This is a genomic window from Candidatus Methylacidiphilales bacterium, from assembly GCA_025056655.1.
GTDB lineage: Bacteria > Verrucomicrobiota > Verrucomicrobiia > Methylacidiphilales > JANWVL01 > JANWVL01.
Map to the genome: position 1 here is coordinate 57672 of JANWVL010000055.1, position 81786 is coordinate 139457.

Sequence of the window (81786 nt, forward strand, 5' to 3'; positions counted from 1 at the left end):
TCTAATCGAGCCACTATGAGTTCGGCTAATTCTCTCACATACTCTATGGCTTGATGATTTTTCTCTAGCAGTGTGGCCGCTGTAGGATCGAGTGATTCCCATTGTTTAAGGATTTTTTCTGTGCGCGCTAAAAGCTGGCTTACGCTTTCTTCGCTCTCATCCAAAAGACGATAAAGAGCTTGAGCATATTCAGTGAGCTGCTTTGAGTTAATTGCTATGCGATAGTCTTCTTCTAATTTTGTCTCTTCTCCCTCTTGAATTTTGGCAGATCGAATTTCTTGAACCTGCTCTTTCAGAGTCTCTAATCGCAGCGCGATTGTTTCTGGAGACAACTGGCCTTCGTTTAAGCTTCGTTCAGCATTTTTCCATATTTGAAAATACTGTTTATATGCACCTTTTAGCTCATTTAATTTTGCGAAGGCATCGAGCAGATCAAGCTGTGTAGCTTGAATTAAGAGAGATTGATGCTCGTGCGGGCCGTGAATATCTACTAATTTATCACCAATTTTTTTTAATAGTTGAAGTGGCGCAGCATTACCGTTCACATATTGGCGATTTGCCCCAGTGGTGCTTAGAATGCGCTTAAGAATCAAAAGATTTTCCGAATCTTGCTCAATTCCAGATTCCTCAAGCCAAATATTGATTTGTTTTCTGAGCAGTGGATTTTCTATCTGAAATTCAGCCTCGACCGTGCAACTCTCTTCCCCGGTGCGGATCAAAGATTTATCGGCGCGCTCACCTAACAAAAGCTGTAACGCTTCGATTAAAATAGATTTTCCGGCGCCTGTTTCTCCCGTCAAGATATTCAGGCCTTTACCTAATTCCCATCGGATTGAATCCACAAGCGCTAGATTTTTTATTTGCAATGAGCGCAACATAACTGCCGTCAGCTAAACCAACCTCGCATTGTTTATCGCTTTTTTTCTCAATCGTCTATAAGCTTTGCCTTTACAATGGCTATGCAAAGCCGTTTTTGTTTGCAGCGTCCTTTTCCCACTGAAGCCATCATGATGGCAACCGTCCTTGGCACAGGCACATCTCAAGGTGTGCCAGTGATTGGCTGTCGCTGCTCAGTCTGCTGCTCTAATGATCGTAGAGATCAACGGAGTCGCTGTTCCCTTTTTCTACGCACTCCCGATGCGCATATCCTTATCGATACTACTCCTGAACTTAGAATCCAAGCCTTACGAGAGGGGATTAACCGTGTTGATCATGTTCTCATTACTCATAGTCATGCGGATCATATAATGGGCTTTGATGATCTACGACGTTTTTGTGAAATTCAATCACAAGCTTTGCCGATCTATGCCTCGGCAGCGACGCTACAGACACTCGAGCGTATCTTCCCTTATGCTTTTGATCCTCACAATACAGTGAGCACCTACGTTCACGCTACTCCACATCCTTTTACTGGCTCTTTCCAGATTGATAATTTAACCATCCATCCCTTACAAGTGCCTCACGGCAACGTCGAGACTCACGGATTTCTTTTTATTCACGATGGGCGTTCCCTTCTAGCCTACTTTCCGGATTGCAAGGAAATGCCCGAACCGTATTATGAAATTCTCAACCGAGTGGACACTTTAATCCTTGACGGCCTGCGTGACGAACCTCACCCTACGCATCTTTCTATTCCTGAAGCTCTTCAAGTCATAGAACGCATAGCTCCGCGAAGGGCATTTCTCACCCATCTCACCCATCAAAAAAGCCACGTCGATCGTCTTAAACAGTTGCCTAACGGCGTAGCGCCTGCCTACGATGGTTTACAACTCACATGGTTTTCATGAGAGAACTGCTGATGCCCAACTTTAGCTTTTTAGCTCTTGTGTATGTGATTCTACTCTTTGCCATAAATTTTACCCTTCTTGGAAAGGAACTTTCCCCAGCACCTCTTAGAAATCATCTATTAGTTGTTTACAACCGAGATTTTCTCGGCAGTGAAGCCCTAGCTCGATTTTATGCCCGCAGCCGAAAAATTCCCAACGAGCGACTGCTTGGCATTCAAGCGCCCCTAACAGAAACCATCACTCGCGAAGAGTTCACACAGACAATCCTACGGCCGATCGAAAACTATCTGATCGAAAAAGGGTGGCTCCAGCGTTCCGTAGAAATGCAGCCCCTCGGAATGCTCACTCCATCACTTCTCAATACTCATAAAAACGATATTCGCGCTATTTTACTCATCCGAGGAATTCCTCTCCGAATCGCAGAGGACCCTAACTTGGTTGAGCCTTATGAGGGACCAGACAATCTCAAGCATAATGGTGCGAGTGTGGATTCGGAGCTAGCCATGCTTCCGACGGGCAGTTGGAGAACTTATGGCCCAATTAGGAATCCTTATTTTAACGAAGGCACCACTCCACGTTCCTCGCGTCCGTTTTCTCGAAGTGATGCATTAGGGATGGTTCTTGTCACACGCTTGGATGGGCCTTCAAATGAAATCGTTCGCCGCCGCATCCAAGAGACTCTGGATGTAGAGAAGCAAGGCTTGCGCGGAAACGCTTTCATTGATGCCCGCGGGATGACCGCTGAGAGCGGAGGTTATTTACTAGGAGATGAATGGTTGAGAAACTCGATCCGTTTTCTTAAAGCTGCCGGTTTCAACGTCACGATTGATGATACGCCTGAACTTTTTCCAGATGAGATGAAATGGCCTTCCACAGCGATTTATGCAGGTTGGTATACCGACAATGCGAAGGGGCCAATGATGAATCCTGGCGTTCTTGCTGCGGGCTCGATCGCTTATCATATCCACTCATACAGTGCACAAACTCTGCATAGCTCGACTCAAAATTGGTGCGGGCCTTTGATTCATGCTGGCGCAGCAGTAACGATCGGTGCAGTGGATGAACCATATCTGCATTTGATGCCACATTGGGATTTGTTTATTGCACGACTTCTCGAAGGTCTCACGGTGGCTGAGGCCGCCTATCGCTCGATGCCCGCCCTTTCATGGAAAGTCGTGATCGTTGCGGACCCGCTTTATCGTCCGTTTGCGCAAATCAATGTGGGCAAACTACCCGATCCTATTCGGATCCTTTCCAAGCAGAAAGTAATAGCCTCTCCAGCTCCTTCTCGTGAGCCTTCACGGCCTCCACAAGTGTCCCCGATGCCTGAACAGCCTAAAAATGAGGAATTGCCGCTCGATCCAGTATTGAAGCCTTTCAAACCTGTCATTAGTAAACCTGCAATCGAATAGCAGCATGTTAATCGACACGCATGCACACTTGGACTATCCCGATTACGAAAGGGATCTTCCTCAAGTTATCGAGCGGGCTCTCTCTGCTGGCGTGACACGTATTTTAACAATAGGCACTAATCTTCAATCCTGCCACCGAGCGATCGAGCTTGCGAGAGCTTATCCGCAGGTCGTTTTTCCTGTCATCGGGATTCATCCTCATCATGCTGATGAATGGGATGGGAGCACCGAAAAAACACTCAGGCAGATCATTGAGTCGCATCCAGTGGCTGCCATAGGCGAGACGGGATTGGACTATCATCGTTTGCCAAGTCAAAAAATATCTGATCCTTCTGCGGCACATGATACAGACCAAGCTTACAAGCAAAGACAGCAGGATGTTTTTCGCGCCCAACTCGAACTAGCCGTGGCATATGGGTTAAATGTTGTCGTCCATCAACGCGATGCTTGGGAAGATACGCTCCGAATATTGCATCCTTATACAGGGCGTCTTCGCGGAGTGTTTCATTGTTTCGGGGGCACGCTAGAACAGGCCATGGATTTGCTGCGCCTCGGGCACATAGTCTCCTTCACTGGCATCGTGACTTTCAAAAACGCACAGCAGGTTCAAAACACGGCAGCACAGGTTCCTCTTGACTCGTTTATGGTTGAAACAGATTGTCCTTATCTAGCTCCGACGCCTTTTCGGGGGAAGCGATGTGAGCCTGCCCATACGCGAGTCATTGCTGAAACGGTCGCGATGTTGCGCTCGGTCTCGTTGCAATCTATAGCTGAGCAGACGACTGCGACGGCAGAAAAGTTTTTTAGATTGGGTTAAAAGACCTGCTCGTGTTCAAGAAACCCTGAAAGATGGCGCAGTCTAGTGGGGTGTCGCATTTTTCGTAGCGCTTTGGCTTCGATCTGGCGGATGCGTTCACGTGTGACGCGGAACTGGCGACCGACCTCCTCAAGCGTGCGTGAATAGCCATCTTTTAGGCCGAACCGTTGCTCAATCACCTCGCGCTCTCGTGGAGTCAAGGTTTCAAGAACTTGGGCTATTTTTTCTTTGAGTAGGGAATGTGCAGCCATTTCTGCAGGATTTTCGGCTGATTTATCCTCGATGAAATCTCCGAAGGTGGTGTCGTCGCTATCTCCGACTTGGGCCTGGAGGGAGATGGGTTGTTGAGCCATTTTGAGGATGGCGCGGACTCGCTCGACGGGCATTTGGATTTCGTCCGCAATCTCCTCCGGTGTGGCTTCACGCCCGAGCTCTTGGATAAGTTGTTTTTGGACACGCATCAATTTATTGATTGTTTCAATCATGTGAACGGGTATGCGGATGGTGCGTGCCTGATCTGCGATAGAGCGGGTGATAGCTTGGCGTATCCACCAGGTGGCGTAGGTGGAGAATTTGTAGCCGCGGCGGTATTCGAATTTTTCGACAGCTTTCATCAGGCCCATGTTGCCTTCTTGGATGAGATCGAGGAAGGAGAGGCCACGATTGGTGTATTTTTTTGCAATGGAGATAACTAGGCGCAAGTTGGCTTCGACCATTTCTGTTTTGGCTTCCATTGCTGCTCGTAGTTGTTTGCGGAGTTCTAGGTATTGGTTGCAAAATTCGTCGACACGCATTCGGGCCTGTATTTCAAATTCAGCAAGGTTGTTTTGGTATTCGCTTAATCGAGCTTGTGCATCCTTGGATAGGTTTTTCTGTTTGGATAATTTTTGAATTTGAGAGAGGTATTCTTGAGCCCGTTGATAGTGTATTTGATTGCCGAAGGCAAAGTCTTCGATGACTTTTTGTTTGTAGTAAAATTTGGCGAAGAGTTTTTCGATCTTGGCTTGATTGCGGTCAAATTCCTTTTGTAAACGTTGCCGTGTGGCATCTTGTTTACATTCTTTTATTCGGACGTAGAGATCGGTGAGCTTTTCGTCGTAGGTTTCTACTTTTTTGATGAGTTGTTTGAGACTCTTTTCGTATTTTTCGCGGCCTTCGATTTTTTTATCTTGGATGACGCGATCAAAGCGCTCGCGTTGCTGGAGTAGTTTGTAGGCTAGAGATATGTATTCACGGGCAGTAAATCCGAATCGATGAAGAATCTTCATCACAGCCTGTTCAGCATTCTCAATTCGCTTTGAGATTTCGACTTCTTGCTCGCGTGTGAGGAGTGGCACTTGCCCCATTTGTTTCAGATACATCCTCACGGGATCATCGAGGATATCGAGCTTAGCTTCTTTTTCGGCTACAGCGTTGGCTTCTTCCTCTTGAGCAGCAGCTTGTTTGTATCGGTCGACTTCGGAGCTGTCTATGACAGCGATATCCATGCTGCTCAAGAGGGCTAGGATCATTTCAATAACTTCTGGGTTTGCCTCGTTTTCGGGTAGGGCTTCATTGATGTCGTCAAATGTCAGATAGGTCTGTTCCTTGGCGAGTTTGAGGAGTGAGCGGATGCGTTCTTGGTATTGCGGGAGTTCGTTGAGTTTGGAGTAAATTTTGTGCGTGTCTCCGGACTCGATGATTTTATCTAAGTCTTTGATTTTTTTATCGGGTGAAGCGGTGGAGGGATCTTGCTGGGTGGTGTTGGCTTTGCGACGCCCACGACGATACGGCAAACTCTCCGTGTCTTTGGTCGAGGGAGTGGTTAGCTTTTGAGTGTTTTCGGGCTTATCGTGTGAGGATTTTTTTCTTGAGGAGCTTGTGGATGCGGTATCTCGGATCTTTTTGTTAGTGCTTTTTTTAGAAATGGGCATATTCGCTAGGTTAAGGTTTAGGACGGAGTAAGTTAGCAAGAGCTCTGCGTGAATCAAGTAGCTCTTTTGTTTTTTGTGATAAGGCCTGGGGTGAGAGGAGTTGGCTTTTGATCTCTTGCTCTAGGATACTGATTCGGTAGTGGAGGATTTGACGTTTGAGTTGAAGAATGAGATCGTGAAAGTAGGAGTCGTGAGCGTTGGGAGTAATGTCGGGGGGGCGCAATGCGAGGCGGGCTAGTGTGTTTTTTTCGGCTTCGTCAGTAAGGAGGTGCATCAGTGATTCAGGAGTATCCCATAGGTCTTGGGAGTGAAGCTCCAGAAGGCGACGTAGGAGATGGCCACCGGTTACAAAGTCGAAAGATTCTTGGGGTATAAGGCGTGCTAGGTGAGGACAGTATTCTGGATAAGCAAGCAAGAATGCAGTTAAGTGCTCCACGACGGGGTGTAGCGTTATTTCGTTAGCTTCAGAAAGATTTGAGGTGTGGGGAGGGGGAGTAGGTGAGGGGGGAAGAGCTTTAAGGCGCTCTAGGAGGATGTATTGGGGAATTTGCAGTCGTGCGGCTAGAGTGAGGGTGTAAGCCTCCCTTTTTACGGGGTGTGTGACATGGCGGAGTAGATTTAATAGAGCATCGGTGGCTTGCGCACGCCCTTGAGGCGTCTCTACGGGAAACGTGGTGAGTATTTTATTGGTGAAGTGATCGATGTAGTGAGGAGCGTTTGAGATGAGTTGTTGAAATGTGTCGGGGGGGTGTTCGGAAAGGAATGAGTCTGGGTCGTGTCCTTGTGGAAGGGTGACGATGCGGACATCGAAGTCTAGAGAGAGTAGAATCTCAAGGCTTCGGAGAGTGGCGCTTTCACCAGCACGATCTGAGTCGAAGCAGAGGACAATTTCTTGGGTGAATCTGCGTAGGAGGCGAGCTTGGTTTTCTGAGAAGGCAGTGCCTTGAGTGGCGACTGAATTGGTAAAGCCGTATTGATGGCAGCGAATGAGGTCCAGGGGGCCTTCGCATAAAAGGGCGAAGCCTGTTTCGAGTATAGAACGTTTGGCTTTGTGCAACCCGAATAGCGTCTGTCCTTTTTGGAATAAAGGGGTGTCGGGTGAATTTAAGTATTTCGGTGCATTATCCTGCTGGGAGATCAGGCGAGCGCTGAAGGCAATCGGTTGTCCGCTTTCATTAAATATTGGGATCGTGAGGCGGTTTCGAAAACGGTCATAGAGCTGCTTGGACTGCTCATTTTCTGCGAAGAGTCCAGATAGGCGGAGGACAGAAATCGGATAACCTTTTTGTTTGGCCCACGTTAGAAGGTGGTCACGTAAGGGGAGAGAAAACCCAAGAGAAAATTCCCTCGCGAGTGACAGGGGAATCCGGCGCAGGGTGAGATAATCCCGAGCAGGTTTTGCTTCAGGAGCATTATGGAGGAGGTGAGACCAATATGCCGCGACGTCCGAGTGAAGGCGTAGGAGAGTGTCGCGAAGTTGTGTTTTTTCTTGTTCTTGTGGCGAAAGGGAGCTTTCCTCGACGGGAATGCCCAGCCGCTGAGCGAGAAGACGGACGGCAGCTGGAAAGTCTACGTTTTCGTAGAGCATGATGAATTTGAAGACGTCACCTCCGTGGCCACTACTAAAACATTTGAAGAGACCTTTTACGGGGTCGACGTAGAATGATGGAGTTTTCTCCTTATTAAATGGGCTTAGCGCACGGTATTCTTTGCCGGCACGCTTGAGTGGAACGTAAGAGCCTATGATCTCGACGATATTAGCCGCGGCCCGGATGCGATCGATTGTTTCCTTTGAAATGCCTGGCATCTGAACAGAAGTTTGATGTTGGTGTGGTCTTTCTAGTGGATATTATCGTTGATAATAAATATGAGCGATGTATTCGAAAATGTTAATTTGGTGAGAAGGGAGATCGAGGCTGCATGTCAACGTTCCGGGCGGGAATTCGATGAGGTGAAAATTATTGCTGTGACGAAGGGACATAACCCCTCCCTCATCGATGAGGCTTGGCGTGCGGGATTAAGATCATTCGGGGAAAGTAAGATTCAGGAGGCAATCAGTAAAATTGAGAAGGTAGGCCGAGGGGAATGGCATTTTATTGGTCATTTGCAAACTAACAAGGTGAAATGGGTGCCTGAATATTTTTCATGGGTGCATTCTCTGGATAGTGAACACCTTGCATTGGAATTGAATCAACGCTGCGAAAGGAAAGGGAGGCAAGTTAAGGTGCTTGTGCAGGTAAATGTTGCAGCAGAGGCAACGAAATATGGAGTGAAAATAGAAGAGGCTGAAGAATTGGTTAAAAAAGTGGCTTCTTTGAGATACCTGGACTTAATGGGCTTGATGACGATAGCTCCGCTTTATAAAGACCCAGAAAAAACGCGACCAGTTTTTAGATGTTTAAGGGAATTAAAAGAGGATATTTCCAAGAAGGTCGGCATGCCACTCACTGAGTTATCTATGGGAATGAGTAATGATTATAAGGTAGCTATAGAAGAAGGCGCGACGATGGTGCGTTTGGGCACGGCTTTGTTCGGAGCTAGGAGTTCAGCTCATCTAGGCAATTCGAGTAAACACGGAGAAAAGGATTAAAATAATTTTAGATAATCCAGTGTAATTAAAAACAACTTGCAAGAGATGAGGCCCTTACTTATTTTAGCCCTTTGTGAATGACGATCTATTGTATGGGCAGACAGTGGCGCAATTTAGGGCGAATCTTGTCCTTCTAGATCGTTTTCAATTGCATGGTATCCTAGGTAGGAGTCCGATTTCTCTGAATTGGCTTGCTACAGAAAAGAGGCCTCAACGTTTTGTTGCGCTGAAATTTATACCTGAACCTATCCGCCGATTTCCGGAACACCTGGAGGATCTGGATAAAGCCTGTCGGCTAGTGCGCCCCCTAAAACATGAGCACATTGCCTCCGTCTATGAATTTATAGTGACTCATGACTGGGCTGCATTTTCTGTGGAAGCTATTGATGGTGAGACATTAGCAGAGATCGTTGTCAAGGAGCCTTATGGGGTATTCGACATTGCAAAACTTTCATCATACATAACTGAAGTATGCTCGGCTCTTCACTACGCTCATAGTCAGAATGTCATACATGACGACATCAAGCCAAGCAATATCATGCGATCTGCGGCTGACGGTCACATCAAAGTTACTGACTTTCACATTAGCCGAGCTGTAAATAATGCTGCTGCTAATGTTGTTCGCAGACTCACTCCTCCGGAGAGTTTGCCCACAAACGACTTCATTTTGAGGCACGGCACTGCAGAGGCTCTTAAATTTATGAGTCCTCAGCGTGCCTATGGAATGGAGCCAACCCCGCAAGATGATATATATTCGCTTGGGGCGACGATTTATTATCTCCTCACAGGCTCATTGCCTTACCGACAGGAGCATATTCTAAATCCGATTGAAGCCACGACTCCGCCTAAGATGTCTTTGAAATTGAGAGAGAATGGTATACGAAACCGTTTCATCCCTCCTTCATGGGATTCAACAATTGCTGCATGTCTCGATAGGCGGAGTCAAAATCGCCCCCAATCCATCCTTGAATTCGCTCACGCTCTCGATCTTGATATTGGTATTCCCTATTCACCGTTCGAACAAAAGAAATCTCAGGAACAAAAGCCCGTAGATGTTGCAGAAATCAAATCAGAAGCTCCTCATACTCATCCCTCCCCTCAAAGATTTCCTTCGCCTTCTTCTTCATCATCGCAACCTTTTTTTACTACGCCACCACCCGGTCCATCAAGCATTCCAAACATTCCAAACATTCCCCCTCCATCCCATGCCGTTCATAGCTCTGAAGCTACTCCTATTTACCCCACCTTTGCCGGCGGATCACATCCAACTGCAAAGGTAACCCCTCATCCAGATTCAGATTCAAATATAAAGCCTTCTCCCGACACTTCTCCTGATTTCCCCAAGCAAGCTACACAACAAGCCCCCACACCATCTCCTCCACCAGCCACGGCTTCATCGGTTACTTCAACTACAACAGCCACCAAACCTACCTCCGCAGAGACATATTCATCCCCCAATTTTAGCCGTGGGCCGCGCACGACATCTACACCCTCCACACCTCAGAATTCTCCACCAATATATCCTACAAAAACGGACCCATTCGCCGCTACCCCGGAGGCCGCCCCTGCATACCAACAATCTTCAACTCAATCGGTTTCTTCCGCTCATGGGGCTGCTCCGTCTTCCCACACCCCCCCTCCTCGACCCGCTTCATACACTTCGCCATCTCACAATACCTCATCCTATCCCGAAACCGATACCGTCCACTCCGCGCCCTATTCAAGCCCTTTCAGAGATGATACGGAGGATCTAAAGACAAGCCCCTCTTCCACCTCTGCTCACACTGAGTATGCTGCCTGGGATTCCGCAGCCTCATCGCAAACCTCAACCGACCCGTTACCTTACGAAGAAATAGACGAAAAAGAATACCTTTCCTCCTCTGCGCAATCCCGCAAACACTCAACCCAACGCTCCGATCCCACGCACCAACGCAGCCGCTTCGCGCAACGCAGCCGCACATACACCCAACAGCCTCCCCCAAATTTCAACCCCCCTCCACCATACGCATATCAACAAAAAACCGAGCCTCCTCCACCACAGCCATCAAAAAAGAAAAGTAACTGGCAAAAAAACCTGATTACCATCTTGATCGCCGTCCTAGCCTTTTATGCCAGTCTATTCGTTATAGGATTCATCCTAATCCAGCTTGACATATTGCCTAAAGCCTACCTCGAGAAATTTACCTTTTTATTTTCAAAAAACAAAGCCGCATCAGAGCTAGCCATCACTCCTCCAAGCAGCGCTCCAGAAACTCCATCCCCTACTCCAGAACCACCCCACACACCACCACCCCAATCCACACAATACACACCCACTGAGCTCCCACAACCTCCTGCGACCGATTTTCCCCACAGCGCGCCGCCAGCACCTCCTTCCTTACCCACGGCAAACGTCACCGACCAACCTGCGTCATCCCTCGAGACGCCTCAGATCCCCACCATACCGTCCCAGTCACAGACCGTTCCATCCCCCACACAGACTCCAGCTCCTGCCCCCGTCTCTTCCGCCTCCCCACCGGCGATTCACACTCCCGCCAAAACAGTCCCCGACGAATATATCCAAATACAAGCAGCCATCGATGCAGCCAGTCCCGGAGAGACCATACGAATTAAACCAGGCACATACACCGAAAATCTAATTCTAAGAGAAGGCATTCGCATCATCGGCGACGGGATGGATGTAGTCACCATACAATGCCCACCCACCTCCCCTGTCCTAGACATCCGCAACATACAAACTGGCCATATCGAAGGCGTAACCCTCACACATACCGAAAGAATAAACCCCGAGAACTCCCCACCATTAGTCCACATCTCTAACTCCAACGTTGAAATCACACGCTGTCGTATCATCAACTCAAGCGGTAGTGGCATCCAGATTTCAAATGGCAGCCGAGCCACCCTTCGACAAAACATCATCGAAAATAACAGCCTCTTTGGCATCTCAGTCATGGACTCCGGAACGGCCCCCATCATCGAACGCAACCAGATCAACAACAACCAACGAGTGGGTCTCGTATTTTCAAGCGGCGCCAGTGGCACTGCCACCGGCAATATTGTCAAAGGAAATCTCTGGGACGGAATTGCCGTCCTCAACCCAACCACCGCACCGACAATTCAACAGAATATCTCCATCGAAAACCAACGCCGTGGTATCTTTTTCGCAAAAGGCGCTGGCGGCATTGCCGACGGAAATACATCCGAAAAAAATAAAATGAACGGAATATCCATCCTCGATGAAGGCACAGCACCAACTATATCCAACAACAGAGTATCAAACAATGAACTGCGCGGCATCCACTTTGGCAAAGGAGCAAAAGGAGTAGCACGAGGAAACATATGCGAAAACAACGGAGATATCGGAATACTTATCGTGGATGAAGGCACTCGCCCCGAACTCCACAACAACACCGCACGCAACAACGAAGGCTGGGGAATCGCAATCGCCCAAGGAGCAGAACCTCCTCCCTCATCAGGAAACATCGCACGAGATAACAAACAAGGGCAGATTAACTTTGAACAAACACGGTGATTCCCTCTAGCTCAACCGGCAAACCAATTTAAACGTGGAGCTATACGACACACTCTCTCGAACAATCCGCACACTCCAACCCCACGATGGCCACACTTTCAAGATGTATTGTTGTGGCCCCACGGTCTATGGCCGCGCCCACATTGGAAATTTCCGAACGTTCATCCTTCAAGATCTCCTACGTCGAGTCTTGACAACAAGCGGAATTCAAGTTCTACACCTACGCAACATCACAGACGTCGATGACAAAACCATCCGACAAGCTATAGAGACAGGTCAACCACTTAAAACCATCACAGACCACTGGACAAAACTCTTCCATGAAGACGCCCTTGCCCTAAACCTACTCCCCCCACACATTGAAGCCAGCGCCGTTGCCCATATTCCTCAGCAAATCGATTTCATCCGTAAACTCCTAGAAAAAAAGCACGCCTACATTACTCCAGATCACTCAGTTTATTTTCGCGTTGCCTCCTTCCCTCAATACGGTCGGCTATCACGCTTAGACCAAAGACAGATTCTTACTCAAACCCTCATCGAGTCCGACGAATATCAACGCGAGAATGCTGCTGATTTCGCTCTATGGAAAGCCAGAAAACCTGAAGACGGGCCATACTACTGGCCAAGCCCATGGGGCGAAGGACGACCAGGATGGCACATTGAGTGCAGTGCCATGGCCTGCTATCATTTAGGAGAGACGATAGACCTCCACGCAGGCGGAGAAGACCTCATATTCCCTCATCATGAAAATGAAATTGCCCAGTCGGAATGCTGCACGGGAAAAACCTTTGCCTTACACTGGTTTCACACCGCTCATCTACTAGTCGAAGGACAAAAAATGAGTAAGAGCCTCGGAAACCTCTATACCTTAGAAGATATAAAAGCAAGAGGATACAGCCCAAATGAGACGCGGTATCTGCTACTTTCAGCACATTACCGACAACCCCTCAACTTCACTTGGGATGCGCTTCATGCTGCCCGATGTGCATTAGAGCGACTTGCAGAGTTTGCCGAGTCGATTCCAGCCCCTGACGATTTAGGTCCCCAAACGTGCTCTGAATTTGGCCGCTTCACTTCTGCCTGGCAAGCCTTGCAAAGTGATCTCAATACACCCTCTGCCTTAGGGCTCATCTTTACAACTCTCAAACAAATCCCCAAACCCATCTCCGCGCCAGATCAACAAGGCTTTGTAGCCTTATGCCGTTGTCTTGGAATTGATCCTTGGTCCCAAAAAAAATCTGACTCTAATGATAAGCTGACTATTCCCGATGAAGTTTGCGCCATAGCAGAAAAACGATGGCAGGCTCGACTCCAGAAAGATTGGGCAACCGCCGACAAGATGCGTCAACAGCTGTTAGACATGGGATGGAAAGTGCAAGACGACAAAGATCGTTACACCCTCATACCGATCACAAAACTGGTAAAATGAATTTTACTATTGTCACAACCCTTTGCATTTGCTAGCTCAACAGCCCGTTTCATTTAATAATCATGGGATCCATCAAAAAACGTCGTAAAGCTAAAATAAACCGCCACAAGCGGCGCAAGCGCAGGCGTGCCAATCGTCACAAGAAGCGTTTGCGCTACAAGGCTTAGCCAATAAGTTATTACTGTGTTGACTATAGCAAGCGGCCTCACTAACGCAACGCGCCCTAGCTTTGCATACAAAAAAGCCATCTGGCGTGTGAGGGTGGTGGGGCTGTTCTGTCTATGTTGCGCATTGCAACACTGGCCAACGACTGTAGTGAAAGCCAAGCCAAGCCGCGAGGTCGTAGCCATCGTTCCTGCTCAAGAAATTCTAAACCAAGCTCGAGCGGAAGCTTTAGCCTTATTGATACAAGGGTCTATTAAGCAGTTTCAAGGTGGGTTTCACCTAGCAGTAAAGGATTATTGCCACGTGGTTGAAAAGCGAGACGACGTCCCCTTGTTAGCCATTGATCTAATACACTACTACGCAACCCTAGGGCAACTTTTGCAAGCGAACCAGCTTGTCGCTGCACTCGCACACCACTCCACCTACCGTTTGATAGGCCGTGCATTGATAGCACACCATGAAAAAAAACCAGAGGAAACTTTGCAACTGCTAAACCCGATTCAAAAGGCTCCCCTTCACCTAGTCCAGCGACTGATCCTCCTTTCAAAAATCCGATTGCTCGATGAGGAAGGAGCTGCACGACTCCTCTCTGCAGCTGTTGAGAGGCACTCGGTAGATTGGTGCGTCCAAGCGACACAACTCATCATTCCACCACTGATAGAGGAGACGATACGACCATCTGCACCACTAGTAGAAGCTATACGTCAACTATTTCGAAAAGCTTGTTTGAGTCAACATCCTACTGTGATCCAATCTGCCGCAGAGTTCGAGTTAAGCGTCGAGAATCCTCAAGGCGCCATTGATATGCTGCGCGAAGCAATAGGGGCGACTCAGCGCCCTGACGTCTCTCTGCTCATTAAGCTCGCAGAGCTTGAATATGAGCATGTCTCTCCACAAGCCGCCTTAACACATTACCTACACGCCTTGAGACGGTCCCCCGATACTCCCCGACTGCATGAAGCTCTCGCGAAGCTCTACATGCAACTGCAGCAGCCAGAGCTCGCTCTTAAACATTGGAAAGCTTTAAGTGAAGCTCGACCGACTTTGATCGAGCCTCTTATCGAGATAGCGACTTTATTGGAAAATCAAAAGGATTACAAAGAGGCGTTGAATTATTGGCAGCAAGCCGCGCTTTTGAATCCACATAATCCACGTTTGCAAATGGCGGTTGTTTTAACACGACTCAACCTTAACGATTATACGAGGGCATTGACTGATGCGCAGGAGCTAACTCGCCGTTTCCCCACTCTAGCTCGAGCTCATTACCTTGAAGCAGTCGTTCTAAAACAGCAAAAGAACTATCCAGCAGCCGAATTGTCTTTTACACAGGCAGAGATTCTGGCCTCTGGATCTGATCCAGAGATGCTCGATCCGCAGTTTTATATTTTGCGTGCTAGCACACTTGAAGCTATGTCCAAAAAAGAAGAAGCGCTGCAGACGCTTCTTAGGGCACATAACAAATTCCCAGATCATCATGTTATCATGAATAATCTTGCCTATACATGGGCGGAGCTCGATCGGGAGTTGGATAAAGCTTTAGCATTGAGCTTGAAAACTGTAGAAGCAGATCCCGATAACGCCTCATATCTAGACACGCTTGGGTGGATATACTACCGCCTGGGGCGTTACGATGAAGCCGTGAAGTGGCTTAAAAAAGCAAAAGAGAAAGATCCTCAAAATGCCATCATTCTGGATCATCTTGCTGAGGCTTATGCACGAATCAACGAGCTCCCGTTAGCCATTCAACTATGGACTGAGGCAATGCCTCTTCATCAAAATCCGTCAGTCATCGATCAGAAAATCAAGCAAGCCCAAAAGGCCTCCCCTAAGCCCACCTACGTGACAACAAAGGCTGAAGTCACACAACTATCCCGTCCTTCTGTGGATGTGCTTAAGGAAAATTCTCCAGAATGAAATTTCCTTTAAGCAATTAGCTCTGTTTTGGGATCATCCCGGTTTGGCGAGCATATTCAAATATCCCTCCTGCATCTATAACGGCTCGAACGTCTCCTAAAGGCTTTAATTCATACGTCTTGCCACAGTGGGTGAGGGTGTCTGAATCAAAATTCACCTCTACCTCATCCCCGGTCTGGATGATGGAAGAGAGATCTTGAGTGGATTCATATGGGTAAAGTTCTCCTGTGGCTATGCAGTTTCGGAAGAAGATACGGGCGTAAGATGCTGCTACAATTACTTCACAGCCGGCTGCTCCAAGTGCAATTGGAGCATGTTCTCGCGAAGAGCCACAGCCAAGATTACGGCCGGCAATAAGTATTTTGTAAGGAGTTTTAGTTTGCCCTGGTGGGATAAAAGGGATGGGGTAAAGTGTTTCAGGTAATCCGCTGAGGGCATAGGAGCCTAGTTTTTCGTATTCTTCCGGCACCGTGGGGACAAGCATTAAATATTGAGCGGGGATGATTTGGTCGGTATCGATATTATCCCGAACGACAAAAGCTTTTCCTTTTACAACTTTACTCATATTTGAAGCCTAATGGTAAATTAGGCGATGACAAGTGTAGGTTAAGCCACAGGAAAGGCACCTGGGATTTTTCTCGAAGTAGTGCGCAAAGAGGGAGAGTTTTAGGGCCGTAGCCGATTATAAGACACAATTGAGGGAGGTTCCGAAATTAAACTTAGAGATGGAGCTTCGGCTTCTGGATTGGAGAGTTTTGAATAATGATGTTGGGAGTATAGAGGGGTCTCATTCGAGATGAAATGCGTTGTGTAGTTATAGGAATCAGTCCAGTCATCCGATAAAATCATAAGTAAGAGGACTTGTGAGGACCTTCTCTGATCAAGGGGTAATACTTCTGTCCGGGATGGAAGAGGCTCTTCATCTCCATATGGCATAGTTGAGAAGTGGGGTTGGCGCAGGGGATATCTTTTGTGTGCAGACTTTCTGTGGTTAGATGTTTTTTGCTTTATACTTGGATTTTCAAACTGTGTATTGTCTGATCTGATTGTAGGGAAGAAAAATTCCTCAGGCAGACTATCCCGCAGTGCCTCAATTTGACTTTGTGTATCTGATTCTTTTGTGGGAAGTTGACGATAACGGTTGAATGGGACTCGATCGGCTTTGCGTTGATAAAATTCGCCATATCGCACGATTTGAGCCTCTTGCTTATAAGGGATCGAAGGGGAAGGGCTTATCAAATAAGTCTCTGAGGCGTATCCTGCTAAAGATGAGCAGATGATGGTGAAAAAAATAGCCCAGACTTTTAGATAGCCTGGTGCTGAATGAGCAAGCAATTCTAGGATTAGATATTTAGCCTTTGAATAAAGTTTGTATAAAATATTCATTATTGGTCTGTAATTTATATGCAAAATTTGTCTTAAATTTAATATTTGTCAATCATAAAATTGATTTTTTTATTTCAATTAAAGAGCTTTTTCAATTTATTCATGAATTATTTTTTAATTACTTCAATTAAACCAAGCAATGGAGATGTAGGGCGACGCTTAAAAAGTAATCTTTTTTTAATCGGAGTGTAATAAGGTCAGGTAACCGCGGCGCGCTTGGGCATGTTGTTGTGTTGATTTTATTGTGTGGTTTATGTAAAGAGATAGCCATCAAGCTTTATTTGAAAAATTATGTCAATTAAGGATTATTGGCAGTCGAGGCAAAAATTAGTGGATGAGGCGCTGGATCGATATTTGCCTAAGGAGAATGAGAAGCCGGAGACGTTACATCGGGCGATGCGTTACAGTTTGTTTGCTGGGGGGAAACGGCTTAGGCCTGTGTTGACTCTGGCGGCGTGTGAGGCTGTGGGAGGAGATTATCGTAGAGCGATGCCTCTTGCTTGCGCAGTGGAGTGTATTCATACTTATTCTTTGATCCATGATGATTTGCCTTGTATGGATGATGACGATTTTCGCCGTGGGAAACCCACTAACCACAGAGTTTTCGGGGAAGGCGTGGCTGTGCTGGCTGGTGATGCGCTGCAGGCTTTGGCGTTTTACTTAATTAGTCAATCCAAAGCAGGACGACGTTATGAACATCGAGCATATTTAGCTGAATTGGCATGGGCTGCGGGGAGTCATGCTCTGGTCGGTGGGCAGGTGGCAGACATGGAGGGAGAGAGGAAAAAGCTAAGTCTTGAGGAGCTGGAATTCATCCACCGGGGGAAAACGGCAGCCTTGATCTGTAGTAGCCTGAGACTAGGGGCGATGGCGGGTGACGCTGGGGAGGCTGAGTTAAGAGCAATCACTCGTTTCGGTCAAGCTGTGGGCTTAGCCTTTCAAGTAGTGGATGATATTCTGGACGTCACTCAGACGTCTGAAAAACTCGGGAAGAGTGCTGGGAAAGATATTGCCGCTGAAAAATCGACTTATCCCGCCTTGCTCGGCTTAGAGGAGGCCAAGAAAGTTGCCGAACGCCTTACAAAAAAAGCCATCGATGCACTTAAGGTGCTTGGTCAGAAGGGTGAGAGGTTGAAAGAACTTGCAAATTTAATGTTGAAAAGGGAGAACTGAATTGAGGGATTTATCGATGGATGTTATTAAAATTTTCCCATCAACGAGGAAATAATTTTACCGTTTAGGTTGGATAACTTGTAAAATCCTTTAAGAGAGGAGGGTAGATCGAAGAAAAAAAGCGATTTTGGGTTTTTGGCATGTTAAATGCTGCATTTTAGGGGAGGATGAGAGCAACTGAACTTCGCTCTGTAATCGATAGTCGTTAAGGTATGGTTTTGATAGTTCAGAAATTGGCTGGTGCGATTGTCCTCTTGGAATCATTTCGAGGGTGCTCGAAATTGGTATGGAGAAAAAATTGGTTTTGGGGTGGTTTTAGTCCTTCTCAAATTGGCTTTCTTGGACGCTCTGGAAATCTCCTCTGCTAGGCTCGCCCGCTGTCTGGTTCACCGGTAGTGGATCAGATGGCGGGCGTCAGTAAAATTGGTTGTGATTGGGGCAAGGTATGGGGTATATCGGCGGTTATGGATCAAATAGGAGTTCATCTTCGACATGGAATCGATATGGTGGATATATCGCGTTTTAAAGCTTTGCTGTCGCGACATGGAGAAAAAGCCGTGAATCGTCTTTTTACCGATGGGGAGCGAGATTATTGTAAGCGTTTTTCTGGTCAGATGGCACAGCATTTTGCGGTGCGATTTGCAGCTAAAGAAGCCGTGTTGAAGGCTCTGGGCACGGGTTTGGGATTAGGTATGCGGTGGAGGGATGTTGAAATTCAGAGAGGAGAATCCGGTGAGCCAAGCGTGGTGCTTCATGGGCGGGTTAGAGAGGTGTTTGAGGGTTTGGGTTTATCTCGGGTGGTTGTATCGCTGACGCACACTGAGCATTCGGCTGTGGCTTCCGTGTTGTTGATGGGTTGATCTGGGAGGCTTTTATGGAGTGAGTAGGAGATGAGGAGGGAGATAGTATAATGCGCCTGGGCGTAAGGGTGGGAGGAGTGGTTGGGCTTGGGGAAGGCGCAAGGATAGGCCTTGTGAGATGACTTGGGACAAAGAGCGCAGTAAGCGACGAAGGTCGTAAGGAGCGGTGTATCGGATGACGCGGGGTTCTTTAATTTGCGCGAGATTTTCGGCAGCGGTGATGGCATCTTCGAAATAGCCGATGGCATCTATTAGTTTGTTTTCTACTGCTTGTTTACCGCTGTAGATTCGGCCATCGGCGAGTGTGCGTGCATTTTGGGGATCGAGTTTTCGCTCTGAGGTGACAACGGAGAGGAATTTTTCGTAGGTTTCATTGATCATGGCTTGCAGAAAGGCTTCTTCTTCGGGTTGGGGATCTCGGAAGGGATTTAATAGGTCTTTCATTTTCCCTGATTTAATGGTAAGGGCGCGGATACCGATTTTATCGAAGAGTTCCCTTATTGTGAGAGATTGTAGGATGACTCCGATGGAGCCTGTAACGGATAATTCATGAGCGATAATTTGAGTTGCGCCTACGGCAGCGTAGTAAGCGCCAGAGGCAGCGATAGAATCGAGGTAGGCGACGACAGGCTTTGCATCACGTGTTTGTTTGATGTGATGATAAAGTGTATCGGACGCTGTGACTTCGCCGCCGGGGGAGTTGATGCGAAGGATGATGGCTTTGACGTTTTTATCTTCTCGTGCTTGTCGTAGCTGTGCGATGTAGTCGTCTAGGGCGGTGGGCTCGACGGCACCTTCTAAGTCAGAGGTGATGATTCCAGTGAGGTCTATGACTGCGATGGTGTTGTGAATGTTGTTGCTTTTTCCGGTGATGAATTCTTCTTCAAATAATGCGGTTTTAGTTGACGAATAGTCTGAGTTTTTGCCTGCTAGAAGAGCGAAGAGGATGATGTTTAGGATTACGGAGGCAATGAGGATCAGGATTAGGAAGACAACCCCGCAGCCGGAGAGGAATTTATTCATAGGGCAAATTAACTACTAGGGATAAAAAAAGTAACGTCAATGTCTCCGGTAGAGTGCAGAGGTGTGTGGGGGAGCAACTAATCGCAGAGTTCGACTTTCCAGCTATCTACGTTTAGAAAGCGATGCCAGGAGTCGTGAGTGGAACGCATGTGTTGGATGTGAACAAAGGGTCGCCATCTTGGGGCGGTGGGTTTTTTGAGGAGCCGCATGTGCGCCTGGGATGGGGTGCGGTTGCCTTTGAGGGAATTGCAGCGGATACAGGAGCAGACGATGTTGTCCCAGGTGGTTTTTCCGCCTTGGTCACGGGGTATGACGTGATCGAGGTTGAGTTCGTTGGGATGGAACTTTTGCCCACAATATTGGCATGTGTAATTGTCGCGCTCAAATAAGTTTTGGCGGGTAAACTTGATTTCTTTTCGTGGTAGTCGGTCGTATATGAGGAGGAGGATTATTTTAGGGATACGCAATCTGAAGTGAATGGTGTGGACGACGTCATGCCCGTCGTAATTACGGGAGATTTCCTTCCATTGGTGAAAGTTGTGTAATGCGAAGTCATCTTCCTTATGATGGGGGTGAACGACGTGGGCGTGGTCGAGATAGAGGAGCGAAAAGGCTCTGCGAGCGGAGCAGATATTGACAGCTTGCCAGAGGCGATTGAGGACAAGGACTTGGGAGTTGAGTGCCATAGAGTGTCCTTGGCTACTGTTAATTAGCACTTGGCTGCGATGGGGTCAAGGGGGGCAAGGAGAGCTCAAGGGCGCGGTTGGGGATCGATCGTCAGGGCGCATGGGAAGGGCAAAGCGTGATAATGAGAGAAGTTGGCTCGATGGGTAGACTAAGGGATGCAGTGGAGGGGCTTTTGTCTGGGCATTGTTGAGGGGACAACCTAGGGCGAGTTGTTGGGTAAATTTGAGATGGAAATCGGGCTCGAGCCATGACGAGAGTAACTGCGATTGGTCTTCATCTGATGTTGAGGAGTTGGGAAGGGCGAGATGATACAGGCGTGTGATAGTGCCCGATGATGGAAAGGTGATGAGCCAATTATCTTTTGAAAGAGAAAGGATCAGGTGGTGCGATTCGTCGATGATGAGGTCTGTGTTTTGTGTTGCGTCTGAGGTTGGTGCTGTGGATTTGGGCCACCACTGGGGCGGGGTAGGAGCTTTTCGCTGAGGGCGATTTTGGATTTTTGCCCAAATTGCAGGGTGTAGAGAATGATTAGCGGGAAGCGCGATTGAGAAAGGGGGTGGAGGTGGGGCAGGTGTTTGTGGGGAATTAGGGCTGGGTGAGGGGGAAATCTCGTTAGAGTCAGGATGGTGTGGGGGGGGGCTTGTTGAGCCGTTGGCTTGTTTTTTTAGGTTAGGATTATCTCCGTTGAGGTATGTGATCAACTCTGGCCAATCTTTAATCGGGCGTAATGGAGATTGGCTTCTTTGTGCAAGGAGAACGTGGGTGAAGGCGTATGGGATGGTGTATTCGTTTTTAGGATCGAAGTAGTGTCCTGTGAAGAGGGGAGGGATTTTTTCTATTGTGGCACGATTTGCGATTGGGATGGGGCGGAGAAGTTGCGAGGATATGGCGTAGGCAAGGATTGTATCCGGAAGGATTGTCAGTGCAGGACGGATAGAGATGAGTTTGTGTAGAGCTTCGTGGTCGGTGGTGTAAGTAAGTATTTCACAATTAGGTTTGGTGCATCTGTCGCTGAGTAGCTCTGGTTTGTAAAAGGAGTGAGGTATAAGGATGTATGTCGTTGAAGATGAGGTAGTGGAATCGGTAAAAGGTGAAAAAGAGCTAGAAGTGCTTTGATGTGCCCTTTGAGGATATATATCATATTCGTCAGCTATGATATCGTAAGGGGATGAGGGGGATGGAGGGATTATGGACGGACGAGGGGTGAAAAAGGAGATTGCCTGTTGGCTACTGTTTTGAGATGAGGAAGCCGAACTTTCTGCTGGTGATGAGCATGCTGATGATTTTGAGTGATTGTGGGAAGAGGTATAAAGGGGTCGTTGAGTCGCGTGTGGAAGAGACGAAGACGAGGACGACTGTTGATGGGTCGATCTAGGTGGAGTTGATTGAGAGAAAGAAGCTGTATGATGAGCTAGCGATGATGATAAATAGGAGGATTCTGAGGATGTGTGTGCTGAGGATAGAGAAGCTTGTCGTTGAGCTAACTCTCTGTAAGCGTTTTCGGCCGACTTTAAAATAAAGCCAACTGAGCTGCTAGAGAAGCCTTGGCTGCTAGCATATGAGGAATACCTTAAGGATGAGTGGCTTGATGCGCTGTATTGCGAAGAGGATTGGGAGTAAGAGGCTGACTGATCGGGAAGGGGTGCTTGCCCTGCATTGTGTATCGAATCTAGGAAAGACACGTTGGAGGGAGTAGTGAATAAGAGCTCAGAATTGTTGTCTTCTTTAGGTTTGCCGCTCCAGTGATTATCGGTTATAGGCGAATGTTCTGGAGGGCGTTCTAGAGCGAGACTTTTTATTTTGAAAATGTCGGGGGGTAAGACTGGTGTGGGTAGGGGATGTGGGTCGCTAATCGACTCATCCAAGGGATCTACTTCCGATGTGAGTTCATTTTGATTTGGCTCTGGTGACTTATTTTCGTTCGACGGTTCAGAAGTCTGAGGAGAAGGCTCATTAAAAAGAGGGGGCGTATTTTGAATCCAATCGGGAGGGGGTTGGCATCCCTGAAATGCGCTAAATAGCGCTATAGAGGTTAGCGCCAGCCGAGAAATAAAAGTAAGTGTTGTTAGCCGGCTTTCTTTTCGGTAGTAAAATCGCATTTGGAATCTTGTGGTTGAAGAGCAAGCTTACACACTTGCACTGTCTTAGACGCCTCTGTTATTCCAAGACGAAATGGTTTTTTTTAATTTTTCAAGTTTGGGCTTTATTATGCTTTGGCAGTACGGTTTTTGAGGATTGCGGCGATAATAGTCCTGATGATAGGCTTCAGCTGGATAAAATTTTTTAAGCGGAACTATCTCGGTGACGATAGGAGAGTCGAATTTAGACTGTGCTTCTTTAAGGGATTGTGTAGCGGCTTGGAGTTGTTCGGAATTTTGGTAGAGGATGATTGACCGATATTGAGTTCCAACGTCGTGTCCTTGTCGGTTAGGAGTGGTAGGATCATGGGCTTCCCAAAAAACTTCGAGGAGTGTTTTTAGGGAGATTTTGTTAGGATTGTAACGAATTTCGATAACTTCAGCGTGTCCTGTTTCTCCTGTGCAGACTTGTTCATATGTGGGGTTGTCTAAATGCCCACCAGCGTAGCCGCTGGTGACTTCTGTTACACCAGGTAGAAGCTCATAAACGGCCTCAAGGCACCAAAAACATCCGCCTCCCAAGACTAAGGTGGATTCAGCTGACATAGAAAAGCGAAGAGATAAGAGGAATGTTATAGCTAAGGTTACAAAAAAATTTGCACGCTGAATATTCAATTCTCTCAACTGAGAAACATGCTAGAGTAACTGTAGGTGAAGGCAACCTGAGATGTTGAGGGAGTTACTTAAGAAAGTTTTTTAGCTCATAAACGAACGCTGTGAGGACAGGAAGTAAAAGAAATTGGTTTGAGCATTTTGACGAAGCTTTATGCAAACTGCCCCTGCGTTTTATATATGGACTTTCGGGTGGTGTGGACTCGGTTGCATTATTGCACAAGCTGGTCGGAGCAGGTTATAAGCCTGTGGTTTGCCATTTTAATCATCGTTGGAGGTCTCAAGCCGACTCGGATGCGAAATTTTGCAACGAACTTGCAAAAAAATATCAACTGGATTTCTTTATTGGTTGCGCTTCGGACGCTGAGTTAGAGACTAAGGAGGAGGTCGCACGCCGTGCGAGATTGTCTTTTTTTGAACGAGTCTCACGTGCTATCGGCATATACGATGTCGTATTAGCTCATCACGCGGATGATGTAGTCGAGACGTATTTATTACAACTATTTCGAGGCGGAAATTCTGCTGCATTTGGGATTAAGTCTCCGGCAAGGTGGGGTGATTTAACGATATGGCGTCCATGGCTTTCGGTCTGGCGGTCGGAAATCAAGGCCTATGCTGAAAAAGAGCAACTGAAGTGGGTGGAAGACTGCACGAATAAGAACACTCAGTTTCATAGAAACTGGATACGACATGAGCTTTTGCCGTTGCTTGAAAAACAATTCCATAATCGGATACGCGAAGCCATCTGGCGACGAGCCATGGTCTCTGCAGCCAGAGCAGAATGGATTAGTGATTTGGTTCATGATGAAAGTGCTACGGATAAGCTCTCTGTGCATGCGCTTCGGGCATGGCCAGTGGGAAAACAAAGAGAGGTAATCTACTATTGGTTGCGTCATAAGAAGGTTAGCGACATTGACTACGACGACGTTGAAAATATAAGGTTACTAGCCGTTCAGGAAAAACCTGCCCGTATCAATCTCAGTCAATGTCAGCAGGCCTATCGGAAGAATGGTTGGATACAGATTAGGAGCTTGCCCGGAACCTCTAAAGTAGGCAGTCTATCGCGGATTGATTCCCAGGATGTTAAGGGATAACTTACATACGGTGATTCGAGCAAAAGCGTCAGGGATTGTCTCAGTCTGGGCAGTCATAGCGATACTTGTGACGGGAAAGCTTAATTTATTAGCATGGGAAATACGGCAAGTCCGCTCAATTGACACAGGGGTGATAGGCTTGGAGCATGTGTTTGTTTTGTGCGTAAACCAGGATGCAGAGGTTCAGCTTCGTGCTGCAGTTTTTGATGAGCGGAGATTTACTATTAAAGTCGTCGATAATCCTCCAGGAAGGGGTATGAATCTGGTATCTGCAGCCATGCAAGTGGAGGCAGTAGCAGGTGTGAACGGGGGTTTCTTTAGCAAGGAGAATGAACCGCTTGGTTGGTACGTCGTCGATGGCCGGGTGATTCAGAGGGGTAGGGCTAATCGTTTATTAACAGGGATGGTAGGATTGCGTGGACAAAGTTTATTCATCGAGAGATTTCATCGGTTTCGCTATGGACGAGATGTGCGAGCGTTGATTCAAACGGGGCCATTCCTTGTCGAGAACGGGCAATCGGTGATTGGTTTAAACACAGAACATAGAGCGAGACGCACGGCGGTGGCCAGCGATGGAAATGGATTATGGGCATTGATTTCTGTTGATAACGTCACGCTTTATGAAGCCGCTGAATTATTAACTCAAAAAATTTTTGGTGATGATTTTCGTGTGGACGTGGCAATCAATCTTGATGGCGGCTCATCAGCGGGGTTTTGGATACGAGGAGCCAATCAGCCTTTTTATTGGCCAGAGTGGGCAAGAGTAAGGAATTTTTTAGTGGTTATTTCGCGTTAATCCTTCTGTTGTCTCGGCGAGAACAGGTGTGCACGATGGCTCCGTCACACATAGTGAAAGTTACGTCACATTCTTCGGCTACAGTTGGATTGTGAGTAACGACTAGGGAGGTAAGGGCGCGTTCACGAGTAAGTTTTAGTAATAGATCGAAGACTCGTTCTGAGTTCGAGGAATCAAGATTCCCAGTAGGCTCGTCGGCTAACAGGATGGATGGTGAGTTAGCTAGAGCACGTGCTATGGCGACACGTTGCTGTTCACCGCCGGAGAGTTGATGGGCGCGGCGATGGGCTTTATGGGCGAGCCCAACAGCATCTAAGAGTTCTAGTGCGCGTTTTTCTAAATCTGGACGTGGCCCACTTTCTTCTAATCTCAACATTGGAAGCATGACGTTTTCCAAAGCAGAAAATTCCCTAAGCAAGTAATGAAACTGATAGACGAAGCCGATATGTCTATTTCTTAATGCTGTGCGCCGATCATCGTCGTCAGGGGTGATCACCTGGTCTAAGATTATGATTTTGCCAGAGTCTGCTTTATCTAAGAGTCCGAGGAGATAAAGTAAGGTGCTTTTACCGCTTCCCGACGCTCCGACGATAGAATACATTGTGCCGGGAAAAAGTTCTAATGAGATTGAACGAAGGACATGAACTCGCTGATCGCCTTCACCTAGGTAGCGATTTAAGTTTTCACAGGCTAAAGAGGGGGACATATTTTCCAAATTTGTGCTTCTAGTTGCCATAATAGGACATGGTATTAAGCAAAAAATATGGATTTCACAGACTGGCATTCAGTTAATCAACTTGTCACGCCCCAGAATGCGCTTCAGACCTTTATCAAGGAAATCAAGGCAGAATATAATTTTAGCGAGTGTGGGTTATACAGCGTAAATATCAATGACGATACGCTTGAACTCGAGATCGACTCTGGAGAAGGCTCCATATCACTTGAGAGAAAAATAAAAATCAATCATGGATGGATTGGGAAAGCAGCTGCCAATGCTCGGATTATTCATGGAGAGGCGCGTGCAGAGAATGAACGTTATGGTCTTGCTCTACCGCTAGAAATTAATGAAAAACTGGTGGGCGTCTTTTATGCAAGAGGAGATAAGAAGCTTTCAGATCAAGAGATCAAAAAGCTGCAAAACAAAGCCCAGGAATTTTGGAAGTGGCTCGAGTATTTATGGGAAAGGGATGGGCTTCGGCGTCGGGAGAATTCCCTCCTTGGTCTATTGCGCACGGTGAGGGAACTTGTATCCCATGATGATTTGGGAAGAGTCCTAAACCTTGTGGTGAGACAGGCAGCGGAGTCTTTGAGAGCTAAAGTTTCTACTCTACTTCTTTTGGATGAAGATCGGGATGAGCTTTATATCCGATCCGCCTACGGTGACACTGATTCGAAAATTTTACCCGCGCAGCCCATCCACTTATCTAGCGCTGTGGTAAGTGTAGTTGTGAAACGAGGACGTCCTTTGGCTATTCATAATCTGAATGCCGAATTTGCTTATCCATATACTGAATTGTCTCGTGAAGCGCGGTTGGCCTCTCTGCTTTCGGTGCCGTTAAGTTTCGGCGAAGAAGTTTTAGGAGTATTAAATTTATTCACCGGGGAATCTCGACGTTTCGCTAATCATGAAATTAACTGGCTTCAAGGTCTTGCGGATATGGCCGCCGTAGCTGTAGAGAAGATAAAACTCTTTTCTCGCCTCATAGAATTTGAAAATCAACTTCGTCAAAGCGAACGGCTCTCCACGATCGGCCTTCTTGCTGCAGAAGTTGCTCATGAAATTCGAAATCCTCTAATGGTGATGCAAATGTTACTCCATGGGTTAGAAGAAGATTTTCCTAAAGATAGTCCGAGACGCAAAGATATTGAGGTCGTTCAAGAGAAAGCTCAACAGATGAACGAAATAGTAAAACAAATTCTTGGCTTAGCCAAGAGATCTGAGCCGCGACGAGAGCCAGTGCTGATACAGGAAATCATCGAGCGGCTTGTTCACTTCTTGAGGCCGAAATTAGAAGAACAAAGAATCGAAACCGACATTAACATCGCTACAAATCACCAAAAGGTAGCACTTGATCGCACACAGATCGAGCAGGCACTGCTTAATCTTTCGCTTAACGCCATACAAGCTATGCCACAAGGGGGGCGTCTGTCTATACGAGCATCGATTGAGGAAAGTGAGCTCCCTTATCTCCATATAGTAATTGAGGACACTGGCCATGGGATGAGCGAAGATATAAAAGAAAAAATCTTCGATTCATTTTTGACTACTAAAGCTGATGGGAGTGGTCTCGGTATGGCAATCGTCAGGCGGATAGTTGAAAATCATAGAGGAAAAATTGAGGTCGAAAGTCAGCTTGGGAAAGGGACCCGTGTGCGCCTTATTTTGCCTGTTGAGAATTAGATAAAATCAAATTCTTCAGACGATCAGCAGCTTTTTGCACAATCGGCATTCCGTGAGCGAAGCAGATTATGCTTACGTCTAGTTCAAGCAGGGCGCGGGAGGATTCTTTGAGTTGATGTGAGTCTCTACAGTATTTGTCGGGCAAGTAAGTAAAGCCGGTCTGGGGAAGATGGACGAGCGCATCACCTAAGATCAGAGATTGGCTAGCTGGGATATAGTAGGCTGTTTCTCCCAAACCTCCCCCAGTCAAGGGAATTGATAGAAGTTCAGGTGACAAAGGATGAATATCCAAAGTTCCATCGGGTTTTATTTCTAGTTCTGCCAGGGATTCACTCGGAGCGAAGATAGGGATTGAAAATTTACTTCGATACCACTCGGCAGAGCGTGCATGATTTGCGTTAGTCAAGTAAATCGCGTGAGGGCGAACACTCTGTGTTAGCTCCACTAGTGCATCTTCAGCAAGTGGCACGGGATCAAAAAAAACTAGGCCCTTAGGTGAGTTCCAAGCGTGTGAGGATAGATCACATTTCACGCCTGGATCAAATATACTCCAGTAAAAGAGGCATTCGGTGACTTTTTGGTATTCTTGAGCAGCAGGCATGTGGAGATGCCAGAGGCCGTAACAACTCAGAGCAAGTTACCGTTGCTTCCTTTCGGACCTGGCGGGGTTACCCTGTCTGGGTTCTACAACCTCTGGCAGATTTATTTATAATACGAAATTAATCTTTTGCCAAAGATTTATTCTTGACGCATCTCCTCGCGCATGAGCTTTACAGCCTCAAGCTTGATAAAGCGGCCGTTGCCAGTGCTGGCTATAGCTTTGACAAACTCTTCCTCTCTTGGCTTAGCTTTTGCTGTGATATAGTAGACTGCGTGGATGCGAGGAGGGGTCTCAACTGTTTCGTTGAGCTGTTTTATAACGTCCTTTATTTCATCTGCTGTGATGGGAATCGTGTTGCCTTTCTTGTTTGCTTCACCATCAGTAAGGATGTAGATCACCTCGGGGCGCATGGTGTAAGCTAACTTCAAACCTAGATCGGGTCTTGTTTCGCGAGGAGCTTCACGAATCGGATCTTTCCAGTCTCGCATGATTCGCATGATGGTATCACGATCGATTTTGCGGATGGCTTCTGCAGCGGCTTGTTTATTGGCGTCTGTAGCTGGGACAAGTTCGCTTTGCCACTTACCGGCAGCGCCGCTGAAAATAACAAGGCCGAATCGTGTATTGATGCTGACGTTGTTGATTAGATTTATGCATTCCTCTTGGACAAATTTGTAGGCTCCGGGTAATCGATCAAACATGGTGCTGGATACATCAAGGACAAAGACGACAGATCGGCCCTTGTCTTGAATTCCAAAGAATGACATTGTGTCTCCTTCAAACCCTAAATCATCCGGTGTAGAGCGCTCAGCTGTGCCTATCATTTGATTTGGATCTGTAAGCAGTTTGGTAGGATCGATTGGCGTGATTTCATCAATTGGGATTGGTGGAATTTCTGGCAAGGCAAAGTCAGTTGGGCGTAGGCTGGCCAAGCGATCGTCAAACACGGGTTTTTCAATGAAAGAATCCACTTCTGCTGAAATCATTCGTTGCTCGATAATTTTGGGAGGAATAGCGACTGGTTTTTTAGCCACGAAGGTTGCCTCGGGTTGGGCAAAATAACGCGCAACAATGATCACCGTTGCAATGATACCTCCTGCAATATGGATAGCGATACTTACCAGAATTACCGTCGCTAATAGGCTGCGCTTAACGACTTTAAGATTTCCGCTGTTTGTTTGATCTGTGTAGGTGGGTGGAGGAGAAGAAAGGGTGTCGGGCATGTGAGCTTATTCCTCCATGGTTTTACCGGCAAAGGTGACGCCGTCGATGTCGGCTTTAGCACAGACATTCATTACATCGGCGATGCGTTGATGTTTGACGTCATCTTCCGGATCTAGGGTGACGAGAGCTTCGGATCTATTTGCTTTGCAGGCTTGCTTGAATCGTGTGAGTGTAAATAGGAGTTGGGGGAGCTCCTTGCTATCGGGCGTATCAATGGGCATGTCATTGAGTAAGACTTGGCCTGATGCCAAAATTTTAATCCGCTGTTCGTCGGGAATATCTATTGCTTCCTCTTGGGCGACAGTGCCGGGCAACTTCATTCCTAGATCAGCCTCGGGCTTCAGGGGTTTGGAGGATACAAGGAAGAAGATCAACAATAGAAAGACCATGTCGATCATTGGACTCATCGAGATCTCGACATCTTCAGGGCTGCGGCGGGGAAGTCGGACGGCCATAGGGGAAAGATTACTGTTTGTAGGTAGCGAAGATCACCTCGATTGCTCCAGCTTCAGCGGCAGCTTCCATGACTTCTTTAATCCGTCTTGCTGTGGTGCGGGCGTCGGCGCGCACGGAGATTTGTAATGGGGGATGTTCAATAAGACGTTTCTTGAGATAAGCTTTAAAGCCTTTCATATCTACCTCTTTGTCTCCTGTGAAAATGCGGCCTTCTGCGTCGATGTTGATGATCTCACGCCCCTTTTGGTTTTCGACATATTTTGCTGCAGTTGCGATGGGGAGGCGGATTTCAAGTTTCTTTTGTTCAGTGGTGATTTTGCTGGTGACCATGAAGAAAACCAAAAGCAGAAAGACCATATCAATCATCGGCGTGATGTTGACCTTCACGTTTTCTGGTGGTCTTCTTCGGGCGATCATGGTCTAGCTATAGTGGGTCTTTTAGGTGTTGGGCGTTTGAGACGTATCAACGTAGACTGGCGCACGCTGGCCGTCGGGCTGGATTTCTCCTGTGAAAAGGTCGAGCATGTGAGCGAAGGATTTTTGCATGTCTGTGATGATGTTAGTGAGTTGGCTGCGGAAGAAGAAATAGAGAGCGATTGCAGGAATAGCTACGATTAAGCCTCCGGCTGTAGTTAACATGGCTACACCGATGCCTCCGGCGAGATCTTGGGGTTCGGAGCGTCCCATGGAGAGTTTGTCGAAGGCTTCGATCATTCCGACCACGGTGCCGAAGAGGCCGAGCATGGGTGCAAGTTGTGCGCAGACGTTGAGATAATTCACCCAAATGCCGAGTTTAGTTTCTTCGGCGGCGATCGCTTCACCAGCAGCAGATTCCATAGCCGGTTTGTTGAACATATCGCGTCCAAAATTAGCTTTGGCGAGCATAGCTGTTGCGGCGCGACCGAGAGGGGTTGCGCTTGCACGAGCTAGATCGTATGCGGTTTGGACGTCACGCTGGGACATTGCGTCTGTAAGGCTTTTGAGTAAGTGAGGGGGCATGATTGCAGAGCGCCGTATTTGAATCGAGCATAAGACTGTGAAGGCAATCGTGGCGATAGAGGTGAGGAGAATAGCGTGCATCCATGGGCCGCCCTCTTGGTATTTTTGCAGGAGATTTTTTTCGATTACAGGGGGTGGAACTTGCGGTGGTGGATTCTCCTGCGAATGAAGGGTAAGAGGAGATAAGGTGCAGCTTGCGAGGAGGATGGGGATGAGGAGGTGTTTTTTCATAATGGTGTTGTTGTGGGGTTAGTTTTTAGGTTGTTTGGGTTTTTTCTTTTCTTCTTGGAGTTTTTCTCTGTCTTTTTTGGAGAGAAAAGCGGGTCTTTGGCGAGGCGACTCTTGATTTTCGGCAGTCTGGGTTTCGCCTTGAGATAGGGGAGGGGCGGCTTTGTTTTTTTCTGTTTGGTCAGGCATGGGGGATGATTTATCCTGCGTGGTGGGGTCTTCATTATCTTGAGGGGGAGGGTTTTTTATCAAGAAATCCTTTGCTGCAGGTAAGTAGGTGGGGTGAGGGTAGTAGTTAACGATTTCTTGTGCGGCTTTGATTGCTGATTCACGGTCATTCAGGACCATATATATTGAGATGAGCTTGTGGAATGAGCGGGCGACAAGCTCTTGGTGGTCAGGGATGAATACGACAGGGAAGAGTATATTATCAATCGCAGCATCAATCAAAGCGCGTCGTTCGCGCGTTTTTTCGGGCATAATTGACCAACGGGGAAATTCAGTTTCTAGTTCTTTAACTTTTTGAAGTTGGGAAAGGGCGAGAACCCACTTTGATTCTGCGATGAGGTTGAGGTTGTCGGGGGCGGTTTCTGAGAGTTCTTGAGCCAAGTTTAATGCTTTTTCCGTCTCTCCGCGGAGCAGTGCGAGCTGAAGGAGCAGAGGCGCTGTTTTTTCTTTGATGTTTGGTAGCCACGTTTTTTCGGCAACGGTTTGGATAATATTCTCAATGGGGTCAGCTTTTGTGGGATCTTGAAGTTCAAGCATGAGGCGGGCGAGCTGAAGTCCCCACTGCCATGCGTCGGATTCTGGGATGGGGAGGAATGGGCGGCGTTGTTGCCATATTGTTTCTACTGCAGTGATGTTTTGGGGATCTTGTGATAGTAGAAGTTTACGTTCGTCCTCTGATGGGGTGAATGTGAGTTTTTCGATGAGATTTAGGTCGTAGGTAAGGATGGCAGAGCCTGCACCGATTTGTTTTTCAAAGTGGACTTGATTTTTATCAAGCTTAAGGATTCGCCCTGTTTCTTCTTGGCCTGATTTTAGAAGAATTTTGTCGTTTTGGGAGTGGAGATAGATGGGGCAAAATGATAATAGGGCAAGGAATAGGGAAGCGCGGGAAGCTTGGAGTAGTGGGGGTTGAGAGCGGTAGGGGAAGAAGTGGGGCATAACGGTTATCCCTCGAGTTCGCGCAAGCGGTTTTGGGCTAAGATATAGGTCTCTTGATCTTTGAGATGCTCTTGCTCGATGAATTCTTGGTAGGTCTGGCGAGCCTCTTGTATCATTTTGAGTTGTTCAAAGGCTTGACCACTTTGCCAATAGGCGTGAGCAACTGCTTGTGTGTAGCGGCCATACATAATGTAGATGCGTTGGTAATAAGGGATTGCTTTGTCAGGTTTATTGAGGGTCATGTAGGCATCACCGATACCTTTCAGGGCGATCACAGAGGGTAATCCTCGAGCGTTGGGCGCTTTGAGTAGAGCTTCATAGGTAGCAATGGCTTCTGGGTATTGTTTTTTTTCGATTAAGATTTCTGCTTTGGCTTGGAGGACTTGCGGGAGTAGAGCGGACTGGATGGATTCTTTTTCAAATCGAGCAAACCATGTCAAAGCTTCTTGGTTGCGACTTTGTGCGCGGGCGATTAAGCCGAGCCCTGCAAAGGCGCGATCGCGGTGGCGGGAGAGGGGGTGCCATTTGAGTAAATCATTGTAGACCGCAGCTGCTCGATCCAGGCGTTTATCTTCTCGGAGTCGATCTGCATAATCGGCAAGGAGTAGTGGGTTGGCGAGGTCGGGGGGGATGATTTCGCCGGCTTTTAAGAGCAGAAGGCGGGCTCGCTCAGGTTCACGGCGGTTGATGATTTTACTGTGTGCCCAGAGGAGGCGTGCGGCAAAGACGTTTTGTTTTTCTTCGATTGCTTTCTGGGTAAGGGATGAGAGTTCTTCATCTAGTTTTTTACGGTCTTCGTCGCTGCGATATAGGCGGGCGAGGCTGGTGAGGAGCTCTTCTACGCCGGAGTTGTTGGGATCGTTGCCGTGCTTGAGGATACCTTGCCAGTAGATTTTTCTGGCTTCTTGGATCTGATCGCGAGCTTGATAGATTTTGGCGACTTGAAGTAAGGCTTCTGGCACGCGTGGGCTGTCGGGGAAAATTTCGGGGAATTTTTTGAAATGCTCTAGGAAGGCGTCTTCGAGTTCGAGGGCTTTGAGGCCTTTTCCTATTTGGAAGTAGGCTTGTTCGGCTAGACGGCGGTTTGTGTTGGAGATTTTTCTGAAGCGATTTAGGCCTGCTTCAATATTTGCGATGGCAAAATAAGATTCTCCGAGGGTGTAAAGGGCTTGGTCTACGCGGGAGCCACGGGGGAATTTTTGGAGAAAAGCTTCGAGCTCGGTGATGGCTTTTTCAAAGTTGAGTTCAGCAAAGTATGAGTAAGCTTGGAGGAAAGCGATGTCGGATTGAAAAGCTCCGTTTGGGAAGGTTTTGAAATAGAGTGCGCAGGCGGCACGTGTGGCGGGATAGTCTTTGTTGTAGTTGTGGGATTGGGCGAGCCAGAAGATTGCATTCTCGAGCAGAGGTGATTTGGGGTAGAGTGTGGGGAACGGCTCAAAATGGGCAACTGCTTCAGCATATTTTTCTTGGAGCAGTTTTGAATAACCAAGGAGGAAATAGACGCGATCTGATTGAGGGAAGTCTTTGTATTGGTTGTGTATGGTTTCGAATGTTTTTTCAGCATCATTATAGAGCTTGGCTTGGAGCTGGGCTTCTCCTTTTGCAAAGAGGATTGAGGGGAGGTATTTGCTTTTAGGGAAGCGGGTGATGAATTGATCCGCTGCGATGATTGCGCGGTCTGTTCGGCCGATGTTGCTGTAGCAAGCTGTAAGGCGAAAGAGGGTCTCTTCGAGTAAGGGGCCGTCAGGAAGGTTGCGAGCCATGGTTTCGATCCAGAGGGCGGCTTCGCGGAAACGTTCTAGCTTGAAGTAGGCTTGCATGACGCGAAGGCTGAGGGCTGAGTCGTATTCTTGGATTTTGGAGAAGGATTCGAGGTCGCGATTAATTTGGTTTAGGGCATTTTCTATTTCTAGGACTTGAGAGGCAGCAGATGGGTTTCCACGGAGGCGGGTGAGTTGATTTTCCAGGGATTGTTTGTGTTCTTCTTGTCGGGTGAGGATTCTTTTTTTAGGCCATATTTTTTGTAGGACTAGAAGGGCTTCTCTATTGCGGTTGAGTGAGAGTAGGCGATCGCTGAGCTTGAGGCCTAGCATGTGAAAGGTAGCGAGAGTATCAAGCTGGGGGAGTCGTTGGTGGGTTTCAAGGAAGGCTTGGATGGCGGCGTTGTCGTTTTCGAGTTGAATTTGGCAGTATAGGCGGATCAGCGCAGCGCGGTGGTGGATGGCTGTTGTGCCGGCGTCTTTTAATTCTGTGAGGATAGGGATGGCGGATTGATATTGTTCCTCAGCTATGAAGCTTGTGGCTTTGAGGAAGTAAAGGAACAGCGCTTTGGGACTTTGCGGAAACTTTTTTAGAAAAGCATCAATATCATCGCGAGCGTGTTTGTATTGTTCCTCCTGAAGGTGTGCAATTGTGCGCCAGAAGCGAATGTCCTCAAGGAATTTGCTTTCTGGATATTTCTCGAGAAAAGATTCAGAGCCTTCGATTACCTCATTCCATTTTTTGTTGTAACCTTGGGCTTGAATGAGGAATGCGGAGATGGTCTCTAGGTGAGGTTGGGCTTCTTTGCTTTTGCCGAAGTCTTGAAGGAAGCGTTGAAGTAAGCTTTCGGCTTCAACGAAGTTGCCAGCTCGGAAGGCGTCGAAGCCTTTTTTGATCATTTCGTCGGCGACTAAGGAGGAAGGGTTGGTTTGGGAGAGGATTGAAGATTCGGAAAGTGTTAGCAGGAAGCAGAGCAGTAAAGTGCGGGCAGAGTTCGCTAGGAACTGGTGCATTGAGAAGATTAATAACTGAATGGATGCGTTTGGGAATAGGCTTTTGTGTAAAAATTTTGTCATGGAATTGATCTTCCAAGCGGTTGAGAAAGCTGAGTGTTGACAAGGGGTAGAAAAGTCCTAGCAATCGTGTTGGTTTTTTGTCAATTATGCGTAAATGCGTAAAATTCATTAGTGCTCGCCCTGTGTTGATAGCTGCACTGATAGGGTTAGGATTGATCAGTTGTGGGGAGCCATCGTCATCCCAGCAGAAAAAGCAAGCGACGACACCGATTGTTGTCGCTGGGCCTCCTCCTGAGGGGACGCCGATTGATTGGTCAGTTTTTGCGCCGATAGGTAATCCTGACGCTATATATGCCGGAGATGTTACTCCGATGCTTGCGGAGGTGGGAGCGGATTTTTGCCGGGTTTTTACAAATGGGGCAGAGAGGATCATAGGTAACGCTCCACCTAATCCACCGCCGGCTTTAGGAGGGAGGCGGATTATAATAAAGGTGCAAGGTAGGGAGTGTCAGAGTTTCTTTTTTACGCACGCACCGAGTCGGATTGTTTATAAGGTTCCAGAGGGGGTAAAGCGCTTCACTGCTATTGGCACTATGCCCGAAGAAATTCATGAATCGGAGGGGACGTGGTCTTATATTGTCAAGATTAACGATCAGAAGGTATTTGAGACACCGTGGTTAGTGCATGCCAAGCAGAAATATTGGCTTATTGATGTGCCTATCCCAAGTCATGCCAAGACAATTCAGCTCATTGTGCATGAGGGGAATAATAAGTTTTGCGATAACGCCGTTTGGGCTTGGCCTTATTTTCACAAATAATCTGTGTGGGATTTATTCCTTGAGAAGGGCTGCTGCTTCTAGGGCAAAATAGGTGAGGATAAATTGCGCTCCTGCTCTTCGGATGGCATAGAGGGATTCGAGGATGGCTTGGGAGCGGTCTATCCAGCCGGCTTGAGCGGTGGCGCAGATTTGAAGATATTCGCCTGAGACTTGATAAGCCGCAACGGGGAGGTGTGTGAGTTGTCGGAGTCGGAAGATGATGTCGAGGTAGTGGCCGGCGGGTTTAACTAAGAGTGCATCAGCTCCTTCTTCGACGTCAAGGAGAGCATCGCGCAGAGCTTCAGTAGGGTTGGTGTAGGGAAGTTGGTAGGTTTTCTTATCCAGTGCAAGGGTGCCGGCGGCTGTATCGCTGCCGATGGCGTTTCTGAATGGTCCATAGAAAGCAGAGGCGAATTTAGCACTATAGGATAGGATGCAGGTCTGTGTGTAGCCGGCTTGGTCGAGGGTGTCTCGGATGAATTTTACTCTGCCATCCATCATATCTGATGGGGCGACCCAGGTCGCGCCGGCTTGAGCTTGAAGGAGGGCCTGTTGGGCTAGTATTTCAAGCGTGGCATCGTTGTCTACTTGGCCTTTGGAGTCGAGGAGTCCGTCGTGTCCGTGAGAGGTGTAGGGGTCAAGGGCGACATCTGTGATGATGATGAGTTCGGGGAAACGTTGACGGAGGAAACGTGTGGCTCGCAATATCAAGGTGTCTGGATCTAGGGCGTGAGCGGCGTCTGGTGTTTTTTTGTCGGCGAGTAAACAAGGGAAGAGCGCTACAGCGACAATTCCTTTTGAAAGGGCTTGTGTGATGATAGGGGGAAGTTCTTCGATGAGGTAACGTTGTTGATCTGGCAAGGCGTCGATCGCAGGGCTTTGGCCTGGGGATTCTCGGATGAAAAGGGGGAGAACGAGTTGACTGGGGTGGAGTCGGGTTTCTTGGAGTAAAGCGCGTTGAGAGGCATTTAGTCTTGCGCGTCGTGGGCGAATGGGGAGTGGGAACATAGAATGGGGGTTGCGTGAAAATTTTTTTATTTGAGGTGGTGGTTTGAGGTGTGTGGAGGATTTATCTTTGTAGTGAAGTATGGGCTGAGAGTGGTTAGAAGGCTGGTTGTAAGATTATTAAACGTCATGTTGACTCTCAAGCCTGCAGCTTCTGGGTGACCACCGCCGCCGAGTGAAGCGGCGACGAGTGAGACATCAATTTTGCCTCGTGATCGGAGGCTAGCTCGCTGAGTGTTGGTATCTATGGTCTCAATTAAAATGGCTATTTCGATGTCGCGTATGGCTTGTAGTGGCTCGAGGATATTTTCTGTATCTTCTGGGCGGGCACCGTGGCGTGTGAGGAGCTCGGGTGTGATGTGGCAGACCACGACCTGGTTATCGAAGTAGTAGCGAGCTTGGGAGAAGATTTCCTGCTGGAGTTTGAATCGGGTTAGTGGGTGATTGAGGAAGCATTGAGTGGCAAGGAAGGAGGGATTGGCGCCAGCTGCAGTAAGGGCTGCTGCAGCGGAGAGTGTGCGGGGTGAGGTCTGACGATAGCGGAAGGAGCCTGTATCGGTCATGATACCGACGTAGAGGTTAGTGGCGACGGGCTCCGTTAGGGGTAGGGATAGTGGATGCAAGAGTTCGTATATGATCTCTGATGTTGCGGCTGCGTGCGGGGATATCAGGTTTATCTCTGCGAATTGTGTATTGCTGATGTGGTGGTCAATGTTGAGATCCACTTTTCGTCCCCAGGTCTGAAAGGTGTCTCCGAGTCGAGGGAGTGTGGAGGTATCGACGGCAATGATAGCGGCATCGGTGTCGGGAGGTTGGAGAGGGGAGGGGATGAGTATTTTTCTACTACCTGGAAGGAATTGGTATGATTGATGAAGGCCATCTTGAAAATAGACTTGGGTGGTCTTGCCAATCTCTTCGAGCGCTAGAGCTAGTCCTAATGCGCTTCCGTAGGCATCGCCATCGGGTCTGACGTGACTGAATACGATGAAGGTGTGATGTTTTTCAATGAGACTTTGGATTTGGGGTAGAGGTGGGCTCATGCGATGTCGTCATGTTTATTTATGAAGGAGTGCAGGCTGAATGTCGACACATGTGTGTAGTGAGTGGACGGTTAGTAGTGGCGGCTTGTCAACAAGGGGTATATCAGGCATAGAGACAAGCTCAAAACGTTTATTATGGAATCTTTGTTGTTGAACTATGGGATAGACTTATCTGTGGTCTGCGCGATAGGTGCGATCTTAGTGGCTCTTGTTCTCTCTTGGGAAATTTATCGTATGGATCGAGGTAGCCAACTTATGCAAGAAATTGCTCAATCGATCGAAGAGGGGGCTAGGGCTTACTTAAACAGGCAGTTTAAGACGATCGCGATTATTTCAGCCTGTCTTTTTGTTGTAATTGTGCTTGTGCGGTCATGGGCGGCAGGGGTGGGGTTTTTAATTGGTGCAGGGTGTTCGCTCGCTGCAGGCTTTATCGGGATGCGAGTGGCTGTGCTTTCGAACGTGCGGACGGCACAAGGTGCTGCGTCGGGGCTCTCTCGTGCTCTTAGGGTGGCCTTTAGTGGGGGTGCGGTTACGGGCTTGCTCGTTGTTGGGTTGGCTCTATTGGCGGTCGGTGTGTTCTACAAAATATGCGAGGAGAATCTAGGTAAGGTAGAGTTGATAACGTCGTTGATCGGATTAGCATTGGGGAGCAGTTTGATTAGTGTATTTGCGCGTCTAGGCGGCGGCATATATACGAAGGCTGCAGATGTGGGGGCCGATTTGGTTGGAAAGATTGAACAAAACTTGCATGAGGATGATCCGAGGAATCCTGCGACGATCGCTGACAATGTCGGGGATAATGTGGGAGATTGTGCGGGGATGGCGGCAGATGTGTTTGAAACTTATGTGGTGAGCTTGATAGGTGCGATAGTAATTGCTCATTTGACGCTTTCGGCTGACATTCCTTCGATTGTCTTTCCTTTTTTGATGTGTGCGGCATCGGTAATCGGGGCATTGTCTGGTATCCTTTTTGTGAGGAAAGCAAAGGGGGGGGTGACGCAGGTGTTGATAAATAGTGTGGTGATCAGTGGGGTAGTTTCTGGGCTTCTTATTTTACCTATGGCTGTGGTGATCTTTCCTGGGAAGTGGCTTGGGATATATGGTTGCGCGTTAATAGGACTAGTGATGACGGCGATCGTTGTATGGCTTACGAATTACTACACATCGACCCATCATCGGCCGGTAAGGCGCGTTGCGGAGTCTAGCGAGACTGGACATGCTACTAATATTATTGCTGGACTTTCGTTAGGAATGCGAGCGACGGCGTTGCCGGTGCTCTGTGTATGTGGGGCGATAGCAGCGACGCATCAATTAGCAGGGCTTTATGGGATCGCCATTGCCGTAATGAGTATGCTGAGTATGGCGGGGATTATTATTTCCTTAGATGCATATGGACCGATTACAGATAACGCAGGGGGATTAGCCGTAATGAGTGGGATGAAGGCTGAAGTTCGCAAAATCACTGATGAACTCGATGCGGTAGGGAATACTATGAAAGCTGTAACGAAAGGCTACGCCATCGCTTCCGCAGGTCTAGCGGCATTGGTGCTTTTCGGCTCCTATGTGCAAGAGCTTATTTTTTATCTCGAGACCAGCCGGGGAGTAATCATCGGGCAAATGCAGTTCTCCTTGATGGACCCTAAAATCATTATTGGTCTTTTTATCGGGGGGATGATTCCCTATCTATTTACTGCTATGAGTATGGAAGCTGTGGGGAAAGCGGCTGGAGCAATTGTTAAAGAGGTCCGACGTCAAATCGCGGATCGCCCTGGGATTCTTAAGGCTGAGGATAGGCCTGACTATGGGCGGTGTGTGGATATTGTGACGCGCGCAGCGCTGTGGGAGATGGTGACGCCTGCGTTGTTGCCAGTGGCTGCTGTGGTCTTAGTGGCAGCCGTTCCTTGGCTTGGTGCCCAAGCTTTGGGTGCGGTGTTGGTTGGCACGATAGTGACTGGTTTATTTTTGGGACTTTCAATGACTTCCAGCGGTGGAGCGTGGGATAACGCTAAAAAGTTCATTGAAGAGGGACAATTCGGCGGTAAAGGCTCAGCAGCGCATGCAGCAGCGGTGACCGGGGATACCGTCGGCGATCCCTATAAGGACACCGCAGGCCCTGCCGTAAATCCGATGATCAAGGTGGTGAATGTTGTTGCTATTTTTATCATCCCGATTTTCTTTAAGTAATCAGCCCAAACTACCATGCATAGAGAATTGCGAAGGGGGGGACAATTTTTAATCATCGGTATTCCAGGCCCTAATTTAGACGACGAGACGCGCCGCATCATAGACCAGGTGCAACCTTCAGGTTTTATTCTCTTTGGAAGGAATATCAAAAACCCTGAGCAATTGCATAAGCTTATCCTTGATTTACGAGACTCCGTTGAGCATGAACCCATCATCACTATCGATCAAGAAGGTGGACGGGTCTCTAGATTAAAAGAAATCGGGCAGGAGCCACCCAGCGTAAAACAACTCCGTGATAAGGGCGATATGCACCTGTTTGAACGTCATGGACACCTTACAGGACGTATTTTGAGGCTTTTTGGATTTAACTTAAATCTCTGTCCGGTCTTAGACGTCTCTTTCGATGACGAAGCTGACAATTCCCTTCGCAACCGCACTTTCGGCCGCAATGCTGTAGAGGTTCTTGCGCGCGCCCGCGTTTTTACTGAAGCTATGCGGGGTGAGGGGATCCTAAGTTGCGGCAAACATTTTCCTAGCTACGCCAGTGCACAGGTGGATCCTCATCATCATTTACCAGAGATTCACCGAACGGAGATGGAATTGGAGTCATGTGAATGGATTCCGTTCAGAGAATTAGCTGCAGATGGGCAGCTCGATAGCATTATGATCGGGCACATTCGAAATCGTAACTTAGATCCTTCTGGAATGGTCTCTACATTATCTAAGAGAGTAGTGCAAGGTATCTTGAGAGATAAGTGGGGATATGACGGTTGTGTCATCACTGATGATATGGATATGGGAGCTATTCTAAATGAGTATCCCTTTGAAGATTCTATAAAATTAGCTATCGCTGCTGGTAATGACCTAATTCTAATATGTCATAGAACCAGCTTGGCTGTTAACGCTGCGAAATGCCTTTCTGCCCTATCTGAGGAAGAGACACAACATTCTATTCGTAGAATCGCTAAAATGCGCAAAAAACTCGCCCCGCCTTATCCTTTCAGTTTAGAGTGCTTTCACGAAATTGATCAGCAAATCTGGCAGCTGCGAGTCGATACACTAGGCGAAGCTCAAGCCGCTTTGCGATCGCCTGATGACGGTAAACGTTCTCCAGTGGAAATTTATTGAGTTGAATTTGTTACTTTTGAGGTATAGCTTGTAGATTATGCGTAGATCTATTCATTTTGCATTTTTAGCAATGATAATTTTACTGCAAAGCTCCTCTTTGAATGCTCAGTATGAGGCAAAGGTCAGTAGTGTGAATGGAGCCGTCCAATATCAAGCACCCGGTTCTAAGATATTTCAGCCACTCAAGGTCAATCAGAAACTAATGCCCGGCACAACTATCAAGACTGGAGCCTCTTCAAATGCGATAATTTTGACAGTCCCAGGAGCAGGCATGCACATCGCTGAAAATACGACTATTGTGCTTACGGAATACAGCTTTAACCCTAATGCGAAAGAAGGTCCGCAGCGGAAAACCCTTGTAGATCTCAGATCTGGCACAGTTAGTGCCCTTATTAATAAAGATATATCATCTCAAACTGACTTTAAGATCAAAACCCCACAAGGGACAGCATCGGCACGAGGCACATTCTATGGTGTAACATACGACGGAAAGAAAACTTACGTCGCTGTGAAGGAAGGTAAAGTAGGCGTTTCTCAAATCAGTAAAAAACGATAAGCTAGTAAAGTGCTAGCTTCCCCAGCTGACGGTTATCAACTCAACCGAATCGGTCAAAGCCTCACATAAAAGCCCTTGAGCACTTGCTGAAAGTAGCCAAGCATCGCCCGATGAGGACCCAAAACGGAGTTCAGAGTCTCCTTCTAGAATGCAATCCGCCTGACCACGTGTGATAAACTGGTAATAAAAGCTTCGTCCGCGAGGAGAAAAACACATTCGTTCACCTTTCAGAAGCCAAAAGCGTTCGACTTTAAAATAAGGACAGTTTAAAAGTGTGCTGCCGTGCGGTTGAACGAAGGTCGGCTCGTAATCATCAAAGTGTATAGATTTCAAGGCTTGCTCAACGTGGAGCTCGCGTAAGTTACCATTAGAATCTCTCCGCTGCCAATCGTCCACTCGATACGTCGTATCAGAGTTTTGTTGAATTTCTAAAATAAAGTTCCCAGCGCCGATCGCATGCACACGTCCTGAGGGTAAAAACATTGCTTCTCCCGTTGAGGTCTTCAGAGAATGCAGTAGGTGGGGGAGGTTAGGGGTGCCAACTGCTTGTTGAAATTGAGCACGCGTCACCCCCTTTTTGAGTCCTACATAGATTTTAGCGTCCTGTTGTGTCTCCAAAAAATACCAAAGTTCAGTTTTAGGCTCCCCGCCCAAAGCATTCGCTACATTTTCTGGCGGATGCACTTGAACGCTAAGGGTATCTGCACAATCCAATAACTTAATCAGAATAGGAAACCTTTGAGAATTAGGCGCATCAGTGCCAAAAAATGTTGTGCGTTGCGTTTCCCATAGCTCGTGGAGTGTGGTAGTCAAATTGCTTCTTCGATCATATAATTCACTGCAGTCCTCTGAACGATCCACTAGTTCCCATGACTCTCCATAACGATGCTGATCCGGCAAACTGCGCCCCCAATCAGCCAATTTTCGACCTCCCCAGATTCTTGTCTTAAGAATTGGCTTGATGGTATAGATAATCGGTTGGGTTTTGCACAACATATATTGTGCGAAGTTAATCAGTTAACGGCTGTGATGGTCGCTCTGTATACAGTCGGACGTACGGCGTTCGTGTTGCTTGATGTTTGAGCAACGGCTTAGCCTTGGATAGTTTTTCAATACTGAATGGCACTTCAAACAAAATCTTATTCAGTGCCCAGCTCAATAGAGTTAAAGGATCTCCTTCAACCGAATCCAAACTTACTGATTGAACATTTTCAGAAGGCTGTCGTCGACATAATCCAGCCTCAGAAAAAACATAATCTAAAAAACTTACATTACGCACAGTAATTTTAAGCGATTTAATGGATAAATCAAACGGACAATTCTCAGCCCAATCGCTTAGGACATCTATATTACTGCGTCCGCTTGACTCTCTTACTATCTGCCATTTTCTGATTATTCCTGATATTTCATTGATGTAAATGATGTTATTTTGAGAAAATGGCCAGCCCATCGCTATTTTCGCATTTTCAACTTGAAAAATAATTTCATTGTTATGAATAATATCTATCCTTTTTACCTCTACTTCAGGTGGATAGAGATTAATATACGGGGAATCTATACGAATATAGGAGTGCTCTTTGGATTGTCGAGTAAGATAGTTGATTGCAAGCTCTACAATTTCGTTTCTAAAAATATATATTCCAAATACAATAGCAGATAAATATGTAAAGAAGCGATAGATTAGCTTTAGCATTCACTTAGAATAGGCTCTTGATCTTATCGGTCAGCTTCTCTTTTATTCTTTCTTTTTGTTCCATAATAAAGCCATCACCACCAATTAAATCCTTAATTTTAAGCGGCGTTTTGCTCAGCACCCGTTGTAAGATTCTATCCCTGATCTGTGATATGCTGTGGCTATCCCGTAACGTTTCGTTAATATTGACGTTGTAGGCTATCCTCGGTGGATCGTCCATTATGCTATAGTCGTAGTAACTGACATTATTTACTCGTAACATTAGAGTGGCTATCTTGAATTTAAAATCCTCCTGCGACTTTTTATCAGATTTTTTGTTAGATGATTCATTTCTGCCTTTAGGTTTATCTTCTAATCCTGATTTGGGAAGCATCGTTAAGTTATATTTTTTTTGCTTGTTTCGCTCTATTAATATCTCATTGATATCAATTAAAAGTTCCGAAATCATCCATACCTCTTTCTCTTTCATGGGTGAGCCCAGTCTAATCTTAAACTCGGGGATCCTTATAGAAAACAATTGTTGAAATCCCGGAGGATTTCCAATTTCTATACCTGTAACTCTCAAACTGCGATTGAATAGGTCGAGCTGCGTCTGAGCTATACTTATATCGGCATTCAGGTGCTTTTTTAGTTGTCCCTTAATGAGCGCTAAAGCTAGTTGATTTCTAAATGCATACAACAGTGAGAGAGACAAAATTAAGAAAAACAAAATGCCTAATACAATTAATAAAGGCCAACTTATATGGCCACGATTAATCAAACGAATCATACTCGCGCCAATCCAAAAGCTTGGTGAACCACTTCCAGGGCTTTGGGCCCTGATTCTGCATCAATTATAACGGAAATCTTGATCTCGCTTGTCGAAATCATCTGCACATTCACTTGCGCTTCTGAAAGCGCTTTAAACATCGTTGCTGCAACTCCGCAATGGGATTTCATCCCAATCCCTACTACGGACAACTTGCACACACCATCTTTGGCTATGACCTCACTGGCTCCGATTTGTTTAGACAAGGGCTCAATTACTTTCTGAGCCCGTCCAAGGTCGTCCTTACTTACAGTAAAAGTTATATCCGTGGCCCCCGCTGCAGAGACATTCTGCACAATCATGTCTACGTTTATTTGTGCCTCAGCCAAGGCGGAGAAAATTTTTGCTGCGATTCCTGGCCTATCAGGCACAGCTAAAAGTGTTACCTTAGCTTGGTTTTTATCCAAACTGACGCCACGCACAACGACGTTTTCCATATCCTTTGTCTCACTTCTGACAATTGTTCCCTCCTCTTCACTAAAACTAGATCGCACCTCAAAGACAACACCAAATTTTTTAGCAAATTCTACAGAGCGCGCTTGCATTACTTTGGCTCCAAGCGCAGCCAGCTCAAGCATTTCATCATAACTAATCACCGGAATTTTCCTTGCGTTCGGAACCAGCCGTGGATCCGCCGTGTAAACCCCATCCACGTCAGTGTAAATTTGACAACAATCTGCTTTTAACACGGCTGCGAGAGCAATCGCCGTCAAATCTGAGCCCCCCCGCCCTAGCGTGGTGATATGCCCCTGTTCATCCTGCCCTTGAAATCCTGCTACGATTACCACTTGACCTTGCTCGAGATATTCGTGAACCCTTCTCGGAGTTATATTCAATATTTTTGCGCGTGTGTAACCGCGATCTGTTATAATTCCAGCCTGTGCGCCTGTCAATGAGACCGCCGGCACCCCTAGCGCATGCAGCGCCATTGCCGTCAGAGCAATAGTTGTCTGCTCACCAGTCGCTAGCAACATATCCAACTCCCGCTCAGAAGGCTCAGGCAGAATTTCCTTCGCAAGCTTGATCAATCCATCCGTCACGCCAGACATCGCTGAGACCACGACCACAATCTGATGCCCTTTATCACGCCACTGTTTTATGCGTCGTGCTACGTTCTTGATTCGATCTGGATTCCCTACCGAAGTCCCGCCGTATTTTTGAACAATTAAAGCCATAATCCAGCACTATCCGCACGGTTGCTACATGAAATCTTCAACATGCATTTCAAGCATAGGGTTGCCAACGCAAATCGGATACGCATAGGCTATTATGGTTATACGCAAAATCTCCTACAATGAAAATTCTAATCACGACTGGCCCCTCTGCTGTTCCCATCGATGAAATGCGCGTCCTGACAAATATCTCCTCTGGTCAGACAGGCACCGCTCTATCTCATTACTTCAGCCAACGAGGCCATGAAGTCATCTGCCTCCGTGGAAAAGGAGCGCGGGCAGAATTGCCTCCAAAAGGGGTGCTTACGCAGGAATTTAAAGACAACGACCACTTGCTTGAGCTGCTTAAAGACCTATCCATGCGTTTCAGCGCAGATGCAATTCTACACTCAGCGGCCTTAAGCGACTTTGTCTTAGATTACATAACAGACGCAGAAGGCCGTCGAATCGTGGCTAAAAAAATTCCCAGTCGCATAAATGGCATAAGACTAGTCCTCAAGCCTGCTCCTAAAATCCTTCCCCAGCTCCCTCACCTCTGGCCTAGTGCACGAATTGTTGGATGGAAATACGAACTCGATGGCGATCATGACTCAGCAGTGGCTGCCGCAATCCAGCAAGTGCGCGACTCCCAGACGCATTTTGTCGTCGTCAACGGCACGGCATACGGACGGGGATTCGGAATCTGCAATGCCGAGCGACAACTCGATCATGCACCTGACTTACTTGTCCTTGCTCAACGCCTTGAAAATCACCTCTCTACCCCACTAAAAAAATAAATCCCTTGCGCATCCCCTTCCCTCGCGGCTAAAGAGCCCACTGATTTCATTTAATGCTATGCAAGCCGAATCCTTTATACAAAGACGTTTCGCAGATCGAATCGGAGGTGAACGTTTCGGAAAAGATACAGCCATCTACAAATTCGAAAAAATCAAGCGAGCCAAACGCGCCGCCCAACAAGCCCATCCCGATGTGCCTTTATTAGATTTGGGGGTCGGGGAACCAGATGACATGGCCTTTCCGGAAGTCGTTCAAAAACTATGCGAAGAAGCTGCCAAACCCGAGAATCGCGGCTATGCCGACAACGGTGGTCCAGTTTTGAAAGAAGCAGCAGCCCGTTACATGCAACGTGTCTGTGGAGTCAAGCTCGACCCTGAAACCCAAATCTTGCACTCCATCGGCTCAAAGGCTGCTCTTTCTATTCTTCCCGCAGCGTTAATCAATCCCGGCGATGTCACCCTGATGACCGTCCCGGGCTACCCAGTTTTTGGCACCCATGCGAAATACTATGGTGGGGAAGTTTATAATCTTCCCCTTCTAAAACAAAACGCCTTCTTGCCCGATCTCAAGAGCATTCCGCCCGAGATTCTGAAACGCGCCAAAGTTCTCGTTCTCAATTATCCCAATAACCCCACAGGCGCATCTGCCACAGAGGCCTTTTTCAAAGAAGTCGTCGAATGGGCGCTCCAAAATGAAATCATTGTCATTCATGACTTCGCTTATGCAGCTTTAGTTTATGAAGGAAAACCACTCAGTTTTCTCTCTATCCCGGGCGCCATGGAAGTAGGCATTGAGTTGCACTCTGCATCAAAAAACTTCAATATGACTGGCTGGCGGTGCGGCTTCGTAGCTGGCAATCCCCTTTTGATCAAGGCCTACGGAGCAGTCAAAGATAACACGGACTCAGGCCAGTTTCTTGCCATTCAGCATGCCGTTGCTTATTGCTTCGATCACCCTGAGATCACGCAAGCGATTGCTGCAAAGTATTCTCGGCGGATGGATTTGCTAGTCCCAGCGCTGAAGAGGTTAGGTTTCGATGTTGAGAAACCCAAAGGCTCTTTCTTTCTATATGCCCCCTCCCCTCGTGCAGCGATCCGCTGTGATGGCTCAAAAATAGAGTTCCCTAATGCGGAGGCCTTTTCTCAATGGATGATCACTGAACACCTGATCTCGACAGTGCCGTGGGATGACGCAGGTAGCTATATACGCTTCAGTGTCACATTCAGTGCGCCTGGCGGCTTGGAGAAAGAAAAAGAGGTAATAGCCGAGCTCGAGCGACGCTTAAGCTCGTATCAGCTTATATTTTAGTTAGTAGCTCCATCAGCCTGCAGAGAGAGGTCAGTGATCACTAAGACGCGGATTGTCTCGGCCATGCTTTCCACTGTTGAACGGTCCCAATCAAAGATAGAAGGATTGAAGGCCTCCCCGATAGCAATCTTTCTTTCAGGATGAATGCTTAAGGATCGGTTGAGAGGCACAATCAGCTCAGCTGATTGAATTTTGGAGGAAAGCAACTCTGCGGAATGAAGTTCAACCACATCGAGAAACAAAGTGCCAAGCGCAATCGGAGCTCCACCCGACCTGCGATAAAACGGAACGTATAAGTATTGAGAAAAATCCTGAGAATACTGGCGGCTCGACTCATATCCTGCCCCTTGTCGCCCGAAGGCATCCTTTAGCCGCACCAGATCGCCCTTCATGGGCGGTGTCTCGACTTCCAAGACGTATATCCCGCCCTCTGATATTGCCGTAGTGGAATGAAAGACGCATGCCTCGAGCACGACTGCATCGCCGGGAGAGAGTTTGTAGCGATTCTCAAGCGTCGAGGAGACAGCCTTCCCTTGTAGCAAGAGAAGGGATGTGCGTTTCTTTACGTGGCAATGTAGCGAGGTGCTTTTGAGATAATCAATGTGAAGAAACCAGATCGCAACGTGTGCATCTTGATACCAGAGATATTCGTAGCCCCAAGGCTTATTGACGACACATTGGGTGTAGTCGTAGATGTTAGCCTCAGCATTCACCTGCGTCTTTACGCGCGAGAGATTTTCGTAATCTGCTGAGCTAGGAAAAATCTTGGCGACCATGAAAAGAAAGGGATGAGAGGAATGCTTATTTCGGGAACAACATCTGATAAACTCTTAAGGTCTCTCTCATCCACTCCGGATTGTTGCGAAAGTGAGGAGCTGTGATGACGTTTCGATCCACTACAACAGGCGCATCTTGATAAAGTGCGCCTGCGTTGATCAGATCATCTTTGCATCCTACATAACACGTCATCTGGCGCCCACGAACGATCTTAGCGGAAATGAGGACCCACGGGCCATGACAAATGCTGGCTATAATTTTTCCAGCAGCATCAGCTTCACGTAAACACTCAAGGACATTGGGAATTTGTCGAACTCGGTCCGGTGACTCATAACCACCGGGAATAACAAACACGTCGTAATCTGCTGCCTTGATAAGATTGGCGTCCACAGTCGCTTTGATGGGCAACCCCCACTTGCCTTGCACATCTATTTTCCCACGTGTGGCAACATCCACATGGAGACCTGCTTCCTGCAATCGATAATAGGGATAAGCGAATTCTGTGTCCTCAACTGCGTGAGAAATGATGATAACAGCTTTGTTGTTACGTTTCATAGTCTGAGCTTAGGTTAAATCAGCCAACCATAAACGACGGTTTTGGGCGTAGAGTTCGTTAAGATAAAGAATGTCTCGCTCGGTATCTACGGCATACCAAAAATCAGTGTGGGGGAAGACAGCAACTTCTTGTTCTTCAGCAAGTCTTTTGAAGACTTCACGCTCGATGCTGGACTCACTGAAGACTTCTACGTAGTTGAAGATCTCAGGTTGGCAAATCATGAATCCACCATTGATGAAGCCCCCCTGCCCTGTCAACCGAGCGTGGGGATCATAACGCGTGACACGCCCCGCTTCTGTATAAAATGTGCCAAAACGCGTATGGGGTTGCACACCTGTCACAGTGAGAATGACACCGGAGCTCTCATGAAAAGTTAACAATTTATCGATACGAACATTACACAGACAGTCGCAATACGTGAGAAAAAAAGGCTCAGAGCCGAGGTATCGTTGACAACGAGAGAGACGTGATCCGGTGTGTGCATCATGACCTGTGTCCACCAGTGTAATTTTCCAATCTTCCTCTTGGATGGTGTTGAGATGTTCTATGGTGCCGCTAGCAGCATCGATGCGGATGTCATGCGTCATGTCTTTATATTTAATAAAGTAACTCCGGATGGCATCCCCACCCTCACCCAAAGCGAGAACAAAATCGTTATACCCAAAGATCGAAAAAGATTTCATCACGTGCCAGACCAACGGCTTACCACCGATACTAATCATGGCCTTAGAAATGCGGTTGTGTGTATGCGGGTCTATGATACCACGACCTCCGCATAAAATGAGGACTTTCATAGCCTGGCTTATTCAATAAGAGAATAGCTCCGATGCCAAGAGATAGTTTGCTCAAGCGCCTCTTTGATAGAAAGCCAGCTGGTATAGCCACAGAGACCGTGAGTCAAAGTCATCGAAGGAAGGTATGTCTGGCCGGCTAAACTGGGCGTTGCGAGATTAGCATCCAACCTGACAGGTAGCCCACACAGATCGGCAATTTGTTTTGCGAGGGTAAGCACGTCCAGAGCAGTGTCGGAGCCGATGTTATAAATCTCGCGAGGTTTTCCACGAGCTGCCAGACTCCAGAGCATCGCTGCCATCTCAAAGCCATGTTGATAGCTTCGAATAGCGCTGGGATTCCTCACGATGAGAGGTTCACGACGCAGAGCGCTTCGCAAAAAATAAGAGACAGCATAGTGCGAATCGAGCGAAAGATATGGGCCTACGAAGGCAAAAAGTCGAGCGATTATCGGCTCGAAGGAGGGGTTTTCAGCCGCCCAACATGCCAGCATCATTTCGGCGCAACGTTTCGCTTCGCCGTAAGCTTCTTGGGAGCAACGTGTATCTGGGGCTGTCAAGCTAGTTTCTTCAAGAGGTGCAGAGTGGCTTCGAACACCGTATACAGCGCCGGAGCTTGTAAAAAGAAATTTCTGCGATCCAAGCGCATTCGCCACGGTGAGCATATGACGCATAACAGTAACCGTTTCTGGAATTACTCTCGTAGGGCGGCTCATTAGCTCTTGCGCTGATACTTCAGCAGCACCATGAATGATAAGACTCACACGTCGCGGACAGGCTTGAGCTTTTGCCACAATGGTGCTCACACATTGCGGCTGGGTGAGATCTGCGGATATGAGTTGGAGGCGTTGTGAAAAAACCTCAAAAAGATGCGGCATCTCCAGTTGCAATCTTTCGGGCCTGCGCGATACGACGAATAAGCATTCAGGAATAATACCAAACGTCACCTTACCCCATGCGGCAACCTCGAGGAGCCATTTGCCGACGAAACCGCTTCCGCCGGAGATGAGGATAGCTTGCTGATGCAGGAGTCCATTGAGATCTTGACGCAAGATTTTACTGACATCAGGCGGAATGTATGGAACAGCCCTAGATTGCATCGTCTACTAATACTACTCTTCTACTGAAATGGGGAACGATTTTTGCCGAGTCGAGGTTTTTCCGATTGCCTTAAGTGCCCGATTTAGGCAATTTTTCTCGCCATGCCCGACTCCTTATTTTCTACGACTGATCTGCAAACCGGCTCTTACTGCATACATAAAAGTTGGGGTTTTGGAAAAATCCGCGAAATTGACACGACGAGCGGCAAAGTTGTGATCGATTTTGCTCAAAAAAGCAATCATCTGATGGACATAGAGTATGCTGAGGAGAGCTTGGAAATCCTTCCGCCAGATCATGTCCTAGTGCTTAAATATAATAAATCCGAAGAGCTGCGCACTCTTGCCAACAACGACCCTGTAGCTCTAGTGGAGAGGCTCGTTCGCTCATTAGAGACTCAAGCTTCTTGCGAAAAAATACAGGAAATTCTGTGTCCGGAAATTGTTGCTGAAACGGACTGGAAGAAATGGTGGGAGAACACGCGCAACCTGCTAAAGAAGAGCGGTCGGTTTGAAATTCCGAATAAGAAAAATGCTCCAATCAAGGTGCTTGAAAGGGCCTTACTGCCCCAGGACAAGGCGTTGCAAGATTTGATGAACGCAAAGGGGCCTGCGGAATTTATCAAGGCGTTGGAGGGTCTAAAGAAATATGAATCCCTTCTGCGAGATAACGAGGCGCAAGCACAGACTATTCTTGGTTTAATTGAATCGGTTTTGAGCAAAACCCCTAAATCGCAGTTTGCGACGTGTATTCAGCTTATTTTTTACCGTAATTACTGGGCTCAACTTTTAGGCAAATCGGAGCGTGAACTATCCCCACAACCGCTCGATGTGCTTCCCTCGAATATATCTAGCTGGGTGCAAGTCTTTGAGAAACTCTCTTCCCATCAACAAGCCGCTCTTCTTCGGGAAATCAAGATGCGTCGCCCTAACGAATGGGAGGCTAATACAATAACCTTGCTCTGCTACGGTGATCAAAAATTAACGGAAAATATCGCTGAGCTTTATCGAGAAGAAGGGCAAGCAGAGGCGTTTTTGAATATCCTGAATCGGCTCATACAGGAGCGCCGACTAAATTCTGAATCGATGTTGTGGGTCTGCAAAAGTCGTTTCCCTGGCACGGAGCGGCTTCGCAAACCTGATTTAATCTTAGCCATCCTCTCCATAATCGAAAGGGAGCAGGCGATGGAAACCAAACGCTCCAATCGTCTCTACGATGCGCTTATTTCGGATAAAGGGATGCTTACAGATCTGCTCCAAAAAGCAGAAATCGAAGACGTCCGAGATATCACTCGAGCTGTGTTGTTAAGCACAATCTTCAAAGATCTCGATAAACGTTCTTTCCTCGCCTCGATCATCAAACTTCATCCCGAAGTGGAATCGATGGTCTCCGGCCAAGAACAGAAATCTCAGAATGCACAGGCTCAGGCTCCATTGATCGTCTCTTGGGAGAGCTTAGCGCGTCGGAAAGCAGAGCTAGAGGAGCTCATCAACAAGAAAATTCCAGACAACAGTAAAGAGATAGCTATTGCTCGCTCTTACGGTGATTTAAGAGAGAATCATGAGTTTAAGGCAGCAAAAGAGATGCAAAGGGTTTTGTTAAGACGCAAAGCAGAACTTGAGGAAGCCCTCTCACGAGCTCAAGGGACAGATTTTCGCGGGGTCATCGCGGATTCTGTCAAAATCGGGACAGTGGTGACTCTGAAGAATGCCTCAGATCAAAAGGAGATCACATATACTATACTTGGTGCATGGGATAGCGATCCACACCAGGGTATCATTTCCTACCAATCTGCGTTGGGGCAGGCTTTGCTAAACAAAAAGGTCGGTGAATGGGTAACTTTGCAAGTTGAAGAAGGCGATCCGATTACGGCTGAAGTTATCTCAATAAAACCTTATGTCACTGAATAAAAAACATCCGCAACTTGATTTTTGCCGCACAATCACTACTACTCCATGAGGTTAATATGAAAACACGCATAACTGAGATTCTAGCTCGCCAAGTGCTCGATTCCCGTGGCAATCCAACCCTAGAAGCAGAGGTGCGCCTAGCGGACGGGTCTAGGGGTCTTGCCATAGTGCCATCTGGGGCGAGCACAGGGGAACATGAAGCCTTAGAACTGCGAGATGGCGATAAAAGTAGGTTTCGAGGTAAGTCCGTCATGAAAGCGGTAGCAAACGTCAGGAACGTAATTGCACCGGCTTTAATCGGCAAAGATGCCACTGCGCAAATCGAAATTGACCATGTTATGCTTGAGTTGGATGGCACGAAAACGAAATCCAAACTCGGCGCGAATGCTATCCTGGGTGTTTCAATGGCAACTGCGCGCGCTGCAGCCGCATCACTAGGGCTGCCACTATATCGTTATTTAGGAGGCACGGGGGCTCGGACGTTGCCTGTGCCACTTGCTAACATTATCAACGGTGGCGCCCACAGTGATGCGCCTATTGACTTTCAGGAGTTTATGATCGTTCCAAAGGGCGCGCCGACTTTTTCTGAGGCGATCCGTTATGGCGTTGAGACTTTTCATGCACTGAAGGATGTCTTGCGTGATCGGCATTTATCTACAGCTGTGGGGGACGAGGGAGGGTTTGCCCCTGCATTCAAGTCCATCGAAGAAGCATTTGACTGCATTGCAGAGGCAGTGAAGCGAGCCGGCTACGAACTCGGGAAAGATATATTTATTGCATTAGATGTAGCGAGTAGTGAATTTTACGATGAAACGACTCGCCAGTATGTATTTAAAAAATCAGACGGATCAAGACGCACGGCAGCCGAGCTCGTGGCTTATTACAAAGAGCTACAATCCAAATACCCGATCATCTCGATTGAAGATGGAACTGCAGAAAATGATTGGGACGGTTGGAAAATTCTCACTCAAGAGATGGGGCACAATACTCAGCTAGTGGGCGATGACCTTTTCGTTACCAATGTAGAGTTTTTACAAAAAGGAATAGATTTAGGGGTAGCGAACTCAATCCTTATCAAGGTAAATCAGATTGGGACGCTAACTGAGACATTTGAGGCTGTTGAATTGGCTAAGCGGGCTGGTTATACTTCGATTTTAAGCCATCGCTCGGGAGAGAGCGAGGATTCCACCATTGCAGATATTGCAGTAGCCCTGAATGTCGGGCAAATAAAGACAGGCTCATTCTCTCGTTCGGACCGAATTGCCAAGTATAATCAGCTACTAAGAATCGAAGAAGAATTGGGATCAGCAGCTGTTTATGGAGGAGTAATTTAATTCCGCCTTCACAAACATAAGGCATTGATTTATAGCTGGACGTAATGAGCGCTTCGCCTGTCATCAGGTTTGTTTCACAAACGCTCAAGATATTATTGCTGATCATTAGTATCGTCATCATCATCTTGCTCTTCATCCCTCAAATAAAGCAGATGAACGAATTCCAGGCTAAACGTGACCGAATTGCCGAACTCATTCGACAAGAGCGGCAAAAACAATTAGATTTACAAAACGAAATTTATCTCATCCAACACTCTCCGCATTATTTTGAACGGTTAGTCCGAGACCGCTTAAACTTGGCTAAACCAGGGGAAGTGATATTCAGATTTGATCCGTATCCGACACCACAGACTTCTCGAACGCCATAAACGATCAGGCGGTGAAATAGTGTTTCACGAGTGGGCTAACCCCTTACACAAGCACAAGAAATAGTGCTTTGGATAGGCCGTATATAACAAACAGCAAGGGTGTAAAATTCATCACGATGATGAAAACAATAAAAATCCAAGGGGCATACATCCTCTCAAAATCACGATGCCATCCCATCAGAACCCGCAACCACGTCCAGCCTTCTAATGGAGGAAGCGGCACGAGATTAAGGACTGCCAGAAAAACAGCAACGAAGACTGTCTGACCCATTAAAGGGTAGAAGAGACTGTTTGAATCAATAAATAACTTGCCGAGTATTGCAACTAATGCTGCAACGAATACCAATGAAACTATACCAACAGCCCCGAGAACTACTTCACTTTTTGCCCCGTTGCGCAATACTCGACTATCATATTCCAAACGCTTCCCCCAGCCAAAGAGCGGCACAAGTTCAAACGTCACGTCCCCAATCATCAAAATCCCTATTAATGGGATAATTATGGTGCCAAAGAGGTCGATGTGCTTCATTGGATTCAGAGATTCGCGCCCCTCACTTCTCGGGCTAAGATCCCCAAGCCACCGTGCTGTAAGAGCCTGACAATATCGCTGCCACGTCACAACAATCCATAGAATGAAAATTAAATACAGAGATCCAAACGGCGCGCTCATGTTTTGACTTTTCCATTATATCATCACATTCTGCAAGCCTTACTCCTGCCCATGAATCTTCATCTCGCATCGTTCTTTAAGATAATCATGCGCAGTTTCTTGTTATTCACCCTTATTCTGACTGAGAATTTCTCATCTGCGCACAGTAACTCAAATCGCGTCGTGCTCGGTATAGACGTCCTAGCCAGTAATCAATTTAGGGGTCTGGAGGGTAAAAAAGTCGGACTGATTACCAACCAAAGCGGAGTTAACGAACTCGGCATATCTACAGTTGATATCCTCAGACAGGCCCCACAAGTAAATTTAGTCGCCCTATTTGCGCCTGAGCACGGGATCTACGGTGCTGAGCCGGCCGGTGAATATGTTCCGACCCTTAAGGATGAATATACAGGTCTAACTGTTTACTCACTTTATGGGCCGACGAGAAAACCCACTCCAGAGATGTTACGCGGCATCGATGTGCTAGTTTTCGACATTCAGGACATCGGGAGCAGGAGTTACACATACATCAGCACACTTGGACTTGCTATGGAGGCGGCAGGTGAAGCGGGCATTGAGTTTTATGTTTTGGATCGTCCTAATCCATTGGGTGGTAATCGCATCGAAGGGCCGTTGCTGGATCCGCAATTTCGATCTTTTGTTGGCCAATGGGAGATTCCCTATGTTCACGGGCTTACTATCGGTGAGCTAGCAAAGATGATTATCGGGGAAAAATGGATCGAGGCATCTCCCTCACTTACTGTGGTGCCAATGCATAATTGGAAACGAGAAATGATTTGGCACGATACGGGACTGGTGTGGGTTCCGACATCGCCTCACATTCCATCCCCAGAGAGCGCTTTTTTCTATGCCATGACCGGTCTCGTAGGTGAGCACGGTCGTATTAGTCATGGAATCGGATACACGTTACCATTTCAAATTCTAGGCCTGCCGCGGCTAGACGCATATCGATTCGCAAGGAATTTAAACGATCGTCAGCTTCCCGGTGTTCGTTTCAGGCCTGCTTTTTTCAGGCCATTTTATGGCGCCCTGCGCGGTCAACTCTGCAGCGGCGCTCAGCCTCACATAGTTGATTTCAGAAAAGTGAATTGCTTCGATACAGGCATCCATATTCTCGATGCTATCGCTCAAACATTTGGAGCCAAAAGTTTCGAGAAGCGCAACCCCAAGCACCTGCAAATGTTCGACTTAATCTGTGGGACAGATCGAATCCGAATCCATTTTGCCTCAGGCAAGGGAGCAAAAGAGCTAATCGAGAGCTACACTCCAGATATTGAAAAATTCAGACGCCAACGCGCTCCCTATCTCATATATTGACCTTTTAGCTCTTGTATTTATCCTCAAATTAACTCAATTCTCCCCCCATGGCTCCTTTCCAAGTGATTATCCAAAAGCAATGCGCGCAAGAGCTCTCAGCCCTTCCTAAATCGCTGCAACTCTCGATCCTTTCTGATTTTTATTCTCTTCCCTGTGATTTAAGCAAGCTAGACCCCGAAAAATTTGGAAAATTACAACGCAACGACCGCACTCTATACCGCTATCGCACAAAAGACTACCGTATCTATTTCGAAAAAACTGATCGTGGCATACTCGTCCATCGCATCCTTCACAAAAACACGCTAAAGGACTTTATTTTTCGGTCTAACTTGGTTCAAACTGAAGAGACCGCCTTACAGAGTAACCCCGAGTTCTGGAAACTTTTCGATCTTTCTTCGGATACAAACTCATCTTCTAAGGTCAGTTCTAAATGAACCTCAGAGCATATCTCATATGCCTTGTGTTAATTTTCCTCTATCACAACTATGGCTTACAAACTAGCGAAGGAGCTTCCCCCAAATCCAAGCACACTTTTCGTGCTCACATCGAGACGGGCTACGCTGCAGGTTTAGCTCCTACACAGGTGCAGGAAGTTTATCTGACCGATCCAGAACAAAAAATTTACGTTCGCGTAATCCCAGAAATCAGCGAGAACGACATCCAAGCAATCGAAGCACGCATCACCAATCAAGGGCTTGGCGCCTTAATCACCCTAAACCGCCGTGGCAGAATTTCACTAGCCACTTGCACAAGTGAGAATCTAGGGCGCATCTTAGTCTTCATGCTAAACGGCCGTGTTATCTACGCTCCAGTGCTCGACGTCCCTATAACCAATGGCCAAATTCTCATCCCAAGAGGCTTTTTGCCCGAAGAGATAGAAGCATTGAAAAAACAATCCAAAAAAAATCGTTGATGCCATCGTAAAAATCAGCACTATCAGTTAACCTCAACATGAGCTCAAGAATTCCTCGCTTTTCCTCCTCTTCTTCAACTTTCCGTTCTAAAAAAGAAACTTCAAAGGATGAGAGCACAACTGAATTAAAAAAAACCTCTCTCTTTGATTTCTACGACGCGCTTGAGGAGACTGCCAAACTCACCGTCAACGTTAATCCTTGTGAAAATTCCCCACACCCTTCTGATGCCACATCAGAGACCAATCATTCATCTCCCACAAACGCACCGCCGACTAATCAGCAAACGTCATCCCCTCCGAACACTACTTCCCCCGATCCTTTACCCATACCGACCTCCCGATCCTATCTACAAAACAGGATTAATAAAGCTCGATACAGCGCTTTCAAATACCAATCCCGCTCAAACATTACCCCGCCTTCCTCTTCATCACCGGCGCCCGCTACCTCTACCAATCCTGCAACAGAGAATCAATCTACAGCCCACAATCCACTTAATTGCCCGTCAACAGCAGAAAAATCAGAATTTCCGTCCCAAAACTCATCCACTCCCCCCTCTCAACCTTCAGAAAACCCACAACCCAACACCCAATACAACTCATCAACAAACACCACCTCTATGAACCCCTCTCTTCACTCCACACCCACTCAATCAAGCAAACTGCGGAACATTGACTTTCGCGAAAACGTCCAGCGTCAAGCCGCTGAGCAAAAATCCATAGGTCGGATTCTTACTGTCATCAGTCTGAGCTTTCTGGTCCTAATCATTGGAGCCTTTGCCCTAGCAACATACGGAGGATATGTTATCTGGAATCGCCTAAACGATCAAAGCGCAACAATTGCCGAAGTCGAAAGCAAATTCACCTCCAGAATTTCTACGCTACAGGCAAGTATAGACCGTTTACAAATTGAACTCAACAAAGCTCAAAAACAAATCGATGAACTCAATCGTCAAAACTTAGAACTAGCACGATCACATCGCGAGCTCCGCGAGCTTACAACCCGCACCAAAGGACAAGTAGACACATTAGCTACACAAATACGCCAAGAAAAAAACTTACGTGACCAACAATATCGCGAGCTAAGTCGCCTCATCACTCGACTCTCCCCCTCCAGCACCCTTTCCCAATCCCCGTCGGCTGCTACTGCCCTACCCACACGAAGATAATTTCCTCCCTCTGTTTTAAGATGACCAGTCTTGTCGAATTCCGTCGACTCATCGAGGAATGGAAAACACGCATACAGCGCGCCAAAAACATCTTGAATCCCACCCCATGGCATGAGGAAGACTGGAGACGCTTTTCCCAAGCCCTTATCCTCTTAGTGATGAAAAATGGAGAGACTTGGCCTAGTGATCATCGCACAAAATATTGGGATCTACGCTGGAAAACCAAAGACGGCGGAGAGCTCGTCTGCCAAGTCGAAGTCTTCGAAGATAACAGCCGCAGCTTGATCGTTGCCCAAGTTGGCGGCTTCGCAGCCTCAGTCGGAAGCTACACTTGGCTATGGGTTGAAATGGATAACGAAGGGCACTTCCGTCGAGATCCCTACTTTGTAGATGGAAGTTGGAAAGAAGCCCTAATGACACTACTTATCCCCCTCAAATATCAGGCGAGTTTCTATCTCGAAAACATGATCCCCCGCAATAGCGCACTCCTGCAGCAACACTCCAATTCATACGATATCAACTCAGACCCCACTCCCCTTACTGCGTCACCACAACCCAATTGCACGACTCCACAAAAGACAAAACAACAAGCTATTGAAGTCGTCTAAAACACTTCCAACCTCATTATGAATCTCATATACGGATCACTCCCACGTCTTTTTCAAATTTTCAGCCCAGTCAACTCTATAATCACTGCGTTTATCATTCTAACAGAAAACCCTCCCATCCACGCAGCCTCCTCCTCCCAAAAACCATCGCCCACATGGCAACAACAACTCACGCGCGATATCCAACTTTCAATCTACCCTGATCAAACCTCTCTCCACGTCCAACTCCAGGGCGATCTACTCGACACCTCCCGTCCCCTTTCCATTCAAATCGCCATCGGCCACAAACAAGAAGGATCCGCAATCATAACTTATGCAAAAGATATCGAAGGTTCTACAACTTTTCTCTCATTCCGCGCCATCCGGCATTACAACGTTGTCGGCACTCCCCTCACCTTTCACCGCTACGTTAGAAGCTGGGAAAAGACACTATGGAGCGAACGTCAGCAGGCAGATGACATCTTTACCGCAAAATGGAATAACAACACCCTTCACATCCAAATCCCTCGCACCGACATCCCCGATCCACAAGCCATCCCCTTCGCACTTTGGATCAAAGACATGAGCGAAAACAATGGCTGGGGACGCCTCATCGCCTCCAGCGTTCCCCACACCCTTCCCACCAGTGGAGACGCCTATTTACCCCAACATCATCTCCTCAACCTATCAGCAAATTCCACCGATACCTTCGCCACCCTTCATCGCCGACACAATGCAAAAGAAGACCGCTTGCGCATCTACCAACTCCTCGTCCGCACCTTCAGCAACATCAACGAAACCCGCAAACCCAATGGCACCCTCAAAGAAAATGGCGTAGGAAAATTTAATGAAATAAACGACGCAGCCATCCAATCCCTGAAGCAAATGGGCTTCAACACCATCTGGCTCACCGGCGTCATCCAACAAGCCACCGCCACAGACTACTCCGAAATTGGGCAACCCGCAGACGATGTCGATCTCCTCAAAGGACTAGCAGGCAGCCCCTACGCAATCCGAGATTATTTCGATGTCTGCCCCGACTATGCACAGAACCCCAAGAACCGCCTAGAAGAATTCAAAGCCCTCGTGAACCGACTCCATCAACATGACATGAAAGCACTCATAGATTTCGTGCCCAACCACGTCGCACGCAGTTACTACTCAGACGTAGCACCCGAACACAACTTCGGCACCAAAGGCCGTGGCGGACAAGGCGATGACCGTTCAGTTTTTTTTGACCCCAACAACAACTTCTTCTACCTCGAACCCAATCAAGACGGTCCCCCTCTAAAACTACCCACTTGCGATCCCCCAAACGGAAACCCCATTTCACCCACCTGCAAAATTCCTGGCATAAAATGCGACGGTCTCTTTGAGGGAGAGATGGACCACGGCAAGGTCACCGGAAACAATCAAGCCACATGGCGTCCCGACCTCGGCTCATGGTATGAGACCATAAAACTCAACTACGGCTTTCACTTCCTCAAAACTGACATCCGCGAATATCCCCATGGCCAGCATCCCGACCGTCCTATCCCTGACACATGGCGTAAAATGGACGCCGTCATCGCGCATTGGCAAAAACTCGGTGTGGATGGTTTTCGCTGCGACATGGCACACATGGTCCCACCCGAATTCTGGCGTTGGCTCATCGATCGAGCAAGAGAGCGAAATCCTCACGTGATCTTCATTGCCGAAGCATACAACGATGACCCCGCCAAGGTTCCCTCCGGCAACCCCCTCGTAGCTTCTATGGGAAATGTTATGATCGACCTCCTCGAAGCCGGTTTCGACTCAGTCTATGACGATCCCACCTATGACAAAATCAAAGACATTTACGACCACGGCGCCTCCGCAAACGAGATCGAGCAAGCCATGAAACTCTCACAGCCCTATATCTTCCACAACTCACTCCGCTATGGTGAAAACCACGACGAGATCCGAATTGCTTCCCCAAAAGAGTGGGGAGGAGGCGGAATGAATGTTGGACGTTCAGCCTGTGGCATTCTCTATGGTCTTTCTTCAGCGCCACTAATGCTTTACCACGGCCAAGAGGTCGGTGAACCCGCCATCGGAGCCGAAGGATTTGGAGGTGACGATGGTCGCACAACGATATTCGACTATTGGTCAGTGCCTGAACTCGTAAAATGGGTCAATAACCACTCCTACGATGGAGGACTACTTTCACCCGAGCAAAAAGAATTACGCGCTTTTTATTCGCGTCTCATCACAATCGTAGCCCAAGCACCCTTCAAATCCGGCCATTATGTTTCCTTGCAAAACGCAAACCGTGAAAATCTCAAAGTCCACGGAAGTCAAGATATGGGCCGCTGGCTTTTCACCTATGCTCGCACCGATGGCCCACAAGGCAAGACGGTCATAGTCATCGCCAACCTCCACAAAGAAAATCCCTCCCAAGAAATCCCGCTCACCATCCCCCAAGAAGCCGCAGCAATCATGGGATTAAAAGAAACGACCATCGCGAAAGAAATTCTATCTACAAGCAGCGAAGATCCATTAACCCTAGAAATCAAAAAAGAAGGCGATCAATTCACACTTCTCATTCCACCAATCCCTCCCCTCACCCCTTACTTTATCGAGTTTAAACCCTAAACAAAGCAGCGCACATCGCAAATTCCTGTTGCTAGCTTCAATCTAGGATTTTATTATATATCATCGCCCGCCTCGGTAGCTCAACGGTAGAGCAGATGACTCTTAATCATTAGGTTCTAGGTTCGAATCCTAGCCGGGGCATTTTGTTTTTATGATAGGCGTGATCGATTATGGCATGGGCAATCTTCGCAGCGTAGAACAAGCCCTAGAATATCTCAAAACCCCACACAAAAAAATTTTAACTCCTGACGATCTCAACGATTGCCTAGGCCTCATTCTACCAGGAGTCGGAGCTTTCGGAGATTGCATGAATAATTTACAAAAAGCTGGCCTCATCTCAGCCATACACGAATGGGTCACCGCCGATCGGCCCTTTTTAGGAATCTGTCTAGGCTACCAAGCCCTATTCGAATCCAGCGAAGAATCCCCAGGTATTCCAGGATTAAAGCTCCTGCAGGGACGTGTTGTGCGATTCAAACTCTCCACTCTTAAAGTCCCTCACATGGGATGGAACACCATCACCATCACTAACCCTCACTCACCCATAGTCTATGGACTCAGAGAACAAGACTCCGTCTATTTCGTCCACAGCTACTACCCTGAAGGCCTTCTCGATGAGACGGTAATTCTTCATTGCACCTATGGTGTCACATTTGCAGCAGCTGCAGGCCACAAAAACTTGTTCGGCACCCAATTTCATCCTGAAAAAAGCCAACGAGTCGGCCTTAAAATCCTCGAAAACTTCATCCATCTTTCACATACTGCGCTTCACTCATGATTCTTTTCCCAGCTATAGATCTTCTCGGAGGTCGAGTCGTGCGGCTACAGCAAGGGAAACGCGACCGATGCACCGTTTATAACCAAGACCCTACCGATCAAGCGCTACGGTGGAAAAAAGCAGGAGCAAATTGGCTCCATATCGTCGACCTCGATGGTGCATTTACTGGTCAACTCTGCAATCTCCAGCACGTCCAAGCCATTGTCACCACCACAGGACTATCGGTGCAGCTCGGCGGAGGAATCAGATGCATGGAAGCTCTGGATCAAGTATTTGAAACTGGTGTTAAGCGCGCGATTCTTGGCACACGAGCAACAGAATCGTTGGACTTCGTTCAATCAGCAATCAAACGACACGGAGCTGAAAAAATCGTTGTCGGCATAGACGCTCGAGATGGATATGTCGCAATACAAGGATGGACCCAGATGAGCCGTTGGGATGCTATTGAATTCGCAAAAACACTAGCCCAAATTGGAGTTCAGACAATTATCTACACAGACATTTCAACAGATGGAATGTTCACAGGCCCCAACCTTTCAGCACTTAAAAAGTTAATAGATCAGACTCCACTCCAAATTATCGCCTCAGGCGGTATCGCCTCAATAGAAGACCTAAAGCGTCTACAGGGGCTTCAAGCTCTATATGGTGCAATTATCGGCAAAGCCCTCTACGAGCATAAAATCAATCTTTCTGAAGCTTTAGCATTAATCGCCTCTCCAGCATCTTTGGATGATCAAAATTAATTACGCTTCATTTCTGAACCCTGAACAACTCGAAGCTGTCTTTTCTCCTCCCTCCCCAGTGCTTGTAATTGCAGGTGCCGGAAGTGGAAAAACTCGGACATTAACTTATCGCGTAGCGTATCTGATCGAAAACGGAGTAGCCCCGCAAAATATCTTACTCATGACCTTCACCAACAAAGCTGCGCGTGAAATGCTCGAGCGCGTCGCAAACCTACTACCTCATGATATTACAGGCCTCTGGGGCGGCACATTTCACCATATCGCCAACCGGCTCCTTCGCCGTCACGCATCAATTCTGGGTTTGGACACACAATTCACAATACTCGACCGTGAAGATTGTAAGCAACTTATCCAGGCGACTCTCAAAGAATTAGGATGGGATAAAAAAGATACCCCCAAACCTGAACTGCTATTAGAACTACAAAGCCTGTCTCTCAATAAGTGCCTATCACTAGATCAACTGTTCCAGCGCGATTTCCCTCACCTAGAAAAGTTTTCAGGTGAAATCCAATCCATCCTCCGCGCCTATCAAAATAAAAAAAGAAAGCTTAATGCTGTAGACTATGATGACCTCCTCGTCTTAGCGCTCCAGTTGCTTCGGGAAAACTCAAAGATATGTGAACATTACCAGCTGGAGTTTCAGCATATCCTCGTAGATGAATATCAAGACACAAACAAGATCCAATCTGATTTCATTGACACTCTGGCTTCGGCTCACAAACAGCTGATGGTGGTCGGCGATGACGCTCAATCCATCTATTCATGGCGAGGGGCAAACTTCAAAAATATCCTGACTTTTCTCGAACGCTACCCGAATGCACGAAAAATAACCATTCACACGAATTACCGCAGCACACCACAAATACTAGCCGTAGCCAACGCTTCGATTGCCCACAATCGCTATCAATTCAAAAAAGAACTGCATTCTCATATACGCGATGGAGCCAAGCCCGTTCAAGTCGTAGCTCGTGATGGACGTGAGCAAGCCCTTTTTATTGCTCAGGCTCTACAGCATGCCCATGAACGAGGTCAACCATGGAGCGAAATGGCCGTTCTCTATCGATCTCACTTCCATGCAATGGAACTTCAGCTTGAGCTGACCCGAGCTCGAATCCCCTTTCAAATCACTAGCGGCCTACGTTTTTTTGAGCAGATGCACATCAAAGATGTAGCTGCTTTCCTGAAACTCGCTGTTAATCGCTCAGACGAGTTATCATTTCATCGCGTAGCTAAAATGATGCCAGGCATTGGTGAAAAGTCTGCTCGACGGATGTGGAAAAGCTTCGTAGAGGGTAAACCTCTTAATCAAATGCCCGCCACAGCGCGGTCAGCCACATCTCTTCAGCTCTGGCATGAATTGGACCTCGCTCTACAAAGCCCAGAGCTGAGGGATAAGCCCGCTGAGCAAATCAAATTGATTGTTGAGCGCTTTTACCGCGATTATATTCAATTACGGGAGGCCGATTACATGACGCGCCTCGAGGATCTCGTCCAGCTTCAATCTTTTGCTGAACAGTTCCAAAGCACAACAGAATTTCTAGCCCAGATGGCACTTCTTACGAACGGTGACGAAAATGCTGCGGGTTATAGTGATGACGGCCGTCGCGTTCGCCTCAGCACGATTCATCAAGCAAAAGGGCTTGAGTGGAACACAGTGTTTATCATCATGCTTTGTGACGGACTTTTCCCCTCCGCTAAAAGCCTTGAACAGCCGGAAACCCTCGAGGAGGAAAGAAGGCTCTTCTATGTTGCTATCACTCGCGCCCGTCGTGAGCTTTATTTAATTTACCCTATGATGAGAAGCATGGGCAGTAATCATTTTGAACTTTGGCAAAAACCATCCCGTTTTCTTGAAGAGATCCCTCCTCACTTGATTGAAACTATCACCTTGCGTCGCGCATGATCATCGTATTAGCAGGTGCTACTGCTGTCGGCAAAAGCGAGTTAGCCCTTGCTCTAGCACGGCGACTGGGGGCAACAATCCTTGTTGCTGACTCGATGCAGGTTTACAAGGACATGGACATAGGCACGGCAAAACCCACTCGTGAAGAGCAGGCTGAGATCCTACACGGTGGGCTTAATCTAGCTACACCCGAACAGCGCTTTTCAGTTGCCGATTACCTCAAGGCTGCAGCCGAGCATTTTAGGCATTTTTCGCATCGTGCACTGATCATCTGTGGAGGTAGCGGCCTTTATTTAAGAGCTCTAAGAGAAGGTATCGCCGAAGTCCCGCCCATCCCTTGCGAGATACTGAATAAGCTGCAAACCCTATCTCTTCAAGAATTGCAAGCCCTAATTCAAACTACAGATTCTAAAGTTGCAAAAAAAATTGACATAAAAAATCCACGCCGACTGATTCGTGCTTTAGCTGTAAAAATGGCGACTGGGCGTTCAATCCTCGAATGGCAAATGCAGCAACATAGTTCTCTGCTCAGTGATAAAAAAGCGCATTATTTTTGGATCCGCCGAAACGAAAAGGAAGAAATAGAGCGAATCCAAAATCGGATCGAGGAAATGTTTAAAAAAGGCTGGCTGGAAGAAGTCCGCCAACTACTTAAAAAATACGCACCAGAGAAAATTCTAAACCATGCAGCGATTGGCTACGGCCAGATAGCCAACTTTCTCCAAGATGAGTCAAGCCAGAAGCCTGATTTACAGAAGCTCAAAGAGAACATTTTCACTGAGACTCGGCAGTATCGTAAACGACAATACACTTGGTTTAAAAAAGAATTGTGTTGGCAAATCCTAAATGTATCGGGCTTAACAACAGACACTTTGGCCGATAAAATACTGCAAATGACCACAAGATCAGCTGACTGATGAAACTACATTCGACTATCCGTAAAACTGAAGTCGAGCGAGCTGTCTTAGTCGGCGTGCAACGAGATAAAGAGGCTTCATGGATTGAACGAGAATCGATGAAGGAGCTTGCTGCGCTGGTAAAAACAGCGGGAGGCGAAGTCATCGGTGAAGTCTTACAGCGTCTGCCTAATCCCACAGCACCCTACTACATTGGCAAGGGAAAAGTCGAGGAGGTTCGTGAACGTTGTATCCAGGGCCGTGCACACTCTGTAATTTTTGATGATGAGTTGACACCGGCTCAGGGAAGAAATCTTGAAAAGGCTCTTTCGAGGAAAGTTATTGATCGCACTCAGCTCATTCTAGATATCTTTGCTCAACGCGCACGAACGCGAGAAGGAAAGCTTCAGATTGAATTGGCTCAACTTAATTATCTCCTACCCCGTCTCACAAGGATGTGGACTCACTTATCACGCCAAAGCGGTGGAATTGGAACACGTGGCCCCGGCGAAACCCAATTAGAGGTTGATCGGCGTCGAGTGCAGGAACGAATCACTCGGCTTAAAGAGGATCTAGAAGAAGTTCGGCGCGTTCGAAATGTGCAACGTTCCGGACGGCTTCGCAGAAATGTTCCGATGGTAGCCCTAGTAGGCTACACCAATGCCGGAAAGTCCACGCTATTTAATTGGCTCGCTCAAGCCAATGTCTATGCTGCAGATCAACTCTTTGCGACATTGGATCCTACTACGCGTTTAGTTCAGCTTCCTAATAAACATAAGCTACTTTTATCAGACACTGTTGGCTTCATTCGCAAGTTGCCACACAAGTTGATCGAATCTTTCAAAGCAACTTTGGAAGAGGTCGTGAACGCAGATTTACTGCTGCATGTAGTCGATCTAAGCCATTCACATTTTGAGGAACAAATAGCCTCTGTAAAAGAAGTGCTCTGCGAAATCGGCGCGCATGATAAGACTCAGATTTTGGTTTTCAATAAGACCGATTGCGTAATGACAGCAGGGCTCATCGAGCGCGTGCTCATGGAGTATCCCAACAGCGTAGCCGTCTCAGCAATAAAACAGGAAGGACTAAACGCCTTGACAAATTGTCTAGCTCAACATCTAGTAAAATGGCGGCAACACGGATACTGGTTGATTCCGCAGAGCGAAGGCACAAGAATTGCAGAAATCTACGATCATGGCGAAGTCGTGCGTGTGGAATACATCGATGCGTCGGTTAAAATCGAGGGATACGTCCCTTGGTATCTCCATGGGAAATTGAAGCAGTGGAGCTTAAAGATAAACGAGTTGAATGAGAACAACTCATGAGTGAGAACCTGAAAATCGCTGAGATGGCCGTTGAAGAACGCCCGAGAGAACGACTCGCATCTCGAGGCCCTTCTGCCTTAAGTATTTCGGAACTTCTCGCTATTCTTCTACGCACCGGAGTGAAAGGAAAATCAGCCGTAAACGTCGGCGCACAATTATTAAGACAATACGGTAGTCTCGAACAGCTGAGTCGCGCCCCATGGCAAGAGCTCGCCGCTATTCGAGGCGTTGGCAAAACTAAGGCTATAACGTTGAAAGCTGCTTTCGAGCTAGCCGTGCGCCTTCGCCAAGATCGAAGCGAACCAATAATTTTAGATAATCCACAGAAAGTTTATGATTTTTTGAGCGATGAAATGCGCATGCTCGGTCGAGAAGAAGTTAAGGTCATTTTACTGAATACACGCCTTGCTTTCATGGGGATGGAACGAATCAACAATGGGACAGAGAACTCTTCGATAGTCGACTTGCGACATTTGCTCCGGGTAGTGCTTCTTCACGGCTACAAGAATTTCATGCTTGTGCACAATCATCCTTCAGGAGATCCACAGCCTTCATCTGCAGATATCAAGATTACAGGAGAACTTAAACGTTGTGCGGAAATTCTAAACCTAGCTTTTTTAGATCACATCATTATTGGCTCTACACACTCCCCAAGTGGGCTACCGTATTATAGTTTTCGAGAGGCGGGGAGATTATGACGCATATTGATTCGCAAGCCATCGTTTCTGAAAAGGCGATCCTAGGTCAAGATGTAAGGATCGAAGCAGGAGCTGTCGTAGAGGCAGGCGCTATCATCGGCGATCGATGCATTATCCGAAGCCATGCAGTGGTGACAGGTTCAGTGCAGATGGGCGAGGGTAATTTAATCGGATATGGGGCAATTATTGGAGCTGATCCACAGGATGTAAATTACCGTGGTGAAAATGCCTTGGTGAAAATTGGAGACAATAACGTCATCCGAGAGTATGTTACCATCCATCGAGGATCGAGAGATGGTGGGATAACGCAGATTGGTAGCCGCTGTTTTTTTATGGTTGGCGCGCACGTCGCACATGATTGTCATGTGGAAGATGAAGTAGTGCTCGTAAATCATGTATTACTTGCAGGCCACGTAAAAGTGGGGCGACGTGCCTTTTTAGGCGGTGCAGCAGTTGTGCATCAGCATGTTAGAATTGGACGTCTGGCTATCTTGCGCGGGAATATTGCTGTCGGCAAAGATGTGCCCCCGTTTGCTATGGCGGTCGGAACGAACGCAGTTTCGGGGCTGAATCGCGTAGGGCTGCGACGAGCGGGAATTTCGGAGCAAGTGCGACGAGAGTTGGAGAAGATATTTTTTATTTTATATCGTGAGGGATTAAACCGCGCGCAGGCGATAGAAAAAATCAAGGGGCTGGATTGGAAAAGCAGCGAGGCATTTGAATTTATCGAGTTTGTTGAGAAGACGCGGAGAGGAATTTGTCGTTTCTACAAAGGCGAGGATTTTATTGCTGAGTGAATTCAAGGAAGGATTGTTATTGTTGTGCCTGGAGTGATATTTTTGAATTCCGAGGCAGCGCTTCCTTGATGAACGGTAAGCTCAAGTAAGTTTTGATTGTTGAATACGAGAGCAAACCGTCCGACTGGAACGTCTCGGTAATCTTTGACCAGAGGAGCTGAGATAGATTTTTTACCTATATCCACACGAAGCATGGAGTCCTGGATGAGGATCGGAGAGAAGTCTTTAGGAACATTGGTGATCAGATTGCCATAGCTATCGATATGGAGGATCTTTGCAGTAATTGTTTGGGCGATAGAGGAAGGACGCTCAATATGTTTTTTAGAGATATCGCGGGTTGGTGTGCCGAGTTTCTCAGGTGGGATACCAGAGGCCAACTTTCCTGTTACCGAGGCGTAGATTTCTCTGTAGGGGTAGGTGTTGCTAATCTGCTGGGCGTGGTGTTCAGTAACGTTCAACCGCCATGCTTGTTCTAGACCTTCTCTTTCTAGGACTAGAGTGATAAGGCTGTTATCGGGCACGATGTAAAATTTATTTTTTTTAGTCTTGACAAGAAGAGGCGGATGTTCGGCACGGATTGCTGTATTCAAAATCGCCAAAATGATAGAGCCTTGGGGTAGATTATAAGCAATCTGATCTAGAATTACGGCATTTTGGGAGAGGCTATTTTGAGAGGAGGTGCGGATCAAATCTTGGATGCGAACTTCAGGTTGGATGCTGAGTATCTGTCCGCAAATTTCAGCGACATAGGGTTCGTAGATCGGAAATTCTGTGATTAGGAAAACCTGAGGTGATCGCGGAGAAGTCTTTGAAGAGTCGAACTTACACCCTGGGAGAAAGAGAGGAACAAGAGATATGATCAAGCTGGCGAGTATTGCATTCTTCCCTTTCATGGGAGAGTGCACATCGTGATTAGTTCTTTTTTCGCTCAGCAAGCTCTCGTAGAGCTGCTTTTCGGCTGAGTTTTATTTTCCCTCTGTCATCAATGCCGATACATTTTACCCAGGTCTCATCTCCTACTTTGAGGACATCTTCGACACGCTCAACTCGAGCATCGGAGAGTTCAGAAATATGCACTAGCCCATCACGGCCAGATTTAACTTCGACAAAAGCACCAAATTCTCTAATACCTGTCACTTTGCCGCGATACAGCTTTCCCACTACGACCTCTCCGCAAAGGTCTTCAATGATATTGAGGGCTTGAGCTAGGCTTTGAGCATTGTTGCTATAGATTCTGACGGTGCCATCGTCTTCGATGCTGATTTGCGCACCAGTCTCAGTCGTAATGCCTTTTATGGTTTTACCGCCTGGACCGATCAGAAGCCCGATTTTTTCCGGGTCGATTTTGATGGTTTCGATTCGCGGTGCGTACGGAGAAAGTGTAGCTCGTGGTGCAGCAATGATTTTCTCCATGTAGCTTAGAATCGTTTGTCTTGACGCAGAAGCTCTGCGAACAGCCTCTTGCAGGAGGGAGACAGGAATGCCGGGAAGTTTAAGGTCGAGTTGAAAACCTGTGACGCCTTTGCGAGTGCCGCATAGCTTGAAGTCCATATCACCAAAATGGTCTTCTGAACCGATGATGTCATCGAGTAATATATATCGGAGGAGTTGCCCATTTTCGTTGTATTCGGTGACTAATCCCACTGATATGCCGGCAACCGGTGCGATAATGGGAACCCCAGCATCCATCAGGGCTAGTGTGCCACCACAGACCGAGGCCATTGATGTTGAGCCGTTTGATTCTAGGACTTCCGATGTTACGCGAATAGCGTATGGAAATTTATCTTGCGGCGGAATAACCGGCAGTAAGGAACGTTCCGCAAGCGCTCCGTGGCCGACTTCGCGCCGGTTGAGCCCGCCAACGCGTCCGGTTTCTCCAACAGAAAATGGCGGGAAATGATAATGAAAGATAAAGCGCTTGGTTCTTTCTCCCCCAGTGTAGGCATCAATTTCCTGGGCGTCGTCGAGTGAACCTAATGTCGCCATGCATATTGCTTGTGTTTCTCCCCGAGAGAAAAGCGCTGAGCCATGAGTGCGGGGGAAAAGGCCATGCTCAGCATAAAGTGGGCGGATTTCATTTGGCGAACGGCCATCACAGCGTCTTCCGAAATCAAGTATAGATCGGCGAAAAGCTTTCTTTTGGAGATGATCAAAGGCGGAGTTAATCTCAAAATCTGTTGCTCCGGGATATTGCTTCAGAATAGCAGCTCGCACCTCGTCCTTCAGCGCATCTGTAGCATTTTGACGTTGAATCTTACTTGGCTGATAGATGGCTTCTTCAATTCGATCTGCAGCGACTTGATATGCGATCTCTAAAAGATTCTCTGAAACGGTAAAAAGCGGGAGGTTTCGCTTGGGCTTGCCTACGCGAGCAGCAAATTCTTTCTGAGCATGAATAAGTGGTTGGATCTGCGCTTGAGCAAAACTGAGTGCTGCAGCAAAATCCTCATCCGGCAGTTGACTCGCTGATCCTTCGATCATCAACACGTGGTTTTCTGTTCCGACATACACCAGATCGAGATCACTTAAGGCACGCTCCTCGTGAGATGGATTGATAATGTATTGTCCCTTGACGCGCCCCAGTCGTATCGCGCCGATGGGCCCCTGAAAAGGAATATCCGAGATCATAAGTGCCGCTGAAGCCCCATTGATGCTCAGGATATCTGCATCGTTTTCACCATCAGCCGAAAGAAGTGTCGTAATTATCTGTGTCTCATAAAGATAGCCTTTAGGAAAAAGGGGTCGCAAAGGTCTATCCGTCATCCGACAAGTCAAAATTTCTTTTTCAGATGGACGCCCTTCACGCTTGAAATAGCCCCCTGGAAACCGCCCGACAGCCGCCGCTTTCTCGCGATATTCAACGGTCAAAGGAAAAAAATCTTGTCCTTCTTTGATAGTAGTGGCCGATACAGCTGTAACTAATACCATCGTTTCCGCATAAGAAACGGTGACTGCACCGTCGGCTAACTTCGCGAGCTTTCCTGTTTCAATAGTAATTGGGTGACGGCCGATGTTAATTGTGATTTTATGTGAAGTAAACATAGACATCATGGATGAACTAAACCTGCAGCAGTTCGCTCTGCTGAGAGCTGGTAGTAGGTAGAACAGTGCCTACTATTCTAGCACCCCCTTTGAATTTTATTAACTTTGCTGCAACGTCAGGCAACACTATTTTCTCAACCCTAAAGATTTGATGATAGACTCATACCGTTGTCTATCCTGTCGCTGCAGGTATGCGAGAAGCTTACGTCGGCGATTAACCATACCGATGAGACCTCGTCGAGAGCTGTGATCTTTCTTATTGTTCTGTAAATGCTCAGTGAGTCTGGAAATACGGTGTGTTAATAAAGCAATTTGCACATCAGCTGAACCAGTATCTGTCTCGTGAATCCGATATTGCTTTATCACTGAGTTTTTAGTGTTTTTGTCCATAACTATCGCGATATGTTGCCTGCAAACTGAAATTTATCAAGGCATTAATTGTTTCCTTGGAATAAAATTGCCAATATCATCTGAGGTTCTTCCTAAATCCTCTCTACATTTATGAATAATTCCCAAGTCCCGCTAGGCCTTCATGATTTTTCTATACCGTTTCATTTCATCGGAATCTGTGGCACTGCAATGGGCGCTGTCGCTGCCATGCTCAAGCGCCAAGGCTACAAGGTCACCGGAAGTGATGAACAGATCTATCCCCCCATGTCGACATTTTTAGAAAACGAAGGAATCTCAGTGCAAAAAGGATATCGTCCAGAAAATTTACCCGGCGATCCGAGCTCTATCATCATCGTCGGCAACACCATTAAACGTGGCAACCCTGAAATCGAGGCCGTTTTAAATCAAAAGCGTTTTTATATTTCTCTTCCTGAAGCCCTCAAGACCTATTTTCTGCGCGGAAAGCGTAATGTTGTAATCACTGGCACGCACGGCAAAACTACAACTACTTCAATCACCGCATGGTTACTAGAGTCTGCCCAGCTTCATCCATCATTTTTGATCGGAGGCATACCTGAAAACTTCGGACTCGGATGCCGTCATGTCCAAAGTGATTTTTGGATACTCGAAGGCGATGAGTATGACACAGCCTTTTTTGATAAACGAAGCAAATTTATCCACTACCTACCAGAAATTGTGGTGATCAACAATATCGAGTTCGATCATGCCGACATCTATGAAAACCTAGATGCAATCAAGCTCTCGTTTCGTCGCTTGATGAACATTATCCCGCAGAACGGCCTCGTTATATACAACGCTGATGATACTCATGCCTGTGAAGTCGCCTCTACAGCATTAGCCAAGAAGATCGGTGTATCTATGCGTAAAAACAGCGGCGTACAGAACATCTCCGACATACAACTTCATCCACAATACAGCGCCTTCACTTATCTGAATCAACGCTTTACCTTGCCTATGGCCGGTGAAATCAACATACGCAATGCAGCGATGGCGATCACCGTCGCACAACATCTTGGGATTCCCCTCCACCAAATAGCCATCGCTCTACGAGAATTCAAAGGCGTCCGCAGAAGACAACAACATCGCGGTGAAGTAAACGGTATCCACGTCATTGATGATTTTGGTCATCACCCCACAGCCATCCGTGAGACGATTCGAGCCATACGTCAACAATACCCCAGATCCCGAATTTGGGCTATTTTTGAACCACGCAGCAACACTACACGTCGTGCAGTTTTTCAAAACATACTACCCGATGCCCTCGCCACAGCCGACGCTGTCATTGTCGCTCAGGTCGCAGCATTACAACAAATCCCCGAAAATGAAAGGCTCAATCCCGAACGCGTCGTCAAAGATATTCAGGCCAAGGGAGTGCCAGCCTACTACGAACCACACGTCGATGCTATCATTCAACGAGTCCTTAGCACGGCACAAGTAAACGACGTCTTGCTTATATTAAGCAACGGCGGATTTGATCAGATACACGATAAACTCCTACATGCATTGGCTGAGAAGAAATCCTGAGCACGACCTTTGGTCACGCTTCATAAAATCGGACTTCGCTCGGTCATCGCAACAACTTTTGCGCTAGGCTTTTTTTAAAAAATCGCTACAACCTCCCCGATGTCCGAGGTGGAGCTAATCGGTCCAGTAGTCATCCGTAGCCCAAACTGGCTTGGCGATTCAATCATGTCCATGCCAGCTATTCGCAATGTCCGAAAAAAGTTTCCTCAAATTAAATTAACCGTCGCCACCCCCGACAAGCTCGTAGACCTATGGAAACTTTGCCCCTTCATCGATGAAGTCATCTCTATACCGACGCCAGCAAAAATTTTTCAGGTAGCCCAAATTTACAAGGCCCATCGCTTTGCAACCGCGATACTTCTCCCTCAATCCCTTCGTGTAGCACTAGAAGCACGCTTAGCAGGCATTCCACAAATCATCGGTTATCAAGGGCATTTCCGATCCCTACTTCTCCATGTAGCAATCCCCGAACCATCCCTCAACTGGCATCGTAGGCATCATCAATTTTACTATCATGATTTAGTCAAGCACCTAGGTGTAGAGGAAAACTTAGAATTTCCAGAATTAGATATTCCGGAAGCTAACGAAGTCTTAAATCAAATTGTGATTTGCCCCGGGGCGGAGTATGGTCCAGCCAAGCGCTGGCCTGCTGAAAAATATGGTATCTTAGCTCAAATGCTCAAAGAGCTAATAGACACAAACATAGTGATCCTTGGCACTCCTCAAGATCGTCCACTTGGAGAAATTATTCGCAAATATGTGCCCGATGCTCAAAATCGTTGCGGTGAGACTTCGTTGTATGAATTTATGCACGAAGTCGCACGTTCTCGTCTTGTAGTGTGTAACGACAGCGGGGCCATGCACGTTGCCTCTTTGCTCGGTGTTCCTACGGTGGCAATCTTTGGCTCTACAGATCCTGAACACACCAAACCTCTAGGCAGCCGTGTGCGGATCGTTCATAAACACGTCCCTTGCAGCCCTTGTTTTTTGAAGGAATGCCCTATCGATTTTGCATGTATGAATCAAATTGAACCGGACGATATTATCCAGGCCCTGCAAGAGTAGTTGCTCAAATCAAGCTACAAAGCCACTTTAAGTTTTCTCGGTCCTCATCCATCTCTGATCCCTTTGGTGTCTCCAAAACCATCGGTAAATCCAACCATCGCTCGTCGTGGACCAAAGCTTTAAACCCCTCTTTTCCGATATAACCTTTTCCCAAATGCTGATGCCGATCTTTTCTAGATCCCAACGGAGCGGAAGAATCGTTTAGATGCCATGCGGCAATTCGTTCACGGGGCAAGATAGACTCAAGTTCCTGCATTACTCGATCATAACCCTTCGCATTACTAATATCATACCCTGCCGCAAAAATGTGGGCTGTATCAATACAAAACAAAATCCGCTCCTTATGCTTGATGATGGAATAGATACTCGCCAGCTCCTCAAAGCTAGCCCCAAGACAATGGCCCTGCCCAGCCGTAGTCTCCAAAGCAATTTTTACACTTGTTCGGCATGTCTCTGATAATGCTTCATTTAAAGCCTCAGCACAGCGCTTGATTCCCCATTCTATCCCCTTTCCTCCATGCGAGCCTGGATGTAACACTAAAAATGGGATCTGCAAAACTGCTGCTCGTTGAATCTCTTCTACAAGAGAAGCTATAGAGCGCTGCCAAAGCTCTTCCTGAGGGCTCGCGCAATTAATAAGATAACCAGTATGGCCGAAGAGACTCAAATCTTTTAATTCTAACCGGGCTTGCTCAAACGCCCTCAAATCAGACTCAGGGATACTTTTATTAAACCACTGGTGATTATTCTTAACAAATATCTGAGCAGCACGAAAGCCCATCCGTTTGATTCTGCTCATTGCTTCTCCAAATCCTCCGGCAATAGAAGTATGGGCGCCAAATAGACGAGGATATTTTGGCTTGTGTATTGGGCTCATCCAGAATCAGTGATTAATCCGTTAACTTCGGTTTCCAAACTGGATTTTTCAGCGATCCGGACCCGTTATATTCAAAGATCTTGCTTACCGGAAAAAGAAAAACCCCTGCCAAGCCTTTCATATTTGCTCGCATGTTAAGATCTAGATTGTCACGAATGAAATCATATTGACCATTCCCTATCAGAGAAAAGAGAGTGCTACTGATCGTGAGATTTTCCGTTCGTATCGCGCCATCGTTGATTTTGAAATCAGCTTCAGCTCGATCAGCGCGCGCAAAGCCGAAGCTAGGAATAAATGTGCCGAGTATGGAAGAGAGTCCTCCCAAAAAAGGGATTGACAAGATGTATCCCTCACGGATGTTGACCTTCCCCTGACCTAAGAAACTCCGTAGATTTCCTATCCCACCACGCATCTCAAGCTTCACTTCAAGCTTCCCAGTCGATTCTTTGTAATCAAACAAGTGCACAAAAGCGCTTTTGACATCCGCCTCGTTCAATGTCAGGCTTAAGTTAAAAGGTGGATGTGCTTCAGAAACCAATTCCGATGAAAACACACCTACCAGTTTTCCCCCATACATTCCACTTTTACGCAAATCTACAGTCAGAGTCCTATCTTTAATTTTGATTTGGCCTTGCGGTTTCTCAAAACGAAACGTCTTTTTCAACAAATCATATTCCATGTTTCCATCCGCAATTACTTCGATTGTGAGATCAGTCTCAAGCTTTTTCTTTCGATCATCTAGGTCCACCACACCATCTATCTTCAATGCAGGAGGTGAATCAAAACGATAAGGTACAACATATGAGACGAACTTCTCACCTATAGCTGGCGCGACCTCCGGAATGATCACATTCGAGTGCATATTTTCCAGCGACACCTTACGGCGTTTGAAATCATAGACAAATGCGCCAGTAATTCGTCCCTCAGGACGTTCAACAATCAAACGATCAACCCTTAGCACTCCAGCTTGATAAACATAATCGCCTGAAATCTGTTTCAAATTGACGCCTTTGTATGACAAATCCACTGATGATGCTTTACCTTCGATTTTATAAGCCCCGTCGGCAAGTTTTTCTCCATCCAATCGCGCCTGAATCTCAGGGCCTTCCGACATAAAACGCAAGGACTGTAAAAAAAGGTCGAGTGCTCTACCTCCGAATCCAATCAAGATCCGCGGATCGACTGTTGAATGAGCACGACCACGGACTAAAGATGGCTCACGACTACTAAAGAAATCTACACGCAAGATTCCCCTTTCCGTTTCAATAAAAGCTTCGGGAACAAGCCAACGATTCCCATCGAAGCCTAGCGGTAAAAAAAGGCGCCGACACTGCACCTCGTTATATTGAAAATCACGCCAATCTATGTCGGTTTGAATGTTGTATTGCAATTTCTCATTTGCCCAGCTCCCAAAGATCCTAGCGTTAACAACTGGTAACTCATTAAATTTTAGCCGTCTCACACTTTCTCCCCAACGGCCTCGAATCGAACTACCAAGTGTCGAAAAATCCATATTTGAACTCAGCGCCGCATAAAATTCGCGCTTCCCACCATCCACTTTTGCAGAAATCATGATACCACCGCGATCCATCTCGAGCTCGAAGACATCTAGAGACAGCAGGCGGTTGCGGTAGCTTCCCGTCGCATGAATTCGACGCACCTCAGCCTCTCGCCAGTTAAATCTCTCCCCATTCAATGAAAATGAAACTTTTGCTTCCTCAGGGTTACGCGTGGAGACTTCAAACTGTGTTTCGACATGGCAAAACGGCGATTGTTTCACTTCCTCAAGCCATCTCACCACACGCTCCCAAGGAGCTTCTTGAGCGCTGATACTTTCTCTACTCTCCCCCCCTCTGACTGACAGAGCCTCCAATCCCGACGGCAAACCATTAAGACGAATGCTGCCTTGAAACTCAACCGCAGCATTCAAAAAACGCGCACCAGCATATAGCACTTCCATCCTGTCCGCAAAAAATTCAACAGTAGCGTTGACCTCTGTAAGTCTTAAAAGTTTATTCCCCACTGGAATGAAAATTCGCGCGTTAGCCACTGAGGCACGCTCAAATAAAGATTTACCCCGCAACCATGCAAGCCAAGCCACATCGAGGTGCGCACGATCGACTTCAAGCCAAAGTTGAGTTTTTTCTGGGTCCTTATATAAACGCAATCCCCACGCTCCGATGCCTCCCCCCAGATCAAGCTTAAGTTGTTTCATTTCTACAATCAGCCCCCGCTCTTTGAGTTCACTCAGAAGAATGTCTTGTATCCCGCGAGGAAGTCCCCAAACGACCATGTATCCATAAATCGCCAAGACACCACATCCACTCAACCCGCTCATCCACCTGATCAAGCGAGACAACATTTCTTTCATGGGTGAGTTTTTTACATCAGAAAGTAGTTGCGATGAAGAAGCCTTAACAGCAAATTTTCTTTTCCAGTAACGTTGGGATTTGCGATTGAAGAGCCTGTTGTGCGTGTTATATACTAGACATATGCCAAACGCCCACTCTATCAGCAAAGGACAGGCCATTAAGTTTAATGGAGACATCTACATGGTTTTGGAAACGCAACATCGCACCCCAGGTAACTTGCGTGCATTCGTGCAAATGACCCTTCGCAACCTTCGCACAGGTAAATCCATGGTTCAACGATTTGGTTCAAACGATACACTTGAAGTAGTGCCCCTCACACGGGCCAAGTATGAATTCAGCTATAAAGACGGTTCCGGCTACAACTTCATCAACCCTGAAACCTACGAAAGCATCACGCTTTCTGAGGATTTTGTCGCAAAAGTAAAAGATTACCTCACCGAAAACCAAGCCGTAGATATCATCTTCACTGATGAGAAACCAGTGGACATCGAGTTGCCCCCGACAGTCGTTTTGACAGTCACACAATCGCCAGAAGGAGTCCGAGGCGATTCAGCCAATAACGTAATGAAAACAGCCACTCTTGAGACCGGCTTGCAAGTGCAAGTCCCCCTGTTCATCAAAGAGGGTGAAAAAGTAAAAATTAGCACTGCTGACGGTAAATACTTAAGCCGCGCATAATCCCTAGCGCCACTCGTGCTTAGGATACACCCTTTGAAGCTCGGCCTTGATCTTCGGGTAATGTTCCCGCCAGAAAGTCTCAAGATCGTCAGTTACCTGAATCGGACGAAAATTTGGAGCTTGTATCTCAAACACCACACGTTGCCCTGCAATTAAAATTCTATCTTTCAGGTCATACAAGTCCTGAATTCGAGCAGTGACCCGTGGAGGTTTTCCTTCACTATAGCGCAACTTGAGACGTTTGCCATTTTGCGTGAGCAACTCCCGAGGAGCCAATCTCTCGAGACAATCCGCCTCAGAAGCGCTCAGCCACTCGCTCAGCAATGGAGTAACAGGTTTATTCTTGATTTCCTTGTAGCTGACAGCGCCATGACAAAACATCTTTAGAAGACTCTTTCTAGCCTCTGAATCTATGGGTTTTAGACCAAGTTCAGGCATCTGTCGTGCCAGCCAGTTTAAGCGAGCAATCCATTGCTCCACAGAGTCATCCCAGTGTTTTAAGATTAGTGAACCATCGAGGATTTTTTCGGCCAGCAGAGTCGCAGCCTCATCCAGCGGCACATCCTCTAAGATTTTTTCAGAGAGAACTAGATCATGATAATAACAGACCTCCTTAGCCACTACTCGCCTGAGCGTTTCATCGTATAAACACTGCTGTTCCGTTCGTAAGGCATGCGGAAACTCTTCCATCAAAGCCTCCACTGTTACAGCAGTCGCAAAGCTAAGGATTGTCATAACTTCCCCTCCTTTTCGCTGGTTGATCTCGCGAATTTCTGATGCCACAAAGAGCCATGAACGCACTACGCTAAGTCGCGACAATTCGCCGGATCGTTGATGCACCAGACGACAACGTAAAGTCCCTTGATCTCGCCTCTGAGCTACGTTATCGGGAAACCCCACCAAAATACATCTCAGGATCGACTCGGAATCAGCCGATTCGCTCTCGACTTCGATCCCTAGTGATCGAGCAATATCTAATAATTGAATTTGTATACGCGTCACTTCGCGCGCTGCGTTTGAATTGATCCCGTATCGAGAACAGATTTGCGGCTCAAACTGATGCTCCTGCGCGACACGTAAAGCCCTGAGCGCAACAAACCAATCTGATCTATCTTCTCCCTCCTTAAGAATCTCTTCTTGTTTCTCTCGATCCCGGCCTTGGACGCGTTGAAGAACCGGTTTCCCTTGAGCTAAGGCTATGATGTTGAGAATCGGTCGCACGCATCTTTTTGTCTCAGCCGAGATAAGCATCCTTGAAAATCTTGGATGCACTGGGAAGGCTGCCATTCTGCGGCCTAAGGCAGTAATTTGGCCTTTATCATCTACAGCACCTAGATCGTAGAGTAATTGCATCCTCTTCTTCACCGATTCTGTTTTCGGACTCTCATACCATGAAAATGCCTCCACGTCTTGAATTCCCTGAGAGGCGAGAAATAAAAGAGACTCTGCTAAATCCACACGATGGATCTCTGGCAGTTCATATTGTGGGCGAGAGCGATGCTCGGATTCCGTCCAAAGTCGCAAGCATCTTCCAGGCGCAACCCGACCTGCACGCCCAGCGCGCTGATCTGCTGAAGCTTGTGCGATCGATTCAATAAGCAATGTGTTGATCCCCCTTGTAGGATCGTATTTAGCTTTTCTGGCTAATCCTGAATCAATCACGAGACGAATATCCTCTACCGTGATCGAAGTCTCAGCCACATTTGTCGCGACAATCACTTTCCGCTGGGGATAACGACGGATAGCGGCGTCTTGCTCGTCAGGGTGGAGCTCACCATGCAAAGGCAAGAGAACGAACTCTCGGCTGGAGAGGCGTCGATGCAGTGCGTGTAGGGTGCGTTGAACATCAAAGACAGTCGGCATAAAAATTAAGAGACCTCCATCTTTTTCTTCATTGAGCAATCGCTCGGCTTCCTCGGCTGTTAAATCGGCTAGCGAATAGTTCATCGAAGAAACAAACGGCTTTGAAAGATATTCAATTCTGACTGGAAAGATGCGTCCTTGTGATCGCAATACGAGCGCCTGCGGTAGATAAGCTTCGAGTGCCGTTGTTGAAAGGGTTGCAGACATGACAATCAGCCGAAGGTCAGGGCGAGTGGTAGTTTTAAGACGTCTAGCCAAGGCTAAGGCAAGGTCGGTCTCTATATAGCGTTCATGAAATTCATCGAAGATAATCGCTACGCATTCACTCAGCGTGGGGTCTTCTTTGATTTTCCTAAGGAAAACGCCTTCTGTGAGAAAAAGAATTTGCGTATGCGATGCTGCGTTCGATTCAAATCGGATTTGATAGCCGACTCGATCACCGAGCGATGATTGCATTTCCTCCGCCACGCGCTTGGCTAGAAGGCGCGCTGCAATCCTACGCGGCTGCAGAACGTAGATTTTGTCTGCAAACCGGTTCGTTTGCTTCTGAAGCGCTTGAGCTAACCATTGAGGAACTTGCGTGGATTTACCGGAGCCTGTTGGAGATTGAAGAATGATTGAATAGCCAGCCTGATAAGCCTTTTGAAAAGCATCATGAAGCTCATATATCGGCAAACTATTATTCACCTTCTTCAGCAATTATCTTAGGCCCTCTTGAAAAAGTGTTGCTGGCTGCGCGGATCAAAATGATCGCGCAAAGTATCACCCAAAAAATTTATCACGCACAAAGTAGAAGCAAGTGTGATCGCAGGGATGAAGAGAAGCCAGGTATTCATGTGCACCGGGTTTATCATCAATGCCCCTTCGGATAGCAATGTTCCCAAACTTGCGCCAGGCGGCTCCACACCCAGCCCCAAAAAGCTCAGGAAAGATTCTTCCAGCATCACGGTAGGAATAGTCAACGTCAAATAGACCAGCACAATCCCCCTCACCTGTGGTAGAATATGTTTCCACAAGATAGCAAAATGATTTTGGCCGAGCGCC

The 81786-nt window shown here is 47.2% G+C and carries 70 protein-coding genes, 1 tRNA gene, 1 other RNA gene and 3 pseudogenes (1 of these 75 cut by a window edge); 38 read left to right on the forward strand and 37 right to left on the reverse strand.

Annotation, left to right across the window (positions count from 1 at the left end; genetic code table 11):
• Positions 1 to 878, reverse strand: the 5' portion of a protein-coding gene (gene recN / locus NZM04_02930) for a DNA repair protein RecN (protein MCS7062997.1). 805 nt of this gene lie to the left of the window's left edge; only the first 878 of its 1683 coding nucleotides appear in the window; it begins with the start codon at positions 876 to 878; its stop codon lies off the left edge, out of view.
• Between the two features lie 99 nt (positions 879 to 977).
• Between recN and NZM04_02935 the strand changes: the two genes are divergently transcribed.
• Genes NZM04_02935 through NZM04_02945 form a run of 3 tightly spaced genes read left to right on the forward strand, consistent with a single transcriptional unit; the run spans position 978 to position 4016 of the window.
• A complete protein-coding gene (locus NZM04_02935; GenBank protein MCS7062998.1) occupies positions 978 to 1787 on the forward strand; it encodes an MBL fold metallo-hydrolase in 810 nt (269 codons plus the stop codon).
• Complete coding sequence (locus NZM04_02940; protein ID MCS7062999.1) at positions 1784 to 3199, forward strand: TIGR03790 family protein; 1416 nt, start codon at positions 1784 to 1786, stop codon at positions 3197 to 3199. The genes NZM04_02935 and NZM04_02940 overlap by 4 nt, the downstream gene beginning before the upstream one ends.
• Positions 3200 to 3203: 4 nt before the next feature.
• A complete protein-coding gene (locus NZM04_02945; protein MCS7063000.1) occupies positions 3204 to 4016 on the forward strand; it encodes a TatD family hydrolase in 813 nt (270 codons plus the stop codon).
• Here NZM04_02945 and rpoD read toward each other — a convergent pair.
• The 3 genes and pseudogenes from rpoD to dnaG form a co-directional block, all read right to left on the reverse strand.
• Positions 4013 to 4747 (reverse strand): annotated as a pseudogene (rpoD, locus tag NZM04_02950) (RNA polymerase sigma factor RpoD). The gene NZM04_02945 and the pseudogene rpoD overlap by 4 nt on opposite strands.
• 555 nt (positions 4748 to 5302) lie before the next feature.
• Positions 5303 to 5929: pseudogene (locus NZM04_02955) on the reverse strand (RNA polymerase subunit sigma).
• A 10-nt stretch (positions 5930 to 5939) separates the two neighbouring features.
• Complete coding sequence (gene dnaG / locus NZM04_02960; protein ID MCS7063001.1) at positions 5940 to 7736, reverse strand: DNA primase; 1797 nt, start codon at positions 7734 to 7736, stop codon at positions 5940 to 5942.
• Between the two features lie 60 nt (positions 7737 to 7796).
• Here dnaG and NZM04_02965 point away from each other — a divergent pair, with 60 nt between their 5' ends.
• The 4 genes from NZM04_02965 (at position 7797) to NZM04_02980 (ending at position 15559) form a co-directional block, all read left to right on the forward strand.
• Positions 7797 to 8519 carry a YggS family pyridoxal phosphate-dependent enzyme gene (locus NZM04_02965; GenBank protein ID MCS7063002.1) on the forward strand — a complete coding sequence of 241 codons (723 nt, stop codon included), beginning with the start codon at positions 7797 to 7799 and terminating at the stop codon, positions 8517 to 8519.
• Between the two features lie 73 nt (positions 8520 to 8592).
• Positions 8593 to 12051, forward strand: coding sequence for a right-handed parallel beta-helix repeat-containing protein (locus NZM04_02970; GenBank protein MCS7063003.1), 3459 nt, complete (start codon positions 8593 to 8595; stop codon positions 12049 to 12051).
• Between the two features lie 34 nt (positions 12052 to 12085).
• On the forward strand, positions 12086 to 13480 hold the full coding sequence (gene cysS / locus NZM04_02975; protein MCS7063004.1) for a cysteine--tRNA ligase: 1395 nt from the start codon (positions 12086 to 12088) through the stop codon (positions 13478 to 13480).
• Positions 13481 to 13663: 183 nt separating this feature from the next.
• A complete protein-coding gene (locus NZM04_02980; protein MCS7063005.1) occupies positions 13664 to 15559 on the forward strand; it encodes a tetratricopeptide repeat protein in 1896 nt (631 codons plus the stop codon).
• A gap of 16 nt (positions 15560 to 15575) precedes the next feature.
• Here the strand turns inward: NZM04_02980 and NZM04_02985 are convergent, their stop codons facing one another.
• The gene (locus NZM04_02985) at positions 15576 to 16124 is read right to left on the reverse strand and encodes a 3-isopropylmalate dehydratase (GenBank protein ID MCS7063006.1); all 549 of its coding nucleotides are present in this window, start codon (positions 16122 to 16124) and stop codon (positions 15576 to 15578) included.
• Between the two features lie 101 nt (positions 16125 to 16225).
• Positions 16226 to 16945: a hypothetical protein gene (locus tag NZM04_02990; protein MCS7063007.1), complete on the reverse strand. Its 720-nt coding sequence runs from the start codon at positions 16943 to 16945 to the stop codon at positions 16226 to 16228.
• A 291-nt stretch (positions 16946 to 17236) separates the two neighbouring features.
• Here NZM04_02990 and NZM04_02995 point away from each other — a divergent pair, with 291 nt between their 5' ends.
• The gene (locus NZM04_02995; GenBank protein MCS7063008.1) at positions 17237 to 18118 is read left to right on the forward strand and encodes a polyprenyl synthetase family protein; all 882 of its coding nucleotides are present in this window, start codon (positions 17237 to 17239) and stop codon (positions 18116 to 18118) included.
• Between the two features lie 503 nt (positions 18119 to 18621).
• Positions 18622 to 18978, forward strand: coding sequence for a holo-ACP synthase (gene acpS, locus NZM04_03000; GenBank protein MCS7063009.1), 357 nt, complete (start codon positions 18622 to 18624; stop codon positions 18976 to 18978).
• A 12-nt stretch (positions 18979 to 18990) separates the two neighbouring features.
• Here the strand turns inward: acpS and sppA are convergent, their stop codons facing one another.
• From sppA to msrA, 4 genes are all read right to left on the reverse strand, one after another.
• On the reverse strand, positions 18991 to 20001 hold the full coding sequence (gene sppA, locus NZM04_03005) for a signal peptide peptidase SppA (GenBank protein MCS7063010.1): 1011 nt from the start codon (positions 19999 to 20001) through the stop codon (positions 18991 to 18993).
• 77 nt (positions 20002 to 20078) lie between these two features.
• Positions 20079 to 20687, reverse strand: coding sequence for an HNH endonuclease (locus tag NZM04_03010; protein MCS7063011.1), 609 nt, complete (start codon positions 20685 to 20687; stop codon positions 20079 to 20081).
• Positions 20688 to 20732: 45 nt separating this feature from the next.
• The gene (locus tag NZM04_03015) at positions 20733 to 22787 is read right to left on the reverse strand and encodes a hypothetical protein (GenBank protein ID MCS7063012.1); all 2055 of its coding nucleotides are present in this window, start codon (positions 22785 to 22787) and stop codon (positions 20733 to 20735) included.
• A gap of 45 nt (positions 22788 to 22832) precedes the next feature.
• The gene (gene msrA / locus NZM04_03020) at positions 22833 to 23372 is read right to left on the reverse strand and encodes a peptide-methionine (S)-S-oxide reductase MsrA (GenBank protein MCS7063013.1); all 540 of its coding nucleotides are present in this window, start codon (positions 23370 to 23372) and stop codon (positions 22833 to 22835) included.
• 170 nt (positions 23373 to 23542) lie between these two features.
• Here msrA and tilS point away from each other — a divergent pair, with 170 nt between their 5' ends.
• Together tilS and NZM04_03030 are read left to right on the forward strand one after the other, a co-directional pair.
• Complete coding sequence (gene tilS, locus NZM04_03025; protein ID MCS7063014.1) at positions 23543 to 24532, forward strand: tRNA lysidine(34) synthetase TilS; 990 nt, start codon at positions 23543 to 23545, stop codon at positions 24530 to 24532.
• Between the two features lie 10 nt (positions 24533 to 24542).
• A complete protein-coding gene (locus NZM04_03030; GenBank protein ID MCS7063015.1) occupies positions 24543 to 25328 on the forward strand; it encodes a phosphodiester glycosidase family protein in 786 nt (261 codons plus the stop codon).
• Here the strand turns inward: NZM04_03030 and NZM04_03035 are convergent.
• Positions 25315 to 26034, reverse strand: a complete 720-nt coding sequence (locus NZM04_03035; protein MCS7063016.1) for an ABC transporter ATP-binding protein — start codon at positions 26032 to 26034, stop codon at positions 25315 to 25317. The genes NZM04_03030 and NZM04_03035 overlap by 14 nt on opposite strands.
• A 57-nt stretch (positions 26035 to 26091) precedes the next feature.
• On the opposite strand from NZM04_03035, the gene NZM04_03040 reads away from it, so the two are divergent.
• Entirely contained in the window at positions 26092 to 27729 is a 1638-nt protein-coding gene (locus tag NZM04_03040; protein MCS7063017.1) for an ATP-binding protein, read from the forward strand.
• Here the strand turns inward: NZM04_03040 and NZM04_03045 are convergent.
• The 8 genes from NZM04_03045 to NZM04_03080 form a co-directional block, all read right to left on the reverse strand.
• On the reverse strand, positions 27707 to 28330 hold the full coding sequence (locus tag NZM04_03045; protein MCS7063018.1) for a hypothetical protein: 624 nt from the start codon (positions 28328 to 28330) through the stop codon (positions 27707 to 27709). The two genes, NZM04_03040 and NZM04_03045, sit on opposite strands and share 23 nt — an antisense overlap.
• Positions 28331 to 28334: 4 nt before the next feature.
• Positions 28335 to 28428, reverse strand: an RNA gene (gene ffs, locus NZM04_03050) — signal recognition particle sRNA small type.
• 39 nt (positions 28429 to 28467) lie between these two features.
• Complete coding sequence (locus tag NZM04_03055; GenBank protein MCS7063019.1) at positions 28468 to 29553, reverse strand: VWA domain-containing protein; 1086 nt, start codon at positions 29551 to 29553, stop codon at positions 28468 to 28470.
• Positions 29554 to 29559: 6 nt separating this feature from the next.
• Complete coding sequence (locus NZM04_03060; protein ID MCS7063020.1) at positions 29560 to 30009, reverse strand: biopolymer transporter ExbD; 450 nt, start codon at positions 30007 to 30009, stop codon at positions 29560 to 29562.
• Between the two features lie 10 nt (positions 30010 to 30019).
• Positions 30020 to 30427, reverse strand: coding sequence for a biopolymer transporter ExbD (locus NZM04_03065; GenBank protein MCS7063021.1), 408 nt, complete (start codon positions 30425 to 30427; stop codon positions 30020 to 30022).
• Between the two features lie 21 nt (positions 30428 to 30448).
• The gene (locus NZM04_03070; GenBank protein ID MCS7063022.1) at positions 30449 to 31240 is read right to left on the reverse strand and encodes a MotA/TolQ/ExbB proton channel family protein; all 792 of its coding nucleotides are present in this window, start codon (positions 31238 to 31240) and stop codon (positions 30449 to 30451) included.
• A gap of 18 nt (positions 31241 to 31258) precedes the next feature.
• Positions 31259 to 32404: a hypothetical protein gene (locus NZM04_03075; protein MCS7063023.1), complete on the reverse strand. Its 1146-nt coding sequence runs from the start codon at positions 32402 to 32404 to the stop codon at positions 31259 to 31261.
• A gap of 5 nt (positions 32405 to 32409) precedes the next feature.
• On the reverse strand, positions 32410 to 35178 hold the full coding sequence (locus NZM04_03080) for a tetratricopeptide repeat protein (protein ID MCS7063024.1): 2769 nt from the start codon (positions 35176 to 35178) through the stop codon (positions 32410 to 32412).
• A gap of 149 nt (positions 35179 to 35327) precedes the next feature.
• Between NZM04_03080 and NZM04_03085 the strand changes: the two genes are divergently transcribed.
• On the forward strand, positions 35328 to 35999 hold the full coding sequence (locus NZM04_03085) for an NPCBM/NEW2 domain-containing protein (protein MCS7063025.1): 672 nt from the start codon (positions 35328 to 35330) through the stop codon (positions 35997 to 35999).
• Between the two features lie 12 nt (positions 36000 to 36011).
• On the opposite strand, the gene hemB is transcribed toward NZM04_03085, so the two are convergent.
• Positions 36012 to 37007: a porphobilinogen synthase gene (gene hemB / locus NZM04_03090; protein MCS7063026.1), complete on the reverse strand. Its 996-nt coding sequence runs from the start codon at positions 37005 to 37007 to the stop codon at positions 36012 to 36014.
• A 26-nt stretch (positions 37008 to 37033) separates the two neighbouring features.
• Entirely contained in the window at positions 37034 to 38044 is a 1011-nt protein-coding gene (locus NZM04_03095; GenBank protein MCS7063027.1) for a bifunctional oligoribonuclease/PAP phosphatase NrnA, read from the reverse strand.
• 135 nt (positions 38045 to 38179) lie between these two features.
• On the opposite strand from NZM04_03095, the gene NZM04_03100 reads away from it, so the two are divergent.
• The 3 genes from NZM04_03100 to NZM04_03110 all read left to right on the forward strand — a co-directional run bounded on the left by NZM04_03100 (position 38180) and on the right by NZM04_03110 (position 41912).
• Positions 38180 to 40228: a sodium-translocating pyrophosphatase gene (locus NZM04_03100; protein MCS7063028.1), complete on the forward strand. Its 2049-nt coding sequence runs from the start codon at positions 38180 to 38182 to the stop codon at positions 40226 to 40228.
• A 15-nt stretch (positions 40229 to 40243) separates the two neighbouring features.
• Positions 40244 to 41356, forward strand: coding sequence for a glycoside hydrolase family 3 protein (locus tag NZM04_03105; GenBank protein MCS7063029.1), 1113 nt, complete (start codon positions 40244 to 40246; stop codon positions 41354 to 41356).
• Between the two features lie 97 nt (positions 41357 to 41453).
• Positions 41454 to 41912: a FecR family protein gene (locus NZM04_03110; GenBank protein ID MCS7063030.1), complete on the forward strand. Its 459-nt coding sequence runs from the start codon at positions 41454 to 41456 to the stop codon at positions 41910 to 41912.
• 12 nt (positions 41913 to 41924) lie between these two features.
• Here the strand turns inward: NZM04_03110 and NZM04_03115 are convergent, their stop codons facing one another.
• Genes NZM04_03115 through NZM04_03130 form a run of 4 tightly spaced genes read right to left on the reverse strand, consistent with a single transcriptional unit; the run spans position 41925 to position 45588 of the window.
• A complete protein-coding gene (locus tag NZM04_03115) occupies positions 41925 to 42908 on the reverse strand; it encodes a class I mannose-6-phosphate isomerase (protein ID MCS7063031.1) in 984 nt (327 codons plus the stop codon).
• Between the two features lie 13 nt (positions 42909 to 42921).
• Positions 42922 to 43605 carry a hypothetical protein gene (locus NZM04_03120; protein MCS7063032.1) on the reverse strand — a complete coding sequence of 228 codons (684 nt, stop codon included), beginning with the start codon at positions 43603 to 43605 and terminating at the stop codon, positions 42922 to 42924.
• 4 nt (positions 43606 to 43609) lie between these two features.
• Positions 43610 to 44374, reverse strand: coding sequence for a hypothetical protein (locus tag NZM04_03125; protein MCS7063033.1), 765 nt, complete (start codon positions 44372 to 44374; stop codon positions 43610 to 43612).
• Positions 44371 to 45588 carry an aspartate kinase gene (locus NZM04_03130; protein ID MCS7063034.1) on the reverse strand — a complete coding sequence of 406 codons (1218 nt, stop codon included), beginning with the start codon at positions 45586 to 45588 and terminating at the stop codon, positions 44371 to 44373. Before NZM04_03130 ends, NZM04_03125 begins: the two co-directional genes overlap by 4 nt.
• 119 nt (positions 45589 to 45707) lie before the next feature.
• Here NZM04_03130 and NZM04_03135 point away from each other — a divergent pair, with 119 nt between their 5' ends.
• Both NZM04_03135 and NZM04_03140 read left to right on the forward strand, forming a co-directional pair.
• Positions 45708 to 46361, forward strand: coding sequence for a phosphopantothenoylcysteine synthase (locus tag NZM04_03135; protein MCS7063035.1), 654 nt, complete (start codon positions 45708 to 45710; stop codon positions 46359 to 46361).
• Positions 46362 to 46419: 58 nt separating this feature from the next.
• Entirely contained in the window at positions 46420 to 47670 is a 1251-nt protein-coding gene (locus NZM04_03140; GenBank protein MCS7063036.1) for an LL-diaminopimelate aminotransferase, read from the forward strand.
• Here the strand turns inward: NZM04_03140 and NZM04_03145 are convergent.
• From NZM04_03145 to NZM04_03160, 4 genes are read right to left on the reverse strand one after another with little or no spacing between them, the layout of a single operon-like run.
• The gene (locus NZM04_03145; protein MCS7063037.1) at positions 47667 to 48446 is read right to left on the reverse strand and encodes a hypothetical protein; all 780 of its coding nucleotides are present in this window, start codon (positions 48444 to 48446) and stop codon (positions 47667 to 47669) included. The two genes, NZM04_03140 and NZM04_03145, sit on opposite strands and share 4 nt — an antisense overlap.
• Before the next feature lie 25 nt (positions 48447 to 48471).
• The gene (locus tag NZM04_03150; GenBank protein ID MCS7063038.1) at positions 48472 to 49002 is read right to left on the reverse strand and encodes a type 1 glutamine amidotransferase; all 531 of its coding nucleotides are present in this window, start codon (positions 49000 to 49002) and stop codon (positions 48472 to 48474) included.
• Between the two features lie 9 nt (positions 49003 to 49011).
• Positions 49012 to 49797, reverse strand: a complete 786-nt coding sequence (locus tag NZM04_03155) for a hypothetical protein (GenBank protein MCS7063039.1) — start codon at positions 49795 to 49797, stop codon at positions 49012 to 49014.
• 8 nt (positions 49798 to 49805) lie between these two features.
• The gene (locus NZM04_03160) at positions 49806 to 50894 is read right to left on the reverse strand and encodes an NAD(P)-dependent oxidoreductase (GenBank protein ID MCS7063040.1); all 1089 of its coding nucleotides are present in this window, start codon (positions 50892 to 50894) and stop codon (positions 49806 to 49808) included.
• A gap of 102 nt (positions 50895 to 50996) precedes the next feature.
• On the opposite strand from NZM04_03160, the gene NZM04_03165 reads away from it, so the two are divergent.
• The 3 genes and pseudogenes from NZM04_03165 (at position 50997) to NZM04_03175 (ending at position 54504) form a co-directional block, all read left to right on the forward strand.
• Entirely contained in the window at positions 50997 to 52802 is a 1806-nt protein-coding gene (locus NZM04_03165; protein MCS7063041.1) for a GreA/GreB family elongation factor, read from the forward strand.
• 56 nt (positions 52803 to 52858) lie between these two features.
• Positions 52859 to 54164: pseudogene (eno, locus tag NZM04_03170) on the forward strand (phosphopyruvate hydratase).
• Between the two features lie 67 nt (positions 54165 to 54231).
• On the forward strand, positions 54232 to 54504 hold the full coding sequence (locus tag NZM04_03175; protein MCS7063042.1) for a septum formation initiator family protein: 273 nt from the start codon (positions 54232 to 54234) through the stop codon (positions 54502 to 54504).
• 43 nt (positions 54505 to 54547) lie between these two features.
• Here the strand turns inward: NZM04_03175 and NZM04_03180 are convergent, their stop codons facing one another.
• Positions 54548 to 55033, reverse strand: coding sequence for a hypothetical protein (locus tag NZM04_03180; protein ID MCS7063043.1), 486 nt, complete (start codon positions 55031 to 55033; stop codon positions 54548 to 54550).
• Positions 55034 to 55261: 228 nt separating this feature from the next.
• Here NZM04_03180 and NZM04_03185 point away from each other — a divergent pair, with 228 nt between their 5' ends.
• The 14 genes from NZM04_03185 (at position 55262) to lpxA (ending at position 68910) form a co-directional block, all read left to right on the forward strand.
• Positions 55262 to 56491, forward strand: coding sequence for a DUF1343 domain-containing protein (locus NZM04_03185; protein ID MCS7063044.1), 1230 nt, complete (start codon positions 55262 to 55264; stop codon positions 56489 to 56491).
• Positions 56492 to 56538: 47 nt separating this feature from the next.
• Entirely contained in the window at positions 56539 to 56925 is a 387-nt protein-coding gene (locus NZM04_03190; GenBank protein ID MCS7063045.1) for an addiction module toxin RelE, read from the forward strand.
• Positions 56922 to 57404: a hypothetical protein gene (locus NZM04_03195; protein MCS7063046.1), complete on the forward strand. Its 483-nt coding sequence runs from the start codon at positions 56922 to 56924 to the stop codon at positions 57402 to 57404. Before NZM04_03190 ends, NZM04_03195 begins: the two co-directional genes overlap by 4 nt.
• A 38-nt stretch (positions 57405 to 57442) precedes the next feature.
• Positions 57443 to 58570, forward strand: coding sequence for a hypothetical protein (locus NZM04_03200; GenBank protein ID MCS7063047.1), 1128 nt, complete (start codon positions 57443 to 57445; stop codon positions 58568 to 58570).
• A gap of 20 nt (positions 58571 to 58590) precedes the next feature.
• Positions 58591 to 59178: a hypothetical protein gene (locus NZM04_03205; protein ID MCS7063048.1), complete on the forward strand. Its 588-nt coding sequence runs from the start codon at positions 58591 to 58593 to the stop codon at positions 59176 to 59178.
• A gap of 18 nt (positions 59179 to 59196) precedes the next feature.
• On the forward strand, positions 59197 to 61770 hold the full coding sequence (locus NZM04_03210; protein MCS7063049.1) for an alpha-amylase family glycosyl hydrolase: 2574 nt from the start codon (positions 59197 to 59199) through the stop codon (positions 61768 to 61770).
• Positions 61771 to 61839: 69 nt separating this feature from the next.
• Positions 61840 to 61911, forward strand: a tRNA-Lys gene (locus tag NZM04_03215).
• Positions 61912 to 61921: 10 nt separating this feature from the next.
• On the forward strand, positions 61922 to 62548 hold the full coding sequence (hisH, locus tag NZM04_03220; GenBank protein MCS7063050.1) for an imidazole glycerol phosphate synthase subunit HisH: 627 nt from the start codon (positions 61922 to 61924) through the stop codon (positions 62546 to 62548).
• A complete protein-coding gene (hisA, locus tag NZM04_03225; protein MCS7063051.1) occupies positions 62545 to 63291 on the forward strand; it encodes a 1-(5-phosphoribosyl)-5-[(5-phosphoribosylamino)methylideneamino]imidazole-4-carboxamide isomerase in 747 nt (248 codons plus the stop codon). The genes hisH and hisA overlap by 4 nt, the downstream gene beginning before the upstream one ends.
• The gene (locus tag NZM04_03230) at positions 63278 to 65194 is read left to right on the forward strand and encodes a UvrD-helicase domain-containing protein (protein ID MCS7063052.1); all 1917 of its coding nucleotides are present in this window, start codon (positions 63278 to 63280) and stop codon (positions 65192 to 65194) included. The genes hisA and NZM04_03230 overlap by 14 nt, the downstream gene beginning before the upstream one ends.
• Positions 65191 to 66111, forward strand: coding sequence for a tRNA (adenosine(37)-N6)-dimethylallyltransferase MiaA (miaA, locus tag NZM04_03235; GenBank protein MCS7063053.1), 921 nt, complete (start codon positions 65191 to 65193; stop codon positions 66109 to 66111). The genes NZM04_03230 and miaA overlap by 4 nt, the downstream gene beginning before the upstream one ends.
• The gene (gene hflX / locus NZM04_03240) at positions 66111 to 67415 is read left to right on the forward strand and encodes a GTPase HflX (GenBank protein MCS7063054.1); all 1305 of its coding nucleotides are present in this window, start codon (positions 66111 to 66113) and stop codon (positions 67413 to 67415) included. Before miaA ends, hflX begins: the two co-directional genes overlap by 1 nt.
• Positions 67412 to 68113, forward strand: a complete 702-nt coding sequence (radC, locus tag NZM04_03245) for a DNA repair protein RadC (protein ID MCS7063055.1) — start codon at positions 67412 to 67414, stop codon at positions 68111 to 68113. The genes hflX and radC overlap by 4 nt, the downstream gene beginning before the upstream one ends.
• Positions 68110 to 68910, forward strand: coding sequence for an acyl-ACP--UDP-N-acetylglucosamine O-acyltransferase (gene lpxA, locus NZM04_03250; protein ID MCS7063056.1), 801 nt, complete (start codon positions 68110 to 68112; stop codon positions 68908 to 68910). Before radC ends, lpxA begins: the two co-directional genes overlap by 4 nt.
• Before the next feature lie 2 nt (positions 68911 to 68912).
• On the opposite strand, the gene NZM04_03255 is transcribed toward lpxA, so the two are convergent.
• The 3 genes from NZM04_03255 to rpsO form a co-directional block, all read right to left on the reverse strand.
• Positions 68913 to 69803, reverse strand: coding sequence for an SAM-dependent chlorinase/fluorinase (locus tag NZM04_03255; GenBank protein ID MCS7063057.1), 891 nt, complete (start codon positions 69801 to 69803; stop codon positions 68913 to 68915).
• A gap of 19 nt (positions 69804 to 69822) precedes the next feature.
• Positions 69823 to 71952, reverse strand: coding sequence for a polyribonucleotide nucleotidyltransferase (locus NZM04_03260; GenBank protein ID MCS7063058.1), 2130 nt, complete (start codon positions 71950 to 71952; stop codon positions 69823 to 69825).
• A 126-nt stretch (positions 71953 to 72078) separates the two neighbouring features.
• Complete coding sequence (gene rpsO / locus NZM04_03265) at positions 72079 to 72342, reverse strand: 30S ribosomal protein S15 (protein MCS7063059.1); 264 nt, start codon at positions 72340 to 72342, stop codon at positions 72079 to 72081.
• Between the two features lie 111 nt (positions 72343 to 72453).
• Between rpsO and mpl the strand changes: the two genes are divergently transcribed.
• Together mpl and waaF are read left to right on the forward strand one after the other, a co-directional pair.
• Entirely contained in the window at positions 72454 to 73887 is a 1434-nt protein-coding gene (mpl, locus tag NZM04_03270; protein MCS7063060.1) for a UDP-N-acetylmuramate:L-alanyl-gamma-D-glutamyl-meso-diaminopimelate ligase, read from the forward strand.
• A gap of 99 nt (positions 73888 to 73986) precedes the next feature.
• Positions 73987 to 74952, forward strand: coding sequence for a lipopolysaccharide heptosyltransferase II (gene waaF, locus NZM04_03275; protein ID MCS7063061.1), 966 nt, complete (start codon positions 73987 to 73989; stop codon positions 74950 to 74952).
• A gap of 4 nt (positions 74953 to 74956) precedes the next feature.
• Here waaF and NZM04_03280 read toward each other — a convergent pair whose 3' ends face one another.
• Entirely contained in the window at positions 74957 to 75829 is an 873-nt protein-coding gene (locus NZM04_03280; GenBank protein ID MCS7063062.1) for a deoxyribonuclease IV, read from the reverse strand.
• 13 nt (positions 75830 to 75842) lie between these two features.
• Positions 75843 to 78200, reverse strand: coding sequence for an AsmA-like C-terminal region-containing protein (locus tag NZM04_03285; GenBank protein MCS7063063.1), 2358 nt, complete (start codon positions 78198 to 78200; stop codon positions 75843 to 75845).
• A gap of 121 nt (positions 78201 to 78321) precedes the next feature.
• Between NZM04_03285 and efp the strand changes: the two genes are divergently transcribed.
• On the forward strand, positions 78322 to 78879 hold the full coding sequence (gene efp / locus NZM04_03290; protein MCS7063064.1) for an elongation factor P: 558 nt from the start codon (positions 78322 to 78324) through the stop codon (positions 78877 to 78879).
• A gap of 3 nt (positions 78880 to 78882) precedes the next feature.
• Here the strand turns inward: efp and hrpB are convergent, their stop codons facing one another.
• Together hrpB and NZM04_03300 are read right to left on the reverse strand one after the other, a co-directional pair.
• Positions 78883 to 81417, reverse strand: a complete 2535-nt coding sequence (gene hrpB, locus NZM04_03295) for an ATP-dependent helicase HrpB (GenBank protein MCS7063065.1) — start codon at positions 81415 to 81417, stop codon at positions 78883 to 78885.
• A gap of 29 nt (positions 81418 to 81446) precedes the next feature.
• Positions 81447 to 81786 (reverse strand): ABC transporter permease subunit (locus NZM04_03300; GenBank protein MCS7063066.1); only part of this gene is annotated, 340 nt, incomplete at its 5' end.

Bases quoted from the DNA above. Each gene is read 5' to 3' on its own strand.
- acpS (MCS7063009.1), top strand. From the start codon at position 18,622: ATGGTGGATATATCGCGTTTTAAAGCTTTGCTGTCGCGACATGGAGAA.
- NZM04_03285 (MCS7063063.1), bottom strand. From the start codon at position 78,200: ATGAAAGAAATGTTGTCTCGCTTGATCAGGTGGATGAGCGGGTTGAGT.
- NZM04_03120 (MCS7063032.1), bottom strand. From the start codon at position 43,605: ATGCTAAAGCTAATCTATCGCTTCTTTACATATTTATCTGCTATTGTA.
- NZM04_03125 (MCS7063033.1), bottom strand. From the start codon at position 44,374: ATGATTCGTTTGATTAATCGTGGCCATATAAGTTGGCCTTTATTAATT.
- NZM04_03140 (MCS7063036.1), top strand. From the start codon at position 46,420: ATGCAAGCCGAATCCTTTATACAAAGACGTTTCGCAGATCGAATCGGA.
- NZM04_03165 (MCS7063041.1), top strand. From the start codon at position 50,997: ATGCCCGACTCCTTATTTTCTACGACTGATCTGCAAACCGGCTCTTAC.
- NZM04_03040 (MCS7063017.1), top strand. From the start codon at position 26,092: ATGGATTTCACAGACTGGCATTCAGTTAATCAACTTGTCACGCCCCAG.
- dnaG (MCS7063001.1), bottom strand. From the start codon at position 7,736: ATGCCAGGCATTTCAAAGGAAACAATCGATCGCATCCGGGCCGCGGCT.
- NZM04_03055 (MCS7063019.1), bottom strand. From the start codon at position 29,553: ATGCCCGACACCCTTTCTTCTCCTCCACCCACCTACACAGATCAAACA.
- waaF (MCS7063061.1), top strand. From the start codon at position 73,987: ATGTCCGAGGTGGAGCTAATCGGTCCAGTAGTCATCCGTAGCCCAAAC.
- NZM04_02965 (MCS7063002.1), top strand. From the start codon at position 7,797: ATGAGCGATGTATTCGAAAATGTTAATTTGGTGAGAAGGGAGATCGAG.
- NZM04_03185 (MCS7063044.1), top strand. From the start codon at position 55,262: ATGCGCAGTTTCTTGTTATTCACCCTTATTCTGACTGAGAATTTCTCA.
- miaA (MCS7063053.1), top strand. From the start codon at position 65,191: ATGATCATCGTATTAGCAGGTGCTACTGCTGTCGGCAAAAGCGAGTTA.
- NZM04_03080 (MCS7063024.1), bottom strand. From the start codon at position 35,178: ATGCACCAGTTCCTAGCGAACTCTGCCCGCACTTTACTGCTCTGCTTC.
- NZM04_03115 (MCS7063031.1), bottom strand. From the start codon at position 42,908: ATGTTGTGCAAAACCCAACCGATTATCTATACCATCAAGCCAATTCTT.
- NZM04_03255 (MCS7063057.1), bottom strand. From the start codon at position 69,803: ATGAAAGGGAAGAATGCAATACTCGCCAGCTTGATCATATCTCTTGTT.
- NZM04_03100 (MCS7063028.1), top strand. From the start codon at position 38,180: ATGGAATCTTTGTTGTTGAACTATGGGATAGACTTATCTGTGGTCTGC.
- NZM04_02945 (MCS7063000.1), top strand. From the start codon at position 3,204: ATGTTAATCGACACGCATGCACACTTGGACTATCCCGATTACGAAAGG.
- efp (MCS7063064.1), top strand. From the start codon at position 78,322: ATGCCAAACGCCCACTCTATCAGCAAAGGACAGGCCATTAAGTTTAAT.
- NZM04_03035 (MCS7063016.1), bottom strand. From the start codon at position 26,034: ATGTCCCCCTCTTTAGCCTGTGAAAACTTAAATCGCTACCTAGGTGAA.
- NZM04_03010 (MCS7063011.1), bottom strand. From the start codon at position 20,687: ATGGCACTCAACTCCCAAGTCCTTGTCCTCAATCGCCTCTGGCAAGCT.
- NZM04_03065 (MCS7063021.1), bottom strand. From the start codon at position 30,427: ATGATCGCCCGAAGAAGACCACCAGAAAACGTGAAGGTCAACATCACG.
- NZM04_03205 (MCS7063048.1), top strand. From the start codon at position 58,591: ATGACCAGTCTTGTCGAATTCCGTCGACTCATCGAGGAATGGAAAACA.
- NZM04_03145 (MCS7063037.1), bottom strand. From the start codon at position 48,446: ATGGTCGCCAAGATTTTTCCTAGCTCAGCAGATTACGAAAATCTCTCG.
- NZM04_03155 (MCS7063039.1), bottom strand. From the start codon at position 49,797: ATGAAAGTCCTCATTTTATGCGGAGGTCGTGGTATCATAGACCCGCAT.
- NZM04_02990 (MCS7063007.1), bottom strand. From the start codon at position 16,945: ATGAATATTTTATACAAACTTTATTCAAAGGCTAAATATCTAATCCTA.
- NZM04_03230 (MCS7063052.1), top strand. From the start codon at position 63,278: ATGATCAAAATTAATTACGCTTCATTTCTGAACCCTGAACAACTCGAA.
- NZM04_02995 (MCS7063008.1), top strand. From the start codon at position 17,237: ATGTCAATTAAGGATTATTGGCAGTCGAGGCAAAAATTAGTGGATGAG.
- NZM04_03095 (MCS7063027.1), bottom strand. From the start codon at position 38,044: ATGAGCCCACCTCTACCCCAAATCCAAAGTCTCATTGAAAAACATCAC.
- NZM04_03015 (MCS7063012.1), bottom strand. From the start codon at position 22,787: ATGCGATTTTACTACCGAAAAGAAAGCCGGCTAACAACACTTACTTTT.
- NZM04_03070 (MCS7063022.1), bottom strand. From the start codon at position 31,240: ATGAAAAAACACCTCCTCATCCCCATCCTCCTCGCAAGCTGCACCTTA.
- lpxA (MCS7063056.1), top strand. From the start codon at position 68,110: ATGACGCATATTGATTCGCAAGCCATCGTTTCTGAAAAGGCGATCCTA.
- mpl (MCS7063060.1), top strand. From the start codon at position 72,454: ATGAATAATTCCCAAGTCCCGCTAGGCCTTCATGATTTTTCTATACCG.
- NZM04_02985 (MCS7063006.1), bottom strand. From the start codon at position 16,124: ATGAGTAAAGTTGTAAAAGGAAAAGCTTTTGTCGTTCGGGATAATATC.
- hflX (MCS7063054.1), top strand. From the start codon at position 66,111: ATGAAACTACATTCGACTATCCGTAAAACTGAAGTCGAGCGAGCTGTC.
- NZM04_03260 (MCS7063058.1), bottom strand. From the start codon at position 71,952: ATGTTTACTTCACATAAAATCACAATTAACATCGGCCGTCACCCAATT.
- rpsO (MCS7063059.1), bottom strand. From the start codon at position 72,342: ATGGACAAAAACACTAAAAACTCAGTGATAAAGCAATATCGGATTCAC.
- NZM04_03085 (MCS7063025.1), top strand. From the start codon at position 35,328: ATGCGTAAATGCGTAAAATTCATTAGTGCTCGCCCTGTGTTGATAGCT.
- radC (MCS7063055.1), top strand. From the start codon at position 67,412: ATGAGTGAGAACCTGAAAATCGCTGAGATGGCCGTTGAAGAACGCCCG.
- NZM04_03150 (MCS7063038.1), bottom strand. From the start codon at position 49,002: ATGAAACGTAACAACAAAGCTGTTATCATCATTTCTCACGCAGTTGAG.
- NZM04_03180 (MCS7063043.1), bottom strand. From the start codon at position 55,033: ATGAAGCACATCGACCTCTTTGGCACCATAATTATCCCATTAATAGGG.
- NZM04_03105 (MCS7063029.1), top strand. From the start codon at position 40,244: ATGCATAGAGAATTGCGAAGGGGGGGACAATTTTTAATCATCGGTATT.
- hisH (MCS7063050.1), top strand. From the start codon at position 61,922: ATGATAGGCGTGATCGATTATGGCATGGGCAATCTTCGCAGCGTAGAA.
- NZM04_03280 (MCS7063062.1), bottom strand. From the start codon at position 75,829: ATGAGCCCAATACACAAGCCAAAATATCCTCGTCTATTTGGCGCCCAT.
- NZM04_03160 (MCS7063040.1), bottom strand. From the start codon at position 50,894: ATGCAATCTAGGGCTGTTCCATACATTCCGCCTGATGTCAGTAAAATC.
- NZM04_03135 (MCS7063035.1), top strand. From the start codon at position 45,708: ATGAAAATTCTAATCACGACTGGCCCCTCTGCTGTTCCCATCGATGAA.
- sppA (MCS7063010.1), bottom strand. From the start codon at position 20,001: ATGAATAAATTCCTCTCCGGCTGCGGGGTTGTCTTCCTAATCCTGATC.
- NZM04_03060 (MCS7063020.1), bottom strand. From the start codon at position 30,009: ATGGCCGTCCGACTTCCCCGCCGCAGCCCTGAAGATGTCGAGATCTCG.
- NZM04_02940 (MCS7062999.1), top strand. From the start codon at position 1,784: ATGAGAGAACTGCTGATGCCCAACTTTAGCTTTTTAGCTCTTGTGTAT.
- NZM04_03195 (MCS7063046.1), top strand. From the start codon at position 56,922: ATGAACCTCAGAGCATATCTCATATGCCTTGTGTTAATTTTCCTCTAT.
- NZM04_03045 (MCS7063018.1), bottom strand. From the start codon at position 28,330: ATGCCTGCTGCTCAAGAATACCAAAAAGTCACCGAATGCCTCTTTTAC.
- NZM04_03075 (MCS7063023.1), bottom strand. From the start codon at position 32,404: ATGCCCCACTTCTTCCCCTACCGCTCTCAACCCCCACTACTCCAAGCT.
- NZM04_03190 (MCS7063045.1), top strand. From the start codon at position 56,539: ATGGCTCCTTTCCAAGTGATTATCCAAAAGCAATGCGCGCAAGAGCTC.
- NZM04_03210 (MCS7063049.1), top strand. From the start codon at position 59,197: ATGAATCTCATATACGGATCACTCCCACGTCTTTTTCAAATTTTCAGC.
- hisA (MCS7063051.1), top strand. From the start codon at position 62,545: ATGATTCTTTTCCCAGCTATAGATCTTCTCGGAGGTCGAGTCGTGCGG.
- msrA (MCS7063013.1), bottom strand. From the start codon at position 23,372: ATGTCAGCTGAATCCACCTTAGTCTTGGGAGGCGGATGTTTTTGGTGC.
- NZM04_03200 (MCS7063047.1), top strand. From the start codon at position 57,443: ATGAGCTCAAGAATTCCTCGCTTTTCCTCCTCTTCTTCAACTTTCCGT.
- hemB (MCS7063026.1), bottom strand. From the start codon at position 37,007: ATGTTCCCACTCCCCATTCGCCCACGACGCGCAAGACTAAATGCCTCT.
- NZM04_03130 (MCS7063034.1), bottom strand. From the start codon at position 45,588: ATGGCTTTAATTGTTCAAAAATACGGCGGGACTTCGGTAGGGAATCCA.